The sequence below is a fragment of the Pseudoalteromonas aliena genome (assembly GCF_038155085.1).
GTDB lineage: Bacteria > Pseudomonadota > Gammaproteobacteria > Enterobacterales > Alteromonadaceae > Pseudoalteromonas > Pseudoalteromonas aliena_A.
On record NZ_JBAKAU010000010.1, the window covers coordinates 57672 to 150572 of the forward strand.

General features: G+C 39.0%; 79 protein-coding genes (1 of these 79 cut by a window edge). 34 read left to right on the forward strand and 45 right to left on the reverse strand.

Annotated elements, in window-relative coordinates; genetic code table 11:
- Nucleotides 1–247, forward strand: the 3' end of a protein-coding gene (uvrA, locus tag V6260_RS11240; RefSeq protein ID WP_341594160.1) for an excinuclease ABC subunit UvrA. 2573 nt of this gene lie to the left of the window's left edge; 247 of the gene's 2820 nt are visible here — the last part of the coding sequence; the start codon falls outside the window, past its left edge; the stop codon is at nucleotides 245–247.
- Nucleotides 248–321: 74 nt separating this feature from the next.
- Here the strand turns inward: uvrA and V6260_RS11245 are convergent, their stop codons facing one another.
- Entirely contained in the window at nucleotides 322–2466 is a 2145-nt protein-coding gene (locus V6260_RS11245) for a helix-turn-helix domain-containing protein (RefSeq protein ID WP_341594161.1), read from the reverse strand.
- A 282-nt stretch (nucleotides 2467–2748) separates the two neighbouring features.
- On the opposite strand from V6260_RS11245, the gene V6260_RS11250 reads away from it, so the two are divergent.
- Together V6260_RS11250 and V6260_RS11255 are read left to right on the forward strand one after the other, a co-directional pair.
- Entirely contained in the window at nucleotides 2749–3114 is a 366-nt protein-coding gene (locus V6260_RS11250) for a hypothetical protein (RefSeq protein ID WP_341594162.1), read from the forward strand.
- A 36-nt stretch (nucleotides 3115–3150) separates the two neighbouring features.
- Entirely contained in the window at nucleotides 3151–4071 is a 921-nt protein-coding gene (locus V6260_RS11255; protein WP_341594163.1) for a TraB/GumN family protein, read from the forward strand.
- A 114-nt stretch (nucleotides 4072–4185) separates the two neighbouring features.
- On the opposite strand, the gene trpS is transcribed toward V6260_RS11255, so the two are convergent.
- The 3 genes from trpS to rpe are packed head-to-tail and all read right to left on the reverse strand — an operon-like array spanning nucleotide 4186 to nucleotide 6571.
- On the reverse strand, nucleotides 4186–5190 hold the full coding sequence (gene trpS, locus V6260_RS11260; protein ID WP_341594164.1) for a tryptophan--tRNA ligase: 1005 nt from the start codon (nucleotides 5188–5190) through the stop codon (nucleotides 4186–4188).
- Nucleotides 5191–5222: 32 nt separating this feature from the next.
- Nucleotides 5223–5888, reverse strand: coding sequence for a phosphoglycolate phosphatase (locus V6260_RS11265; protein ID WP_341594165.1), 666 nt, complete (start codon nucleotides 5886–5888; stop codon nucleotides 5223–5225).
- Nucleotides 5888–6571, reverse strand: a complete 684-nt coding sequence (rpe, locus tag V6260_RS11270) for a ribulose-phosphate 3-epimerase (protein ID WP_341594166.1) — start codon at nucleotides 6569–6571, stop codon at nucleotides 5888–5890. The genes V6260_RS11265 and rpe overlap by 1 nt, the downstream gene beginning before the upstream one ends.
- Nucleotides 6572–6732: 161 nt before the next feature.
- Between rpe and V6260_RS11275 the strand changes: the two genes are divergently transcribed.
- Nucleotides 6733–7029: a hypothetical protein gene (locus V6260_RS11275; RefSeq protein ID WP_341594167.1), complete on the forward strand. Its 297-nt coding sequence runs from the start codon at nucleotides 6733–6735 to the stop codon at nucleotides 7027–7029.
- 3 nt (nucleotides 7030–7032) lie between these two features.
- Entirely contained in the window at nucleotides 7033–7218 is a 186-nt protein-coding gene (locus V6260_RS11280; RefSeq protein WP_341594168.1) for a DUF2970 domain-containing protein, read from the forward strand.
- Here the strand turns inward: V6260_RS11280 and V6260_RS11285 are convergent.
- From V6260_RS11285 to V6260_RS11325, 9 genes are all read right to left on the reverse strand, one after another.
- Nucleotides 7175–8032, reverse strand: a complete 858-nt coding sequence (locus V6260_RS11285; RefSeq protein ID WP_341594169.1) for a Dam family site-specific DNA-(adenine-N6)-methyltransferase — start codon at nucleotides 8030–8032, stop codon at nucleotides 7175–7177. The two genes, V6260_RS11280 and V6260_RS11285, sit on opposite strands and share 44 nt — an antisense overlap.
- A 53-nt stretch (nucleotides 8033–8085) precedes the next feature.
- A complete protein-coding gene (locus V6260_RS11290) occupies nucleotides 8086–9423 on the reverse strand; it encodes an SPOR domain-containing protein (protein WP_341594170.1) in 1338 nt (445 codons plus the stop codon).
- Complete coding sequence (gene aroB, locus V6260_RS11295; RefSeq protein WP_341594171.1) at nucleotides 9424–10494, reverse strand: 3-dehydroquinate synthase; 1071 nt, start codon at nucleotides 10492–10494, stop codon at nucleotides 9424–9426.
- A 27-nt stretch (nucleotides 10495–10521) separates the two neighbouring features.
- Nucleotides 10522–11040, reverse strand: coding sequence for a shikimate kinase AroK (aroK, locus tag V6260_RS11300; protein ID WP_004589350.1), 519 nt, complete (start codon nucleotides 11038–11040; stop codon nucleotides 10522–10524).
- A 184-nt stretch (nucleotides 11041–11224) separates the two neighbouring features.
- On the reverse strand, nucleotides 11225–13312 hold the full coding sequence (locus tag V6260_RS11305) for a type IV pilus secretin PilQ family protein (RefSeq protein ID WP_341594172.1): 2088 nt from the start codon (nucleotides 13310–13312) through the stop codon (nucleotides 11225–11227).
- Nucleotides 13299–13808 carry a pilus assembly protein PilP gene (locus V6260_RS11310; RefSeq protein ID WP_370660897.1) on the reverse strand — a complete coding sequence of 170 codons (510 nt, stop codon included), beginning with the start codon at nucleotides 13806–13808 and terminating at the stop codon, nucleotides 13299–13301. Before V6260_RS11310 ends, V6260_RS11305 begins: the two co-directional genes overlap by 14 nt.
- A gap of 26 nt (nucleotides 13809–13834) precedes the next feature.
- The gene (locus tag V6260_RS11315) at nucleotides 13835–14440 is read right to left on the reverse strand and encodes a type 4a pilus biogenesis protein PilO (RefSeq protein WP_341594233.1); all 606 of its coding nucleotides are present in this window, start codon (nucleotides 14438–14440) and stop codon (nucleotides 13835–13837) included.
- Complete coding sequence (locus tag V6260_RS11320; RefSeq protein ID WP_341594174.1) at nucleotides 14430–15002, reverse strand: PilN domain-containing protein; 573 nt, start codon at nucleotides 15000–15002, stop codon at nucleotides 14430–14432. The genes V6260_RS11315 and V6260_RS11320 overlap by 11 nt, the downstream gene beginning before the upstream one ends.
- A complete protein-coding gene (locus V6260_RS11325; protein ID WP_341594175.1) occupies nucleotides 14990–16069 on the reverse strand; it encodes a pilus assembly protein PilM in 1080 nt (359 codons plus the stop codon). The genes V6260_RS11320 and V6260_RS11325 overlap by 13 nt, the downstream gene beginning before the upstream one ends.
- 131 nt (nucleotides 16070–16200) lie before the next feature.
- Here V6260_RS11325 and V6260_RS11330 point away from each other — a divergent pair, with 131 nt between their 5' ends.
- Nucleotides 16201–18693, forward strand: a complete 2493-nt coding sequence (locus V6260_RS11330) for a PBP1A family penicillin-binding protein (protein WP_341594176.1) — start codon at nucleotides 16201–16203, stop codon at nucleotides 18691–18693.
- Nucleotides 18694–18757: 64 nt separating this feature from the next.
- On the opposite strand, the gene metL is transcribed toward V6260_RS11330, so the two are convergent.
- Together metL and metB are read right to left on the reverse strand one after the other, a co-directional pair.
- Nucleotides 18758–21103 (reverse strand): bifunctional aspartate kinase/homoserine dehydrogenase II, encoded by a 2346-nt coding sequence (metL, locus tag V6260_RS11335; RefSeq protein ID WP_341594177.1) that lies wholly within the window; start codon nucleotides 21101–21103, stop codon nucleotides 18758–18760.
- Between the two features lie 216 nt (nucleotides 21104–21319).
- Nucleotides 21320–22567, reverse strand: a complete 1248-nt coding sequence (gene metB / locus V6260_RS11340) for a cystathionine gamma-synthase (protein WP_341594178.1) — start codon at nucleotides 22565–22567, stop codon at nucleotides 21320–21322.
- A gap of 289 nt (nucleotides 22568–22856) precedes the next feature.
- Here metB and metJ point away from each other — a divergent pair, with 289 nt between their 5' ends.
- Nucleotides 22857–23177 carry a met regulon transcriptional regulator MetJ gene (gene metJ / locus V6260_RS11345; RefSeq protein ID WP_002958371.1) on the forward strand — a complete coding sequence of 107 codons (321 nt, stop codon included), beginning with the start codon at nucleotides 22857–22859 and terminating at the stop codon, nucleotides 23175–23177.
- 64 nt (nucleotides 23178–23241) lie between these two features.
- Here metJ and V6260_RS11350 read toward each other — a convergent pair whose 3' ends face one another.
- A complete protein-coding gene (locus V6260_RS11350; protein ID WP_341594179.1) occupies nucleotides 23242–24483 on the reverse strand; it encodes a malic enzyme-like NAD(P)-binding protein in 1242 nt (413 codons plus the stop codon).
- Nucleotides 24484–25008: 525 nt separating this feature from the next.
- A complete protein-coding gene (gene rpmE, locus V6260_RS11355; RefSeq protein ID WP_002958369.1) occupies nucleotides 25009–25224 on the reverse strand; it encodes a 50S ribosomal protein L31 in 216 nt (71 codons plus the stop codon).
- Between the two features lie 230 nt (nucleotides 25225–25454).
- On the opposite strand from rpmE, the gene priA reads away from it, so the two are divergent.
- The 5 genes from priA to V6260_RS11380 all read left to right on the forward strand — a co-directional run bounded on the left by priA (nucleotide 25455) and on the right by V6260_RS11380 (nucleotide 30563).
- Entirely contained in the window at nucleotides 25455–27641 is a 2187-nt protein-coding gene (priA, locus tag V6260_RS11360; protein ID WP_341594180.1) for a primosomal protein N', read from the forward strand.
- Between the two features lie 19 nt (nucleotides 27642–27660).
- Nucleotides 27661–28188, forward strand: coding sequence for an SPOR domain-containing protein (locus V6260_RS11365; RefSeq protein WP_341594181.1), 528 nt, complete (start codon nucleotides 27661–27663; stop codon nucleotides 28186–28188).
- Nucleotides 28189–28267: 79 nt separating this feature from the next.
- A complete protein-coding gene (gene hslV, locus V6260_RS11370) occupies nucleotides 28268–28786 on the forward strand; it encodes an ATP-dependent protease subunit HslV (RefSeq protein WP_002958366.1) in 519 nt (172 codons plus the stop codon).
- 11 nt (nucleotides 28787–28797) lie between these two features.
- Nucleotides 28798–30126 (forward strand): HslU--HslV peptidase ATPase subunit, encoded by a 1329-nt coding sequence (gene hslU / locus V6260_RS11375; RefSeq protein WP_341594182.1) that lies wholly within the window; start codon nucleotides 28798–28800, stop codon nucleotides 30124–30126.
- 62 nt (nucleotides 30127–30188) lie between these two features.
- Complete coding sequence (locus tag V6260_RS11380; RefSeq protein ID WP_341594183.1) at nucleotides 30189–30563, forward strand: gamma-butyrobetaine hydroxylase-like domain-containing protein; 375 nt, start codon at nucleotides 30189–30191, stop codon at nucleotides 30561–30563.
- Between the two features lie 29 nt (nucleotides 30564–30592).
- Here V6260_RS11380 and V6260_RS11385 read toward each other — a convergent pair whose 3' ends face one another.
- The 3 genes from V6260_RS11385 to V6260_RS11395 all read right to left on the reverse strand — a co-directional run bounded on the left by V6260_RS11385 (nucleotide 30593) and on the right by V6260_RS11395 (nucleotide 34148).
- Entirely contained in the window at nucleotides 30593–32479 is a 1887-nt protein-coding gene (locus tag V6260_RS11385; RefSeq protein WP_341594184.1) for a methyl-accepting chemotaxis protein, read from the reverse strand.
- 101 nt (nucleotides 32480–32580) lie between these two features.
- Nucleotides 32581–33612, reverse strand: a complete 1032-nt coding sequence (locus tag V6260_RS11390; RefSeq protein WP_341594185.1) for an MJ1255/VC2487 family glycosyltransferase — start codon at nucleotides 33610–33612, stop codon at nucleotides 32581–32583.
- A complete protein-coding gene (locus V6260_RS11395) occupies nucleotides 33609–34148 on the reverse strand; it encodes a phosphatase PAP2 family protein (RefSeq protein ID WP_341594186.1) in 540 nt (179 codons plus the stop codon). The genes V6260_RS11390 and V6260_RS11395 overlap by 4 nt, the downstream gene beginning before the upstream one ends.
- A gap of 207 nt (nucleotides 34149–34355) precedes the next feature.
- Here V6260_RS11395 and rraA point away from each other — a divergent pair, with 207 nt between their 5' ends.
- Together rraA and V6260_RS11405 are read left to right on the forward strand one after the other, a co-directional pair.
- Nucleotides 34356–34853, forward strand: coding sequence for a ribonuclease E activity regulator RraA (rraA, locus tag V6260_RS11400; protein ID WP_341594187.1), 498 nt, complete (start codon nucleotides 34356–34358; stop codon nucleotides 34851–34853).
- 1 nt (nucleotide 34854) lies between these two features.
- Nucleotides 34855–35901: a formimidoylglutamase gene (locus V6260_RS11405; protein ID WP_341594188.1), complete on the forward strand. Its 1047-nt coding sequence runs from the start codon at nucleotides 34855–34857 to the stop codon at nucleotides 35899–35901.
- Between the two features lie 78 nt (nucleotides 35902–35979).
- Here the strand turns inward: V6260_RS11405 and hutI are convergent, their stop codons facing one another.
- Entirely contained in the window at nucleotides 35980–37227 is a 1248-nt protein-coding gene (gene hutI, locus V6260_RS11410) for an imidazolonepropionase (protein ID WP_341594189.1), read from the reverse strand.
- 119 nt (nucleotides 37228–37346) lie between these two features.
- On the opposite strand from hutI, the gene hutC reads away from it, so the two are divergent.
- The 3 genes from hutC to hutH all read left to right on the forward strand — a co-directional run bounded on the left by hutC (nucleotide 37347) and on the right by hutH (nucleotide 41332).
- Nucleotides 37347–38054 (forward strand): histidine utilization repressor, encoded by a 708-nt coding sequence (gene hutC, locus V6260_RS11415; RefSeq protein ID WP_341594190.1) that lies wholly within the window; start codon nucleotides 37347–37349, stop codon nucleotides 38052–38054.
- Between the two features lie 66 nt (nucleotides 38055–38120).
- A complete protein-coding gene (gene hutU / locus V6260_RS11420; RefSeq protein WP_341594191.1) occupies nucleotides 38121–39794 on the forward strand; it encodes a urocanate hydratase in 1674 nt (557 codons plus the stop codon).
- Between the two features lie 2 nt (nucleotides 39795–39796).
- On the forward strand, nucleotides 39797–41332 hold the full coding sequence (gene hutH / locus V6260_RS11425) for a histidine ammonia-lyase (protein ID WP_341594192.1): 1536 nt from the start codon (nucleotides 39797–39799) through the stop codon (nucleotides 41330–41332).
- On the opposite strand, the gene V6260_RS11430 is transcribed toward hutH, so the two are convergent.
- Complete coding sequence (locus V6260_RS11430; RefSeq protein ID WP_341594193.1) at nucleotides 41329–42099, reverse strand: NADP-binding protein; 771 nt, start codon at nucleotides 42097–42099, stop codon at nucleotides 41329–41331. The genes hutH and V6260_RS11430 overlap by 4 nt on opposite strands.
- A 542-nt stretch (nucleotides 42100–42641) precedes the next feature.
- Between V6260_RS11430 and secA the strand changes: the two genes are divergently transcribed.
- Genes secA through V6260_RS11445 form a run of 3 tightly spaced genes read left to right on the forward strand, consistent with a single transcriptional unit; the run spans nucleotide 42642 to nucleotide 46882 of the window.
- Complete coding sequence (gene secA / locus V6260_RS11435) at nucleotides 42642–45350, forward strand: preprotein translocase subunit SecA (protein ID WP_341594194.1); 2709 nt, start codon at nucleotides 42642–42644, stop codon at nucleotides 45348–45350.
- 60 nt (nucleotides 45351–45410) lie between these two features.
- The gene (gene mutT / locus V6260_RS11440) at nucleotides 45411–45809 is read left to right on the forward strand and encodes an 8-oxo-dGTP diphosphatase MutT (RefSeq protein WP_058547631.1); all 399 of its coding nucleotides are present in this window, start codon (nucleotides 45411–45413) and stop codon (nucleotides 45807–45809) included.
- Nucleotides 45810–45814: 5 nt separating this feature from the next.
- Complete coding sequence (locus V6260_RS11445) at nucleotides 45815–46882, forward strand: phosphotransferase enzyme family protein (protein WP_341594195.1); 1068 nt, start codon at nucleotides 45815–45817, stop codon at nucleotides 46880–46882.
- A gap of 100 nt (nucleotides 46883–46982) precedes the next feature.
- Here the strand turns inward: V6260_RS11445 and V6260_RS11450 are convergent, their stop codons facing one another.
- The 3 genes from V6260_RS11450 to pmbA form a co-directional block, all read right to left on the reverse strand.
- Entirely contained in the window at nucleotides 46983–49058 is a 2076-nt protein-coding gene (locus V6260_RS11450) for a M13 family metallopeptidase (RefSeq protein WP_341594196.1), read from the reverse strand.
- 257 nt (nucleotides 49059–49315) lie between these two features.
- The gene (locus tag V6260_RS11455; protein WP_341594197.1) at nucleotides 49316–49798 is read right to left on the reverse strand and encodes a DUF721 domain-containing protein; all 483 of its coding nucleotides are present in this window, start codon (nucleotides 49796–49798) and stop codon (nucleotides 49316–49318) included.
- Between the two features lie 117 nt (nucleotides 49799–49915).
- Entirely contained in the window at nucleotides 49916–51265 is a 1350-nt protein-coding gene (gene pmbA, locus V6260_RS11460) for a metalloprotease PmbA (RefSeq protein WP_341594198.1), read from the reverse strand.
- 144 nt (nucleotides 51266–51409) lie between these two features.
- On the opposite strand from pmbA, the gene yjgA reads away from it, so the two are divergent.
- Nucleotides 51410–51943 (forward strand): ribosome biogenesis factor YjgA, encoded by a 534-nt coding sequence (yjgA, locus tag V6260_RS11465; RefSeq protein WP_058547636.1) that lies wholly within the window; start codon nucleotides 51410–51412, stop codon nucleotides 51941–51943.
- Nucleotides 51944–52055: 112 nt separating this feature from the next.
- Complete coding sequence (gene hemN / locus V6260_RS11470) at nucleotides 52056–53429, forward strand: oxygen-independent coproporphyrinogen III oxidase (protein ID WP_341594199.1); 1374 nt, start codon at nucleotides 52056–52058, stop codon at nucleotides 53427–53429.
- Between the two features lie 76 nt (nucleotides 53430–53505).
- Here hemN and V6260_RS11475 read toward each other — a convergent pair whose 3' ends face one another.
- The 3 genes from V6260_RS11475 to V6260_RS11485 all read right to left on the reverse strand — a co-directional run bounded on the left by V6260_RS11475 (nucleotide 53506) and on the right by V6260_RS11485 (nucleotide 56025).
- The gene (locus V6260_RS11475; protein WP_341594200.1) at nucleotides 53506–54021 is read right to left on the reverse strand and encodes a DUF2489 domain-containing protein; all 516 of its coding nucleotides are present in this window, start codon (nucleotides 54019–54021) and stop codon (nucleotides 53506–53508) included.
- Between the two features lie 12 nt (nucleotides 54022–54033).
- The gene (yihI, locus tag V6260_RS11480) at nucleotides 54034–54642 is read right to left on the reverse strand and encodes a Der GTPase-activating protein YihI (protein ID WP_341594201.1); all 609 of its coding nucleotides are present in this window, start codon (nucleotides 54640–54642) and stop codon (nucleotides 54034–54036) included.
- Between the two features lie 750 nt (nucleotides 54643–55392).
- Nucleotides 55393–56025, reverse strand: a complete 633-nt coding sequence (locus V6260_RS11485) for a c-type cytochrome (protein WP_211000293.1) — start codon at nucleotides 56023–56025, stop codon at nucleotides 55393–55395.
- Nucleotides 56026–56308: 283 nt separating this feature from the next.
- On the opposite strand from V6260_RS11485, the gene yihA reads away from it, so the two are divergent.
- Nucleotides 56309–56974: a ribosome biogenesis GTP-binding protein YihA/YsxC gene (gene yihA / locus V6260_RS11490; RefSeq protein WP_341594202.1), complete on the forward strand. Its 666-nt coding sequence runs from the start codon at nucleotides 56309–56311 to the stop codon at nucleotides 56972–56974.
- Nucleotides 56975–56977: 3 nt separating this feature from the next.
- On the opposite strand, the gene V6260_RS11495 is transcribed toward yihA, so the two are convergent.
- The 3 genes from V6260_RS11495 to polA all read right to left on the reverse strand — a co-directional run bounded on the left by V6260_RS11495 (nucleotide 56978) and on the right by polA (nucleotide 61304).
- Entirely contained in the window at nucleotides 56978–57496 is a 519-nt protein-coding gene (locus V6260_RS11495; protein WP_341594203.1) for a DUF1285 domain-containing protein, read from the reverse strand.
- Entirely contained in the window at nucleotides 57493–58080 is a 588-nt protein-coding gene (locus V6260_RS11500; protein WP_341594204.1) for a YceI family protein, read from the reverse strand. Before V6260_RS11500 ends, V6260_RS11495 begins: the two co-directional genes overlap by 4 nt.
- A gap of 488 nt (nucleotides 58081–58568) precedes the next feature.
- The gene (gene polA, locus V6260_RS11505) at nucleotides 58569–61304 is read right to left on the reverse strand and encodes a DNA polymerase I (RefSeq protein WP_341594205.1); all 2736 of its coding nucleotides are present in this window, start codon (nucleotides 61302–61304) and stop codon (nucleotides 58569–58571) included.
- 523 nt (nucleotides 61305–61827) lie between these two features.
- Between polA and elbB the strand changes: the two genes are divergently transcribed.
- From elbB to V6260_RS11520, 3 genes are all read left to right on the forward strand, one after another.
- Nucleotides 61828–62475, forward strand: a complete 648-nt coding sequence (gene elbB, locus V6260_RS11510; RefSeq protein ID WP_341594206.1) for an isoprenoid biosynthesis glyoxalase ElbB — start codon at nucleotides 61828–61830, stop codon at nucleotides 62473–62475.
- Nucleotides 62476–62708: 233 nt separating this feature from the next.
- On the forward strand, nucleotides 62709–63104 hold the full coding sequence (locus V6260_RS11515; protein WP_149593319.1) for a c-type cytochrome: 396 nt from the start codon (nucleotides 62709–62711) through the stop codon (nucleotides 63102–63104).
- Nucleotides 63105–63263: 159 nt separating this feature from the next.
- Nucleotides 63264–65831 carry a diguanylate cyclase domain-containing protein gene (locus V6260_RS11520; RefSeq protein WP_341594207.1) on the forward strand — a complete coding sequence of 856 codons (2568 nt, stop codon included), beginning with the start codon at nucleotides 63264–63266 and terminating at the stop codon, nucleotides 65829–65831.
- A gap of 1 nt (nucleotide 65832) precedes the next feature.
- Here the strand turns inward: V6260_RS11520 and rep are convergent, their stop codons facing one another.
- On the reverse strand, nucleotides 65833–67851 hold the full coding sequence (gene rep / locus V6260_RS11525; protein ID WP_341594208.1) for a DNA helicase Rep: 2019 nt from the start codon (nucleotides 67849–67851) through the stop codon (nucleotides 65833–65835).
- A 161-nt stretch (nucleotides 67852–68012) separates the two neighbouring features.
- Between rep and ubiK the strand changes: the two genes are divergently transcribed.
- Complete coding sequence (gene ubiK / locus V6260_RS11530; RefSeq protein WP_341594209.1) at nucleotides 68013–68276, forward strand: ubiquinone biosynthesis accessory factor UbiK; 264 nt, start codon at nucleotides 68013–68015, stop codon at nucleotides 68274–68276.
- 53 nt (nucleotides 68277–68329) lie between these two features.
- On the opposite strand, the gene V6260_RS11535 is transcribed toward ubiK, so the two are convergent.
- The 8 genes from V6260_RS11535 to ilvG all read right to left on the reverse strand — a co-directional run bounded on the left by V6260_RS11535 (nucleotide 68330) and on the right by ilvG (nucleotide 77441).
- Nucleotides 68330–68974, reverse strand: a complete 645-nt coding sequence (locus V6260_RS11535) for an NAD(P)H-binding protein (protein ID WP_341594210.1) — start codon at nucleotides 68972–68974, stop codon at nucleotides 68330–68332.
- Nucleotides 68975–68978: 4 nt separating this feature from the next.
- The gene (gene can, locus V6260_RS11540; protein ID WP_341594211.1) at nucleotides 68979–69641 is read right to left on the reverse strand and encodes a carbonate dehydratase; all 663 of its coding nucleotides are present in this window, start codon (nucleotides 69639–69641) and stop codon (nucleotides 68979–68981) included.
- 30 nt (nucleotides 69642–69671) lie between these two features.
- Nucleotides 69672–70847, reverse strand: a complete 1176-nt coding sequence (locus V6260_RS11545; protein WP_341594212.1) for a methyltransferase — start codon at nucleotides 70845–70847, stop codon at nucleotides 69672–69674.
- A gap of 60 nt (nucleotides 70848–70907) precedes the next feature.
- Nucleotides 70908–71942 (reverse strand): ABC transporter substrate-binding protein, encoded by a 1035-nt coding sequence (locus V6260_RS11550; RefSeq protein ID WP_341594213.1) that lies wholly within the window; start codon nucleotides 71940–71942, stop codon nucleotides 70908–70910.
- A 130-nt stretch (nucleotides 71943–72072) separates the two neighbouring features.
- Nucleotides 72073–73593 (reverse strand): threonine ammonia-lyase, biosynthetic, encoded by a 1521-nt coding sequence (ilvA, locus tag V6260_RS11555; protein WP_341594214.1) that lies wholly within the window; start codon nucleotides 73591–73593, stop codon nucleotides 72073–72075.
- A gap of 2 nt (nucleotides 73594–73595) precedes the next feature.
- Nucleotides 73596–75452 (reverse strand): dihydroxy-acid dehydratase, encoded by a 1857-nt coding sequence (gene ilvD, locus V6260_RS11560; protein ID WP_341594215.1) that lies wholly within the window; start codon nucleotides 75450–75452, stop codon nucleotides 73596–73598.
- 100 nt (nucleotides 75453–75552) lie between these two features.
- Nucleotides 75553–75795 carry an acetolactate synthase 2 small subunit gene (ilvM, locus tag V6260_RS11565; RefSeq protein WP_341594216.1) on the reverse strand — a complete coding sequence of 81 codons (243 nt, stop codon included), beginning with the start codon at nucleotides 75793–75795 and terminating at the stop codon, nucleotides 75553–75555.
- Nucleotides 75792–77441 carry an acetolactate synthase 2 catalytic subunit gene (gene ilvG / locus V6260_RS11570; RefSeq protein WP_341594217.1) on the reverse strand — a complete coding sequence of 550 codons (1650 nt, stop codon included), beginning with the start codon at nucleotides 77439–77441 and terminating at the stop codon, nucleotides 75792–75794. Before ilvG ends, ilvM begins: the two co-directional genes overlap by 4 nt.
- Before the next feature lie 568 nt (nucleotides 77442–78009).
- Here ilvG and V6260_RS11575 point away from each other — a divergent pair.
- The 7 genes from V6260_RS11575 to V6260_RS11605 all read left to right on the forward strand — a co-directional run bounded on the left by V6260_RS11575 (nucleotide 78010) and on the right by V6260_RS11605 (nucleotide 85329).
- Nucleotides 78010–79680, forward strand: a complete 1671-nt coding sequence (locus tag V6260_RS11575; protein ID WP_341594218.1) for a phosphoethanolamine--lipid A transferase — start codon at nucleotides 78010–78012, stop codon at nucleotides 79678–79680.
- Nucleotides 79677–80048 carry a diacylglycerol kinase gene (locus V6260_RS11580; protein WP_341594219.1) on the forward strand — a complete coding sequence of 124 codons (372 nt, stop codon included), beginning with the start codon at nucleotides 79677–79679 and terminating at the stop codon, nucleotides 80046–80048. The genes V6260_RS11575 and V6260_RS11580 overlap by 4 nt, the downstream gene beginning before the upstream one ends.
- On the forward strand, nucleotides 80039–81988 hold the full coding sequence (locus tag V6260_RS11585) for an LTA synthase family protein (protein ID WP_341594220.1): 1950 nt from the start codon (nucleotides 80039–80041) through the stop codon (nucleotides 81986–81988). The genes V6260_RS11580 and V6260_RS11585 overlap by 10 nt, the downstream gene beginning before the upstream one ends.
- Nucleotides 81989–82051: 63 nt before the next feature.
- Nucleotides 82052–82726 (forward strand): response regulator transcription factor, encoded by a 675-nt coding sequence (locus V6260_RS11590; RefSeq protein ID WP_341594221.1) that lies wholly within the window; start codon nucleotides 82052–82054, stop codon nucleotides 82724–82726.
- On the forward strand, nucleotides 82707–84143 hold the full coding sequence (locus tag V6260_RS11595; RefSeq protein WP_341594222.1) for a HAMP domain-containing sensor histidine kinase: 1437 nt from the start codon (nucleotides 82707–82709) through the stop codon (nucleotides 84141–84143). Before V6260_RS11590 ends, V6260_RS11595 begins: the two co-directional genes overlap by 20 nt.
- A gap of 50 nt (nucleotides 84144–84193) precedes the next feature.
- Complete coding sequence (locus V6260_RS11600) at nucleotides 84194–85072, forward strand: TraB/GumN family protein (protein ID WP_341594223.1); 879 nt, start codon at nucleotides 84194–84196, stop codon at nucleotides 85070–85072.
- 65 nt (nucleotides 85073–85137) lie between these two features.
- On the forward strand, nucleotides 85138–85329 hold the full coding sequence (locus V6260_RS11605; protein WP_341594224.1) for a hypothetical protein: 192 nt from the start codon (nucleotides 85138–85140) through the stop codon (nucleotides 85327–85329).
- Here V6260_RS11605 and V6260_RS11610 read toward each other — a convergent pair.
- The 5 genes from V6260_RS11610 to V6260_RS11630 all read right to left on the reverse strand — a co-directional run bounded on the left by V6260_RS11610 (nucleotide 85319) and on the right by V6260_RS11630 (nucleotide 92324).
- On the reverse strand, nucleotides 85319–86731 hold the full coding sequence (locus V6260_RS11610; protein WP_341594225.1) for an ATP-binding cassette domain-containing protein: 1413 nt from the start codon (nucleotides 86729–86731) through the stop codon (nucleotides 85319–85321). The genes V6260_RS11605 and V6260_RS11610 overlap by 11 nt on opposite strands.
- Nucleotides 86732–86782: 51 nt before the next feature.
- On the reverse strand, nucleotides 86783–88528 hold the full coding sequence (locus tag V6260_RS11615) for a response regulator (protein ID WP_341594226.1): 1746 nt from the start codon (nucleotides 88526–88528) through the stop codon (nucleotides 86783–86785).
- 155 nt (nucleotides 88529–88683) lie between these two features.
- Complete coding sequence (locus tag V6260_RS11620) at nucleotides 88684–91017, reverse strand: fatty acid cis/trans isomerase (protein ID WP_341594227.1); 2334 nt, start codon at nucleotides 91015–91017, stop codon at nucleotides 88684–88686.
- Nucleotides 91014–91379 carry a hypothetical protein gene (locus V6260_RS11625; protein WP_341594228.1) on the reverse strand — a complete coding sequence of 122 codons (366 nt, stop codon included), beginning with the start codon at nucleotides 91377–91379 and terminating at the stop codon, nucleotides 91014–91016. Before V6260_RS11625 ends, V6260_RS11620 begins: the two co-directional genes overlap by 4 nt.
- A gap of 141 nt (nucleotides 91380–91520) precedes the next feature.
- Entirely contained in the window at nucleotides 91521–92324 is an 804-nt protein-coding gene (locus V6260_RS11630) for a VOC family protein (protein ID WP_341594229.1), read from the reverse strand.
- Between the last annotated feature and the right edge of the window lie 577 nt (nucleotides 92325–92901).

Below are 92901 nucleotides of genomic sequence, written 5' to 3' on the forward strand. Positions count from 1 at the left end.
CACAACCGGCCTTCACTTTGCCGATATTGAACAGCTACTTGTTGTATTACATCGCCTACGCGATCATGGTAATACCATTGTGGTTATTGAGCATAACTTAGATGTGGTTAAAACCGCAGACTGGGTGGTTGATTTAGGCCCTGAAGGTGGCGCTGGCGGCGGTGAAATACTCATTGCAGGCACGCCTGAAGAAGTAGCTGAATGTGAGCGCTCGCACACAGGGCATTACCTAAAGCCATTACTTTAATATAAATTATAAAAAGCACCAAGCAGTTAACTGTTTAGTGCTTTTTTATGCGTACTGCTTTGCCTTATACCTCGCTATTCATTCCAACTCATTTGTACTATTTGCATGTCTTTATACTTAGATCCTGTAAACAATATTTCATTGTTTTCGCTCACTATAAAACCAATAGGTCGAAAGTCCACGTGTATATCTTGTATAGTTTGATCGTGTAAATTTAGTCTAGCGACTCTAGAAATAGAATCTGAATAATAGAAATAGTCTTTGCTAACTCCATACGCAACTGACTTTTTGGCGTTTTTAGGTAATTCCCAGCTTTGCCTATCTGAAAGGCGAATTAACTGATTATCATTGGTTACGTACCCGTTACCTTTACCATCTGAAATGAGTTTATTAGCTTTTATATCTTCTATCACATGTGTATCGCGCGTTACTAAATTAAATTCTGCCAATATATTTTTTGAACCAAGTCGCTTAACATAAATAATGCTGTCGTTATTTTTTGACCAAATATAGCTTACTATTTTATGTTTATTAAATTCTTCAAATGGATAAAATTTTTGAGCGTTTACGTCATAAAGTGAAAAACCTTTGTTTTTCATGAATATCATGCGTTGCTTATTAGGAGAAGCTCTTAGTCCTCCTAATACAAAAGTTGATGAGCCATCATCGTAATTAAAAAAGCTAAGTTGCTTTGTAAGACCATTTTGAGAAAGCCACAATTGACTGGTGCCAGAACGCTCTGATACAAAAACATGGGCTGTCCCTTCCTTATTAATTATTTCAGCAATGTTGTATTCGTCTTTATCACTTTTATAAAGTGCTTCATACTCAGGATTATCACTAAAAGGGTCTGTAGCTTTAATAAGCGAGTATGCCTGTGTCATTTTTTCCGAGTAAAATAGGCTGTTATCAGAGTGAACCGCTATATAATAAGGGGTTATTTTTGGGGTTACTGTTAGCGTGTGTTTAACAATGTTTTTTTCATCAAACATAATAGTAGAAAGCTCAGAGCCCTCAAATACCATTATGCCTTTATCATCAGGAAGCCAGTCAAAAGCAAAGCTAATTACGCTTTTCTTTGCTTTAAATAAACGCTTGGTTTCATGGGTCTCAAAGTTGTAGCTAAATACAGAAAAAGGCTTACCTTTTTGACTAAGTATATACGCTATTTTATCACCAGATTGGGATAAACGCGGCATAATTACGCCATACATTACCCCTGGTGGTGGGATCACTATGAATTCTTTTTTAAGTTCTAAATCGAATTTATATAAACCTGAACCCTCATGCTCATTTTTATACTCGGTGTAATAAATATGCTCTCCACTTTCGTCTACTTGCGCATAACCTGTGTATCTAAGATCACACTCTTTAATTGAGGTGGCCTCTCCTATAACAGGAAACTGGCTTAAATCAACCAGTACCATTTCACACTTTTGCCGCTTTAAATTGGTAGCTTGTAATAACACCGACTGCTGATTTAACTGCCACGATAAAATGGATACCTGAAAGCCTGGATAGGTAATTTCAACTTCCCTTTGATCAGAAAGTCGCTTTACAAATGCATGCATTACGTCATTTTCCGGCTCTACATTAGTGTAAGCTAAAAACTGTTTATCGGATGATAATTCAGGGTGAACCTCACTGCCTATATTCCATGTACTCGCCACCTTATTTACCGTGATCTGTTTTCCTTTATCTTTAGAAGGAGTGCTAACAGACAGCCATGTTAGCCATGCAAAAAAGCATAAGCATACAACGGCTAATAAAGAATAAAAGATGGGCTTTTTTAAACTGCTTTTTTTAAAAGATTGAGTGGAAGGTGCTTCTACAGCATCCTCATTTTTTGAACTCAAAACATGTGGCTCATTCAATACTTGTGAGGAGGTATCAGCGTCGTTAACTTGCGATATACGCTCTGGAATAACCGTTAGGCTATAACCCTTTCGATAATGCGTTTTTAAAAGTGGTGCTTTTTCGATTGGATGAGCAAGCTGCTTTCTTAACTCTGAAATTGCACGGTTAATCGCGTTATCGTCAACAAAGCTTTGCTGCCACACACATTCTATGAGCGTTTGGCGAGAAACTATTTGTTGTGGGTTACTTATAAAATGCAGTAATAACTTTACTAAAAGTGGATCTAATTCCCTTTCTAAATGGTTTGAAGTAATCACACAGCGATTACTAATAAATTGCCAAGGTCCGATTTGATAATTCATAGTCTTTACGTATTTTTATTTTTATAAACCGTATCACATCTACATATTATTTTATAGAAAAAGCATTTTAAACCTTATATTAACATTATAAGATTTAAGTCTAACACACTAAATTTAAACAACTATTTAATTATAAAAACTTATATATTAATTGCTCATAACTAGATAAGCGACTCTTAATAAATTCAACGATATTCTTTAAACCGTCATCAACAAGCAGCTTAGTAAAAAATCATTTGTGATTCTAAATTCGCTGCAATCAAAAATATAAAAGGTTTAATTATGAACAACACAATGAAAAAAGTACTACCGGCTTTACTACTAGCAACTGCTTTTAATACAGCTTCAGTTATTGCAGCTGACGATAAACAACACACCGTTCAAAGTAATTTTGATCAATGCATGATTGGTGAAAACATAGAGGCGACTAACCCAGTTAATAAAAATCAGCAAAAAACAAACAAAATAGACGCCTCTGAGTCTTTAAAAAGTAATGTTGATACACAAACGTTACTTTCTTCAATTGATGAAAAAATATCAGCTGAACTTGACTCTTCAATGAGCCAAATAAACTCGCAAATTGATAAAAACCTTTCAAGGGTAACATCGTCAATCACTGCATATTTCAGCACTGTGTTATCGAACTAAAAACAATAAAATTAAAAGTTACATTAAGGAATTATCATGAAAAAATTCACAAAGGAATTAGTATCTGCCAGCGTATTACTTAGCTGTAGTCTTTTAGCAAATACAGCACATGCTCAAAGCTCTGTATGGCAAGTAAGCAATGGTAATGACTCACTATTTATTGGCGGCACAGTACACATACTACCTAAAGCTGAAATGCCACTACCCGCTGAGTTTAACCATGCTTATGAACAAGCGGATACAATTATTTTAGAAGCACCAGTACCTGATCCAGCCGATACTAATGCGCAAATGCAAATGTTAGGCGCGCTATCGTATACAAATAACGAAACATTGAGTCAAAAGCTAGAACCCGAGATTAAGGCCTCACTTGAAAATAAGCTTAGCGAATTTGGCGCTAATCTCGCTAAATTAGATGGCTTTCGTCCTGCTATGGTGAGTATTGTTTTAATGTCGATGGAGCTTCAAAAGCAAAACTTAATGGGTGAGGGGGTTGATGCTTACTTTACTAAAAAAGCGACTGGAGATAACAAAACAAAAAATTACTTAGAAACAATGGAATTTCAGTTAGAGCTTTATAAAACAATGGGTCAAGGCAACGAAAACGACTTCATTAAACGTAACTTAGCCGAGCTGAACAACTATGGCGATATGTTTGAAGGACTTTTAGCTGCCTGGCGCAAAGGTGATACGGACACCCTAAATAAAGTGGCACTTGAAGATATGCAGAAGAATGATCCAAGTAGCTATAAACAGCTCATTACGGATAGAAATAATAATTGGTTACCAAAGGTAGAAGCCATGTTTAATAACGATAAAAATGAGTTTGTACTTGTTGGAGTTGCCCATCTTGCAGGCCAAGATAGCTTACTCACATTACTTGAAAACAAAGGCTACAGCGTTTCTTTAGTCAATGTTGATAGTGCGGCAGATATAATAGTAAAAGGGGCTGAATAATGGATAAAACAGACAAACTAGCGATATCGCTACTGTTTCTATTTGGTTCTATCATGTTGATATGTGCTATATAAAAAATGCCGCTAACAAGCGGCATTTTCTATTTTAATAAATTTACCCGCGCGCAATAAAACCAAGCGCATCGTATACCGATTTCAATGTTTTCTCAGCACGTACACTTGCTTTTTCAGCACCTGACTTCATTATGCTATCAAGTAAGTTTTGGTCTTCTCTGATCTCTTTAAAGCGTGCTTGAATTGGCTCAATCATATTTACAACTGCATCTGCTGTATCTTTCTTTAAATGACCATACATTTTATCTTCATACTCAGGAACAAGGTCTTCAATTGAGCGCTTAGTTGCAACACTCAATAAAGTAAGCAAGTTTGATACGCCAGGCTTTTCTGTGCGATCAAAATAAATACGTGCTTGTTCATCTGAATCAGTTACTGCTTTTTTAAGCTTTTTCACAATTTGTTTAGGCTCATCTAATAACATGATGTAACCATTTGGGTTTTCGTCAGACTTAGACATTTTTTTAAGTGGATCTTGCAAGCTCATTACGCGTGCACCAAACTGTGGAATGTACGGCTCTGGTAATTTAAATACGTCGCCGTATAAATTATTAAAGCGTGTGGCTATATCGCGAGTCAGCTCTAAGTGTTGCTTTTGATCGTCCCCAACTGGTACTTGATCAGCTTGGTATAATAAAATATCCGCAGCTTGCAATACTGGATATGAAAATAAGCCCACGTTTACGTTATTTGCGTGCTTAGATGACTTGTCCTTAAACTGAGTCATTCGATTAAGCTCACCCATTTGCGCGTAACAATTTAATACCCACGCTAATTGTGCGTGCTCAGGTACTTGCGATTGTACAAATAACGCAGATTTTTCAGGATCAATGCCACATGCCGCGTAAAGAGCAATACCATCTAACACTCGAGAGCGCAGTAATTCAGGCTCTTGGCGAACCGTAATAGCGTGTAAGTCTACTAACATAAAGAAACTTTCGTGGTCTTCCTGTAACTTTAGCCACTGGTTAATAGCGCCAACATAGTTGCCTATTGTCATACCACCGGTTGGCTGAATGCCGCTTAAAACTACTGGTTTACTCATGATTTTCCTTTATTTTGCTTAATGAATAATATTTAACGCTGCGTTAGAACAGGTATTATATCTAAGAAGTTATCGCATAGGTACTGCGGATTATAATCCTCAAGATTCTCACCTTGGTTATAGCCATAACTAAGTGCAATTACGTCTATATTGGCGGCCTTAGCTGCAAGTATATCGCTTTTAGAATCACCTATCATTATTGCTTTATTAAGCTCCGCATTTAGTTTTTTGCAGGCAAATAGCAATGGTTCGGGAGATGGTTTTTTTGCCATATCGTCACCGCATACTATCACATCAAAATGACTCGTTAGTGCCAGTTTATCGAGCAGTTTCTCTGTAAAGATTCGAGACTTATTAGTGATTAATGCTTTAGGCATACCGCGAAGTGCTGCAAGACCAGTTTCTACATGTTGGTACAAAACACTATACTTACCAACTTGTTGTTCATAATACTTGTAGAACTGTAATATTGCTTTGCCACTAAGTGATTCATCAAGATTTTCACTCACTTGCATATCACCACTCAATGCACGTTTAACAAGGACTTCAACACCATTACCAACCCAACTTTCAACAAGGCGTTGGCTAACAATAGGAAAAGCAAAATCGCTCAAGGTTAAATTAATAGCGATATACAAGTCGTAAACGCTATCAACCAAGGTACCATCTAAATCAAACAAGGCTACATCGTACTTCATTACTTGACACTTCCAAGCTGCTTGCGCATTTGATCAATCACAACCTTGTAATCTGGTTGATTAAAAATAGCTGAGCCTGCAACAAACATATCAGCACCCGCTTGTGCTGCTGCTGCAATATTATCGACTTTAATACCACCATCAACCTCTAAACGAATATCTCGGCCTGATTCAATAATGCGTTGTTTTGCTTGGCGTAATTTTTCAAGCGTATGAGGGATAAAACTTTGCCCACCAAACCCAGGATTTACCGACATTAGCAATATTGTATCTAGTTTATCGATAACATGGTCGAGGTAACTTAAGCTAGTTGCAGGATTAAATACTAAACCCGCTTTACAGCCATGCTCTTTGATTAGCTGAATTGTGCGGTCAATATGCTCGCTAGCCTCTGGATGAAAAGTAATAATAGAAGCACCTGCCTCAGCAAATAAAGGTATTATGCTATCTACAGGCTTAACCATTAAATGTACGTCGATAGGTGCTGTAATACCGTAATCCCTTAGTGCTTTGCACACCATAGGACCAATTGTGAGATTAGGTACATAGTGATTATCCATTACATCAAAGTGAACCACGTCAGCACCCGCATCGAGAACTTTATCAACATCTTCACCTAGTTTTGCAAAATCAGCAGACAAAATAGAAGGGGCTATTAAATATTTTTGCTCTGGGTTAAACATGATTAACTCCATCAATAAATAGTGTATTGCGTTAATGTAACTTAATTGAAGATGTTACCCAAGTAATATGGCGTAATAGCCCCCTTTTTAGGTAACTTTAAGTTTGATATTTAACCAACGTTTGCTATGATTGAAAAAGTAACAAATTATTGGATTTCATCATGCGTGCTTTTAAAATTGGGATATTAATTGCGTCGGCATTACTGCTTATCGGGGCGTTTAGCTTTGGTTCAAGCTCTGAGCAAGAATTAAGCTCAGTGGGTAACTGTCATAATACACAAGCGGTAAGTGCTCAAAATACTTTAACTGCGTGTATTAAAGTTGAAGAAGAGTCATCATGGTTTTCGTGGTTAACTGGCGATAGCCGTAGTGCTCAGTTTCATTACCTTGATTTACTGGAGCTACTTACTAGCTCTGAAGATTCTAAAAACGCTCCTTCTTTAAAGCCTTTATTTTAAATAATGCTACAATTTTTTAGCGCGTTGCAAAGTGTGCTAGCTGCACTTTTTGGTGTTCAGTCTGAAAATAAACGCCGAGTCGATTTTAAACAACACTCTCCTATCTCTATCATTCTAATTGCGATTGCACTATTTATTGCTTTTGTTATCGCAATTTACGCAGTAGTTGCTTGGGTGCTAAATACATAGCCATCAACTCGTCAACTTTATTTCTAGAGCCACCTTTAGGGCTAATAGTGCGCTTTACTTGAATTTGCTCAAGCGATGCTTGGCTATAAATTTTACGTGTCCACACAGTGTCATGGTTTGAAATAAGTACAGGCGTGTTATTCTCAAATGCAGCCTGTTCTGCCAAGTTAGCTAAGTTAGCCTGATCATCTAAATTAAATCCCCCTTTAGCGTAAGATGTAAAAGAAGCGGTTTTACTTAGTGGCACATAAGGAGGATCGCAGTAGATAACAGCATTATTAGGTACTAATTTGAAAACATCATCGTAATCTAAACAAGTAAAGGTTGCTGTTTGTGCTTTTTCAGCAAAAAAATACATTTCTTTTTCAGGAAAGTAAGGCTTTTTATACTTACCAAAAGGCACATTAAAAATGCCTTTTAAATTATATCTACAAAGTCCATTGTAGCCATGACGGTTCATGTATAAAAACAAAATTGAACGTTCATATACATCACGACTTTGATTAAACTGCACACGATATTCGTAATACGCATCTGCATGGTTATTCAAATCAACAAATAACTTTTTTGCATCACTAATGAGCTCATCTGGAGAGTTTTTAAGCTCTTTATATAAGTTAATTAAGTCTGCATTGATATCGTTGAGAATATAGTGCTTAAAATTACTATTTAAAAACACAGATCCTGCACCGACAAAAGGTTCAACCAATGTATCTGCATGTTTACTAGCTTGATTTAATCGCGCGTTAATATCTTCAACTAGACTGTATTTCCCGCCGGCCCATTTAAGGAAGGCTCTACTCTTTTGCTGCATTGGCTCTTTACTTCAATCTGGTGTTGCGCGATTCTACACTAAAGCAATGTATTTTACTGATCAACGAGTGCTATTTCTTGCTTTATTTTACTAATTTTTTTATAGAAAGGTTTATTTTTTCGAACACCTAAAGGCAGAGTACTCATAGCAGCAGTTGCTTCGTTTAGACTCGCAAAACTGCCGAATGTCACTACCCACCAAATTTTGCTATCTCGTTTCGTTTGATAAATATGAGTTTGCTGCTGTAGATTGAATTGAGCAATAAAATCATCGCTTACTTTTTGTTGAGTAGCCGCTAATAGTTGAATAACCGAATTTGTATCTGCTTGTTCTAAGTACCATGAACCGTTTTTTCGAATTTGAGCTTGGTTTATTGTAGCTATTTCTTCGCTTTTAGAAGCTTTGGGCTCTGTATTACTCAGCGTATTAGCAACGCTCTGTTCATTAACTTTAGACCCTTTTACTGCGCTTCCCGATTCACTAAGACTTTGCACAATAGCTGGTACATCGTTATTATGCTGAAGCTTTGGCTCTACTATCGGTTTTTCTTTAGCTACCTTAGAGCTAATTATAAGGCTATCTTCCTGCAAAATTGGCGTACTTACTTGGTCAACGGGTATTGCTGTAATTAATACTTTTTCTTCTTCTTGCTGATAATACTGTTGCCACCATTGCGTCATGTCTGACTTATAAAGTAAGCCAATAATTAAAAGCATAATTAACAACATTAAGATTAATAGATGCAACCGCCAAGAAACCTTATCTTTAACAACAACATTAGCTACATGCTCATTTGGTTGCCAAGAGAGTAATAAGTTTGGATTGCCTTGGGCTTCTACCAAGAAAGTGTTAAATACAGGATCTTCATCGTAGGGTAAATCTGTAAAATACCACTGCATTAGCATCTTACTTTCTCGAAGATTCAATGGCTCTAAGTAAATTTCAACTGCATTACTTAAGGCCAATCTAGACTGTGAAGTAAGCATGATATACAACGTATTTGGGCTATTTTTTGAGAGTAATTCAAGCTCAACTAACATTTCCTCAGATAAATGCCGCCCTCCATCAAGTGCCCATAAACAGGGCCCACATTGTTGTTTTTGCAGTAGTTGATAATAATTTTCAGATAGGCTTAAGCTATGATCAACTAATGGAGCGTTAAAGCTTTGCTCTAATAAATCACTCATTAACTGGGCATCACTCATTTGTGCGCTTACTTGCACAAACGCTTTATTAAACTCGCTGTATTTATCTGTAATGAAGGTTTCGAGTATATAACTTTTACCTAGCCCAGATGTGCCAAGTAAAACAATTAAATTTTGTCCATACTCAAATTGCAGTGCGATTCTATCCACCAAAGCCGCACGGCTTGGTAAAATTTGTGACTGCATTTACTGCTCGATTAATTCTCTAACTTGGTCATCAGAGACATCATCAACTAATGCACACTGGCCAAATTGGGTGGGGAGAATAAAGCGGATTGACCCTTTTTTATTCTTTTTATCTTTACGCATATGCGTTAGAAACTGCTCGCTAGTCATTTGCTTCGGAACTGCTGTTGGTAAATTATATAACTCAAGCAGCTTGATAATTCGACCAACTTCATCTGCGCTTAAATCTTGGCGTGTTTGTGCAAGTTTAGCTGCTAATACCATTCCTGTTGCAACAGCTTCGCCATGCAACCAAACGCCATACCCCATCTGCGCCTCAATAGCATGGGCAAATGTATGGCCTAAGTTTAACAAAGCTCGTAAGCCATGCTCTTTTTCATCTTGAGCAACTATAAGCGCTTTTATTTCACAACACCTAAAAATAATATGTTGCAAGCATGTTTCATCTAGTTGCTGTAAATTAGCTACATTTCGCTCTAGATATGCAAATAATTCAGTATCGTAAATCAGGCCATATTTAATTACTTCAGCCATACCTGCTGCAAACTCTCTTGCTGGTAACGTGCGTAATGTCTGTGTATCAATAAAAACCGCTTGAGGCTGATAGAATGCCCCAATCATATTTTTACCTAATGGATGATTTACTGCCGTTTTACCACCTACCGATGAGTCAACCTGTGAAAGCACTGTCGTTGGTATTTGAATAAACGGTACGCCGCGCTGATAACAAGCCGCTACAAAACCTGTTAGGTCTCCTATAACACCGCCACCTAATGCAATTAAACAGGTATCTCGACCACAGTTATTTTGTAGTAAAAATGCTGATATTTTTTCAAACCATTCAAGTGATTTATACTGTTCACCGTCAGGAATAATAAAAGATAGTGGGTTTAGAGCTGCTAATGAATCAAGTACCCTTTGTAAGTATAAAGGCGCTATTGTGTCATTAGTAATGATTACAGGCCGACAATCACCAATGTGGCGAACTAGACGGCCATTATCTTGAAGTGCAGATTGCCCAATATAAATAGGATAACTTCGCTCGTCCAAATTAACAGTTAATTTAAGCATGCTCTGTTATTCCTTTATTATTGGTTTTTAAAAATCTAATTTCTCGATGATTTGGTTAGCAACAACTTTAGCGCTTTGCTCATCGGTACGTACAACAAAATCAGCAACTTCTTTATACAGGGGCTCGCGTTCTTCTGCTAAGCGCTCGAGTACGTTACGAGGTGCTTCTTCAGTTTGCAGTAATGGGCGACGCTTGTCGCGTTGCGTGCGTGCAACTTGCTTTTCTATCGGTGTCTCTAGGTATACAACAATACCTCGAGCCGAAAGCTTGTTTCGAACTTCTTTGCTCATTACTGAACCACCACCGGTAGCAAGTACAATACCTTGCATTTCGGTTAAATCGCCAATAACAGACTCTTCTCGAAGTCTAAAGCCTTCTTCACCTTCAAGATCAAACACCCAGGCAATATCTGCACCTGTACGGCGTTCGATTTCTTGATCAGAATCAACAAATTCAAGGTGTAATTGGTCAGCGATGTGACGACCAATCGTGCTTTTGCCAGCCCCCATGGGGCCAACTAGAAATATATTACGTTTCTCAGCCATATCTTTTAGTACAAACAAACTCTAAAATTTGAAATAAAACCCCGCCTAACGACCTGGCCCCAAAATTAAGGAGGGGATTATCTCAGTAATTGCCAGGGTATTTCAAGTCAATTAGAATAAAAAGCCACATAACGAGCAATTATTATCAATAAATGCCCATCGGTTAACATAAAAACACTATATTTTAATCGATTTGTATTTTTGGTGTCACGAAAATAAGCAATTCACGCTTTTCATTAAACTCACTAGTACTTTTAAATAGTCTCCCAATATAAGGAATATCACCTAAAACAGGTACTTTATTTGTGGTATTAATGATCTGTTGCTGAAAAATACCGCCAAGCACTACAGTTTGGCCATTTTCAACTAACACCTGCGTTTGAATTTCTTGAGTATCAATAGACACTGCTTCGCCTGTACCCGTTGACACCGTTTCACCACGGGTATCTTGCGTTATTATCAAATCTAAGATGACTTTATTATCAGGTGTTATATGTGGTGTTACTTCTAGACTTAAAACAGCTTTTTTGAAACTTACCGTCGTTGCACCACTTGAAGCTGACTCAGTATACGGTATCTCTGTCCCTTGCTCTATTCGCGCTTTCTGTTGATTGGCGGCTATAATACGCGGACTCGCAATGATTTCACCTTTATTTTCTTCTTCAAGCGCACTCAATTCTAAATCAATTAATGTTCCATTGGCCAGCTTAGCTATATGCAAACCAATGCTCGCGGCTGGGTTCGTAATGGGTAAATTTACATTCAACCGATCAGTTAAATCAGGGATCGTACCATTAGAAATTGTTTCTGCACCTTCTAATGATCCCGATATACCATCACTACCTTGTTGATCACTAAAGCCCCAGCGAACGCCTAAATCCTCGGTGACATTATCCCGCACAGTTACCATTCGTGATTCAATAACAACTTGCTGTACAGGTATATCAAGTGTTTCAATCATTCTACGAATATTTTCAATACTCTTTACTGTATCTTTTATTAATAGGGTATTGGTACGCTGATCAACTGACACACTACCTCGAGAAGTTATAATGCTATTTGAATCTGTTTTTAATAAATCTGCAAAGTCCTCTGCTTTTGCATAATTCAATCGAATGTATTCACTGTAAAGTGGCTCTAAGTCTTCAACTTGTTGTTTCGCTTTTAGATCTTTTGCTTCACGTGCCGCAAGCTCTTCAGCGGGTGCGACCATTAAAATAGAACCATCCATACGTTTATCTAACCCTTTGATACGTAATACTACGTCAAGCGCTTGATCCCATGGAACACCATCTAAGCGCAACGTTATATTACCCGTTACAGAGTCACTTGTTACTAAATTAAAATCATTATAACCCGCAATAATTTGCAGTGCTGCCCGAACAGAAATATCTTGAAAATTTAGGGTCATAGGCCGTCCCTGATATTCTATTCCACCATCTAGATAGGCACTTTGAGTTTCGTCCTTCTCTACGGTTAATGTGAAGATGTTATCTATTTGTTGATAAGTAAAAGTAAATTTTGCATTTGGCTCTATAACAACTCTACTTAGACCCTCTTCTTTGAAAGTTTCAATATTGCTGACAACAGTACCAAAATCTAAAACATCTAACTCATAGAGCAAGTCATCTAAAATATCTGTATGGTGAAAATCAGCATAAATTTTCCCTCCACTTTCATACACTTCAATCGCAGCTTGAGTATCTCGTAAAAAAACCAATACCTTTGCTTCGCCTTTTACACCTCGCCTGAAGTCTATTGATTGAATACTATTAATATAACTTCCGTTAACATCACCAGAATCTAAAGCAACCTCTTCTTGAGAGGGTATTAATGGATTATCTGATACGCGTATTGACACTAAATTATTATGAACTTCTGTTTCGTATATATTTAATTTTTTTAGGTTTATAGTAACCTTGAGACCATTATTGGTGGGTACGTTAGTAACACTACTAATTCCAGCTTGATTAACTGCAACCTCATTTAAGCCAACTTCTAGTTCAGCGGTATCAAAAAACATTTCTATACGAGCAGGGTCATTAAATATTTGCACTTGCGGCTCTAGCGTTAACGCCTCATCAAATACAAGCTGTAATTCAGTTTCACCTTTTAATAATGGGTTATAACGAACATCATAAAGTAATGGTCCTGCAATAGCTGTATTAGCAATAACAAGAGCAATAATAGCCAATAAGGCTCGCTGGATGCGACTAAACCAAAATACATCCTTATTCATGTTATTTTTATCTTTTTTATTAACTTGCGTCATCAGTTGCCGCCTCTAACATTTCTAATTTAGTCAGGCGCTCTTTCCAACAACCAGACCCATCAGGGATTAATTCTACTAACTCTATAAAATCGTTACTGACTGATTTTACCTTACCATCGTAGCTACCTAAATAATTTCCTACAGTTACACGATGCAAAGTTTCGTCGGTGGCAGTTATTAATGCCCACACTTGTCCATTTGAACCAATAGTTCCTTTCATTGCTAAATTATCTAACGGGTATTTCTCTAAAGGCTCTCGGCGACGCGTTTGATCAGGGTGCAAACAGTTTTTAATCTGCGTTAATTTATTTTTAATTATCTCAGGTTGAGGCGCTACGAATGGGCTACGTAATTGCCCTGCACTGTATTCAAAATTTTCGAACTTTTTTAGTTCAGGAATTAACTCGACTCTTGGAGTGGTACTTGCCTTTACTTGATCAATAAACTCTTTTTGCTCTGAAGTATCATCATTACAGGCACTCAAAAAAATAATCATTAGAACGGGTATTACTTTGTGGAGCTTCACTTTTTAGCCCCTTCTTCATAGCGATAAGTTTTTGCAACCACACTAAATGTCAGCTGCTTTTCACCAGATGACACAATAGAAAAGTCGTGCAAACTAACTATACGAGGTAGTTGAGCAACTTTACCTACAAATTCACCAAACTCGTGATAAGTACCTATCACTTCAATTTTTATTGGCAGTTCGGTATAAAATTCCTTTTCAACTTCAGGTAGCCAGCCTATTTTTAAAAATGTAAGCCCACTGGTTGTCCCCACATAAGATAAGTCATCTAACAAACCAGGTGTTTCATTTGAAGTAGGTAAACGCTTTAATAATTGAGAGAATTTATCTTCCATTTCAATCATCTGTTGACGGTAAATATCAAGTTTACTAGCAACGGCATATTTAGTTCGGTAAGTCGTTCGCAGCTCCACCTCTTTTGCTACCGCACTGTGATAACTGTCAATCTCACTAGAAACCAGCAAGCTATAGCTAAAAAAGAGTATGAGCGCAGCAACAAATGTACAGCAAATACCTTTAACTGCAATTGGCCAATCACCAATATTATCAAGCTCTATTTCATTCCAATCTATTTCATTAAGCGAATCGAAATTAATTCCCATCATTCACCTCACCAATTTTATCAAATGGTTTTACATAGAATTCCATATTAAAATCACTCAATACTTTTGATGATTGTCCTCCAGCTGTAATACCCTGCATCGTAGGACGCTCTAGTAAATAGGAGTTTTGCACCTGCCGCAACATTGTTGATAAGCGGTTATTAGACTCACTACGCCCTGATACATGTATTTGGCTACCTCTTCGCTCAAGCTCTGTTAAATAAACACCTGGAGGTACTATTTTAGCAACTTCATCAATAATCTGTGTGCCTAAATTACGGCTGCTTTGTAATTCTTCTATCAAGCGCATACGCTGCTGTAGATTTTCTTTTTTCTTATCTAAATCACGAATATCGCTAATTTTTTTATCTAGTTTATTTATTTCTACACTCAAATACTGATTTTTTAAATTCTGCCCATCTTTTAAAGCACTATAAAACGAACTCAACACATACATGCCTGCAAAACATACAAAAACGACGATCATCAAAGTAATGATAAATTTCTTTTTTGACTCCTCACGTTGCTGTTCACGCCAAGGCAGTAAGTTTATATGTGGCATGTTGAAAAACTCCTTAATGCGAGCCCTGTTGCAATAGCGAACTGCGTTCTGTGGCGTTGCATCATATTACGGTCAACTCTCGGAGAAATTTCCATATTAGCAAAAGGTTCGGCAACTATTGTATGAATACCCAGCTCTTCTATTAACAAGCGCTCTAATCCTGTGAGCATGGCGCTACCTCCAGTTAACACTATATAATCAATTTGCTCTTTTCCACTGGTTGTTAAAAACATTTGTACAGCTCGACGTACCTGCTGAAGTAGGGATGTTTGAAACGGAGCTAACACTTCAAACGTATAGTTTGGCGGTAAATCCCCCGTAGTTTTACCTATTTCAGCTTCATCAAACCCCTTATTATAGTATGCAACAATGCTATTAGTGTACTGCTCTCCTCCAAACACTTGATCACGTGTGTATATTGTCTCACCCGCTTGAACAACACTTACAAGCATTAATACGGACCCAATATCAACCACTGCCACACACTTATTAAAAGCATCGCTTGGTAATTGCTGATAATAAACATCCATAGCGCGACTCAGTGCATAACTTTCAACGTCAACAACTTTAGCAACTAAGTTAGCGGCTTCAAGAGCACCGACTCTCGCCTCAACACTTTCTGTTCGAGCTGCTGAGAGCAATACATTTACTTTACTTGGATCAGCTTCGTTTTTTGATAATTTTTCAAAGTCTAAATTCACTTCATCAAGTGGATATGGAATTAAACTATCAGCTTCAATTTCTATTTGTGACTCAAGTTCAGCATCAGTTAATGATATATCCATAAAAATCACTTTTGTAATAACGGTCTGACCCGAAACTGCTACTGCCGCAGATTTTAATGATTTTGGTAGTTTTCTTTTTAGTTTTGTAATTATATTACCAATGGCTTCAATATCTTGAATTGTTCTTTCACTCATAGCTCCTTTAGGCATAGGTTCAATTGCAAGCGCTTCTAGTCGAAATCCAGTTTCAACTTCACTTAAAAGTACTGCCTTGATAGAGTGCGATCCAATATCAATTCCTACCATCATCGGAGATGGCTTTTGAAATAGTTGACTTAGCATGTTTGCAACTTGACCTTTGTTTTAATAATAAACGAGTTATAATTTTTATCTGAAAAAATATTATTCATTTTTTAATCAATATATACTAGCAGTCAAAACTCGCAATTGGGAGTCCATTTAGGGAAATATAAGTGATTTTATTAAAACGAACTTTACAATTTTTTATCATTTGTACGTTATTTGGACTGATAACTCTGATCAGTCTTTATTATTACGTTAAACCTGATATCCCCAGTGTGCAAGTTTTAAAAGACGTGCAATTACAAACCCCTATGCAGGTGTTTACAAGTGATGGACTTTTAATCAATCAGTTTGGCGAAAAGCGACGAATTCCAGTTAAAATAGAAGATATACCAAAACCTCTAATTAACGCATTCTTAGCAACTGAAGACAATCGATTTTATAACCATATTGGAATAGACCCAATTGGGATCATACGCTCTGCACTCGTACTTATTTCTACTGGCGAGAAAAAGCAAGGTGCAAGTACTATTACTATGCAGCTTGCTCGAAATTTCTTTTTAACACGCGAAAAAGCCTATATTCGTAAAGTTAAAGAAATATTTATAGCACTGCATATCGAAAACGTATTAACTAAAGATGAAATTTTAGAGCTTTATCTAAATAAAATAGAATTAGGTAACCGCGCATTTGGAATTGGTGCTGCTGCACAAGTTTATTACGGTAAGGAGTTAAAAGATTTAACTCTTGCGCAAATGGCAATGATTGCAGGTCTACCTAAGGCACCTTCTGCTTTAAACCCAATTCGTAATCCAACACGTGCAAAAGCACGCCGAAATGTTGTTCTAGGGCGTTTATTAACTGAAAATTATATTACTCAAGAAGAATATAACGAAGCAACAAGCCAACCTATAACGGCTTATTTTCATGGCGCAGAAATAAACTTATACGCACCGTATATTTCTGAAATGGTCCGTGCAGAAATGGTTTCGCGCTATGGAATAGATAAAGCTTACAACTCAGGTTTTAAAATTTTCACCTCTGTTGAATCAAAAGTTCAAAAAGCAGCGCAGAACGCACTTGTAAATAACTTACATAATTACGATATGCGTCATGGGTTTAGGGGGCCGGCCGATATTTTATGGGATCCTGAAACGCAACCAGCTTTAACTGAGCAGCAAATACTCAATAAATTACAGAGCGTAAATGAGTTAGGTACTTTGAAAGCTGCAGCCGTGCTTAGTGTTAATGATAAGACAGCGTCTGTATTACTAAAAAGTGGCGATCACACAACCCTTACTTGGGATAACTTAAAATGGGCGCGTAAATATATTACTCGCTATCGCCAAAGCTTTGCTCCAAAAACCGCTACTGATATTTTAACGCCAGGAATGCAAATATGGTTGCGTAAAAATGAAGATGACAGCTACTTACTAAGTCAAATACCAGAAGCATCAAGTGCTATTGTGTCACTCGACCCACAAGATGGCAGAATTAAAGCTATTGTAGGTGGTTACAGCTTTGAGCAGAGCCAATATAACCGAGCGGTACAAGCCAAGCGTCAAGTTGGTTCTAATATAAAACCTTTTATATATTCAGCAGCACTGGAAAAAGGTTACACGCTTGCGTCTATATTAAACGATGCTCCTATAAACCAATGGGATAAAAGCCAAGGCGTAGCATGGCGCCCTAAAAACAGCCCTGCTGTATATAATGGTCCGATAAGAATTCGCCGTGCCTTAGCGCAATCTAAAAACGTTATTTCGGTGCGTTTACTACGTGGCGTTGGATTGCAACGTACAGCTGATCATTTATTAAAGTTTGGCTTTAAAGATTCAGACATTAATCGCAGTGAATCACTAGCCCTAGGTAGTGCTTCCATTACTCCGCTTGAACTTGCTCGTGGTATGAGTGCATTTGCCAACGGTGGTCGCTTAATTGAACCTTACTTTATTTCAGAGATTCAGGATGCTTACGCCAATGTATTGTTTAAAGCAAACCCTGCCCTTGCCTGTGATGAAGAGCCTTTGCCAACACACAATGAATTCTCACTTCATAATAGTAGTAGTGAAGTAGAGCCAACAAAAAAATGTGCACCGAGAATTATTTCTAAACAGAACGCATTTTTAATTGCTGATGCAATGCACAGTGGTATTTGGGGCGGCGGTAGTTGGACTCATAAAACAGGTTGGAGTGGAACAGGTTGGCGCGCACAAGCTTTAGAACGTCGCGACCTTTCGGGTAAGACAGGCACAACGAATGATTCAGTAGACACATGGTTTAGTGGTTTTAATAAAAATGTACTTACATCTGTATGGGTTGGTTTTGATAACCCAGGGAATTCTCTTGGCCGTTCTACGTACAATAACAACTTAGATAGTAGCCAAATATCTGGTGCTGAATCGGGCGCTAAAACAGCGCAGCCTGCATGGATTGAATTTATGAAAGCCGCACTTGAGGGAACATCTGAAGCGCCAATCGAGCCACCTGAGGGGCTTGTTTCGATTCGTATTGATTTAGCCACTGGTTTGCTAAGCCACAAAAATGATTACACCAGCCGCTTTGAATACTTCGAAAAAGGTACAGCACCTACTAAGTATGTGTTATCTCAGCCTAACGATATATTTGAAGAAGACACAAAAACCGAAGAAGAGCTATTTTAATAATGTCTCTGTGATACAAATAACGGCAGCTTATTTGAGCTGCCGTTTAAATTTAAATAATCGCTTATTTTAAGTTTTGAACAAGCCAATACAAGTCAGAGTGTACACCCGCAGCGGTCACTTCCTTACCTGCCCCTGGCCCCTGAATCACAAGCGCGTTATCACTATACCATTTGCTATTAATTACAAAAATATTATCGCCAGGTGTAAGGTTCGCTAACGCATCTCCATTGGGCACATACGTAATTCCTACTTTAGCGATTACTTCAGTTTTTGTTATATCTAATAGGCCCGTGTATCTCAGTACTGAGTTATTAGCTTTTGCTGTATCAGCATGCTCTTCAATGAACGCATCTAGCTGAGCTTTATTGTTTAGAAAGTCATCCCAGCTTCCTAGCGCAAGCTCGCCGGGCATTAATGCCGATAAGCTAATATCATCAAGCTCAAGCTCTATACCTAACTCTCGGGCTAAAATAAGTAACTTACGCTGCATATCTCGTCCAGATAAATCCTCGCGAGGGTCAGGCTCTGTGAACCCCATTTTCTGTGCTTCTAATACCAACTCAGAAAAAGCAGTGGTACCATCATACTTACTACATAACCACGAAAGCGTACCCGAGAACACGCCTTCAATACGCGTAATTTTATCACCACTATTTTGCAAATCAGCCAAAGCAAAATTGATAGGTAAGCCTGCGCCTACACTTGTATTATATCGCCAATGTAAATTACGTTCGCCAAGGTTACTACGAAGTGCTTTATACCAAGAAGTAGGTGCTGTACCTGCGTATTTGTTAGCACTAATTAAATGACAATCTCTGTCTACAAAATCTGTATATAAAAAGCTAAACTGCTCACTTGCAGTAATATCAATTAAAACTTTATGTTCGTAGTCAAGCTCGCTTATCGCATTAAGTAAATCCGCAGCTTTATAGCTATTCGCCTCATGCTGCCATTGAGTTTTCCATTGCGATATATTTATGCCACTTGCATTAAATAACATATGTTTAGAGCGAATCAGCCCTACCAATTTAATACTAAAGTCGCCTGATAAACGCTCAAACTGTGCCGATAACTGCTCAATAAAAGCATCGCCTACATTACCAAGCCCCGCAACTATAACGGCTATTTCTTGGCCTTTATTGATTAGTTTATCGTGTAAGGCGCTTTGTATATCGCTATCTATAAATTGGTCTGTTAATAATAAAACATAACCATTATCTTGATGCACAAAACGCGGCTTTATAGTCTGCTCAGCTAATACCTCTAAAGCTTGCAGTTTTAGTACGCTAATGTCTTGCTCAGGGGCAACAATTGCACAGCCATTTAAATTTGACTCACTAATATTAGCTCTACCAGCAAAGTAATTAATAACTTGATATGTTTGTGCAGCCGGTACTACTAAATACACTTCACCATTATGGTTAAAGTGATGAAGGCTATGTTGAATAAGCTGACTAACGCTTGCGACCTCACCTTCACTTAATCCTTCAACCATTAACAAGTCAACATTTTGCAGCGTGGTTATAAAACGCTTTTTCTTTGCTGAACCTGCTTTTACTATATTTGTTGGGCTTGCTTGCACATCAAAACTACTACGAACAGCTAGCTTAATATCTGTGTTTTTAAGTGGCGATAGTGTTTTTGCATGTAATACAGGGTTACCCAAACGAGCTAATAAATTAGCTTGCCCGCGACAAATTTTACTATATTTAATCGCTTTTTTTACCTTACGAGGATCAGTGCTAAACACTCCCTGTGTATCGGTCCAAATACATACTTGCTTAGCATTACAGTAATTTGCAAGTAGTGTTGCGCTATAATCGCTACCGTTGCGCCCAAGTGTTACGGTCTCACCTTTCGTATCTGCGGCAATAAACCCAGTAACAACATTTATCTTATTAGGTAAAATTAACTGCCCACATTGCTGCGCATTTTGCGCATGTATTAATTCACCATCGTTTAAGGTAAAAAGACTACGGGCATCTTGAGCACACGCCTCAATATTTAGCTGCTGTAAATAAGTAGCGAGTAAACGTGCTGACCACAGTTCCCCATGCGCAAGTAACGCAGCCTCTTTTAGCTGCTCAGCTTGAGCAAGTTCTGCAATATTACTAAGTTCGGTATTTAGTGTTTTAAGTGCGCTGCGCTTTAAATCAGCTTGTAATAACTGCTCAATTAAATCGCTTTGGTGGTTATTTAACTGCAGTAAAATATCAGCGACAGCTTGCGTGTCTTGCTGCTGATAACTTTGCCACAACGACACAAGTGTATCTGTAGTTTTACCTGCAGCCGATACCACTACACAATCACCCGGTTGAGTATGTGTAATTATTATTTTTGCTACGCTTTGGTAGCGCTCACTAGAGCTTAAGCTTGAACCACCAAATTTATGTACACAATTGACCATATTTATACCAATTCGCTTAATTAAGTTGTCTATTTTGAGGTAAGAAAACCGTGTCGATAACAAGGCAAAAATTTCGTTACTTAGTTGTTATCACTAATTGCTCCTGCATTGCTCCACCTCCTGCATCCATGCAGTCGTATATCAGAAACTTTTAACGATGTTAGCGTGCGGTTTAATCCCTCAAATTGATTAGGTATCATTGCGGATTGGTATTACTTACCAAAGCGCCGGACGGGCTACACTTAATTTAACATTCCCACCAGAAGTGCCAGCCCCTTTGCCTACACGGCCAACATTTTTATTTTGCCCTGGTTTTACAAGTTCAAACACTCGTTCAAAATCAGCTATTAAATCGTGTATATCTTCAATCCCAACCGAAATACGAAGAAGCGTATCTCCCACACCCGCTTCTAAACGTGCCTTTGCCTCCATGCCTGCGTGCGTCATAGTTGCGGGGTGACAAATTAAACTCTCTACGCCACCTAATGACTCAGCTAAACTAAACGTTTTAAGGCTAGTTAAAAATGCTGCAGCGTCGTTTATATCGCCTTTAATATCAAAACTAACCATGCCACCAAAGCCAAGTTGTTGTGCTTTAGCAAGCTCATGCTGAGGATGCGACTCAAGCCCTGGATAGTAAACTTGGCTTACAAATTCAGAGTTTTCAAGGTACTTAGCTATTGCTAACGCATTTTCTTGGTGCTGCCTTAAGCGCACATTTAAAGTACGTAAACCACGAAGTGTTAAATAACTATCAAAAGGGGCGCCCGTAATACCAATATTATTTGCCCACCAAGCAAGCCCTTCACCAAGATCTTGTGTTGCCGCAATAACAGCACCGCCCACTACATCTGAGTGTCCGTTAATATATTTAGTAGTTGAATGCACCACAATATCTACACCAAACTTAATAGGGTTTTGTAAGGCAGGAGATAAAAACGTGTTATCTGCGGCAACCAAAGCACCGCATTGCTTAGCAACATCGGTAACCGCTTTAATATCGGTTAAACGAAGTACTGGGTTACTTGGAGTCTCTATCCAAATAAGCTTAGGTTTAATTGCTAAAATTTGTTGAAGGCTTTTCTCTTTTGTTAAATCTAATACTTCAAGCTTCAATAGTCCGCGTTTTTGTAGTGATGTAAATAAACGATAGCTACCACCATAACAATCATGTGGAATTACTAACGTGTCGTCACTGTTAAGTAGCTGAGTAGCTAAATGCACGGCAGCCATACCAGTAGCCGTAATTATGCCGCGAGCACCGCCTTCAAGCTTAGCAAGCGTCTCTGCTAAAATATCACGATTAGGGTTACCACTGCGGCCATAATCATACTCACGCTTAGTATCAAAGTCGGCAAACGAATAAGTCGTTGATAAATAAATTGGCGGCACCACTGCACCATGATGTTTATCAGCATCAACGCCGTTACGCACAGCAATGGTCGCTTTGTTTTTTTCGCTCATATTCGTCACCTAATTAATTTGGATGTTTAGACGTCTAAAAGAGTAAGTTATCCGTTTTAATAAGTCAAAGTATTTTAAAGCTCTAGATGGCTAAAGTTAGGAGAGGCGTTTGCTAGTATCATATTTTAACTCACAAAAGTGAGCTTATCTTTACATCCCAAATAGGCTTATTAAGATAGATTGGTATCTATTATTTGACTATCTTTTTTAAATCGATAGAATTTCACGCATATTTACACGCTTTTTATACCGTGTGAGAAATTAATAATCTGAGGCAACGATACATCTTATGGCTAAATGGAATGGTGAGTATATTCACCCATACGCAGAACACGGGAAAAAATCAGAGCAAGTTAAAAAGATCACCGTTTCGATCCCGCTAAATGTATTAAAAGTTTTAACGGATGAGCGTACGCGTCGTCAAATCAATAACCTTCGCCATGCAACAAATAGTGAATTACTATGTGAGGCGTTTTTGCATGCCTTTACTGGTCAACCTTTACCAAATGACGATGACCTACGTAAAGACAACGCAGAAAAAGTACCAGAAGAAGTTAAAAAGATAATGCAAGAAATGGGCTTAGAAGTGCCTATTTTAAACGAAGAATAAATCGTTACCTTTTTAATCAAAAAACCTCAGCATTACTGAGGTTTTTTGATTTAAGCGTTATATATTACGCCATATAATTTTCAGGTAAGTCAATTTGCGAAACACCCGACTCTACCGCAGCAAGTGCTACAGCTTTAGCTATACGCGGTAGTAAACGCGGATCCATTGGTTTTGGAATAATGTACTGCGCACCAAACTCTAGTTTATCTACGCCTGCTGCTTTTAAAACTTCTGCAGGTACAGGTTCTTTGGCAATACTACGAATAGCCTCAACTGCAGCAATTTTCATTTCATCGTTAATCGCGCTTGCACGTACATCAAGCGCGCCACGAAAAATAAACGGAAAACATAAAACATTATTTACTTGGTTAGGGTAATCAGATCGCCCCGTTGCCATAATTAAATCATTGCGTGCACCGTGTGCAAGTGCAGGATCGATCTCAGGATCTGGGTTTGAACATGCAAACACGACCGGCTTTTCTGCCATTAGTTTTAAATCTTCGGCAGCTAACAAGTTAGGCCCCGAAACGCCAACAAATACATCCGCATCTGCAATTACATCTTGCAATGTGCGTTTATCTGTATTGTTAGCAAAAAGCTGTTTATATTCATTTAAATCATCGCGACGAGTATGAATAACACCTTTGCGATCAAGCATATAAATGTGCTCGCGCAATGCACCACATTTAATTAAAAGCTCCATACACGCAACTGCAGCAGCACCTGCACCTAAACACACAATTATTGCATCTTCAATTGATTTACCTTGCACTTCTAGCGCATTTAACATGCCAGCAGCCGTAACAATAGCGGTACCGTGTTGGTCATCGTGAAAAACAGGAATGCTACAACGCTCTATTAATGCTTTTTCAATTTCGAAACACTCTGGTGCTTTAATATCTTCAAGGTTAATACCACCGAATGTGTCAGCAATATTGGCAACCGTGTTAATAAAATCTTCTGTTGTTTTATGCTTTACTTCAATATCAATAGAATCAAGCCCTGCAAAACGTTTAAACAATAACGCTTTACCTTCCATTACTGGTTTAGACGCTAAAGGACCTAAATTACCAAGGCCGAGAATTGCAGTGCCATTAGTGATAACCGCAACCATGTTACCTTTACCAGTATATTTGTATGCATTTGCAGGATCTGCGGCAATTTCACGTACAGGCTCAGCGACACCCGGGCTATAAGCTAGGGCTAAGTCTTGAACTGTTTCAGCTGGTTTTGTTAGCTCAATGCTAATTTTACCAGGTACGGGATGTGAGTGATAATGTAGTGCTTGTTCACGAAAGTCAGACATAACGCGATGGTATCCTGCAATTTAAGTTAAAGTGAGAGGTGAAGTCTTGGGGTACGATACCCTTATTATTTTTAAATTCCAAGCAATATCAGGTCTATCCTGTTACATGCTATATCCTTTAATTTTAATAGGTTTTTCAGTAACTTTGCAGGATCATATAAACATTTAATAAATAAAAATTCACCAAAAAAAGTAAGTTTTTAGGTGAGTTTATGCCTATTAAAATATTAAAAAAATGTATGTTTAACGCATCATCATAAACTTAAAATAACAGCTTACTACTCTACTTTAAAAACAAATAAGCCCACATTAGCTACTTTTATCAACCTAGTTAAAATTTGTACTATTTAAAATATAGAGAATATCTATCGATTTGTCTGTAAAGGTTTATGCATACTCAGAATAAGAATAGGAAATAGTTATGCAAGGTGTGTTGTAGCTCGAGCAAGCTAAATAAGATAAGAAGTGGTAAATTTTAGACAAAAAAAGCACCCTAAGGTGCTTTTTTTAACTAAACAGCAATGATTACTTCTTGCTGCTAAGTGCACCGAAGCGCTTGTTGAAGCGATCAACACGGCCGCCAGTGTCTAAAATCTTTTGCTTACCAGTGTAAAACGGGTGACACGCAGAACATACGTCTAAGTGAATGTCTTTACAAAGAGTTGAGCTAGTTTCGAATTTGTTTCCGCATGAACATGTTGCAGAAATTACTTCGTACTTAGGGTGAATACCTTCTTTCATAGGAACCTCTAGTTAAGGCCGCATCGCTATCCAAACCCGAAGTCTGGCACCATACGTCGTTAAAACAAATTTGTTGGTGGCGGATTTTATCCAACAACCTCCCCACGCACAAGTATTTATTTATGTTTTCGCTAAAAAAGTGAACAATCTCTTTCTCAAGTACTATTGCTAGTAGGTTTTTAACGGTATTTTTAGTACATTACAGCATTAATTTTACGGGTTGAGTTGTTATGAGTTTTGTTGAAGTTGCTATTAAAGTCCCGCTTCCACGCACCTTTGATTATAAAATAGAAGAGCAGCTCAGTGGCTTATCAACACCTATACAACCGGGCATGCGGGTTTTAGTGCCTTTTGGTAATCAAAAAAAAGTGGCTGTTGTTCTGGGTATTAAAAAAAGTACCGGCGTCCCTTTAGATAAAATTAAGAATATTATAGAGGCAATAGATGACACCCCTATTTTAAGTGCTCAACATTTAGAACTTCTTAGCTTTACTGCCCGCTATTATTGCTATCCCTTAGGCGAAACTATTCACATAGCACTACCTAGCGCACTTCGCCAAGGTGAATCACCAGATAAAACCAGTATTAACATGGTTGCTCTGACAGAAAAAGGCGCAAAAGTACCGTCATTAAAAGCCAAAACACAACTCAATTTATTAAAACAGTTGTCGCAATCGGGGAAATCATCGTTAACCGAATTAAAAGCACTTGGCTTTAGTAAAAAAACAATAGATAGCCTAATAGATAAAGAACTCATTACGCAAACTATTGAACACGATAACCAATGGCAAAGCGTTGCACCAACTGTCGGTAATAAACCTGTACTTAATAAAGAACAAGCAGTTGCCTGTACAGCAATAAATCAAAGCACCGGATTTAGCAGCTTTTTACTAGAAGGCGTAACTGGCAGTGGTAAAACAGAAGTGTATTTACAGTGCCTAGAAGAAGTATTAAAACGTGGCGAGCAAGCATTAGTATTAGTGCCAGAAATAGGCTTAACGCCACAAACTGTAAACCGTTTTCGTCGCCGCTTTCCTGATACACCTATTATGCTTTGGCATTCAGCCCTTACCGACAACGAGCGATTGCAAACATGGCGTTTTTGCGAAAAAGGCAGTTGTGCAATAGTTATAGGCACACGTTCGAGTATTTTTCTGCCATTTTTAAAACTCGGTATGATTGTTGTTGATGAAGAGCACGATTCATCATTTAAGCAACAAGATACCCTTCGTTACCATGCTCGTGATTTAGCCGCATACAGAGCTTTTCAACATAAAATACCGCTAATATTAGGCAGTGCTACACCCGCACTTGAAACACTTCACAAAGCAATTAATAACAAATATCAGCTACTAAGTTTAACCGAGCGGGCACAAACTGAGACAGATAACCAATTTAAGTTACTCGATATGAAAGGCCAACCCGACCAAGCAGGTATTGCACATGCAAGCCTTGCAACGATGCGTCAGCACTTAAATCGCGGTAAACAGGTTATGGTTTTTTTAAATCGTCGAGGTTTTTCACCCACTCTTATTTGCCATGAATGTGGCTGGCTAAGTGAATGTAAACGCTGCAGTACCAGTGCTACTTTTCATAAAGCGATTGGCCAAATGATCTGTCACCACTGTGGCGATCAATACCCTGTTCCTCATCAATGCCCTGACTGCGGAAGCACGCAAATATTTCCAAACGGTAAAGGGACTGAGCAAATAGAAGAGTTTTTATCGAGCGAGTTTCCTGACACACCAGTAACACGTATAGATCGCGATTCGACCCGCCGCAAAGGGAGCCTTGAAAAAGCACTGGATGAAATAAACCTCGGGGGCGCACGCATTTTAGTAGGTACACAAATGCTTGCTAAAGGTCATCACTTTGCAGATGTAAGCTTGGTCCTTATTTTAGATGTAGATAGCGGTTTATACTCTTGCGATTTTAGAGCAACAGAACACTTAGCACAGTTAGTTACGCAAGTAGCAGGACGTGCTGGTCGCTCTGGCGAACCTGGGCAGGTATTATTACAAACGCACTTTCCAGAGCACCCTCTTTTACAAGATTTAGTTAATAACGGCTATCAAGACTTTGCCCGTTTTGCTTTAAGCGAGCGGGACGACGCTGATTTACCGCCAATCACTAATATGGCGATTGTCAGAGCACAGGGACACAGTATTAAACAAGTCGTCGATTTTTTGACAGATTTGGTTCCTGTAAATGGGGTATCTGGTATACAATTGCTTGGTCCGATCCCCGCACCTCTTGAAAGAGTTGCAGGCATGTATCGTTTTCAATTACATATTCAAGCGCAAGATCGCCGCGTATTACACCAGTATCTTTCGCAAATGGTTGATTATTTAAGTACTAGCAAACTCGCCCAAAAAGTTCGCTGGAGCTTAGATGTAGACCCTATAGACATGATTTAGTTAAGGCCACAATAACACCATGGCACAGCACGATTATATTAATAAAAAGCCTGCAGGCAGAAATAGTAAAAAACAAGCGCCGGCTAAAAAGCCCTTTCCTATCCTATTAGTTCTTGTTGCCCTCATTCTTTTTGGCGGCTTTGCTTACGGGTTATGGTTTATAAAAAGTAATGCCGACCCAAAACTGGTAGAAAAACAAGCTAACCCAACTCCTGCAAAAAAAGTAGAAGTAGCGATACCACGCACTCCTGAGTTTATTAAAGAAATTAGAGAGCACGAGATTCAGGTTGAGGTAAAAGAAATTGAGCAGAAAGGTCCGTATGTTATGCAGTGCGGTTCGTTTAAAACTCATGCACAAGCCGAATCACTTAAAGCTAAGATAGCGTTTGCTGGGCTAATTTCTGAAATAAAAGAAGCAAAAGGCAGCAATGGAATTTGGTACAAAGTACGCTTAGGCCCTTATAAAACCAAACGCCAAGCCGAAAGTGATAAGAACAAACTAAAACGTGTAAAAATAGTCGGCTGCGGAATTTGGGGCTGGACTTGAAAATAAACCATTCACCCATATAACCTCATCATAATCGTTTTTTACGAGTTGCCAATGCAACTCGATGATGAGGAATAACATGACCACTATTGTAAGTGTACGCCGTGGCGACAAAGTAGTAATTGGCGGCGATGGCCAAGTTTCACTTGGTAATACCGTGATGAAGGGCAATGCCCGCAAAGTTCGACGTCTTTATAATGGCAAAGTAATCGCTGGTTTTGCTGGCGGAACTGCTGATGCCTTTACCCTTTTCGAACGCTTCGAAAGCAAACTAGAAATGCACCAAGGTAACCTTACCAAAGCTGCAGTAGAAATGGCCAAAGATTGGCGCAGCGACAGAGCCCTCAGAAAACTTGAAGCCCTCCTTGCGGTTGCCGATGAAACGGCCTCTTTAATCATTACCGGTAATGGTGATGTTGTGCAGCCAGAAAACGACCTAATTGCCATTGGCAGCGGCGGTAACTTTGCCCAATCAGCAGCTACTGCTCTATTAGAAAATACAGATTTAAGCGCTCGTGAAATAGTAGAGAAAAGCTTAACTATTGCAGGCAATATCTGCGTATTTACTAATAACTTCCAAACAATTGAAGAATTATAATAGGAATTGCTATGTCTGCTATGACTCCAAGAGAAATCGTTCACGAGCTTGATCAACATATTATTGGCCAAGCTAAAGCTAAAAAAGCAGTCGCTATTGCACTTCGCAACCGCTGGCGTCGTATGCAACTCAATGATGATTTGCGCAGCGAAGTTACACCAAAAAATATTTTAATGATTGGTCCTACAGGTGTAGGTAAAACAGAAATTGCACGCCGTTTAGCAAAATTGGCCAATGCACCATTTATTAAAGTAGAAGCGACTAAATTCACGGAAGTGGGTTATGTTGGTAAAGAAGTTGAAACCATCATTCGCGATTTAGTTGATGTATCGATTAAAATGACTCGCGAGCAACAAACTAAAAAGTTTAAGCACCGCGCCGAAGAAGCTGCAGAAGAGCGTATTTTAGATGCACTTTTACCACCAGCGAAAGATCAATACGGTGAAACGCAGCGTGATGATAATTCATCAACTCGTCAAACGTTCCGTAAAAAACTACGCGAAGGCCAGCTTGATGATAAAGAAATCGAAATTGATTTAGCACAAGCACAGCCAAATGTAGAAATTATGGCGCCTCCTGGTATGGAAGATATGACCAACCAGCTGCAAAGCATGTTTCAAAACATGGGTGGTGATAAGCGCACTAAACGTAAATTAAAAATAAAAGAAGCCTTCAAGCTATTAACGGAAGAAGAAGCAGCTAAATTAGTTAACCCTGAAGAGCTAAAAGAGCAGGCTATTTTTGCAGTAGAGCAAAATGGTATTGTGTTTATTGATGAAATAGACAAAATTTGTAAGCGTGGCGATTCGTCAGGCCCTGATGTTAGCCGTGAAGGGGTACAGCGCGATCTACTACCGCTAATTGAAGGTTCAACGGTAAATACTAAGCACGGTATGGTTAAAACAGACCACATGCTATTTATTGCCTCTGGTGCATTTCAAATGTCTAAACCATCAGACATGATCCCAGAGCTGCAAGGTCGTTTGCCAATTCGTGTTGAGCTTGAAGCACTCACTGCTGATGACTTTAAACGTATTCTTACAGAGCCGCATGCTTCACTTACTGAGCAACAACGCGAACTTCTTAAAACGGAGCAAGTTGATGTTGAGTTTAGCGATGATGCCATTGAGCGTATTGCTAAAGCTGCTTGGCAAGTTAACGAGAAAACTGAAAACATCGGTGCCCGTCGTTTGCATACTGTAATGGAAAGGCTGATGGAAGAGATTTCATACGATGCTTCTGAAAAAGCAGGCTCATCATTAGTAATCGATGCCGCTTATGTTGAAAAACATTTAGGTGCACTTGTTAAAGATGAAGATTTAAGCCGCTTTATTCTATAGAACGAATATAAACGTTATACTAAAAGCCTCCAGAACGGGGGCTTTTTAATGGGACATATAAAATGAAACACGTAACAAAAGTACATTATCACAGTGTGAGCAGAAACCTTGATGTTTACTTTGATGATGACAGTAAAGCTGTATTTAGCTGTGAGTTTTTACGTGTTCACTCCCCTTCAGCAGAGGTGCAAGGCCACGGCACTGGCCCAATAAAGTTAGTACTTAATAAGCAAGCTGTAGGAATAAAAAACATAGTACCAGTTGGTCATTATGCACTGCGTTTAGATTTTGACGATGGCCATGATAGCGGGCTATTTAGCTGGCGCTACTTTGAAAAACTACAGCAGCAACAAGATACGTTATGGAGTGAATACTTAGCGCGGGTAACTGAGCATGAAGAAAGTAAAGATAACGTGCCTATAAAGTTTGTTCCTTAAACTTTATAGACGCGCACTATTAAGCGTTATTACACCTTAAACTTATCAATTGCAGTGAATAGAACACGTGCTTGCTCAGACACTTCTTCACTTGTTTGTGCATTACTGGCAGCATTCCCTGATGCTGTTTGTGCAATGTCACGGATCCGAACAACATTTTTATTCACCTCTGAAGCGACTTGGCTTTGCTGCTCAATAGCTACAGCAATTTGCGTACTCATTTCCATAATAGTTTTTACATCATCTGTAATTGCACCCAATAACGCCCCTGTTTTCATTGCCTGCGATGCACTTTCATCACCTTGCGCTCGACAATCAAGCATAATGCTGACAACTTCCTGAGTTCGCTGTTGTAGTGTATTTATTATACCTTCAATTTCACTTGTTGACTCTTGGGTGCGCTGTGCAAGCGTTCGCACTTCATCAGCAACAACGGCAAAGCCGCGGCCATACTCGCCAGCTCTAGCCGCTTCAATTGCAGCGTTTAGTGCGAGTAAGTTAGTTTGATCTGCAATTGATCGAATAACATCAAGCACCGAGCCGATCGTTTCACCATCTTTCTCAAGCTGAGATACAACAGCTGATGCATTATCTAACGCGCCTGAAAGCCCTTTGATATGCCCAATTGTATTTTCAACTTCTGTTCGACCTTGTTGCGCGCTTATATTAGTGGATTCTGCTTTTTTAGCTGCGGCTTCTGTATTTTGTGCAATGTCTTGGATAGTTGCTTGCATTTCAGTCGCTGCAGTTGCAACCATATCAGCCTCTTCTAATTGCTCCTGCATACCAGAGCTTGTTTCGGTAGTGCTTTTTGATAAATGTTCTGTTGCAATATTTAACGTATTTAATGCGCCATTCACTTCGTTTATTAAGTTATTAAAATCACCAATTAAGCTGTTGAAATCAGCACTCATAATGGTAACTTCATCTTTGCCTGTTTCTTCGATCGTGATTCTTAAATCATTACTGCGGCGAATATTATTGATAGTGTGATAAACGCGCTCAATGGGGAGAATTATAGAACGGCTAGTAAAATAAACTAATACCAATACAATAATACCTGCAATTACAAAAATACTAACGGCTAACATTTTTGCTTGCGATACGCTTGTTTGCACTTTCAATTTCGTACTTTGTACTACCTGAGTTACAACTGAATCACTCTTATCAACACTTGAACGCATTGCACCTAATGCGCCTGAATCAAGATCAAGGCCAAGCTCCACCTGAGCTTCGACTAACGTTTTAAATGCATTTTGATACGTTGAAAGCAAATCTTTTAAATCATTTTTTGTATTGTCATTTAGTGTTGAGTTAGCGAGCTTTGATTGTAAGCTTTCTAGATCATCATTAAAGCGCGCTAAGTACTTTGTATCAAAACGAAGCATAAAGTCTTTTTCTGAGCGTCTAAGCTGCAACATTAACGTTAATAGTTGAAAGTCATTTTGTGTATTTAATAATTCTTCAACTTGATGCACTGAATTTCTAAGCTTGCCATATAAGGCATCCTTTGGGTTCAATCCAATTTTCTTTTGTAATAAAACCACATTATCAAAATCGTTTTTATAGGCTTTCAAGAACGTTTCAAATTGTTCTACTTTGTTTATATCTTCAACCATACTAAGTTGGTTCATTGATGCTTCTAATTGCTCTAATTTTTGAAGCAGTATGCTATATTCTTTCTCGAATGAAGTGAGTGCATCTCCTTGTTTATAAAATAAAAAGTTTTTTTCATACTTCCGAAGTTCTAATTCATGCATATTAAGCTCTTGGGCTAATTGCACTGTATTATTTAAAGCCATTGTGGTTCGCGATTCATACATGATCACGAATAAAAGCAGTAACATAGCTAAACCCACTACAACTGAGTTTAATTGTAAACGTCGCTTAATTGTTAAATTTTCTAAAAACCGCATGCTAATTACCTATAAATTTATACGCTACATTATTATAACTTAATAATAGGTAATACATTTCTTATTTTTATTTAGTTATGAAAGGCTCTCTAAAGTAGAAGTTAAATACGCACATTCGCCCACAAATTATTATGAAGTAATTGAGTGTTATGCCACTGCTTTATTAACAACCAATCAATTAATGGCGCTGGGTTGCTAGGATAATTTATTTGCTTATTTTGCGGGGCGCTATTCCAGTCATCGAGGGCTTGCGGGTTTAAATAGTTCATAACATGCGCCATGCCCATTGCAAATAAAGTTTGTGCATTTGCTGTTTGTTCAAACTGCCCATCTAAAGGCTTTAATAGTAACTTCTTACCTAACTTAAGCGCTTCACTGGCAAGCTCAAACCCTGCATTACCTATAACTCCGCTAGTGTTTGCTAAATCATTTAAAAAGCCAGAACGTGAGGGAGATCGCAAATGTATATGTCCAAAAGAGTTATTAGATGCATTAGGGTGGTAACAATAAAACTCTTTTTCAGGAAAATCTTTTAAGTAATCAACAACGCTATCTAAGTTTTCAAAAGGTAAATATACCAATACCTTATTCATTACTGCTACAGGGTTTTCATGATTATGCTGAGCAATAAAGGGCGGTATTATATTATTTGCAAATGGTTGCCAGTGTACACCTAAGTAAATAGATGCAGGCGCATAATGTTTAATAAGTGACTTTCTAAGAATGCCACGACCAGACATAGGTACATTATCTGACAAAAACGAGGCTTGGTGACTAATGCCTATAACTGGTATACCAACTCGCTTTGCAGCCCACGCTGTAATTGGCTCAAAATCGTTAAGCACAAAATCGTACTGTTTTATATTAAGTGACTTAATATCACTAACTAGGTTACAAATTCGCGCATTTTTCAGTGTTGCTAAACTCTTTACTTGTCCATTTTGAGTACTAAATGATAAACCACGAAACGCTCTATAATCTGAAAATTCGTGCATATCAAAGTAATCATTATTTACTCGCCCTGAAAAAACATAGTCAACATCAATACCGAGTTCATTAAAACAACTAGCCATAACGCGTGCACGGGTTATGTGCCCATTACCAGTTCCCTGTACCCCATATAATATTTTCATACAGGTACCACTAACGCTAGCGCCAATAAACCGCAGCAACTACCAATAGTTGCACCTATAATAATATCAGCAGGAAAATGAACGCCTAATAAAACTCGAGAGATAGCTACACCCGCAGCCCAGGTAAGTAGTACCCATGTATATTCTGAAAAAAAGTGGCTTAATATAATTGCTACTAAAAAAGCAGCAGCACTGTGACCCGATGGCAAACTAAATTTATCACTTGGTACTATATAGGCATTGTTTACTAGACAATCGCATGGACGGATCCGAGCAAATCTATTTTTAGCTAGCAGGTAGATAGGTCTTTCTATAGCAAAACCAATTAATATAGTTGCAGGTAATAATTGATGCGGCTCATTATTACTAAGCCACCATACTACTAAGCATATTAAAATATAAAGCCCACCATCACCGCTTTTAGAGAACCCAAAGGCCATTGCTTTTAACCACCTAGGTGAGTTGCAATTAAACAAAGTTAAAAATAGCTGCTCATCTATCTGAGCTAGTCTTTTAAGCATATTATTGTTGTTCATCGCCTATGTCCTCATTGCCATAATATATAAACACCGATTCAGCTTATGTGCTGTAAATAACAATTGAGTGACGTTTTTAATACACTATTATTGCTATTAATGATTCAGTCCTTGTTTTGTCTAAATTTACTGCGATTAAGTCGTTGTTATTGCCTATAAGGAGGGTATACTGAGGAATAAATTAATGTATCTTTTGAGGATAAAATAATGGATTACAGCACTTCTGATTTATGCGACCACTTTGCTGATGTGGTTGACGTGCTAGAGCCAATGTTCATCAACTTTGGTGGTCAACACAGTTTTGGTGGTCGCATTAAAACGGTTAAATGTTTTGAAAATAACGAACTGATCCGTGAATTACTTTCTCAAGATGGTACAGACTTAGTACTTCTAATTGACGGTGGTGGTTCAACTCGTCGCGCACTAATCGATATTGAACTAGCAGAACTAGCACTCGAAAATAATTGGAATGGTATTATTGTTTTCGGCGCAGTACGCCATGTTGATGAACTTGAAGAACTTGATTTAGGCATTCAAGCAATTGCCTCTATCCCTGTTGCAGCCGACAGCGAAGGTGCTGGCGAAGATGCTATAGGTGTTAACTTTGCAGGTGTATCATTTTTCGATGACGACTTTATTTATGCTGATAGCACTGGCATTATTTTATCTGCAGAAGAGTTAGAATTGGAAGTCGTAGAAGTATAACGTGGCCTCTCACCTAAAAGTATATGATGAAAACGCGGTTAGAATACTTTGTTCTTCCCGCCTAGGTGAGAAAAAAGCTTGGCAGTCAATGGCTTTACTCGACACGAAAATAAATGTTCAGCAAGCACTTATTGATGCAGCCCAATTTGGAATTCGTTATGTGCTACTCGGTATTTGCGAAGACATAGGCCCTAGAGCAAATTTAGGCACTGGTGGTGCCGATAAAGCATGGCCCGCTTTTTTAAAACATTTTTTAAACCAACCTCATAATCAATTTATCGCTACTCAAAAAGTATTGCTACTCGGTGAAGTAAATACTGATGATTTGATGGAAAAAAGTAATTTACTTAATAATCAACAACCAGAACAATTAGTTAAATTACGAGATCTATGCCGACAGCTTGATGAACGCGTAGAGCTAATATTAAGCCTTATTTTTAAAGCAGGACTTGAACCAATAGTTATTGGCGGCGGCCATAATAATTGTTTGGGAATAATTCGGGCGTTAAGCAAATCTGAAAACACGCCTATCAATGCTATCAACTTTGATCCTCATGCAGACTTTAGGGAGTGTGAAGGCCGCCACAGCGGAAATGGGTTTCGTTATGCCTATAATGAACAACATTTAAATAGCTATCACGTAATTGGCTTACATGAACTTAAAAATAATCAAGCTATAATTAATGCTATGACCGAAGCAAATTTTAATTTCACCAGCTATCAATCAATTAAAGTAAGAAGAGAAGTTACCTTAAGCGATGCAGTCTCTCATAGTATTAATAACTTTAGCAGTGCACCACTTGGAATTGAGGTTGATTTAGATAGTATTACTTACATGCCAGTAAGCGCTTATAATTGCAGCGGTTTTAATGTAAGTGATGCTGAACACTTTGTACATTTAGCTGCAAGTAACCGTAATGCTAAATACTTACATTTATGTGAAGCTGCTCCCTCAGAGCACCCTAGTGGGCTAAATTTTGGTATGATATATTCTGGACAAATTATTAGTGCCCTTACAAATAGTTACCTACAAGCAAAAGAGCTCTAGAGAAGCTCTTTTATATGTCAGCATATTTTATATCGGCATTTTTACGTAAAAATCAGACCAACTGTGAACGAAGTAATACTAACTCGCTCTACCCAAAGTCCATAAATTTAATAGTTTATTTACGCCAAATTGGTAACTTAATTGTGATGGGTGACTTATTTGCCAATGCGCAATATCAGCTCTTGCACCCACCTTTAAAATACCACGGTCGTCTAACCCTAGTGCTTTAGCTGCATTACGAGTAACACCTGCCAATGCTTGCTCGGGTGTTAATCTAAACAATGTGCATGCCATATTCATCATCAAGTGCACTGAGCACAGCGGTGAAGTACCAGGATTAAAATCACTCGCAATAGCTATAGGTACTTTATATTGATTAAGTAACTCAATAGGTGGGAATTTAGTTTCTCTTAAAAAATAAAATGCACCGGGCAATAACACCGCGACCGTTCCGGCGTTTGCCATGGCCTTTACACCTTCTTCATCAAGATGCTCAATATGATCTGCCGAAAGGCCATTGAACTGCGCCACCAGCTCAGCACCATGTTGATTAGATAACTGCTCAGCATGGCATTTTACTGGGAGGTTATGCTTTCTAGCCGCCTGGAAAACACGTTTGGTTTGCGAATAACTAAAGCCTACATTTTCACAAAATACATCGACTGCATCAGCAAGGTTATTAGCCACTACCTGATCAAGCATGTCAGTACACACTAAATCAATATATTCATCAGCACGGCCTTTGTATTCAGCCGGTAGAGCATGTGCCCCTAAAAAAGTAGTTTTTATATCAATAGGGTGATGTTCACCTAATAAACGAGCGACTTCTAATATTTTTATCTCGTTTTCAGTATCTAGCCCATAACCCGACTTTATTTCAGCGGTGGTTACACCTTCTTTTAATAACGTATTTAAGCGATCTTTTGCATCAACAAACAATTGTTCACGGTCGGCTGCTCTTGTGGCTTTAACCGTACTTGCTATGCCACCGCCTTGCGTTGCAATTTGCTCATAACTTACACCCTGCAAGCGCTGCTCAAACTCTTGCGACCTTGAACCTGCAAATACTAAGTGAGTATGGCAATCTATTAAGCCCGGCGTTAACCATTGTCCTTTTACACTCAATGTCGGCGTTGATAACACATCAAAACTAGGCAATGTTGATTGCTCTCCAATCCACGCAATTTTACCATTTTTAATGGCTATAGCAGCATTTTCAACTGCGCCATAAGGGGCATTTATATTGCTATCCATAGTGGCAATATTGGCATCAGCTAAAAGTAAGTCGATTTCTTCTAACTCATAATTTTGTGTTGTGCTTTGCATTTTACAGCCCTTTTTACGCCCAGAGTGATGAAAATATAGTCTAACAACCCATCTTGTATATACAAGGTAATTGTGTCATCTTATTTATATAGTTTATTTTTAATGTAACCATAAATTTAATGACGACACCTAAATTTGCGCAAATAAAACAATTCATTGTTGATAAAATTCGCAGCGGTACGTGGCAAGAAAACCAACGTGTTCCCTCTGAAAACGAACTAAGTAATCAATTTAGTGTGAGCAGAATGACAGCCCGCCGAGCATTAAGCGAATTAACCGAGGCAGGTATTTTAACCCGCAGCCAAGGGTTAGGTACATTTGTGGCCACATTTAAATCGCAGTCATCGTTGCTCGAAATAAAAAACATTGCTGATGAAGTAAAAGAACGTAACGGCAACTACACCTGTAGTGTACTCATACTTGAATCAATAAATGCAGTCGCGCCTATTGCCATTGCGCTTGGTGTTGAGATTGACAGTGTTGTATATCGAAGTGTACTTGTGCATAACGAAAACGACAGCCCTTTGCAGCTAGAAGAGCGTTTTGTAAACCCTGCACTTGCCCCTGGTTACTTACAACAAGACTTTAGCACGCTTACACCTCATGAATATCTATCTAGTGTTGCACCACTTACCCAAGCAAGACATACCGTAGAAGCCATTATGCCAAACAGCGAAATGTGTCAATGGTTAAACTTATATAATGAAGAGCCATGCTTACAAGTAATCCGACGCACCTGGTCTATTAACGGCATTGTAAGTTTTGCACGCCTTGTATCACCAGGCAGTAAATATCGCTTAGGTGGTCACTTAACATTTAAAAAATAACAAATAATAGCGCTTACTGCGCTTTTTTTATAACAAATTATCTTGTATATACAACAGGAGTAAAACATGAACAACCGACTCGACACAAGTCGCGTAATACGTGCACCTCATGACGATAAAATAAGTGCTAAAAGCTGGCAAACAGAAGCTGCTAAGCGCATGCTAATGAATAATTTAGACCCTGAAGTTGCAGAGCATCCTCATGCACTTGTTGTATATGGTGGTATTGGTCGAGCAGCTCGTGATTGGCCAAGTTATGACAAAATTATAGAAACCCTCGATAGACTTGAAAACGATGAAACCCTGCTTGTACAATCAGGAAAACCCGTTGGTGTATTTAAAACCCACAGTAATGCCCCTCGCGTACTTATTGCTAACTCAAACCTTGTTCCACATTGGGCAAATTGGGAGCATTTTAATGAGCTCGATAAAAAAGGCTTGATGATGTACGGGCAAATGACGGCGGGTTCTTGGATTTATATTGGCTCGCAAGGCATAGTACAAGGAACTTATGAGACCTTTGTAGCTATGGCAAAGCAACACTTTGCAGGTAGCGCTAGTGGTAAGTGGGTATTAACAGGTGGTCTTGGTGGTATGGGCGGTGCGCAACCACTTGCCGCTACAATGGCTGGCTTTAGTGCACTAGTTGTTGAATGTGATGAAAGCCGTATCGATTTTCGTATAAAAACAGGCTACGTTGATGTAAAAGCAACAAATCTTGAACACGCACTGCAATTAATAACCGATGCATGTGTTAAAGGTAAAGCCCTCTCAGTGGGTTTACTAGGTAACGCTGCCGATATTTTTAGTACACTGGTTAAAACAGGCATTACCCCTGATGTAGTCACGGATCAAACATCAGCTCACGATCCATTAAATGGTTACTTACCACAAAAATGGACAATGGAGTACGCTGCAAAAATGCGTGAGCAAGATCCAAAAGCCGTAGTAAAAGCTGCTAAACAATCAATGGCAGTCCAAGTTAAAGCGATGCTGGCACTACAAAAAGCCGGTGCCGCCACTACCGATTACGGTAATAATATTCGTCAAATGGCGTTTGATGAAGGTGTTACCAACGCGTTTGATTTTCCTGGGTTTGTGCCTGCCTATATTCGCCCTTTATTTTGTGAAGGTATTGGACCATTTAGATGGGTCGCATTATCAGGCGACCCTGAAGATATATATAAAACCGACGCTAAAGTAAAAGAGCTTATTCCTGATGATGCACATTTGCATAACTGGCTTGATATGGCGCGGGAACGTATACAATTTCAAGGGCTACCTGCACGTATTTGCTGGGTTGGCCTAAAAGATAGAGCGCGCCTTGCACTGGCCTTTAATGAAATGGTTAAAAATGGCGAACTTAAAGCCCCTATCGTTATTGGTCGTGACCACCTCGACTCTGGCTCAGTTGCCAGCCCTAACCGCGAAACAGAAAGCATGAAAGATGGCTCAGATGCAGTATCAGATTGGCCACTACTCAATGCACTGCTTAATACCGCAAGTGGCGCTACTTGGGTGTCGCTTCATCATGGTGGCGGTGTAGGAATGGGATTTAGTCAGCACTCTGGTGTAGTTATTGTTGCCGATGGTACAAATGAAGCTAAAGAGCGTATTGCTCGCGTACTGTGGAATGACCCTGCAACGGGTGTAATGCGCCATGCTGATGCTGGATACGACATAGCAAAAAACTGCGCTAAAGAACAAAATTTAGACCTACCAATGTTAAACGAGGAATGATCATGTTCGAACTTACTCTCACACCAGGATCACTTGATTTAAACACATTAAGAAAAATTAATAATTCACCGGTAAAGTTAAGCCTTGCAAAGCATGCCGAGTCGCAAATAGCATCAAGCGCGCAAACTGTTCAAAACGTTATTAATGAGCACCGCACTGTATACGGGATTAACACAGGCTTTGGGTTATTAGCCAATACCAAAATTGCCGACGACGAACTTGAATTATTACAGCGCTCCATTGTGCTTTCACACGCTGCGGGTATTGGCGAATACATGGATGACAGCACAGTAAGGTTAATGATCACCCTAAAGGTAAACTCGCTTTCACGTGGCTATTCGGGCATTCGCCTGCAAGTAATCCAATTTTTTATGCAGCTGCTTAGTAGCGAAGTATATCCATGCGTGCCTAAAAAAGGTTCCGTAGGGGCATCGGGGGATTTAGCCCCTCTTGCGCATATGTGCCTACCTTTATTAGCTGAAGGTCAAATGCGACATAAAGGAGAAATAATTAGCGCAGCACAAGGGTTAAAAATAGCAGGGCTTGAGCCCCTAACACTTGCAGCTAAAGAAGGCTTAGCATTATTAAATGGCACACAAGCGTCGACTGCGTTTGCACTACAAGGCCTATTTAGAAGCGAGAACTTATATGCACAAAGCTGCGTTATCGGCTCGATAAGCATAGAAGCTGCAATGGGCAGTCGTGCGCCATTTGATGCGCGTATCCATGAAATTCGCGGACAGCGCGGACAAATAGACACCGCTCAAGTATTTAGAGAGCTACTCGATACGCACTCTCAAATTAGTAACTCCCACGTCAATTGTGAAAAAGTACAAGACCCTTATTGCCTTCGCTGCCAGCCTCAAGTGCTAGGTGCTTGCCTAACTCAGATACGCCAAGCTGCAGAAGTGTTACTATGCGAGTCAAACGGTGTAACCGATAATCCGCTAGTTTTTGCCGATGTAGGCGACATAATATCGGGAGGAAACTTTCATGCAGAGCCCGTTGCAATGGCCGCTGACAACTTAGCAATCGCAATTGCCGAAATTGGCGCATTAGCAGAAAGGAGAATTGCATTACTTATCGATTCAAACCTATCCAAATTGCCGCCATTTTTAGTTGAAAACGGCGGTGTAAATTCAGGATTTATGATTGCCCAAGTTACCGCAGCAGCGCTTGCATCAGAAAACAAATCGTTAGCGCATCCGGCTTCGGTCGATAGCTTGCCTACATCTGCAAATCAAGAAGATCATGTTTCTATGGCAACCTTTGCAGCAAGGCGATTAGATGAAATGGCCAATAATACCCAAGGTGTTTTGGCAATAGAATGGTTAGCATCGGTTCAAGGGTTAGAATTTAGAAAGCCGCTTGAACCATCAGATAAAGTGCAAAGCGCTAAAGCGTTGTTACGCGAGTATGTGAGTTATTATGATAAAGACCGCTACTTTGCTCCCGATATCGAAGCAGCTAATACATTACTAAGTGAAGGTAAGTTATGCGACTTTATAAAGAGCAACCCTCTGCCTTCAGCATATTAAATACCGTGCTGATAGCTAAACCCTAAGGCTTCAATGGCTGAGCCTAATACTTTGCGCTCAGCCGAATCAGTTCCTGTGAACGTTGGCATTTCACCATCATGTTGCTGACACTTCATCGCGTAATATGCAGCTTTTGTGGGGTGCGCAGGATTAACCACATTATAAATATTTTGCCCTACTTGCCAGTGCTCTATCACTGCAAAAATAGCATTTATTACATCTTGTTGATGCACCATATTCACCACTTGCTCACTTGATGTATTAAGCTCTTTGCCTGCCACAAAACGCCCCGGCTCTCTATTAGGCCCCAGTAATCCAGCTAAACGAAGTACTTTGCCATCTTGTTCAAGCACTTGCTCTTCAGCTTCATAGAGCTTTATTTGGCGCTCGTTTGTGCATGAAATATCGCTACTTTCGCTATACACACCAGGCTCTTGATCGTATACCCCGGTTGATGAGCACAATAAAAAGCCCTTTGCGTTTAACTCCTTTGAAAGCTTAAGCGCTGTGGTGAGTGTTTCAGGATAATTACTTTCACTGTGCCTGCTACGTGGTGGAATAGCACATACCCAATAAGCATCTTGTAAATCAATTTGATGTGTTAGTTGCCCATCTTCAAGTGAAAATTGACGCTCAAAATCAAACTCGTGTATATCTGTTCTATGCGTTCCTTGTACTTGCCAATCAGATTTTTGCGCACTTACGCATAAAGCATGTCCTAACCAACCGGCACCTAATACTACTAATTTATTACTTTTATTATCCATTTTTACGAGCACCACCATTTTAAAAGAAAATAAGTATTCTTTAATTCAAACTAACCATGATGTTAGATAATCTGCAAGATTAAAATAATATATACACTTGCGTTGAAATTTACTATTACACAAAATCCAGCATCGGTATTTAAAGTATCATCGATTAAATTAAGAGTAAAAATAACGCTTTGAAGATACATATTTATAAATTAAATTTAAGCATAAATACGGCCCTTGTTTTTAATTTATTTAGCACCATATCTTTACAGTTAACAGCTATGTTTACTGAAGCTTAATAATACAAAGTTATTTTTAGGAACCAGATCAAATTTTTCGATTTTATATACAAATCTTTCCCTTGAGATAGTTTGTTGTTTAGCAGAGTCTGGTATAGTAGCGCACGTAATAAACAGTGCTTTTTGAACGGTTTAATACAAAATTGCTAATTAATATGTACTAAGTGTTACTTGAAAGCACATATTAATTACCAATTGTTAAAAATGGGTTAGCCGATACTCGGCTAACAAAGAATACATTGTAACGGTTTTATCATGATATCTAATTTATTTACCAAGCTTTTTGGTAGTCGCAATGACCGCACTATTAAAAACTTAAGAAAGACGGTCGCGCTAATTAATGCGCTAGAAACGCAACTTGAAGCGCTTTCTGATGAAGATTTAAGAGCTAAAACAGCTGAGTTTAGAGAACGTTACGATAACGGGCAAAGCCTTGACGACATTCTACCAGAGGCATTTGCAGTAGTACGTGAAGCGTCAAAACGTGTAAACGGCATGCGTCATTTCGACGTGCAGTTATTAGGTGGTATGGTTTTACATCAAGGTCGTATTGCAGAAATGCGTACCGGTGAAGGTAAAACACTCACAGCAACTCTACCCGCTTATCTAAATGGCTTAACAGGTAAAGGGGTTCACGTAATTACCGTGAACGACTATCTTGCAAAGCGTGATGCTGAAACCAACCGAGAGTTATTCGAATTTTTAGGTTTAACAGTTGGCTGTAATGTACCCGGTATGATGCCACAGCAGAAAAAGCAGGCTTATACTGCTGACATTACATATGGTACTAATAACGAATTTGGCTTTGACTACCTTCGTGACAATATGGCCTTTAGTATTGAAGAACGTGTACAGCGCCCGTTATTTTATGCCGTGGTTGATGAAGTGGATTCAATCTTAATCGATGAAGCGCGTACTCCACTGATTATTTCAGGCCCAGCAGAGGATAGCTCTGAGTTATACACTGAAATCAACACCATAGTTCCTTTACTTGAACTTCAAGAAAAAGAAGATGAGGAAGGTGTTGAAGGTGACGGTGATTACACCATTGATGAAAAATCTAAGCAAGTTCACTTAACTGAACGTGGTCAAATTAAAGTTGAAGAGCTACTTACTGAGCGCGGTTTAATTGAAGAAGGTGACTCACTTTATTCAGCTGCTAGCATTACGCTACTAAGCCACGTTTATGCCGCTCTTCGCGCGCACAAACTATATCAAAGAGATGTTGATTACGTTGTAAAAGAAAACGAAGTAATCATTATCGATGAGCATACAGGTCGCTCTATGGAAGGCCGCCGCTGGTCTGAAGGTTTACACCAAGCAGTTGAAGCTAAAGAAGGTGTAAAAATTCAAAACGAAAACCAAACGCTTGCCTCTATTACGTTCCAAAACTACTTCCGTTTATACGAAACATTAGCAGGTATGACCGGTACAGCCGACACTGAAGCTTTTGAATTTCAGTCTATCTACGGCTTAGATACTGTTGTTATGCCAACCAATAAACCAATGATCCGTGATGATCGCGCCGATTTAGTTTACTTAACGCAAGAAGAAAAATACGAAGCCATTTTAATTGATATTAAAGATTGCCAAGAGCGCGGACAGCCTGTGCTTGTAGGTACTATTTCGATTGAAAGCTCTGAGTATTTATCACAGTTTTTACGCAAAGAAAAAATTAAGCACAACGTACTTAATGCTAAATTCCACGCGCAAGAAGCTGACATTGTATCGGATGCAGGTTTACCTGGTACTGTTACTATTGCAACCAACATGGCCGGTCGTGGTACCGATATCGTGCTTGGCGGCAACTGGAACAGCGAAGTTGAAAAACTAGAAAATCCAACAGATGATCAAATTGCTGAAATTAAAGCGGCATGGAAAATACGCCATGATGCAGTAATTGATGCTGGCGGTTTACACATCATTGGTACTGAGCGTCACGAATCGCGCCGTATAGATAACCAGTTACGTGGTCGTTCTGGTCGTCAAGGTGATGCCGGCTCTAGTCGTTTTTACCTATCAATGGATGATGCGCTAATGCGTATATTTGCCGGCGAACGCATGACTAACATGATGCGTAAACTAGGTATGCAACGCGGTGAAGCAATTGAGCACCCATGGGTTAACCGCGCAATTGAAAACGCACAACGAAAAGTAGAAGCACGTAACTTTGATGTACGTAAGCAACTACTTGAATACGATGATGTAGCAAACGATCAACGTCGTGTTGTTTACTCTCAGCGTAACGAACTGCTTGAAGAAGGCGATATTTCAGAAACTATCACAGCTATCCGTGGTGATGTACTTGCTGGTGTTATTGACCAGTACATTGCACCGCAAAGCCTTGCTGAGATGTGGGATGTGCCTGGCCTTGAAGAGCGCTTAAAACAAGATTTCCTAATTGAGCTGCCTATTTCACAATGGCTGGCTGATGACAATAAACTCTACGAAGAAAAACTTCGTGAGCGTATTGAGCAAGCGGTTGAGCAAGCATACAAGCAAAAAGAAGAGCAAGTTGGCGACTCTGTACTACGCCAGTTTGAAAAAGCGATAATGCTACAAAGTCTTGATCAGCACTGGAAAGATCACCTTGCTGCAATGGATCACTTACGCCAAGGTATTCACTTACGAGGTTACGCGCAAAAGAATCCAAAGCAAGAGTACAAACGCGAGTCGTTTGAACTGTTCTCTGAAATGCTTGAAAACTTAAAAGTTGATGTAGTAAGCATTTTAAGTAAAGTACAAGTACGCGCAGAAGAAGATGTTGAAAAAGTAGAAGAGCAACATCGCAAGAGTGAAAACGCTCCTCACGAGTACCAGCATGAAGAAGCTGAGCACGTAGGCGGCGAAGCACCTCAAAGCGCAACAGTAATGGCTAGAACAGAGCCAAAAGTTGGCCGTAATGATCCGTGTCCTTGTGGTTCGGGTCAAAAATTCAAACAGTGTTGTGGTAAATTAAAATAACCACGTATTGTAAGTAATTAAAAAGCGACGCTAGCGTCGCTTTTTTTATGGAGTAAAAATATGACAATAAAAATAGTAAATGTAGCCGTAGGTGTTATTAAAAAAAACAATGCCATATTTATTTGTAAGCGCGGTGATGAGCAACATCAAGGTGGCTTATGGGAATTTCCGGGTGGCAAAGTAGAAGCTGGCGAAAGCGTATTTGCAGCACTTAAGCGTGAACTAACAGAAGAAGTGGGGATCACAATTCACAGCTCCAGCCAGCTAATGGTGATTGAGCATGACTACGGCGATAAATGTGTAAAACTTGATATTCATGTAGTTAGTAATTTTAGCGGTGAAGCACGTGGCGCTGAAGGACAACCAAGCGAATGGGTAGCCATTAGCGAGCTTAGTAACTACGACTTCCCTGCGGCTAACGCTGATATTATTGAAAAAATACAAGCTCGATACGCGTAAGTAAAATGAATACGTTAATTCAAAATAAGTTAAGTGAGCTTTTAGCGCTAAACCCTAAACAAACTCAGGTTAGCGCTATAGGTAGCGGGCACATAAATACGACATGGCTGCTTAGTAATGCGTCACAGCAATTTATTGTGCAAAAGCTCAATACCCATGTATTTAAACACCCTGTGCAACTCATTAACAATGCAAAATTAATTGAACAGCACTTATGCGCTAAACAGCAAAGTAACAGCTACCCGCTCGAGATTGTTAAACACATACGCACACGCACCAACGAGTACTTAATAAGTATTGAAAACGAGCAATACCGAGTACTTAACTTTATTAAGTACAGCTTTAGTGACGATGTAGTTAAAACCAAAGAGCAAGCACATCAAGCAGCTTTAGCATTTGGCACCTTTGCAAGCGCCCTTCATGATTTTGACGCTGCAATGCTTGATACTGTTATTGAGGATTTTCATAACTTAGCTATGCGCTTTAAGCAGTTAAACTCAGCTATCAATACAAGTACTGATAAGCGGCTCATACGCAGTGAAAGCGAAATAGCCTATTGCTTATCGCAGCAGCATTTAATTAAAGAACTCAGTGATATAGCCGCCGACTTACCTATTCGCGTATGCCATAACGACACTAAAATAAATAATATGCTGTATTGTAGTAATACGCATAAAGCAAAAGCGGTTATCGATTTAGATACCTGTATGGCAGGGTTTTTACTATATGACTTTGGTGACATGGTACGTACATTTTGCTGCGCTGAGGCAGAAGACTCGACCAACCTTGATAAAGTAGTTATTCGTAAAGAGATTTTTGAGGCGCTCGTTAAGGGCTACCTAGCTCCCCTTAAGCCTGTTATGAGTAAGGCAGAACAATCAAGCTTGTTGCTTGGCGCTAAAATTATGCCGTTAATGCTTTGCGTGCGTTTTTTAACTGATTACTTAAATAACGATGTGTATTTTAAAACCATCCATGCAGAACATAATTTAGAACGAGCTCAAAACCAATTGGCTCTGTACAAAAATATTTTAAATAATGAAAGCTGGATGCATAAAACCCTCATGCAATAGCAGCAATGTTATTGGTATAAAAAAACCAGCAAGCTAAACACTTGCTGGTTTTTTATTAAGTTAGCCAAAGTTCGGTTAAGCTAATTAAGATAAATATCAATTACCAAATTTTTACGCGATCTTCTGGTTTGATATACATTTTGTCGCCTTCTTTTACGTCAAACGCTTCATAAAATTCTGGCATGTTCGACAAGATACCGATTACACGGTAGTGGCTTGGTGAATGTGGGTCTGTCATTAAGCGGTTACGTAACTCTTCATCACGATACTTACGACGCCAAATTTGAGCCCATCCCATAAAGAAGCGTTGATCGCCTGTGTAACCATCAATTACCGGTGCTTTGCTATCGCCTAAAGATAACATATATGCTTTATGCGCTACGGTTAAGCCACCTAAATCACCAATGTTTTCGCCAAGCGTTAGCTCGCCGTTAACACCTGCATCTTCAAACGGCTTATACTCATTGTATTGTGCAACGAGTGCACCTGTACGCTCTTCAAACTGTTTAAGGTCAGTCTCGCTCCACCAATTACGTAGGTTACCGTCACCGTCGTATTTAGCACCTTGGTCGTCAAAACCGTGACCAAGTTCGTGGCCAATTACCGCGCCAATTGCACCGTAGTTTACAGCATCATCCGCTTCTAAATTAAAGAAAGGCGGTTGTAAAATGGCGGCAGGAAATACAATTTCGTTGTTTACAGGATTGTAATAAGCATTTACCGTTTGCGGCGTCATGTGCCACTCAGAACGATCAACAGGCTTGCCTAATTTAGCAATCATGTCTTTGTAAGCCCATTCACTGTAACGAATGTAGTTACCTACTAGTTCTTCTGAATTAATTTTAAGCTCAGAGTAGTCTTTCCAGTTATCTGGGTAACCAATTTTAGGGGTAAATTTGTTTAGCTTTTCTTGGGCAGCAAGCTTAGTTTCAGGGCTCATCCACTCAAGGTTTTCAATAGCTACACCGTAGCCTTTAATTACGTTATCAACTAGCTCTTCCATACGCGCTTTCGCTTCTGGCGGGAAGTTATCTTTAACGTACACTTTACCTAAAATTTCACCCAGTACACTGTTAGAAGCATCAACTGCTTTTTTCCAAAGTGGCGCTTGCTCTTCTACACCACGCAATGTTGTGCTGTAAAAGTTAAATTTAAGGTCAACTAAATCGTCACTAAGTAGCTGTGCATAGCCACTCACAAAATGGAATTTTAAATAGTTTTTCCACGTTGTTACGTCTGTGTTTTTATACACATCGGCAAATGTTTCTAGGTAGCTTGGCTGACGCACAATAATTTCTTGTATATCCACACCAGCGTCTTTAAAAAACGTAGCTAAATCAAAATCGCCCATTAGTTTATCAGCATCGGCAACCGTCATCTTATTATACGATTTTGTTGCATCACGGCTTTGCACTCGGCTCCACTGTGCATCCGCTAAAGACTTTTCAAATGCGATAACACTTTTAGCGGCCTCAGGGGCATTTTTAACACCTGATTTAGCTAAAATATCAGTCATGTATTGCTCGTAAGCTGCACGAATTTTAGTGAACTTTTCGTCATCTTTTAAGTAGTAGTCGCGGTCCGGTAAACCAAGACCTGATTGCGATAAGTACAATGCATATTCGCTTGAATTTTTAGCATCGTTATTTACAAACCAACCAAATGGTAAGCTAGCACCTTGCTTTTGAATTTTAGCCATTAGGCCAGCTAAATCGGCTTTAGACTTAACACTATCAATTGTATCTAAAGAAGGCTGAAGTGGTGAAATACCTAATTCCTCTCGGGCACCTATATCCATATAACTTTTATAAAATGCACCAATTTTATATTCATCACTACCTTCTTTAGCTTCTGTATTCGCAGCTGCGTTTTCAAGCGCTATTTTCATTGCTTTTTGTGACTCATCATACAGCTGTGAAAAAGATCCATAGTTAGATTTATCACCCGGTATTTCAGTTTTTGCTAGCCACTCACCGTTTACATGGTAGTAAAAATCGTCTTGTGCACGTACGGAACTATCCATATTAGCTAATTCAATACCAAGCCCTAGTGGTTTTTCAGCCGGTGCTGTTGCTACTGGAGCGTCGGTTACTTTAGCTTCTTGTTGTTTTTCACCACAACCTACTAGACCAAGTGCAAGCGCTATGCTCGCAGCGGCCATTGTTACTTTATTCATAATGATTCCGTTTGTTAGTTAGAATTTAATACCAACTCCATTAAATTCTTGAATATAGCAGGAGTAAAAATAGCACTGCCTACACGCTTTTACTTAATGGAATGGGTATCAAGAGCGAACTCAGATAAAAGTACGCCATATGGGTATAATAAACCCCATTAAACAAACATTAAAATAGAATATGTAACAAAGTATTTTGAATGCGATGAGCAAACAAAATAGCCCTACCAATAACAAATTATTTGAATTTCAAAAAATTATTTTTTTCCGTGCAGAGCCAGGCGCTCTAATTTTTCTTTTAAAGAAGGTGGTGCAGATGCAGCAATCGCATTTAAATAATCAGAGGTTTGAGTGCTCATTTTACGAGAATTTCCCGTAGCTGCGCTTTGTGCTTGGCTTTTATTGCCAGTAGCGCTTAATCGTTGAGTAGCTTGCGGATTTGCAGTAATTTTTATTTGCCCAAGCTCTGCCATTCCTGCTGCTCTAAAGTGTGACTGCATATCCATTTTCAAATAATTAAGCTTAAGCGCGATAGAAGCCGATACAGCCTCAATCATTAACGTACCATCACGGTAGTTACTCACTCTGCACTTTTCGCTCAGCTTAGGTCCTAAAAACTCTTTTAATAGAGTTTGCTGTTTATCAAGTGCTTGGCTTTTACCTGCATAGGCCGATAAGCGGTTGTTGAGCCCCGCCATAATGTCGGTTAACGGCTTTGGTGCACATCTATCTTTTGCCATTTAACACCCCATAAATTTAAATAAAGCATTGTCAAGCCAAGCACGTAAATGTTTGGCTTAACTGAGCGCTTTTATATTATACCAATTCACTTAATTAAGTATTATTGAAAATTGGTATTAAGCGCCTGCTATTTGCATTTGCTCTATAAGTACTGAGCCAGTTTGAATACCGCCTCTGCGCTCAATATCGCCACCAATTGCACTAATGCCTTTAAACATATCTTTTAAATTTCCGGCAATAGTAATCTCACTTACTGGGTATTGTATCTGGCCGTTTTCGACCCAAAAACCAGCTGCTCCACGCGAGTAGTCACCCGTAACGGTGTTTACACCTTGGCCCATAAGCTCAGTAACTAATAAACCAGTACCCATGGTTTTTAATAAAGCCGATAAATCGTTATGAGTTTGTTCAACTAACCAGTTATGTATACCGCCAGCATGGCCTGTTGCCGTCATATTCATTTTACGTGCAGCGTAACTTGCTAATAAATAGGTTTGTAACTCGCCACCTTGGATTATTTCACGATCAAGCGTTTTAACCCCTTCGCTATCAAAAGGCGATGATGCCAAGCCTTTTAAAATATGTGGGCGCTCAGCTATATTTACATAGTTACTAAATACCTGTGTGCCAAGGCTGTCGAGTAAAAAGCTCGACTTACGATAAAGTGCACCACCACCAATGGCCGATACTAAATGGCCAAACAGTGAATTAGCAATATCAGCTCTAAAAATAACAGGCACTTTCATTGTGCCTAACTTTTGGCTGTTTAGTTTAGCGAGAGTTTCTGCAGCGGCTTCAAGCCCAACTGCCGCTGCATCGTTTAAACCAGCTTGGTCGCGCGCAACAGTATAAGCAGAATCGCGTTGCATATGCTCGCCCTCTTTACCTATTACCATAGTGCTAATGCTATGACGAGTACGAGGAAAACCTGCAATTAAGCCATGGCTGTTGCCATATACACGTAAACCTTGGTGCGATGAAAAACTGGCACCGTCTGAATTAACAATTCGCTCATCAGCATTTAATGCAGCTTGCTCTGCAGCATGACAAAGCTCAATACCTTGCTCTGGGCTTACATCCCACGGGTGGTATAAGTCTAAATCTTTTGGTGCAAACTCAAGCAATTCTTTATCAGCAACGCCGTTAAATGGGTCATCCGATGTGAATTTAGCTATATCTATCGCTTTTTCTACAACGGTACGCAGTGTTTTTGGATTCAAATCGGCGGTAGACGCCGAGCCTTTATTATTACCAACATATACACTTATACCTAAACCACCGTCTTGGTTAAATTCAATGGTTTCTACTTCACCCATACGTGTACTAACCGATAAACCAGATGTGCTCGACATCGCAGCTTCTGCAGCTGTTGCACCCAACTTTTTTGCATGTTCAAGCACTTCGGCTACGGCATCTTTTACTTGAGAGATTTGAGAATAAATTGGATCGTGTTGTTGGCTTTTCATAAATTAAGTCCTGAGCCTTAAGGCAATATTGCACGCATTTTTTATAGTTAAATGCTAACACACTCACTGCACCACATCAGCTAATATTAATCACTAAAAGAATCGCGTATAATGGCAAAAGTTATTTTTATTTAAGAGCACCCCATGGCAAAGAAAAAAGGCAAGCCTGCTGAAATCGAAGAAGAAATTATATATGTATCAAGAACGGAGCTTAAGCGCGAAGCGCAAGAGTTTCATCAGTTAGGTTCTGAAATTGCCAAAATGGGTAAAAAACAGCGTGAGCGCCTACCATTAAATGACGATTTAAAAGAGGCCATGGTTGTTGCTGATAAAATTAGTAATAAAAGTGATGCTTACCGTCGCCACTTAAACTACATTGCTAAAACGCTTCGTACTGTAGAAAACATCGAAGAAATTAAAGCGATAATCGATGTAATGCTAAATAAAAATAACCAAGCTGAAGTATTGGTTAAAAAAATTGAGCAGCTTCGCGCAGATTTAATTGAACAAGGTGATGATCTAATTAATGAAACCATTGAGCAGTTTCCTGAGCTAGACCGCCAACAGTTACGCCAATTAGTTCGTAATGCGACCAAAGAAGCTAAAGCTGAAAAGCCTGGTAAAGGTTACAAAGAGTTATTTCAGTACCTTAAAGATGCTCATACAGTGACTTACTAGCGTTAAAAATAAAGTTAAAAAGGTGCTGCGGCACCTTTTTTTGTTGTAGATCAAAATCTCTGCTTACAAAGCTTTTTATAATTTGCACCTTATTAATATAAAGGTGCGCGTAATGATAGAACTTCCAAAATGGGATGATTCCCTAATAAACAAATATAATGTTTCTGGTCCTCGCTACACGTCTTACCCTACGGCACTTTCTCTTAGCGAAGGTTACAACCAGCAAGACTTGCTAAGCGCCATTGAGTCATCATCTAGTCGTTCACTATCTTTGTATATACATATTCCGTTTTGTAGTCAGCTTTGTTATTACTGCGGCTGTAATAAAATTATTACTCGTCATCAATCAAAAGCAGATGTATATCTAGATTACCTTGCTAAAGAGATTAAAGCCCAAGCCCCCCTTTTTAAACACTACACGGTAGAGCAATTACATTTAGGTGGTGGAACTCCCACTTTTTTAAATACCAAGCAAATGACTCGCTTAGTGACTTTATTAGAGCAGCATTTTGATTTTACTCATACAACTGAGCGTGGAATAGAGATAGACCCACGATCGCTTAGCGACAACATGCTCGCTGATTTGCGTGTGCTAGGCTTTAACCGCGTATCGTTTGGTATTCAAGATTTTAATGATGAGGTGCAACTTGCTGTAAATCGCCCACAACAAGCCAGTAAAGTTAAGCAACTAATTACTCAAGCGCGCGAGCTTGGTTTTAAATCAATTAATGCAGATATGATTTATGGGCTTCCACTACAAACACCTCAAAGCTTTAAGCATACTATTGAGCAATTAATTGCGTTAAACCCTGACCGTGTATCGGTATTTAATTACGCTCATTTGCCGGAGCGCTTCGCTGCACAGCGTAAAATTAAAGATGCAGATTTGCCTAGCGCGCATGACAAACTGACTATGTTCAAAAACACTCTTGAACAAATGACTCAAGCAGGATATCAATTTATTGGCATGGATCATTTTGCTCGCCCCGAAAACGAGCTAGCAACTGCACAAAACGAAGCTAAGCTACACCGTAACTTTCAGGGTTACACCACACATGGTAACTGTGATTTACTGGGCTTAGGTGTATCGTCTATTTCACAAATTGGCAGTGCTATTTTGCAAAACCAAAAAGAGCTAAAGCAATATTATCATGCAACCGAAACACAAAGCGGCTGTGCGATTAATAAAGGGATGCATTTAAATACTGATGACATAATACGTGCTGATGCTATTAAACAGCTTATTTGCCAGTTTGAGCTTAATACAGAAGAGTTTGCCAATAAGCATGGTATTGAATTTAATAGTTACTTTGCAGATGCTCTCACTGCACTTATACCGCTAATAGATGATGCCATGGTAACAATCAATAACAATACGATTAAAGTAACGCCGCGCGGTAATTTATTTATACGTATAATTTGCATGTGCTTCGATGCTCACTTACAAAACCAAATTAACGCAACGCGATTTTCCAGAGTAATTTAGCCTGAACTTTGGGTAATAAATACATCGACATAAAAAAAGCAGACCTAGGTCTGCTTTTTTACATTATCAAAAGTACTTAATTAAAAACTACTTTATCGCTGCCAGGAGCAGCTTTAAACTCTGTAATAATTTTTGCGCAATCAGCTTTTATAGCATCATTAAGCTTTTCTTCTGCGCGCCAACGAGCCGTGTCTTGTTTAAAAATCTCTTTTTTAGAGTATTTTTTACGAGCATCATGCGTTGGCATTTCTTTAACTACTTCGTACATTTCAAAAATGCCAGGGTACTGAACCGTTAAATCACGCTCATCTTCAAATGCGTATTGAGACATAAGTACCCAAATACGCAAACACCCTTCTGAAAACTCACACTGCTCTTCGTTCATTGCACGAGCAATTAAATGAATGCTGTCGGCCAATTTAGCATTACGCTCTAAACGTGACTTTTTAAGCTTTTTTTGCTGCTCAGCTTGAGTTTTTGCAATTAGCTTTTTTTGTGCACTTAACTTATAAAGCAACTGACCCGCATAAAATGCTAAGCCAGCAATAATCGCAGCACCTACAAATAAGGCTATGATCAACGCTGTACTCATTATTTGCCCTTACTATTTGTCGTCTTCGTCTAGCCATTCATTGGCTAAATCGTCAGATAAGTATTGATCGAAGTCTGCGTTGCTTTCACTTGCAAAGTCATCTTCGAAATCATCTTCAAACTCGTCTTCAAACTCGTCTTCATCCTCATCTTCAATACCAAGGATTTTACATAAGGCCTGATGGCGAGCAATACGGCTATTAAAGTACTTAGCATCTTTACCAGTTAGCATTTCACCTTTTTCATGACGCTCAACTAATTTTAGTAAGCGCTCATCATTTTCAAGAGCTTCAAGCTCTTGTTCTGGTGTAATCTCAGGCTCAGTAACCTTTTTAAGTTCAACCGTAGGTTTTAAGTTACGTTTCATTTCAACTTTAGGTTCAGGTGCTGTAGCAATTAATGGCACTGCTTTTTTACTACCTACACGCTTATCTTTCGGCGTGTAACCGCCTTTTTGGCTATCATTATCTAATAGTTCAGGAGCGTTACGAGAACCAGGCTTAGCACCTTTGGTTTTTTTTACTCGCTGCTCTTTCAATGCGCGCATTTCTTTAAGTTTGTCTTGGCTTAGACGAACAGGTCCATTTGATGGGCTTTTGCGTGACTTTTTAGTTCTACTCATATCTTGATCATCTCACTTAAGAGGTTTTGAGCGAGGCGCAACTTAATGGGCATCGCAGTGCTGGCCTAGCCAGAAGAATTCAGTTTGCGCTATAGAGGTTGGGTTACTCATTAAAAAGCGCCTTAGCTAATAATCGCTAATTTTAAACGGTGGGTATTGTAACAGGACAAATAAAAAGGCGGTAGAGAAAACATCTCTACCGCCTGCTAATCTGAGCGCCATTATCTGGACACTTCTCCCTTCGACTTTTTTTAGTCTTTATTATTTTTATTATTATCAGTCCGTTTTGTTATTATTAATACCTTCCCTGTAACATTCCTTTTTGTTTTTATTATTAAACTTCCATGAGTTTTTTATTATTCTCGGTCGTCCTGACTCTTTTTTATTATTTCCTTTAGTAGCACCATCTTGTGCTATGTAGTCGTGTCGCGCCATTTTCCTTTAGCATAATCCATTTTGTTATTGTTGTTTTGCGACAGTGGTTAATTTACTCGTTAATAATTTTGTTACAACTGGTTTATATAACTTTTATTATAATGATTACATTAACATGAGGTAAAGTATTTAATTTTCAATTAGTTAACTTAAAGCAAAAATTTAAAAGAGGACTTTTCTTACAGCTTGACATGGTCAATGTCTCACATAGACGAAGGGTTATATCGGTAAATTAACATACAAAAAAAGCAGCCTAAGCTGCTTTTTTCAACACATTACAGTCTATTATCTAGTAAGGGCTAGATAAATACGACTTTAGTGTAAACCACCTAAGTACTGAGAAAGCACTTCAATGTCTTTATCAGTTAATTTCTTAGCTATATCGCCCATCATGCCGTTTAGGTCATTACTACGCGTGCCATCGCGGAATTTTTCAAGTTGAGACTTGATGTATTCTGGATGTTGAAAAGAAATTTTTGGAAACTTAGCTAACGATGAACCGTTACCACGAGGGCCATGACATGCTGCACATGATGGAATTCCACGTTCTGCGTCGCCCGCTTTGAAAAGCATTTTACCAACTTCAACCACATCTTTAGGTGTTGAACCTTCAGACATATTCAATGAAGAGAAATAGGCAGCTAAATCTTTCATGTCTTGCTCGCTAAGTGGCATCGCCATAGCGCTCATAACCGGATCCATACGACCTTCTTTACCGCCAGAAGTCATACCTAATTTTAAATCCTGAAGTTGCTTAAGGATATAATCTGGATGTTGACCTGCAAGCTTAGGGTAGATATTAACCGGCGCATTACCATCTGGGCCGTGACAAGCCGCACACGTTGCTGATTTTTCTTTACCTGCGTTTACATCGCCATCGAATGCTGTTGCGTTGCTTGCTGACAACGCACCAAGCAATATTGTTAAAGATAGTGCTATTTTTTTCATGGTGAATTCTCTGTTTCCGACCCTGTATCATCTACAATATAGATAGTTTTAATATATGTATTCTACACGATAAAAAATTCTCTGGCACGTTTTCTACTCATATTAAGCTTATAAATTATAGGGTTTTGACCTAGATTAAGCTTTAAGTGTCTTTTAATGTGCCATTTGTGCTGCTTTAAGGTGTTTAAATACGCTTTTTAATACATCCTTTATAGTATAAAATACGCGCCCTGAGTGAATTTAGTTTACTCAACATGACCATTTTTAAGTTTTAGGAGAGCCTGTGCTCAAATCTCGTATCAAATATAATACTGCGTCTTTCGTAACAAGCGCTCCAGACATTACTAAATTACCTGCTGATACGGGAATTGAAGTCGCGTTTGCTGGTCGCTCAAATGCAGGTAAATCTAGTGCGCTTAATGCGCTTACAGACCAAAAGCTAGCTCGTACTAGTAAAACACCTGGGCGTACTCAGCTAATCAATACCTTTGAACTTGCCGATGTTGACGACATGCGCTTAATCGATTTACCTGGGTATGGTTTTGCTAAAGTGCCAATTGAAATGAAAAAGAAATGGCAAAAGTCGTTAGGTGAATACCTGCAAAAACGCCAAAGCCTAAAGGGTATCGTGGTATTAATGGATATTCGCCATCCGTTAAAAGACTTAGATAAAGATTTAATTAACTGGGCTATAGGTAGCGAAATACCTGTACTTGCCCTTTTAACAAAAGCAGACAAGCTTAAGCAAGGTGCGCGTAAGGCACAGGTATTACAAGTACGTCGTGAATTAAGCGAGCTTGATGGTGACATTACTGTACATGCATTTTCATCGCTTAAAGGCACAGGCTTACCTGAAGTCGCTAAAAAGCTAGATGAATGGTACTTAGGTCCCGTTGTAGCAATTCCACCACAAGACAAACAAAGCGAAGAAACAGACCCTAACGCCTAATTGCTAAGAAAGATAAAACTTTTCTTCTGCTGATTTTATATAATAGCCGCGCTCATCTTCTGCGGCTATTTCAGCCCACTGGTAAAACACACTTCTATTTATACGTGCACAGCAACCATACGGTAGCTGTAAATAGGGCACGGCTATACCTTTATAGTTTTGTATAGTTAATGGCTGTTCAGCACTTATGAGCCATTGCCTAGCAATATTATCTACACAACACAAAACCTTTCCTTGTGCTGTATTTTCAAAACGCCAGTCCACAATTATAAATGGCGCATCTTGCACTTCTATCGCTATTTTTTCGACTGGGGTTTTTAAGTAAAATTGCGTACCTTCTTTACATAAAACACTGGCGAATAGCTTCACCATAGCAATGCGAGTTATCTCACTGCCATCGTAAAACCATTGCCCTTGCTCACCAATAACAATTGGCAGCTCACCACAATGAGTTGGCTGCCAGCTGTCAAACTGTTTGCTTGGCTCGCTTAATTGTTTACTAAGCTGTGCAAGTGAGATCACTGTTTTTTAAGTGTTAGTGAAAATGTAACGGGTACAGCTGTCGCTATTGACGGTAACCCCGCTAATTTTTGTAGCTGCTTAACACCTTCCGTTACGCCAAAATCATCACTATTAATAATAATCGGTGTGAAAGATGACACACTTAAGTCACCGTTTTGTAAGCTAGTTACTAACACATCTATTTTGAATGGCTTTTTATTTCCATGAAAATTAAGTTCAGCATTAATACCTTTAAGCACATGCTGACCTGGCTTTTTAACACTACTAAGTTCTTTGGCTAAATCAGCACTTAAAACAGCATTTGGAAATTTACTCGCTTCAAATAATAGTTTAGCTAAACGCTCATTACGGATTGGGATAAGCGTTTCTGCAGAGCTTAAGTCGACATTTACACTAAACTTACCGCTATCTGTTAGTATACCTTCAAGATTGGTAAAGTGATGGGCCTCTGCAACTGAATCTTTTTTAATTGATACAAAGCTCAATTGGCTTTTATCATTAACAAGCTGCCAATCAGCCTGAGCAACATTAGAAATGACTAAACTTGATAAAGAAAAACCTGCAATAGCTAATGCTTTAAACATAACGCACTCCTTAGTAATAAAATGAAAATAATAGGAATCAAAAATAATAGCTCTTTGATGGTACCACCTGCGATGTACCCAAACCACCTCAAAGTAACGAATGGATAACGCGATAAGCAAAATTAATAAAGCTGAGTTTTTAGGAGCAGAATAAAAAACGGCCCACCAAAAATATGGTAGGCCGGTATAGCAAACTGGGGAGAAGCTATCAATTTGTTGCACCCTTTCAGATGCATCATCAACAGGATGTCCTACAGGATGAGGACGGGCGGGACTTTAACAAAAGAGCGTATAAAAATACAATGATATTCCTTAAAAACAGTTCGAATTGACGAACATATAACTATTTAATACAAATAGTTGCTTAAATTAACCTACTTTTAACTAAACCTTGTTCACAGCAAAAACCTAAAGCATTATTGCGCTAGTTTTTTACAGTCATAAAAAAAGCGCCTAGTGGCGCTTTAAAGTAAATAAATAATTAAGTATTAGTGAGCTTGTTCCCAGTTTTCACCTTCATCGGCTTCTACGATTAAAGGCACATCAAGTGTGGCCGCTTGTGACATGAGTTCACAAAATTGTTTTGTGTACGCTTGTGCACAATCCGTTTTAATCTCAAATACCAGTTCATCGTGAACTTGCATAAGTAACTTAATCGTATTTGGTGCCTGCTCGCTTACCCAGCTATGTACACTTAACATTGCTTTTTTAATAATGTCTGCCGCTGTGCCTTGCATTGGTGCATTAATTGCTGCACGTTCAGCACCTTTGCGTCGAGCGCCATTGCGCGCATTGATTTCTGGTAAATGCAGGCGACGACCAAAAATAGTTTCAACGTAGCCATTTTCAGCTGCTTTTTCGCGTGTTGTTTCCATGTACTCTAATACACCAGGAAAACGTTCAAAGTATTTATCTATGTAATGCTGCGCTTCGTGGCGTGGCACATCTAGTTGACGTGCTAAACCAAATGCCGACATACCGTAAATTAAGCCAAAGTTTACTGCTTTCGCCTTACGGCGCATATCGGTAGTTACATCATCAAGCTCTACACCAAATACTTCAGCGGCAGTTGCACTATGTACATCTAAGCCGTTAGAAAATGCATTTAATAGACCTTTGTCTTGTGAAAGATGCGCCATAATACGCAGCTCAATTTGACTGTAATCGGCAGCAACAATTTTATAGCCATCTGCGGCTATAAAGGCTTCACGAATACGGCGTCCCTCTTCAGAGCGAATTGGTATATTTTGCAAGTTAGGATCGGTTGAACTTAAACGCCCTGTTGCTGTAACCGCTTGATGATAAGACGTATGCACACGCTGGGTTTTCTCATTGACCATTAACGGTAATTTGTCGGTATACGTTGATTTAAGCTTAGATAATCCACGATGTTCAATAATTACTTTTGGTAATGGATAATCATGGGCAAGCTCTTGCAGTACCTCTTCAGCCGTTGAAGGCGCACCTTTAGGCGTTTTTTTAATAACTGGCAGATCAAGCTTTTCAAATAATAGAACTTGTAATTGTTTTGGTGAGCTTAAGTTAAATGGTTCGCCCGCTATTTCAAATGCTTCTTTTTCAAGTTCAATTAAACGCTCGCCTAATCGTTGGCTGTGCGCTGCAAGCATATTGCTATCTATTGCTACACCTGTGCGTTCAATATCAGAAATCACACTAACAAGTGGCATTTCTATATCTTCAAATACCGATTTTAGTTTTTCATCAGCCGCTATTTTTGGCCAAAGCACTTCATGTAGGCGCAAAGTAATATCGGCATCTTCTGCAGCGTAAGGCGCAGCTTTTTCAAGTTCAATTTGGTTAAAGGTAAGTTGCTTTTTACCTTTGCCGGCAATATCTTCAAAGCTAATATTTTTATGACCTAGGTATTTAAGTGCTAGCGAGTCCATATCATGGCGTGTACCCACACTATTAAATACGTATGACTCAAGCATGGTGTCAAACTTAATACCATTTAGCGCAAAACCTGCATTCGCTAATACACTTTTGTCGTATTTAAGGTTTTGCCCTACTTTGGCTTTATTTGCATCAGCTAAAATTGGCCCAAGTTTTTGCATTACAAACTCAAGGCTTAATTGCTCAGGTGCTCCTGGGTAGTCGTGCGCAACAGGTAAGTAAGCTGCTTCACCCGCTTTTACGGCAAAACTCATACCCACTAATTGCGCTTTCATGTAATCAAGGCTGGTAGTTTCTGTATCAAATGCAAATAAATCAGCACTATTTAACTGCTCAATAAGCGTATCAAATTGCGCTTGCGTTAAAATAGTTTCGTAATGGGCGTCTTCTACTTTTGGCAGCTCATTTGCCTCAGTAGGCACATCTATATGTGTATCTGCGGTTTTAGGATCATCCAATAGCTCAGCTAACCAACGACGAAATTCGCATTCACCATATAATGCAATTAACTCATCTTTATTTGGCTCTTGGAGCTTAAAGGTATCAAGATCAGATTCAACCTCAACATCACATTTTATTGTTGCAAGCTCATAACTTAAAGGCAGATGATCGAGAGCTGCAGCTAACTTTTCACCTATTTTACCTTTAATGTCACCAGCGTTATCCATTACACCTTGCAACGAGCCATACTTTTGGAGCCACTTAACTGCTGTTTTAGGACCGCACCCTTCAACACCCGGTATGTTATCAACCTTGTCACCCATCAATGCTAAATAATCGATAATTAGCTCAGGGCCTACACCGAATTTTTCTACTACGGTTTGTGGGTCTGAAATACTGTCGGTCATGGTATTAATAAGTGTTACATGCTCATTTACAAGTTGCGCCATATCTTTATCACCAGTGGAGACAAGGACATGCCGTTTTTGCTCAGTTGCAATACGTGCAAATGTGCCAATAACATCATCTGCTTCAACGCCTTCGATGCTAATTAGCGGAAAACCCATCGCTTTGATAATGCTATGTATTGGTGCTATTTGCGTACGTAAGTCATCCGGCATCGGCGGGCGATTTGCCTTATATTCGCTATACATATCGTTACGAAACGTTTTGCCTTTAGCATCAAATATCACCACCATGTGTGAGGGATCATATTGTCTGATCAAGCTTTTAAGCATGTTGATCACGCCATAAATAGCGCCCGTAGCTTCACCTTTAGAATTAGTTAAATGCGGCGGAGAATGATAAGCACGAAATAAATATGACGAGCCATCAACTAAAATAAGTGGGTTTTCGGGGATCTGAGCCATGGTGAATTTGGATCCTAAATGCAAAAAATTAAGGTAATCATAAGCATGCCATAAGGTAGTAAATAAAACGACAGAGAATTACTGCTTATCGTGTTATTAAAACTATAGCAAGCTGTGGATAAGTGTGTAGATAACAGCCACAAGCTATTCTTCCAAAGCATTATAAAATGCCTAGAAAATACTTTAACTGCATGTTTTAATTTAAAAAAGATAATACGAGGTTCTTTTTTTATTATTTTAAACCAATGTGGAAAAAGGTTTTCTAACGACTACTTGTGTTGTTATTCACTTTGATTATTCGCGTCCATTTAAATAACCGGAGGAGTATTCTAGCACAATGGATCGAAGATCATAGCGATCCTTTATATTTTTTTAAAAGGCAAAGTGATCGCAAATGGCATAAACCGCAAAACAACTTGCACTGCGAATGATTTTTGTACTAAAAATTTATTTTCGCCTGAAATTTTGAGCATGTTAAACTTCATCCGATCGACTTATAAAAAGACTTTAGAGGCACAAAAGCATGAAAAACGTAGCAGTAATATTAGCAGGGTCTGGTGTGTACGATGGTAGTGAAATTAATGAAGCAATTTTAACTTTATTACATATAGCCAAAAATGGTGCAACGTATCAGTGTTTTGCACCAGATATTGAACAGCTTCATACCATTAACCATTTAACAGGTGAAGTAATGCCTGATAAACGCAATGTATTAACAGAAGCTTCACGCATTGCAAGAGGTGACATTAAATCGCTGATTGAACTAGACGTGACTCAGTTTGATGCATTAATTGTACCTGGCGGTTTCGGTGCTGCAAAAAACTTATGTGATTTTGCAATTAAAGGCGCAAAAGCAAATATCAATCAGGACGTCCTTAATGCTTGTAAATCATTTGCAAAAGCGAATAAGCCTGCAGGTTATATGTGTATTGCACCCGCATTAATCCCATTTATTTACGATAACGCCGCACTTACTATTGGTAACGATGTAGAGACAGCACAAGCGCTAAGCACATTAGGCGCTGAACATATAAATTGTGCGGTTGACGATGTAATTATCGATAAACCAAATAAGCTAGTTACCACCCCTGCTTACATGTTGGCAGAATCGATTATTGAAGCCGACGAAGGGATCGCAAAACTAGTTAGTAACGTATTATCAATAAATTGATTTTGATCTTAGGATCTAAAAAGTTAATTGTATGACTGATTGCGCTTATTAAATTGCTTAACAAAAAACAGTAAATAATTAAATTTTATTGCGTTAACGCAAAAAGTAGTCAGTTTTATTAATAAAAACGGCTCTTAGCATTTTATAAATTGGCTCAGAGAGTTATAATCGGTTTAATTTCCGTCATCTTTAATCGTGATTGATCACGTTCAAATCGAAGTGAGCAAGGCAAAATGAAAAAATTAACAGCTGCAGCATTATTAATGCTAGCAACCACTGCATACGCACAGCCATATGATAACTCTATGACTGAAGATGCAATTAAAGCACGTCTCGCGCCGGTTGGTGCTGTATACCTTGAAGGCGATAAAGCTGCAGTTGCAGCGGCGCCTACAGGCCCTCGTTCTGGTGAACAAGTGTATCAAGGTGCATGTTTTGCATGTCACGGCACTGGTGCACTAGGCGCGCCTAAATCGGCTGACGATTGGGCCCCACGTATTGCTAAAGGTAAAGACACTTTACTTGAGCATGCACTAAATGGCTTTAATGCTATGCCTCCAAAAGGCACATGTATGGATTGTTCTGATGATGAGATTAGCGCTGCTATTGACTTCATGACTTCTAAATAAATATTATTTAATATTAAAAAGGCTTACTTTATGTAGGCCTTTTTGATACAAAATTTATCATTTTCAACCCAAACATCACTATAATAGCTACTTGACCACTAGCTTGAAAAATGAAATTATAGGTTAATAACTATACAAAAAAAATAATCGGCAACATCATTGGAAGATAAACTCACTGTATTGAGTAAAATAGCGCGAAAAAATAAAAAACTCCAAGCGCTACTTGAAAAGTACAAGCAATCTCATCACTTACAAAGTGCCCTGATCCAATTATCAGAGCAGGCAAGTACTGTAGCTGAACTAAGTTTACTTTACCCTGCCATACACGATATTTTACAAAAATATATACCGAGTAAGAGCTTCTATGTCGTGCTACTAAATCAAAATAGCCAATCATTAGAGCTTTCTTACTTTTCAGATGAAAAAGATGGTATTTCAGTTGCTCTGAATCAATCAAATAGCTTTGATGAAGGCGCCACAGGTTATGTATTTAAACAGGGTAAAACGACATGTTTTACTAAGCAACAAATGCAAGATGCTGCAGCAGAAGGCTTATTTAAAGCATTAGGCACCCCGGCAGAACATTGGGTAGGCGTACCGGTTTACCAAGAACAAAATATCATTGGCGTATTAGCAGCACAAAGTTACGACACAAAGAAAAGCTATAGCGCTCAACAAATACAATTACTCGAATTTATGTCACTCTATTTAGCGACAGCAATAGAGCGAGTAAAAAAACGAGAGCTCCTTGAGTCAGAAGTAAAAATTCGTACCCGTGCACTTACTCAAAGTAATGATGCATTGAATATTGAAGTGGAGCAACGAAGACACGCACTGCAAAGACAACAAATATTATTTAAAATTTCTGAGCTTGCCACACAAGTAAAAAATCTTGATGATGCCTATCTTCAAATACATCAAATAATAAAAACCATTACTTATGCCGAAAATTTATATATTGCGCTATATAACAAAGACAGCGGATGGATAGACTTTCCCTATTACGCTGATGAATTTAGAGAGGTAGCAAAGCCACGGCGTTTTGCTAAAGGTTATAGTGAGTTAGTAATTAGTACTGAGCAAACACAGCTCATACACCCTTGTAGAGCTAGGGAGCTATTAAAAAGCGGCGTGGTACAACGCTCAGCCCCTGTCCCTTTAGAGCACCAAGCAACTAGTTGGCTTGGTGCTCCTCTCAAAACATCGCAAGGTGTAATGGGCTTAATTGTTTGCCAAGCGTATAATAATAAACACATTTTCAGTCAAGACGACAGTGAACTAATTACCTTTGTATCGCACCAAATTGCAGCTGTTTTACAAACTAAGTTAGCTAATCAAGCTATTGAAAAAAGTCATCAAGAGCTTGAGTTTAGAGTTAGTGAAAAAACAAAAGAGCTTCAACAAACAAATCTGCATTTGCAAATGCAAATAGATGAGCGTAAAAAAATTGAACAGCAACTTTATCACGATGCTCATCACGACTCATTAACCGGCTTACCCAACCGTAGCTTATTTTTAACACAGCTAGAAAAAACACTACAAAATTATCAGCGCTTTCCAGAGCACCATTTTGCAGTACTGTTTATTGATTTAGATAAATTTAAAGATATAAACGATCAGCTAGGGCATCAAGCTGGCGATCAGTTTTTAATAAGCGTGGGTGATTTGTTTGCTCATTGTATACGCGAGCATGATTTACTTGCACGTTTAGGTGGCGATGAATTTGTTATTTTATTAACTCATCTAACAGAGTCACAACAAGCAGAAGATGTTGCGAATCGTATTATTGATATAATGAAAAAACCATTTTGTAGTAAAGGCACGTGTATTAAAAGCGGTGCTAGTATTGGTATTACGTTTTCACAGCCACAATATACTCATACAGATGAAATTATACGTGATGCGGATGCAGCGATGTATTATGCTAAAAATTCAGGTCGAGACCGCTACGAGCTCTATCATCCATTATTAACGCAATCAATTCCTACACAAGAATCGCAAACACTTCATCATCTAGACATGCTTCCAATGCATTTTAAAAGCAGCGAAATTATTACACTTAATGAACAATTTCAGTCAGAGTCTTTATTTGAAGCCTTTGGCGAACACCCTGTTTTAGGTTGCACTAGTTTTGATATTTTGAAAAAGTTTGCAACTGATAAAGATCAGCACGTACAAGTTGAATTAGAATTATTGCAACAAGCATATTCGCAAGCTATTAGTGCGGGGGTCGCAATGGCACTTGTACCCTGTTCAAGTATTTTGCTTGAACAGCTGGAGTTTATTGTTTTTACCGAGGTATTAAATAAACAACAAGGGCAAAGTCAGCTTTGCTTATTATTTGATGAGCAAGAAATTCGCCATGCCAGTGCGATGCAAATAGATAACCTTAAAAAGTTATCCCAGTTAGGGTTTTCTGTAGGGCTTAATAACTTTGCCAAAGATAGGTGCGAGCTAAACTTACTAACTGAAATAGACTTTGATTATTTACTACTTAGCTCAACATTTAGTAAACGTGTTTTACAACAAGATAGCTTTGATTTACAGCTACAGGGAGTGCTTACAATTACCCAGCTTAAGAATATTAAAGTGATTGCAAAAGGCCCGTCCATACTTAATTTTAGAGCCCTATTAGATAAGCACGGACTAGCTTTTTTTGTAGGTAAGCAGCACACGCTCACACACACACAAAACACATCTTCGGTGTCTCAGTCGCAGCTAAGTTAAGCTACTCTGGCTTTTTAAGCATAGCCCGTAAGTTTGCAACTCGAGCTTGACCTTTTTCCATTCGCTCAGCTTGAGTGTTAGGCGCTTTTTTATTCTCAAACGCTAAATCATCCTGCGGTAATTCTTGTACAAATCGGCTTAACTCTGTTTGTGATGTTTCACCGAATTGACGACGTATTTTTGCATAAGTAAGTGTTAACTCCTGCTGAGCACGAGTTATACCAACATAAGCTAAACGACGTTCCTCGTCTACGTTGTCTTCATCAATACTTACCTGATGAGGAAGCAACCCCTCTTCCATGCCCACCATAAATACGTACGGGTACTCTAAGCCCTTTGATGCATGCAGTGTTGATAAATGCACTGCATCGGTTTCATCTTCTTCTTCGTTACGCTCAAGCATATCGCGAAGGGTTAGCTTGCTAACAACCTCAGCTAATGTCATTGGTTCGTTGTCGGCATCACCAGTCAACATATCTGTTATCCAACGATACAGCTCGGATACGTTTTTCATACGCATTTCAGCGGCTTTTGCACTCGGTGACGACTCGTACAAATATGCCTCGTAATTAATATTGCGCACTAAGTCTTTAACAGCTTCGAGCGTATCACCGCGTACGGCGTTATCTGATAGCTCAACAACCCAACGAGCAAATCCCGAAAGTGCATTTAAGCCACGGCCTTTAAGTCTGTAGCCTAAGTCGTTATCAAAACAGGTGGCAAATAAACTTTGGTGCTTTTCGTTTGCAAGCGTTCCTAATTTTTCAAGGGTTGCTGTACCTATTTCACGACGCGGTGTATTAACAATGCGTAAAAAGGCGTTATCGTCATCCTGATTAACGAGTAAGCGTAAATACGCCATAATATCTTTAATTTCTGAGCGAGAGAAAAACGACATTCCACCGCTTATTTTATAGGGTATTCGGTTGCTCATTAATGATTTTTCAAAACCACGAGCCTGATGATTCCCGCGATACAAAATAGCGTAATCTTTATAACTCGTTCGCTTCATAAACTTATGAGATATGATCTCTGCAACCACACGCTCCGACTCATGCTCTTCATCACGACAACCAATTACTTTAATGGGTTCGCCGTAACCTAACTCACTAAATAATTTCTTTTCAATATCGTGCGGGTTATTTGCAATCAGTATATTTGCCGATTTAAGAATCCGTTGTGCACTGCGATAGTTTTGCTCAAGCTTTATTAGCCTAAGGCCTGGGTAGTCTTTACTTAAAAGAATTAAGTTTTGCGGCCTGGCGCCACGCCATGAGTAAATAGATTGGTCATCATCACCTACCACAGTAAAGCGTGCGCGCTCGCCCACAAGTAGCTTAACAAGCTGATATTGGCTGGTATTGGTATCTTGATACTCATCCACCAGCAAGTACTTAAAGCGCTGTTGCCAACGCTCTCGAGAAGTCTCGTTATTGGTAAGTAGCAACGTTGGGATCATAATAAGATCATCAAAATCTAGTGCGTTATAGGCGCGTAGCTGAATTTGATAACGCGCATATAGCTGCGCAAATAAAGACTGCTGTGCATCACGTGCCTCACGCACTGCTTGCTCTGGTAAAACGAGTTCATTTTTCCAATTGCCTATTTGTATTTTCAATAGCTTGAGTAAGTCTTTATCGTTTTTTAATTCGTCTTCTGTTAAATCGTTTAAAAGCTGGTTTGTGTCTTGATCATCAAATAGCGAAAAGCCCTCTTTGAAGCCTAACGTTTTTAACTCTTTTTTTATTATTTCAAGGCCTAAGGTATGAAACGTCGATACCCATAATCCTTTTGCCTCTTGCTTACTAAGCGTTTGTAATACGCGCTCACGCATCTCTTTAGCGGCTTTATTTGTAAACGTTACAGCTGCAATATTTCGCGCTTTGTATTCACATTGTTGTACCAAGTAAGCAATTTTATTTGTTATAACACGAGTTTTACCAGAGCCTGCGCCAGCTAACACTAAGCATGGACCACTGATATATTTTACTGCTTCATCTTGTTTAGGATTGAGTTTCATAACGACCAAAGAGATTTAAAAGACGCGCAATTTTAACGTAACCACCACAGCAGGCAAAGCAATTGCCTTAATTAATTCGATAAAGATGATCATGTGTTAAATACAGTGGGTATAAGGTAATATGAGTTATTATCATTTTAGGCAAGGCCGAAGGGACAATTATGATCAACCCAGCAAAACTTGAAGAAATTGCAAAGCAAATCACGAGCAATATGCCACAAGGTGTAAAAAATTTAGCGGACACACTTGAAGGTAAAACAAAGCAAGTTTTACAAAACAAGCTTGCTGAGATGGACTTTGTGAGCCGTGAAGAATTTGATGTGCAAAGCCAAGTACTTATTCGTACTCGAGAAAAGTTAACCGAACTTGAAGCTAAAGTTTCATTACTTGAGCAACAACTTAGCGCTAAAACTAACGCTGAGTAATTAATTTAGTGTACAAAAAGGCAGCTTAGGCTGCCTTTTGCGTTTTACTAAGTTTATTCAAATAGCTCATCAAGTACATAATAGGACAACTTAGCCTGCTGGGCTAAACTCACGCTCAGCATTTTTTGCGAAACTTGCTCGCCAGTTATTGGTTTGTAACGCTTTAAAAACGCAAATCGTGTAATAACAGGAAAAATAATACTGCCTATCTTTTCTGCCACTCTAAATTGCTCACGATCACCTAATAATAAAGATGGTTGTAAAATACTTATTTTATCAAAAGGGAGTGCTTTAATATGTTGCTCAAGCTCACCCTTCATTTTCAAATAAGCACTATTACTGTGCGTGTTCGCCCCGCTTGATGATACTAAGCAGTAATGCGTAACAGCATTACATGCCGCTAACTGCGCCGCTATAAACTGATAATCAAAATCTACTTTACGCTGGGCTTGTATCGAGCCCGCCTGTTTACGGGTTGTGCCCAAACACGAAAACAATACGTCACCTTTAAAAAGCTCAACGTATTGAGTTAATTTTTCAAAATCAATAACGTGATTAACTAGCTTTGCGTGTGTAATAGGCAAAGCCCGACGACTTAACGTAACCACTTTGGTATAACGATCGCTATTAAGTAGTTTATGTAGCAACTCATTACCGACCAAACCTGTAGCTCCTATTAATATCGCCGTTTTAGTCATAAATTTATTTATTCTCACCCACTTTTTTAAGTACGTGCTGTATTGCTTTTTTATAACTTTGCGTTTCTTCATTCGCGCATGTTACTACAGATTCTAAATCATGAAGATGGCCATTTTCTAAACCATAAACCCAACCATGAACGCTTAGCTCTTGGCCGCGCTCCCAAGCATCTTGCACAATGTTAGTACGGCATACATTACGTACTTGCTCAATTACATTTAGCTCAATAAGGCGGCTTAAGCGTTCACTTTCTGGCATTGCGTCAAGTTGTTCAAGATGCTTTTCTTTTACATCTCCTACATGGCGTAGCCAATTATCAATAAAGCCAAATTTAGCGTTGTTTAAAACGGCTTGTACGCCACCACAACCATAGTGACCTACTACCATTATATGTTTTACTTTTAAAACCTCTACAGCGTACTGCATAACCGATAAGCAGTTATGGTCAGTGTGTACAACCACGTTAGCAACGTTACGATGTACAAATAATTCGCCTGGTAATAAATCAACTATTTGATTTGCAGGTACACGAGAGTCTGAACAGCCAATCCATAAGTACTCTGGATTTTGTTGCATAGATAAAATTTTAAAAAACGCTGGATCAGCTTCGCTTGTGCGAGCAGCCCAACGTTTATTGTTATCGAATAAATTTTTTAGCTTTCTCATTGCATCTCTTATTAAGTCGAGGACGGAAATTTAATGGATATTAGCAAGAATCAAAATATTACGAGGCGTTAACTGCTTATCGCAAAACGTTTTAACACTGACTTGATAGCCTTGCTGTTGCAAATATAAAGCACGATCGAGTACAAGCCAAACCTCAATTGCTCTTCTGAACACATGTCGAACCAGTTCAATTCGATCAGTTATTTTTTTTCTAGCCTGCCCCTTCAATATAAATTCATTATAATCAACATTTTGAGGTAAATTTAATGTTTTTTTATCTGCAGCCCAAGCACAAAATGATTTAAACGAATCTGAAAATATAGCTTTGTTAACTGAAGGTACGCTTACATAATGTTGATCGCCAGTAATCGACTTTCTAAGTGCGTCAAAACCAAGTCGCCATTCAAGTTCTGTTTTACGTACTTTTTCCAGACGAGAAGGCGCTGTGACAGTTTCTTGTAATGCAAGCTTTAAATCGCGATGCGTTAGGTTAAGCTCACTTTGCTTTGCAACCTCACTCATTACACGGTACTCATTAGCCGTAAATAAATGATAGCAACAAGGTGAAAAGCTAATTTTCTGTACTTTCGCTAAACTTGCTTGGCGCATAAATGCTTGGTGTAAACCACCACATGCATGCAGCGCTACGGCATGCATATCAGCATTAAAAAATTGAGTGATATCGTCTTTTAATACATCTGCTTGGCTAAAGTGCATTGCCAAGCCTTGTTTCTGCGCACTTTTTTTTCCTTGCTCGCATAAGCTTTGTTGCAGTTCAATACTATGCACATCACTTGCGCCATTAAAAGCAAGCATTCGCCCTAAGTGTCCTTTACCCGCACACCACTCTAAAACTGGTTGCTTAGTATTAGGTAGTGCAGATACAAAATCTTGTAACTGATCAAACTTACGACCTTTAATGCCGTTACTTATCCAAAACGGATAATCAGCTCGAGAGTGTGCAGCACTAGGTAACTCGCATAACTTTGCAAGTTCATCAAGTTGGTTTATGTGTTGGCTAAAAAATTGGTATAGCTGATTTTGATCGTTATCAAGAACGCTTACCTGATCATCAGTTAGTTCGCAGAGCATGCCTTGCAGCTCTGGCCAAGGAATAGTGTCAAAATCAAATGCGGTGCACTGCCAATACTGGCGATGACGCATTAAAAGTGAATCAAGTGCTAAAAATTGCTCAGCTAAAGTCATAACAGCTTAAAAAATAAAAAAGGCAATTAATTATATCAGCTTCGTGAATTACCTAAGCAATTAATTTTTATTAAAAATAAGCCGTAAATACAAAGGTATTGAAATAATACTTACCAAAATAGCTGTCATGAGCATCCACGATAGCTGTATTTTTTCGGGCTCTTGGTATTTATAAATAAAGTGAGATTTCACTTCGTCAAATTCGTTTTGCTGTATGCCATATAGGTCCGCAATTAAACGCCACTTTGCTATCGACATATGCCCTAACCCCGTAGTAGGTGGAGTTATATAGTCTTTTAATACTTCAGCTTCAAAGGCGAGCTGATGAAAGTTTTTGCTCGGTGCATATATTTGTTGGGTGATTGCAATTGCTTCATCCATGTTCATCATTGCATAGCGCCACCCTTTTAGACTCGCTTGGTAGAATTTTTCGACCGTTTGCGGATTTTTCTTTAGCATGTTTTCGCTGGTAAATAAAATGTCGCTATATACGTCCATACCATAACGCTGTGGGCAAACAAGTCGATGAGCTACGCCTTGTTGAGTCATATTATAAGGCTCTGTAGTAACATACACTTGCATAGCATCTAGCTTGTTTTCAATCCAAGCCTGACCTGGATTTTCGCCATTGTAAACTTTGAGTTTATCTACATCAACGCCACTGCGTTTAAGCATAATAAGTAGCTCGGCGCCGTCATTTTTGCTCACAGCAGTGATACGTTTATTAGCAAAGTCACGAGGGTGAAAAATATCAGACGTGTCTTTTACCATCCAGCAGTAAGGTGAGAACTGCAATAAAGCAGCCATTGCAACAAGAGGTTGGCCATTAATACGTTGCTGTAAAATACCAGAATGCCCCACACCAAATTGTGCTTCGCCACTGGCCACAGGACCAAAGGTATCAGGCTTCATTGGGTTGGCTTGTTTAATAGTTACATCAAGGCCCGCTTCATTGTAAAAGCCTTTTTGCTTAGCCATATAGTAGCCAGCAAACTGGAATTGATGTGTCCATTTTAACTGTAATATGACTGATTCTTGCGCCGCGATATGGCTGCAAAAAAAGCACAATCCAATGATTAATCCTTTAAATAGCAACTAGGTGCCCTCAAAAAGTACGACTATTACCTGTAACTATATGTAATATGCGCTACAAAGCAAGCACCCTAGTTAGGTGCCTGCCTTTAAAGAAGGGTTATACTGAGGCGAGTTTTTCGGCTTTTTCTGCTTACGGCTTTGATGTTAAAAATTGGCTAAAACACGGGTTTTGTGTTTCATCTTGAACACTGTAACCTAAACGGTTTAAGTGCTCGTTAAACATATCAAACTGACTTGGTTCAATAGCAAAACCAGCCAATACATTCCCCATTGAGCCACCGTGGTTACGATAATGAAATAGCGTAATGTTCCAATTACTACCAAGCGTATCTAAAAAGCGCGCAAGGGCGCCTGGGTATTCTGGAAACTCAAAACGCAGTAATCGCTCGTGTAACTGCTCTGGCGCTTTACCACCTACCATATAACGTACGTGCAATTTAGCGAGCTCGTTATCTGATAAGTCACAAAATGCATAATCGTTTTTGGTGAGGTCTTGTTTTAATTCGTTGAGCTCTTGCTCACCTTGGCGCAGTGCAATACCTACAAAAATTTGCGCTTCACCTGGGCCCGCATAACGGTAGTTAAACTCAGTAATAGCACGCCCCCCTAAAGAAGCACAAAACTGTTTAAAACTGCCTTTTTCTTCTTTGATAGTAACGGCTAATAACGCCTCATTTTTTTCACCCAATGCTGTGCGCTCAGCAACATAACGCAGGCGATCAAAGTTTAAATTTGCACCCGAAAGCACAGCTGCTAAGTGCAACCCTTTTAACCCTGACTGTTGGCTCCACTTTTTAAGCCCTGCTGTTGCAAGTGCGCCCGAAGGTTCTGCAATTGCGCGGGTAGATACAAAAATATCTTGCATGGCGGCACAAATTTCATCACCAGTGACAGTCACAACCTCATCGCAAAACTTTTGCGCTAGGCGAAATGTTTCACTGCCGATAATTTTTACCGCAACGCCATCGGCAAAACTGCCGACACGATCAAGCTCTACAGGTTTTCCCGCTTCAAGTGCAGCTTGCAGACATGCACTTTCATCTGCCTCTACACCAATAACTTTTATATCAGGGCGCAATGACTTGATATAAACAGCCATACCTGCAAGTAAGCCGCCGCCACCAACAGGAATAAACACAGCATCAAGCTCGTTTAGTTGCTGCATTAATTCGCGAGCAACTGTACCTTGCCCAACAATAACATCGGGATCGTCAAAGGGCGGAACAAATACACCATTTCGCTGCTCTGTAAGTTCAAGCGCATGTGCTTTTGCAGCATCGAATTGATGTCCATGTAGTACCACTTCGCCACCAAGTGCGCGTACCGCACTTACTTTTATTTCAGGTGTGGTAACGGGCATAACAATAGTGGCTTTATGACCAAGGTGCGAAGCACTAAGTGCAACACCTTGCGCATGGTTACCAGCCGATGCCGTAATAACCACAGACCCTTTAGGTAACTTATTTAATTTATTATAAGCACCGCGTAATTTAAACGAATACACGGGCTGTTGGTCTTCACGCTTTAACCAAACATGATTACCTAGCTTTTTACTGAGTTCAGCCATTTCACTGACCTCGGTAACTTTAGCCAAAGGCTCCATATTTGCCTGAATGATAGCGCGAAAATAATCGAGCTCTTGAGAAACCATAATTAACTAAGCTCCTCCAGTTTGGCTAAATCACGTACTGCGCCTTTGTCGGCACTCGTTGCAAGTAGTGCATAGGCTTTTAATGCAGACGATACGTAACGCTCACGATCAACCGGTTTGTAGGCTAATTTTCCGCGTGCTAATTGTTTTTGCTTACGCGCTTCAAGCTCTTCATCGCTTAATGCCAAGGTGATTTCACGAGTAGCAATATCAATAATAATTTTGTCACCATTTTCAACATATGCAATAGCACCGCCACTTGCCGCCTCTGGCGATACGTGACCAATAGATAAACCTGATGTACCACCTGAGAAACGACCGTCGGTGATCAGCGCACACTTTTCAGCCAACCCTTTTGATTTTAAGTAGCTAGTTGGGTAAAGCATTTCTTGCATACCAGGGCCGCCTTTAGGGCCTTCGTAGCGAATAACCACAACATCACCGGCTTTTACCTCATCGTTTAAAATGCCTTCTACTGAATCATCTTGTGATTCGTATACCACTGCAGTGCCTTCAAAATGCAGCATTTCGTCAACTACGCCTGCGCTTTTAACAATACAGCCATCAACCGCTAAGTTACCTGAAAGCACAGCTAAGCCACCATCTTGTCTAAAGGCATGCTCAACACTTCGGATACAACCATGTTCTCGGTCGTTATCGCCTTCATCCCAACGGCACTCTTGGCTCATTGCTTTTGTAGTTCGAATACCGGCAGGACCTGCACGGTAAAACTTTTGTGCTGCTTCGTTTGTAGGATCAGTCGCGTCCCACTTTTTAACAAGCTCACCCATCGTCATACCCGCGACGTGGTTTACCGATAAATCAACTAAACCGGCTTTACCTAGCTCACGCACAATCGCCATCATCCCACCAGCGCGGTGCACATCTTCAATGTGATACTCTGGTGTAGCTGGCGCTACTTTACATAAAAATGGAGTTTTACGAGAAAGCTCGTCAATGTGCGACATATCAAAATCTACGCCGGCTTCTTGTGCCGCTGCTAATAAATGCAATACGGTATTAGAAGAGCCACCCATTGCAATATCAACCACCATTGCATTCATAAAGGCTGTTTTGTTAGCAATAGCACGTGGCAATACATCTTGATTATCTTTTTGGTAGTACTCACGACATAAATCAACAATACGAGCACCCGCTTCTACATATAACTGCTTACGATCTTTATGGGTTGCGAGCGTTGTACCGTTACCCGGCAGTGCTAAACCAATAGCCTCTAGTAAACAGTTCATTGAGTTTGCAGTAAACATGCCTGAACACGAACCACATGTAGGACATGCAGAGCGCTCTACTTGCTCTGAATCAGCATCACTTACTGTTTCATCTGCGCCTTTAACCATGGCATCAACTAAATCTAGTTTAATATCGATGTTAGCAAGTTTCGTTTTACCCGCTTCCATTGGTCCGCCCGATACAAAAATAACCGGTATATTTAAGCGTAGCGCTGCAAGCATCATCCCAGGGGTAATTTTGTCACAGTTAGAAATACAGATCATCGCATCGGCGCAGTGCCCATTAACCATGTACTCTACAGAGTCGGCAATTAAATCGCGAGAAGGCAGTGAGTAGAGCATACCGCCGTGACCCATTGCGATACCGTCATCAATGGCGATGGTATTAAATTCTTTTGGTACGCCACCCGCCTGAGTGATTGTTTCAGCCATTAACTCACTAAGCTGATTAAGGTGTACGTGCCCTGGTACAAATTGTGTAAACGAGTTAACTACAGCAATAATTGGTTTACCAAAGTCTGTGTCGGTCATGCCTGTTGCGCGCCATAATGCACGTGCGCCTGCGCGTTTACGTCCTTCAGTAGTTGTTGCACTTCTTAATTTAGCCATAGTTACCTCTGTTTTGCCGCTCTGTAAGCGGGCATTCCTCATTCTAAAATTGGTGAGTAACCGAGAGATTCAGTTACTCGTAAATTTGTGTCGTTAGCAATTACACAGCTTGTTGCTGTAGATTTTGCAAAGTGATTTCTTTAACGTCTATCAGTTTATTTAACTGGCTTGTTAAAAGGTGGATTGGCTTATCGCTATCTACCGTCATATCGACATTGTAATGACCATCATCTATGTTGAGCTGAAAATGCGTAAGATCAAAACCACGGTGACGCACTACACGTAAAAAACGCTCGACCGCTATACTTTGGCTCTTTAATGCAATAGTTAGGCTGTGTTTCATTGTGCTTTCTCCGTCATCATTTCGTCATTTGCAGCCCCAGGTGGTACAAGTGGCCATACGTTTTCTTTATCGTCTATGCAGGCATGTACTATGTACGGCCCTTTACTGTTAACTAATGCGGTTATTGCATCATCAACTTGATTTGCATGTGTAATTGTTTGCCCAGGAATACCAAATACAGCGGCTAATTGAACAAAATCAGGGTTATCTGACAGGTTTGTTTCAGAGTAACGCCCTTCAAAAAATAGCTCCTGCCATTGGCGAACCATACCTAAGCGTTGGTTATCTAGTATTAGTATTTTTACTGGTAAATTGTTACGGCGAATAGTCGCAAGCTCTTGAATATTCATCATGATTGAGCCATCACCCGACACCGTGATTACAAAATCGTCTGGGCGCGCTACTTGTGCACCAATGGCGGCAGGTAAACCAAAGCCCATTGTGCCTGCACCACCACTACTTAAATGGTTGCTCGGGTGGCTAAACTTCATGTGTTGCGCTACCCACATTTGATGCTGACCCACATCACAGCACACTACGCCTGTTTTTGGCATACGCTGGCTTAATTGGTTCAATAAATACGGGGCAAATACTTTTTCGCCTGGGTAGTCGTAGCGCCACGCATGCTTTACGCTTAACTGCTTATTTGTATCGCACCATGCTTTAGGGGTTACAAAGGACTCAAGTGCAGGTAATGACGTTTTTAAATCAGCAATTAATGAGGCTTTAGCAGGTTTACGTTTACCTACTTCAGCCGCATCAATATCTAAGTGGATTACTTTTGCTTTGGCTGCAAATTTAGCTAAGTTACCTGTTACGCGGTCATCAAAGCGAGCGCCTATACATACAAGTACATCACACTCTTGTACTGCTATATTAGCGGCTTGTGTACCGTGCATGCCTAGCATACCTAAGTAATGTTCGTAATCTGGTAATACACTGCCTAACGCCTTAAGTGTGGATACTGCTGGCATCTGTGTTTTATTTAAAAACTGCATTAACTCATTTTGCGCATCAGCTGCTTGCACGCCGCCGCCAACATATGCAACAGGCTGCTTTGCTTCACTTAATAATTGGTTTGCAATAGCCACTTGGTTTAAATCAAGTTGCGGTAAGTATTCATCAGCGGCTAACCACGGCTTAAAAGGCACTTGCGCCATTTGAATGTCTTTTGGAATATCAACAAGTACAGGACCTGGGCGACCACTTTGGGCTAAGTGCATGGCCTCTTGTAGTATTTCGGCTAAATCTTCGGCGCGCTCTACCATGTAGCTATGCTTAGTACACGAAAGCGACATACCTAGTACATCTACTTCTTGAAATGCATCTGAGCCAATGGCTGCAGTAGGTACTTGGCCGGTAATTGCTAACAATGGCACTGAGTCCATCATCGCATCGGCAAGTGCGGTTATTAAGTTAGTTGCCCCTGGGCCTGATGTTGCTAAACATACGCCTAATTTACCTGTGCTGCGGGCATAACCTACAGCGGCAAACCCTGCACCTTGCTCATGACGAGTAAGGTAATGTTTGACTGGCGCACCATACAGCGCATCGTAAATTGGCATAATAGCTCCGCCTGGGTAGCCAAATACCTCTTTTACGCCGTGCTTGGCTAATAAATCGATTGTTAGTTCTGCGCCTGTCATTAATTAATCCTCATTCCTCAGTGACAACCCAATTAAATACTTACTTAAAACTTATAGCTAAAATCTTTAAAACTTTGTACTTAAAACTAAAAAGCCCTCCGAACGGTTAGGTGCGGAGGGCTTTTTAATGCTTAAGTTTATAGCACTACGAAGCCCTCGCGGGAATAATCACCACGATAATAATCAGGACTAGGTTAAGTGCATTTGTAAGCATGTAATTAATACCAAATTTAAATCATTTGTTACGAAAGGTAATCTTTCGCTCTGTTATGTATTAATACCGCGCTGAGCCCTTTAAGTCAATACCAAACTCAATTCAAAAAAAACACTAAAACTCAAATTAAGTGGTTTTAAAATTCACCATAAATCCATTTAAAGGATTTTTTATGCTTTAATTTCAAGCATGGAAATTCACTATTCTTATATCTCTCATTTATGGTTTGATTAATTTTTGAGGTTTTTTGCAAATAAAAAATATTTATTTTCCTCAGGGAATACGTAGGTTCTCTTAAGCAATTCTTAAGTGTTGTTACATAGCATGGCGCTGTTATTTTAAACGAGCCCAAATATGAACATACTTAGCCAAATACCAGTACAAAAAAAGCCAAATCGTAGTAAGCGGTTTTACATTCACTGTAGTGCTAACGCCTTTGTAGTAATGATTGCCTGTTATTACTGTTTAGTTATAAACATTCCTTTTATTCAAGGTTCGTTTAGCGCCATTACCTCACTTGCGTCTTTTTCATGGCTGTTTTTACTCTCAGTCCCGCTACTTTTGCTATGCCTTTTAATTATTTTCTTTTCGATAGTGTCGGTCAGATGGTTGCTAAAACCTATTAACTACCTCTTACTGATAATTTCGAGCGGTGTGCTTTACGGCTCATTAAATTACGGCGTCGTGTTTGACTATTCAATGATTCAAAACACGTTCGAAACAGATTCAAGCGAAGCACTGAGCTATTTAAACCCGCAGCTCATTGGTTTTTTACTACTGTTTTGCGCGCTACCTGTTTTTATATTAAGCAAAGTAAAAATACACTTTACTCGCCCCCATCAAGAAGCGATTAGCCGTATAAAACTTATTATTGCCTGCTTAACGCTAGCTGCTTTAGTGGTCGCCAACTTTTACGCCGACTACGCAGCCACTGGCCGCAATAACCGCATTTTGAAAAAAGAAATCATCCCATTTCAGTATCTCTCAAGCGGTTATAAATATATGCGCGATCAGCTGTTGTACTCAAATATAGAATTTAAAAGTATAGATACTGCACCCACTTTAATTGCGCCTAATACCACCAGCGTAACAGTTATAGTTGTTGGCGAAACCGCACGAGCAACAAACTTTGCTTACCAAGGTTATAAACGCAACACCAACCCATATACACAAAAGTATAATGTGACGTATTTTAATAATGTGGCGTCTTGTGGCACAGCTACCGCAGTGTCTGTGCCGTGTATGTTTTCACTGCAAACACAAGATAACTTTGATCGATTAGCAGCCGACAACCAACAAAACCTGATTGACTTAGCACAACAAGCTGGCAGCGACGTACTGTGGGTTGATAACAACAGCGGCTGTAAAAACGTATGCACCCGTGTTGTTAATATTGATATCCCAACCACCCCATCAGCGCTTTGCGATGGAAAATATTGCTTTGATGAAGCACTGCTTGCTCCACTTAAGCGCAAACTCGCTAATTTAAGCCAAGCTAATACCGTTATCGTCCTACATATGATGGGCTCGCACGGACCAACCTACTTTAAACGCTACCCAGATAAATTTAAGCAATTTACGCCCACGTGCGACAGAAGCGACATTCAAAACTGCTCACTCGATGAATTAGTTAATACCTACGACAACACAATTGCGTACAGCGACTTTGTTAATGCCCAAGTAATTGAGCAATTAAAAGCACTACCAAACAACATAGATAAGCAGTTTTTATATGTCTCTGATCATGGTGAATCACTTGGCGAAGCCGGTGCTTACTTGCATGGTTTTCCGTATAGCTTTGCACCTAGCACACAAACGCACGTTCCTCTTTATATGTGGGCTGATGAGCATAACCAGCGCATTACTAATACCTGCTTAGCTAATTTAGATACCAGTGCTGCACGCTCACACAACAATATTTTTCACACCCTTTTAAATTTAATTGGCATTAAAAGCAAAACGTATCAGGCATCCCTTGATTTACTTGCTAGCTGCCAAACAACACCAAGCGAAATAAAACTATGAGTAATAAAACCGCTATAAAACGCCAAGGCTTAATGCGCCTTATTTTTACCTTAAGCCATTCTTTTAACGGCTTAAAATGGATGAGTCGATTTGAAGCGGCGTTTCAACAAGAGCTAGCACTGTTTTCGTTACTTGGGGTGTTTGTGTGGCTACATGAAATTGCATTAAGCGACAAGTTATTACTGATAGCCAGCCTGCTTTTTGTATTGTTTGCCGAGATGGTAAATACAGCAGTTGAAGTTGTGGTTGATAGAATAGGCAGTGAATACCATGAGCTTTCGGGCCTCGCTAAAGATATTGCCTCTGCCAGTGTGTTTATAGCCATGCTGATTACTGCTCTAATTTGGTGGGCTGTATTATGGGCTTAACACTCAAAAATAATAATTTTACAGTCAAGCAGGCACTTGGCCCTGTGTGGGTACTTATTGTATTTACTACTTTAGCACTGAGCTTTTTAACACTTGCCCGCTTTGGCCTGAGTGTTTGGCAAGGTGAGCGTGTATTTGGATCGCATGCGTGGTTATCTATATTTATAGGTGGCTTGAGGGTAGATATAGCCACTTTAAGCTACATTATTATGCCTGCATTACTACTAACTTTAATTATGCAAAGCATAGGCTGGCAAAACAAAGTACGTGGCCTAATTAAAATTTACTTAGTAATAATGTCGGCTTTACTCGTTTTTTTTGAAGTGATTACGCCTACATTTATAAATGAATACGACTTGCGCCCAAATCGCTTATTTATAGAGTATTTAATTTACCCTAAAGAAGTCTCAAGCATGATTGTTTCTGGCTACAAGTTAGAAGTATTTATTGCTGTTATAACACTTATTTTAAGCTGTAAATTAGCAAGTAAAGTATTTAGCAATCAATGGCAAAGCAAGTCATCACTAACGAGGCTGAATCAATCAATTTTAGCGTTAGTTTTAGTATGCTTAACTATTTTGGGCGCGCGTAATTCATTAGGACACAGGCCGCTTAACCCCGCCATGGTCTCGTTTTCTACCGATCACTTACTTAACGACTTAACCCTTAACTCACTTTATAGCGTCGCGTTTGCAGTTAAGCAACTTTCTAATGAGCAATCAAGCCAAGACTATTACGGTAAAATGCCCACCGATGAATTGCTTAGTATTGTGCGTAGTAACATGCAAAATACGCAAGCCGCATTTAGCGATGTAACCGCACCTACAAAAACGTTTCATGAAGCAAGTAATATAGGTAAACCAAAAAATCTAGTCATTATTTTACAAGAAAGTTTAGGTGCTCGTTACGTAGGCACGCTTGGCGGTTTACCACTTACACCTAATATAGACGCCCTTTATAAACAAGGCTGGGGGTTTGACAATTTGTACGCTACGGGTACACGTTCAGTGCGTGGAATTGAGGCGGTAATTACAGGGTTTACACCAACGCCTTCACGTGCGGTTGTTAAGCTTGATAAGTCACAACGCGACTTTTTTACCATTGCTGATTTCTTAGCGAAGCAAAATTACAACACGCAGTTTATTTATGGTGGCGAAAGCCATTTTGATAACATGCGCAGCTTCTTTTTAGGCAACGGTTTTAAAAATATCGTAGATACAAATAACTTTAAAAAAATAAACTTTAATGGCTCGTGGGGTGCATCAGACGAAGACTTGTACGACCAAGCCGACATAGAACTTACTAAGCTTAAAAATCAAAACAAACCCTTTTTTAGCCTTATATTTTCCAGCTCTAATCATAGCCCGTATGACTTTCCTGACGATAAAATAACGCTGTACGATAAACAAAAACAAACCCGTAATAATGCAGCCAAGTATGCCGATTACGCACTAGGCACGTTTATCGAAAAAGCTAAAAAATCGAGCTACTGGGACAACACCGTATTTATTGTTATTGCCGATCACGACTCGCGCGTATCGGGTTCTAACTTAGTGCCCATTGATCACTTTAAAATTCCGGCCGTTATTTTTGGTAAAGATATTACCCATAAACGAGATAGCCACCTAGCCAGTCAACTCGATATTCCTGTTACTCTACTGTCTTTAATTGGCGCAAGTGGTAAGCACCCAATGATAGGTCATGATTTATCAAAGCCAATTAGCGACAACAAACAACGCGCAATGATGCAATACGACAAAAACTTTGCTTATATGCACGATAATAAAGTGGTGGTGTTACAACCACAAAAACCAGCAACCACCTATACGTATAGCAATAACCAGCTTGTACCATGTGAAAACGATGAGCAACTAGTTAAAAAAGCCCTAGCCCACGCGAACTTAGGTAATCTAGCTTATACAAATGGTTGGTATCATTAAGAAAGTGACTTGATAATAAAGCCTTGTTAAAGTAACAAGGCTATTTTTATAAACCGAGTAAACATGAAAATCCTCGTTATTGAAGACTCAGAAGCATTAAGACGCAGCTTGCAAGTTGGCCTTAGCAACCTTGGTTTTACCGTAGATGAAACAGGTGATGGCTCAGAAGGGTTGAGTATGGCACTGAGTGGAAACTACGACCTCCTCGTACTTGATTTAATGCTACCGAACGTTGATGGCATGAGTATTTTACAAGCACTGCGCAGCAGTAATAGCCAAAGCCGTGTGCTAATTTTATCGGCACGAAGTGAGCCTCAAGATAAAATTAACGGCCTTATGAAAGGCGCTGACGATTATCTAACTAAGCCATTTTCGTTTGAAGAACTCCATGCTCGTGTCCTTGCATTACTTCGTCGTGGTTCACTGCAAAACCAACAAAATACCCTTAGTGTAGGTGATTGCGTATTAGATCTGTCACTTAAAACTCTTCACTACAAGCAACATGCCATTGAGCTCACGCGTAATGAATACAAAATAATAGAATGTTTATTTAGCGCCCCAGAGCGAGTATTGGGGCTTGAGCTTATAAGCGAAGCAGTGGTGGGTCAGTTTGATATGCTCTCTAAAAATGCACTTGAAGCACACATATCAACCATACGTAAAAAAGTAAGGCAGTTTAATGGCGAGCTTCCGATAAAAAATAAACGGGGGTTTGGCTATGTTGCCACAGCAAAATAAAACACACTCAATTAAACGTAAACTGGTTAATTATATTAGCGCAGTAATTTCAGTTATTTTATTCACTATATTTTTAACCGTTGATTTAAGTGTAGATACTTGGGTAGAAGATCAGTTCAATCAATCTTTAACTAATAAAGCGAACTATTTAAAAACCTTAGTAGAAGATGATAACGGCAATGTAGAGTTTGATTTTGCTGGCGAGTTTATGTCTGAATATGAGCAAGCACAAGCCAGCGAGTTTTATCAGCTTTGGCACGGCGAAGCGATATTTGAACGTTCTGATTCACTCGATTTGTTTCCAAACGCAAACTTACCTTTTTTAGACATGCCAATAAATGAATCCAAAATAATCGATATTGAACTTCCTAACGGACACGATGGCCGCGCACTTATAAGCCATTTTATTGCACATAAAGACGATAGAAGCATCACAGGTTTAGATGTATTTAACCGTATGACACTAACAATAGCTGCACCTACTGATGAACTTAATAAAGTGCTCATAATTATAGATGTTGTATTTATTCTAACCTGTATATTTGGTGTATTTGGCGTACGCTATTTAGTGACACGTATTGTAAATAAAGGCCTATACCCTCTACATAATTTAAACGACCAAATAAAGTTACTCGATATTACCGGTGTAGCACAAACCATAGAAAGCGATATAAAAGTAGAAGAATTAGAACCCATACGTAACGAACTAAATAAGTTTATCACTATAAATCAGAAACTCTACAGCAATGAAAAACACTTAACTAGCGATATAGCACACGAACTAAAAACCCCTATTGCTGAACTCATAAGCCTTTCAGAGGTGGCTATTCGATACCCTGACGATAAACGTATTAGCGACACCTATACCAGCGACGTACTCAATATATCCCAGCGAATGAAAACGATTGTAAATAGCTTACTGTTATTACAGCGCTCTAGCAGTAATGCTTTTGAGCTGAGCAATCAAAATATCATTTTAAAACGCTTAATTGACCAAGTTATTGAGGAGCTGACCTTCAAGCATCTAAATATATCAAAGCGTATTAATAATATGCTCGATGATGATTTAACTATTATTGCAGATGAATTTAGCTTAAATACCATTTTATGTAATCTTATAGATAACGCGCTATTTTACGGTATAACTGACCAAGCCATCATATTAGATGCCATTGAAAATGAGTATAGTGTAACAATTTCAATCAGTAACAAAGTCGACAAGCTACTTAACAATGAAGAGCTAAGTGCTATTTTTGATCCACTGTATCAACTCGATTCGTCACGAACTAATAACCAGCGCCACGGTTTAGGGCTTTCTATAGTGCAAAGCTTATGTGATTTAAATGGCTTTAAAATCAATGCTCAAAATAACGAAAATAATACCCTTACATTTAATTTAACACTGCCCATAAAGTGAATTTAGGTTAGTATTTATCTAACTCAACAACGGGATTTTAAGGACAAGCTATGAAAGCAATACCTCGTATTAGTCACCTTTTTATTATGGTGCTGTTTACAGTACTTAGTTTTAATAGCCTTGCGGCACCGGCTTTATATAAAGTAGAGAAAAACGGCATTAGCTCATATTTGTTTGGCACAGTTCACGTAGGTGATGCCAGCATGGAAGGTTTGCCAAAAAAAGTAACCGAGGCTATAGATCAAAGCGATGAAGTGATTGTAGAAGTAGATATTAGTAAACTCACGCCACTGCAAATGCAGCAACGCTCAATGCCTTTTATGATGCTTAAAGACGGCAAAACTTTACAAACAGAACTATCAAAACAAAATTACAATAAACTTAAAGACTACTTTGCTAAAAAGTCGATTGATATTGCCATGTTTAACGGCCTAAAACCGTGGGCTGTAATGGTAACCATGATGCAAATTGAGTTTCAAAATGCAGGTTATTCAGATAAAACCGGCATAGACAAGCAAGTACTTAGTTATGCTAAAGAGCATAATATTAAAATAGGCGAGCTAGAAACCCTAGAACAGCAGTTACAAATGTTTGATGGTATGGCGCTATTAAGCAATGAAATGATTGAAGAAACCTTTAAGCAACTAGCCGATATTAATACTTACTTTATCAAGTTAGTTAATGCTTGGAAAAGCGGTGATATGGACACACTAACCGATTACTACAACATGAGTTTTGATGACAGTAATTACGGTGAAATTAGCGAGCAAGTAATGCTAGTTAATCGTAATGATAAATGGGTTGAGCAATTAGTTCCTCGTTTAACTAACGAAAAACTATTTGTTGCTGTAGGTGCGTTACACCTGCCAGAGCAACATGGTTTAATAAAGCAGTTAAAAGATAAAGGTTTTAGTGTTACTAGCCTTTAAAATTAGAACCCAATAGAGCTTACGAAATAGCAACTCTACGTAGGCTCATAATATTTAGGTGAGTTATGAAACGTATTCAATTCGAAATTTTATTTTTTCTCTCCATGCTTTTTATCAATGGAGTATATTACTACCAAGAGGGGTATTTTAAACCAAGTAGTGGGTTAATCCTTGCCTCTATTTTTATTACGATTGAAATTGTTATTTTTGCAATACAAAGTATTAATAAAAAATATAAGAAACGAACTAATACCTAAAATCTTCCATTTTTAAGTAATTCTCTATTTCTTTAATTTTGTCAGCCGCATGATGATTTACATAAATCACAGTACTTGTTTTCGCCGCACATACCTTCTCAATTAATACTAACACCCGCTGTCTATTCGCTTCATCTAGTCCTAAGCAGGGTTCATCTAAAATAAGTAATGTTGGGTGTTTTACCATTGCGCGTACAATTAATAACATACGCTGATCGCCATAAGATAGCTGAGTAAATGAAGTGTTTTGCTTATCACTTAAACCTATTAATGCAAGCCACTGCTTAGCGATACTTACTTGTGAATCACTCGGCTTTTGATATAAACCAATGCTGTCATAAAACCCTGAAATAACAGTATTTAAAGCCGATATACTTACGCGATAATCCATATGCAGTGCGTTTGATATATAGCCTATGTGCTGCTTTATATCCCAAATGCTCTCCCCTGTACCGCGTTTCAAACCGAACACCTCAATGTCATTATTATAACATTGAGGGTTGTCACCTGTTATTAAGCTTAATAAGCATGTTTTACCTGAGCCATTTGCTCCACTTAGTTGCCAATGCTGATGCTTTTGAATAGTCCAGCTTAAGTTTTTAAATACAGTTACATCACTGTAACTAACTTTAGCATTATTTAATTTAACTAAAGTCTCACCTGAAAATAGCGATTGTAACTGCGTGCTATCGGGTTTTGGTACACTTAATGTAGTGTGTTCTAAATGCAGTAATTTTAGTAAGTCGTTTAACTGTTCAACACTTGGGTTAGCTAATGTATGGATCAAGCACCCTTGGCTAACATAACCATAATGAGAAATAAAAGCAGGGATTTCATCCAGACGGTTTAAGACAAAAACAAAAGTAATTGTTTTACTAAGATCTACTAGTATTTGATTAAGCTGAAGGCACGAATCCGCATCAAGTCCATCAAAAGGTTCATCAAGCACCACTAAGTCACAGCTTGAGCTAAGCGCATTAATAAGTAATAACTTGCGGGTTTCACCTGTTGAAAGATCTCTAAAACGCCTGTTTCGTAGCGTATCAAATTTAAAAAGCTCAATAAGCTGAGTTAAAAGGCTACTGTGTTGGTTTTGCGAGGTAAATATAAGATCTTTTACTAGGCTTTGCTTTTCATGCTCTAACTCATTTGCAAGTAACTGCTTTTGCGAATCAGACGAGACCAATATTACTCTATCAATACTACTTAACCGTTTGCCACTCTCACACTGTGCCTCGCCTATTAAGGTAGCCGTTAGCGCTGATTTACCTGCGCCATTACCGCCTAATAATAGCCAATGTTCCCCCAAATTAACTTGCCAATTTAAAGTACTAATATTGTAACGGCTTTTACCCTGCCCTTTTAAATAACCATTAAATTGCTGAAGCGTAATTGACTGCACGTGTGTTTCCGAGTAAACATAAAACAATAACTTAGCGCATATTTAAAGGGCTTAGCAAGCACCTTCGCTACACGGGTTACTAATTTTACTTATACTGTTTAAAGCATCCTCAATTGCCTGCTGACTAATGGGCTTATAGATATGAGCATTAGCGCCACTTTCATATACTTCTTCCATATCATCATCCGAGGTATTTGCTGTTACAGCTATAATTGGCATCGTTTTATTAAGCTCAGCACGTATTTTTTTTATGGCTGTGAAGCCATCCATTACTGGCATATTTAAATCCATAAAAACAACGTCGTACTCGTTTTTACTCACCATATCACACGCTATTTCTCCATTTACAGCGCATTCGTAGCTTAAATTTAAAAGAGTTAGTATACGGGTAAGCAACATAGTATTAAGCGGGTTATCCTCAACAACTAAACACGTTAGATTACTATTTAATGTATGCTCTTCAAGCGCTTCTTTATGGCTTATTATTGGTAAGCTTAAAGTTACTATAGCACCATGCGGCACGTTATTTTGAAAGCTAATTGTGCCATGAAGTGCCTTAACTACATACTGTACACGGGTAAGTCCAGTTCTTAATCCTTGAAAGTGATTATTCTGTTTGAATGAATCAAATTCAAGGTCAGCAACTGCCTGTGAAAAACCACAACCAGTATCTTTCACAGTTAAGAAAAACTCATTATTTAAAAGCTCTGCAGATACATTAATTTCACCTTCGGCAGTAAATTTAATCGCATTGCTCATCAATTCAGTAAACATGTGCTGCAAGCGCTGGTGATCTAATTTACAAATACAGTTTAACGATTCATCTAAATGACTAGTTAACTTTATACCTTTTTGCTTACATGCATATTTATAAGCTATCACTACTTTATTGCACGACTCTAATAGGTTTTCATCTTTTAAATGGGGTACCCACTTCCCTGCACTCAACGCCTGCAGGTCTTGTAGCTCATCAAGCATGGATATTAATCTGAGAGAGCAATATTTTGCCTGAGTTTTAATACTTTCTTGCTCAGAAGTTACATCTAGCGCTTCTATAGATGTGATTAAACCCTGTAAAGGTGTTCTAAATTCGTGGCTCGCTCTGGCAATAAAATGCTCTTTATTTTGGCTAATTTGCTGTACAAAATCTTTTTGTTTTTGTAATTCTGACAGCGTATTTGTTACTTCTTTCTCCATTGGCATAAAAACAAATCTTAGCTCAATCAGCAGTAATATCATGGCTAATAGCCAGCATAATATTTCTAAATTAGAAACCCAGTTAACCTTACTGAGCGCACTTTGCTCATATAAACTAACTGCCTTATCGAGGTTTAATAAAAGCGTTTCTACCTCTTCGATAGAAAAAACTGACTGCTTTACCTCTCCTTTTTGGTATAACAGCTTCTCTGCTTCTAGTATGTATTGTGTAACACTTTTATCTAGCTGTATTGGCTCATATAGGTATAACTTTATAAGCTCAGGCGTTAAATATTTATACTCCCCGCTAGGGTTTTGCACTAATAATTGTTGATGCGCAGAATTAAATGTATTTAAAGATTTTTTTAGGGATTGAGTATGTGATACAGAGTAGTTATTCGTATTAAGTATAGTATTACTATGCCATGCTATTTTTTGCGAAAGCATCCTTTGCTTACCTGCAATATTAATAACTTTAGCATCGTACTTTTGAACCGAAATACTTAATTGAAGTAATAATGCAGAACCACTGATCAAAAGCGCAATAGCTAATAACGCCCATCGGTATCGCTTTCTAACACTTTTAATAATATTGAACATATAAGGGCCTGTTTTTTTATTTAAGTGTAGCCTAATTTTATGAAACGAAAAATCAGTAAGAGTAATACCATTTATATGATTAAGTAAGCTATGTTTAGACAAGAAAACTATGACAATAAAAACCCAGCAAAAGCTGGGTTTTATAAAGTTAAACGTTATCTATTTTCTAATCGGTTGTAATCAAACATTCCATGTTCTATACCACGATACTCTTTTGCCACAGAGTGTAAAATGTCGCTGTATTGCCAAAACTGTGGGTGAGTGCGGCGTATTCCAAATTCACTTTTTAAAACACGATAATCAGCTTCAATTTGCATCATTGGCAACTGCTCGGCAAATGCATTAACTTGTTGCTCATTATTTAAATACCAAATAGCAGCTGGGTAATCACCTATAAAACCAGGTACGATTGTGGCTGTATCTTCATCATAGGCGCGTTGGCCATCCTCGTTTAATAAACTCGATATATTGTAGTGCGCATTATGATGGATGATTGTATAACCTTTATGGCTATTATCAGCTTGCTTAACGAGTACAAAAGAAATTTGAGGCAACAAATTAACTGCTTTTGCAGGCATATTATTTATTGCACTTAACGACTCTGGCACTTTAGTGTAATCGTACCTCTCACTTAGTACAGGCGCTAAAGCCTCTTTCATTAAAGCGTATAACTCGTGCTGAGGGTTATCGGTTTTATACTCAATACCGGTTGGCTGGCTAAATTCACGATTATTTTTAAAGAACTTAGATAAATCTGGTGGCGAGTTACGATACCACTGCTTTTTAATTTGATTACGCTTTGCCTCTGGCAGCAATGATAAAAAGTTTTGCTCCCCTTCTAAACGTAAAAAATCCATGTATAAGCGTGTTACTAATTGATGGCCAATATTCCCGTATACATCAAAACCGGCTACAAGTAAGTAGTGGATGCGCTCAAATAAAGCATAATCAAGTATCCAAGTTGTTTTAGGCTCTTGCCCTATAAAACCTTTAACCACAGTAGCACTGTCAAAATGCCGAAAAATAGTTAAGGCTGCGTTCTTATTATGCCCATCACCTTTCCAAAGTAAACCGGTAGTAAGATGCTCGCCACCTTTAAACATATCGTTTGCGAGCTCAACTTTAGCCTGTAAATATTTTTTCTCACGTACTGAATATTTAACCCAGCTAGAGATAGGTAACGCATTACTTTCTTCAGCAGCAGGGAGCTCTAGAGCATCTTCATGCTGTACAAGCATTTGCCCTACAGCGGGTGTAGCAACTTTATCAGGGTCAGCAAAGGCTACCCAAAAATGATCATTAATTACGTTTAGCGCAATCTGACCACGACAAACAGGCCCTTTTATAAAACCCATAATAATAAGTTCAGCTTCATCAAGCATAAACTGATACTTAGAATTAATAGGAATTACTTCAAATGTTTTAAATGGATTTGAAGCCGACTCAGCTTTATAACTAGGCATTTTAGTTACGGTGTAATCAGGTGCAATAAACTGCTCGTATAAACGTAGTAACTTAGCTTCATTAAGCTCAAGTGGTAAATGTGTTTTAGAAAGAATAGTTGAGCGTTCTTGCATAAAACGATAATAAACACGGCTAACTTTAGGATCATCATATGGGCGGCGCGTGTTGATTAGCTTTATTTCTTCACCAGGGGGCGTACTTGAACGCACAAGTTTAAAAAAGCTTTGTGGATTTTCGGGAGTAAAATAAATGTGCGCTAAAAACCAATGTTCATATATATAACGCGCTGATAACTGATACTTTAAACTATCTTGATTTAAAAATGCTTCCCAGCCTTTTATCTTGTTTAAATCAAATTGGCTAGGTGGCTTAAGGTGCGACATTTTACCGCCACCTTTAAGCCAGTTTTGTAAATGATTAAACTCTTCTCGCGATACCCCAGGTAAACCATAAGGCATACCTGCATGAGGTTGCTCATCCGCAAGTCGATCAAATTCGCCCATTGTGGCACACGTTTGTGAGCGACTAAGTGAAAAATCAAATTCATCATCTAATACTTCATTAGCAGGTAATTCATGGCTTTGCTTTAATACCAAACTATTAAATAGCACGCTACCAGCTAAGTTGGCCTCTTCTGTTTGAGCGCGCTCATTAAGCACAGGCGTAAAGTTTTTCTCGCGCCATTGCTTTGTATTAGTTGCATCAAATAACAAACGGCTCGGTGTAGTGGCAAGTAAACGTGTTCCATCATAAACAAGATCTTTGCTTAGCCCACGATCAATCCCCTCAGGCGATGAAAGCTTCAACTGACAAGGCGCATCATAACAGCCATGACATACAACACAGCGAGTATCGAGAACTGGTTTTACATTTTGTAAAAAATCAGCCCCAGCCCCCGTGGTATGTGGAATAATCCGTTCTTGTGTTTGCTCTGCACCAAATACATTATCGTAATGAGCATTACCCAAATATGCACACCCACTCAAAATAATCAGTACTAAGGCACTTATTAGAATTTTTTTCATTCTAAGTCCTCATCACCTAAGTCAAATGTTGGCATCATATCCATTTGTGGAGATACAAATGTTTGTTGCTCTGAGGTATTTAGTACCACACTCAATAAAGGTCCATGAGTTAAAGTAATTTGCGCATCGTGCTCTTGTTCTAAAGTCGCCGAGTATACAGAATCAGTAATTAATAGCTGGTAATTACTTAGCGTAATAGCGACACTGCTACCTTCGCTCGGGTTTTGGCAAATTTGAGTTAGTAACTCATCATTTAACGCAATAGAAATTTCAAAATCAGGTTGCTCTAAATCTCTTTCACTTAAAGTTTCATCAAGAAGAAATAAAGGAAGGGTTAAGTTGCTATCTTGTTCAATTTCCATTGTGCTCTCAGTGCTACTAACTATTTAATTGTGTGCATTATAGCAAGAAAAATTGAACAATAATTCATAATGGATAGCCAAATAACGTGGGGAACTTAGTCGCTGGTATTAAATAATATTATCTTTAATACCAGCATATGTTTACGCTAATGAACTACTAAGCATATCCGGCTGTATTACCGAAAATACAGCCCCCTGAGGATCACAGATAACACAAAACCGACCAACGTCAGGAACATCTGTAGCAGGAACACATACTTGCCCGCCAAGCTCTTCAACTTTTTTAATGGCTGTACCGCAATTTTCAACAGCAAAATAAATCATCCAATGAGGAGGAGTATCTGCTGGCCACTCGTTTGTCATCTCAAGCATGCCTGAGATAAGTTTACCATTCACTAAAAATAAGGTGTATTGCATATTCTCCATTGGCTTTGTTTCACTTTGCCAACCCAACAAAGAACAGTAAAAATCTTTACTTGCTTTAGTATCTCGCGTTGCTAATTCATACCAATATGGCGTATGTAGCTCTTCAACACGTTTACACCCTTTGTGCGCATTCCCTTGCCACAGAGCAACAGTTGCTCCACCTGGATCTTTTATTATTAATATTCTGCCAGCATCCATAACATCATGAGGACTCGCAATAATTTCAGCACCAAGGCTTTTTGCTTTCAAAGCACATTCATCAACATTATCTACTGCAATATATGCTAACCAATAACTCGGAACACCCGCAGCAACCTGTTCTTGATCTATTTCGTACATAGCTGCAATATCATCACCTTGTTTTTGCAACACGGTGTAATATAAGTTTTCACCAATTGGCTGGTCATCATATCCCCAATCAAATAATGAAGTATAAAACGCCTTACCGTCTTTCCCATTGTACGTACAAAGTTCTGACCAACAAAAAATACCATGGGGATGATTATCAATTTCGCTCATTATTAAGCCCTTATTATTCTAAGTTCACCTAAACAAGTTCTGTTACATTTTTATAAACGACATAATTGAGCAGACCATAAATTAAGATTAGAGCAACAGCAAAGCAGAGTCGATAATTTAAAGAAGAGATATTGAAAATATTTTGTTACACCAATCTACTTAATTGAGTAGGCTATTGTGAGGTAAGGAACCTACGTCTATAACAAAGCAAAAATTTCGGTATTTAGTAAGACTTTAATCGAAGTAGAAGCTTTATAAGAGTACTCGCAGTGCTTTTATTATACTCGCTCTACCTACGTGCTCGGGGTTGCTGTGAGTGTGTATTAATTGCGCACATTTCACTTTTCTGCAGACGTAAAAAAGCCCGACTATTTCTAGTCGGGCTTTCTACAATTTGAAGCCTGGTAATGTCCTACTTTCACATAACAAATGCTACACTATCGTTGGCCGGGGCTCGCCTTCGAGCTATTTGGTTTCATTACTGAATTCGGCATGAGCTCTTGACTATTTATTAAATCCCAAACAGCAAAAAACCCGTCACATAGCTGTAACGGGTTTCTTTAATTTGAAGTCGGTA

Excerpts from the sequence above, each read along its gene's own strand:
- V6260_RS11395 (WP_341594186.1), bottom strand. The coding sequence starts at position 34,148 with ATGAACAACAATAATATGCTTAAAAGACTAGCTCAGATAGATGAGCAG.
- V6260_RS11310 (WP_370660897.1), bottom strand. The coding sequence starts at position 13,808 with ATGATTATTTTTTTGAGTGCCTGTAATGATGATACTTCAGAGCAAAAA.
- V6260_RS11325 (WP_341594175.1), bottom strand. The coding sequence starts at position 16,069 with ATGCTAAGTCAACTATTTCAAAAGCCATCTCCGATGATGGTAGGAATT.
- trpS (WP_341594164.1), bottom strand. The coding sequence starts at position 5,190 with ATGAGTAAACCAGTAGTTTTAAGCGGCATTCAGCCAACCGGTGGTATG.
- priA (WP_341594180.1), top strand. The coding sequence starts at position 25,455 with ATGAGTTTTGTTGAAGTTGCTATTAAAGTCCCGCTTCCACGCACCTTT.
- V6260_RS11320 (WP_341594174.1), bottom strand. The coding sequence starts at position 15,002 with ATGCCACATATAAACTTACTGCCTTGGCGTGAACAGCAACGTGAGGAG.
- secA (WP_341594194.1), top strand. The coding sequence starts at position 42,642 with ATGATATCTAATTTATTTACCAAGCTTTTTGGTAGTCGCAATGACCGC.
- polA (WP_341594205.1), bottom strand. The coding sequence starts at position 61,304 with ATGGCTCAGATCCCCGAAAACCCACTTATTTTAGTTGATGGCTCGTCA.
- V6260_RS11285 (WP_341594169.1), bottom strand. The coding sequence starts at position 8,032 with ATGCAGCAAAAGAGTAGAGCCTTCCTTAAATGGGCCGGCGGGAAATAC.
- V6260_RS11485 (WP_211000293.1), bottom strand. The coding sequence starts at position 56,025 with ATGAAAAAAATAGCACTATCTTTAACAATATTGCTTGGTGCGTTGTCA.
- V6260_RS11615 (WP_341594226.1), bottom strand. The coding sequence starts at position 88,528 with ATGTTCAATATTATTAAAAGTGTTAGAAAGCGATACCGATGGGCGTTA.
- can (WP_341594211.1), bottom strand. The coding sequence starts at position 69,641 with ATGAGAAAGCTAAAAAATTTATTCGATAACAATAAACGTTGGGCTGCT.
- ilvA (WP_341594214.1), bottom strand. The coding sequence starts at position 73,593 with ATGGTTTCTCAAGAGCTCGATTATTTTCGCGCTATCATTCAGGCAAAT.
- V6260_RS11265 (WP_341594165.1), bottom strand. The coding sequence starts at position 5,888 with ATGAAGTACGATGTAGCCTTGTTTGATTTAGATGGTACCTTGGTTGAT.
- V6260_RS11280 (WP_341594168.1), top strand. The coding sequence starts at position 7,033 with ATGCTACAATTTTTTAGCGCGTTGCAAAGTGTGCTAGCTGCACTTTTT.
- V6260_RS11290 (WP_341594170.1), bottom strand. The coding sequence starts at position 9,423 with ATGCAGTCACAAATTTTACCAAGCCGTGCGGCTTTGGTGGATAGAATC.
- V6260_RS11455 (WP_341594197.1), bottom strand. The coding sequence starts at position 49,798 with ATGGCAAAAGATAGATGTGCACCAAAGCCGTTAACCGACATTATGGCG.
- V6260_RS11575 (WP_341594218.1), top strand. The coding sequence starts at position 78,010 with ATGAACATACTTAGCCAAATACCAGTACAAAAAAAGCCAAATCGTAGT.
- ilvM (WP_341594216.1), bottom strand. The coding sequence starts at position 75,795 with ATGAAACACAGCCTAACTATTGCATTAAAGAGCCAAAGTATAGCGGTC.
- V6260_RS11585 (WP_341594220.1), top strand. The coding sequence starts at position 80,039 with ATGGGCTTAACACTCAAAAATAATAATTTTACAGTCAAGCAGGCACTT.
- V6260_RS11255 (WP_341594163.1), top strand. The coding sequence starts at position 3,151 with ATGAAAAAATTCACAAAGGAATTAGTATCTGCCAGCGTATTACTTAGC.
- metL (WP_341594177.1), bottom strand. The coding sequence starts at position 21,103 with ATGGTCAATTGTGTACATAAATTTGGTGGTTCAAGCTTAAGCTCTAGT.
- hutC (WP_341594190.1), top strand. The coding sequence starts at position 37,347 with ATGACGACACCTAAATTTGCGCAAATAAAACAATTCATTGTTGATAAA.
- V6260_RS11545 (WP_341594212.1), bottom strand. The coding sequence starts at position 70,847 with ATGACTTTAGCTGAGCAATTTTTAGCACTTGATTCACTTTTAATGCGT.
- metJ (WP_002958371.1), top strand. The coding sequence starts at position 22,857 with ATGGCTAAATGGAATGGTGAGTATATTCACCCATACGCAGAACACGGG.
- V6260_RS11350 (WP_341594179.1), bottom strand. The coding sequence starts at position 24,483 with ATGTCTGACTTTCGTGAACAAGCACTACATTATCACTCACATCCCGTA.
- hutH (WP_341594192.1), top strand. The coding sequence starts at position 39,797 with ATGTTCGAACTTACTCTCACACCAGGATCACTTGATTTAAACACATTA.
- hslV (WP_002958366.1), top strand. The coding sequence starts at position 28,268 with ATGACCACTATTGTAAGTGTACGCCGTGGCGACAAAGTAGTAATTGGC.
- rpmE (WP_002958369.1), bottom strand. The coding sequence starts at position 25,224 with ATGAAAGAAGGTATTCACCCTAAGTACGAAGTAATTTCTGCAACATGT.
- V6260_RS11515 (WP_149593319.1), top strand. The coding sequence starts at position 62,709 with ATGAAAAAATTAACAGCTGCAGCATTATTAATGCTAGCAACCACTGCA.
- V6260_RS11390 (WP_341594185.1), bottom strand. The coding sequence starts at position 33,612 with ATGAAAATATTATATGGGGTACAGGGAACTGGTAATGGGCACATAACC.
- ubiK (WP_341594209.1), top strand. The coding sequence starts at position 68,013 with ATGATCAACCCAGCAAAACTTGAAGAAATTGCAAAGCAAATCACGAGC.
- V6260_RS11245 (WP_341594161.1), bottom strand. The coding sequence starts at position 2,466 with ATGAATTATCAAATCGGACCTTGGCAATTTATTAGTAATCGCTGTGTG.
- V6260_RS11430 (WP_341594193.1), bottom strand. The coding sequence starts at position 42,099 with ATGGATAATAAAAGTAATAAATTAGTAGTATTAGGTGCCGGTTGGTTA.
- V6260_RS11620 (WP_341594227.1), bottom strand. The coding sequence starts at position 91,017 with ATGAAAAAAATTCTAATAAGTGCCTTAGTACTGATTATTTTGAGTGGG.
- V6260_RS11600 (WP_341594223.1), top strand. The coding sequence starts at position 84,194 with ATGAAAGCAATACCTCGTATTAGTCACCTTTTTATTATGGTGCTGTTT.
- hemN (WP_341594199.1), top strand. The coding sequence starts at position 52,056 with ATGATAGAACTTCCAAAATGGGATGATTCCCTAATAAACAAATATAAT.
- V6260_RS11500 (WP_341594204.1), bottom strand. The coding sequence starts at position 58,080 with ATGTTTAAAGCATTAGCTATTGCAGGTTTTTCTTTATCAAGTTTAGTC.
- V6260_RS11275 (WP_341594167.1), top strand. The coding sequence starts at position 6,733 with ATGCGTGCTTTTAAAATTGGGATATTAATTGCGTCGGCATTACTGCTT.
- V6260_RS11450 (WP_341594196.1), bottom strand. The coding sequence starts at position 49,058 with ATGAATAAAGTAACAATGGCCGCTGCGAGCATAGCGCTTGCACTTGGT.
- V6260_RS11595 (WP_341594222.1), top strand. The coding sequence starts at position 82,707 with ATGTTGCCACAGCAAAATAAAACACACTCAATTAAACGTAAACTGGTT.
- yjgA (WP_058547636.1), top strand. The coding sequence starts at position 51,410 with ATGGCAAAGAAAAAAGGCAAGCCTGCTGAAATCGAAGAAGAAATTATA.
- rraA (WP_341594187.1), top strand. The coding sequence starts at position 34,356 with ATGGATTACAGCACTTCTGATTTATGCGACCACTTTGCTGATGTGGTT.
- V6260_RS11625 (WP_341594228.1), bottom strand. The coding sequence starts at position 91,379 with ATGGAAATTGAACAAGATAGCAACTTAACCCTTCCTTTATTTCTTCTT.
- aroK (WP_004589350.1), bottom strand. The coding sequence starts at position 11,040 with ATGGCTGAGAAACGTAATATATTTCTAGTTGGCCCCATGGGGGCTGGC.
- hutI (WP_341594189.1), bottom strand. The coding sequence starts at position 37,227 with ATGCAAAGCACAACACAAAATTATGAGTTAGAAGAAATCGACTTACTT.
- mutT (WP_058547631.1), top strand. The coding sequence starts at position 45,411 with ATGACAATAAAAATAGTAAATGTAGCCGTAGGTGTTATTAAAAAAAAC.
- V6260_RS11385 (WP_341594184.1), bottom strand. The coding sequence starts at position 32,479 with ATGCGGTTTTTAGAAAATTTAACAATTAAGCGACGTTTACAATTAAAC.
- V6260_RS11580 (WP_341594219.1), top strand. The coding sequence starts at position 79,677 with ATGAGTAATAAAACCGCTATAAAACGCCAAGGCTTAATGCGCCTTATT.
- V6260_RS11590 (WP_341594221.1), top strand. The coding sequence starts at position 82,052 with ATGAAAATCCTCGTTATTGAAGACTCAGAAGCATTAAGACGCAGCTTG.
- hutU (WP_341594191.1), top strand. The coding sequence starts at position 38,121 with ATGAACAACCGACTCGACACAAGTCGCGTAATACGTGCACCTCATGAC.
- V6260_RS11605 (WP_341594224.1), top strand. The coding sequence starts at position 85,138 with ATGAAACGTATTCAATTCGAAATTTTATTTTTTCTCTCCATGCTTTTT.
- yihI (WP_341594201.1), bottom strand. The coding sequence starts at position 54,642 with ATGAGTAGAACTAAAAAGTCACGCAAAAGCCCATCAAATGGACCTGTT.
- pmbA (WP_341594198.1), bottom strand. The coding sequence starts at position 51,265 with ATGAAAAGCCAACAACACGATCCAATTTATTCTCAAATCTCTCAAGTA.
- metB (WP_341594178.1), bottom strand. The coding sequence starts at position 22,567 with ATGAGCGAAAAAAACAAAGCGACCATTGCTGTGCGTAACGGCGTTGAT.
- rpe (WP_341594166.1), bottom strand. The coding sequence starts at position 6,571 with ATGTTTAACCCAGAGCAAAAATATTTAATAGCCCCTTCTATTTTGTCT.
- aroB (WP_341594171.1), bottom strand. The coding sequence starts at position 10,494 with ATGCTTAAATTAACTGTTAATTTGGACGAGCGAAGTTATCCTATTTAT.
- V6260_RS11315 (WP_341594233.1), bottom strand. The coding sequence starts at position 14,440 with ATGGGAATTAATTTCGATTCGCTTAATGAAATAGATTGGAATGAAATA.
- V6260_RS11380 (WP_341594183.1), top strand. The coding sequence starts at position 30,189 with ATGAAACACGTAACAAAAGTACATTATCACAGTGTGAGCAGAAACCTT.
- V6260_RS11630 (WP_341594229.1), bottom strand. The coding sequence starts at position 92,324 with ATGAGCGAAATTGATAATCATCCCCATGGTATTTTTTGTTGGTCAGAA.
- ilvD (WP_341594215.1), bottom strand. The coding sequence starts at position 75,452 with ATGGCTAAATTAAGAAGTGCAACAACTACTGAAGGACGTAAACGCGCA.
- V6260_RS11445 (WP_341594195.1), top strand. The coding sequence starts at position 45,815 with ATGAATACGTTAATTCAAAATAAGTTAAGTGAGCTTTTAGCGCTAAAC.
- V6260_RS11365 (WP_341594181.1), top strand. The coding sequence starts at position 27,661 with ATGGCACAGCACGATTATATTAATAAAAAGCCTGCAGGCAGAAATAGT.
- ilvG (WP_341594217.1), bottom strand. The coding sequence starts at position 77,441 with ATGACAGGCGCAGAACTAACAATCGATTTATTAGCCAAGCACGGCGTA.
- V6260_RS11475 (WP_341594200.1), bottom strand. The coding sequence starts at position 54,021 with ATGAGTACAGCGTTGATCATAGCCTTATTTGTAGGTGCTGCGATTATT.
- hslU (WP_341594182.1), top strand. The coding sequence starts at position 28,798 with ATGTCTGCTATGACTCCAAGAGAAATCGTTCACGAGCTTGATCAACAT.
- V6260_RS11305 (WP_341594172.1), bottom strand. The coding sequence starts at position 13,312 with ATGACGCAAGTTAATAAAAAAGATAAAAATAACATGAATAAGGATGTA.
- V6260_RS11250 (WP_341594162.1), top strand. The coding sequence starts at position 2,749 with ATGAACAACACAATGAAAAAAGTACTACCGGCTTTACTACTAGCAACT.
- rep (WP_341594208.1), bottom strand. The coding sequence starts at position 67,851 with ATGAAACTCAATCCTAAACAAGATGAAGCAGTAAAATATATCAGTGGT.
- V6260_RS11535 (WP_341594210.1), bottom strand. The coding sequence starts at position 68,974 with ATGACTAAAACGGCGATATTAATAGGAGCTACAGGTTTGGTCGGTAAT.
- elbB (WP_341594206.1), top strand. The coding sequence starts at position 61,828 with ATGAAAAACGTAGCAGTAATATTAGCAGGGTCTGGTGTGTACGATGGT.